Origin of the sequence: Embleya sp. NPDC050154, from assembly GCF_044460165.1 — a bacterium.
Lineage (GTDB): Bacteria > Actinomycetota > Actinomycetes > Streptomycetales > Streptomycetaceae > Embleya.
Genome location: NZ_JBITJP010000001.1, coordinates 485,339 through 597,392 on the forward strand (window position 1 = coordinate 485,339; position 112,054 = coordinate 597,392).

The window sequence follows — 112,054 nt, forward strand, 5'->3', positions numbered from 1 at the left end:
TGGGGGTGGTTGCCTGGGCCGGGTGTTCGCGCAGGAGCAGGCCGGCGGTGAGTGCCACCAGGCAGGCGGTGAGGCCGTGGACGCCGAGGGCCGTGGCGGCGGAGCCGTCGTTGCTCAGCACGATTGTCATGTCGCCGGCCGGGATGAAGGTCATCGCGAGCATCGTCCAGCCCAGTGCCCGACGGTGTCCGGTCAGCAGGAGGGCGAGCATGACCAGCCCGGTGCCGATGTCGCGGACGCCCTTGACGGCGAGGAACCCGGTGCCCTGGTGTTCGGGCCAGGTGGGCAGGCCGAAGCCGGACGCGGTCGACTGCGGGGCGAACAGGTAGGCCAGGCCGACGTAGATGATGAACGCGCCACCGAGCGCGGCCAGGATGGTGGTCAGGTTCCTGAGCTTCATGGGTGTTCTCCCGAGTGTCGGGCCGGTGGGACCGGCGGTCGTCGCCTTGTGGGGAAAACACTCGCCGGATGGCCCTGGAAGGCACATGGAAGCGACTTGGAGGCAACCCGGAGGGCGAGCGAAGAGCCGCCGGGGCCGGTCGGTGGGGGTGTGCGATTGAGGCGATCATGAAGGGGTTCGCGGGGTGGTTCGGCGAGGGGAGTGGGGACGTCGCGATACGGGACCAACTGCCGGGCATCGGCGGCGCGGTGGGCACCGCGGCGGTGTCCGGGCGGGCTGCGACAAGGCACTGGATCGGCTCCTCGTACTCCACGAGGCGCAACCGCGGACCCGGTTCAGATGAGGCGCCGTTGAAGGGCGACTGCGACGGCGGCGGCCCGGTTGTCCACGCCCAGCTTGGCGAAGACGTGCTTGAGGTGCGTCTTCACCGTGGTCTCGCTGATCAGCAGGACACGGGCGACCTCCTTGTTGGCGGCGCCGCGGGCGATGAGCGCCAGCACCTCCACTTCCCTGGGACTGGGCACCGTGGCGGGGACGGGGGCGAGGCGTCCCATCAGGTGGGCGGTGACGGCCGGGGCGAGCACCCGGCCGCCCGCGCCCGCCGTACGTACGGCCGCGTGCAACTCCTCGCGCGGCGCGTCCTTCAGGAGATAGCCGGCCACACCCTCGGCCAGCGCCCGCGAGATGTCCCCGTCTCCGTCGTAGGTGGTCAACACGATCACGCGGACGTCCGGCTGTTCGACGCGCAACCGGCGGATCGCGCCGAGCCCGTCCAGGACCGGCATGCGCAGGTCCATCAGCACTACGTCGGGCCGTTCGGTGCGGGCGGCGGCCAACGCCTCCCGGCCGTCTCGCGCCTCGGCGACCACCGTGATGTCGGTCAGCCCGTCGAACATCCCCCGCAGTCCGTCCCGGACCACCGGATGGTCGTCGACGATCATCAACCGCAAGGGATGCTCAGGCACACTGCGGTCCCTTCGCCCGGAGCCGACTCCACGGTGACCGTTCCCCCCGCGTGAGCGGCGCGTTCGCGCATCGCGGCCAGACCGTACCCGGCCCGCGCGGCACTGGGCACGAATCCCGCGCCGTCGTCGAGCACGTCGAGCGTCACCTCGCCGTCCATGTAGCTCAACGTCAGCGCCACCCGCTTCGCCCCTGCGTGCCTGGCGACATTCGCCAGGCTCTCCTGCGCGGCCCGCAGCACGGTGGCCTCCACATCGGCACCCAGCCGTCGCGGCACCCCGTCGATGGTCACCTCGGCGGGCACCCCGGTCTCGGCGCTCCAGCGCGCGGCGACCGAGACCAGCGCGCCGTGCAACGACGCGCCCTCCAACGGCTCGGGACGCAGCGCCTCCACCGAGCGCCGCGCCTCCACCAGGCTGTCACGGGCCAGCCCCTTGGCCAACGCCACCCTTCGGCGCAGCACGACCGGATCATCGATGTTCTGCTCCGCCGCCTCCAGTTGGGCGACGATGCCGCTGAATCCCTGGGCCAGGGTGTCGTGGATCTCCCGGGCGAGCCGGGCCCGTTCCTCCAACACCCCGATGCTCCGGCTCCGCTCACCCTGCCGGACGAGGTGGTTGGCGAACAGGCCCATGACGATCACCAGCCCCACCGAGCCGACCGCCGGACCGAAGGACACGGGATCGCGCAGAACCTCCGACAACGGCGCAACCGCGGCCGTGGCGGTGACCACCAGCAGCGCCGCACCAAGGTAGCCCCACCGGGTGGGCAGCAGCAGATACGGCAGCGAGAACATGCCGTACACCAGCATCTCGTACGCCGGATCGCGGCGGATCAGCACGATCAGCAACGCGATCAACACCAGCAGGTGCCAGCCCATGGGGTTGAGTCGTTCCAGCAGATGCGGACGCCTGGCGACGAAAAGCGCGTACCACCCGCCCATGAACGCGGCCAGGCCGAGCGTCGTCCAATCCGACCCGCCATGGGCGAAGGCCGCGGCCGAGGAGATCCCCAGGCACGCGAAGAAGAGCAGGTGGAAAGCCCTGATCCAGCGCGCCCCCGCATCGATCACCGGTTCACTCCCAGCGGAACAACACGGCTGCCGTAGCCGTGCACACCACGATAACGGCGGCCATGATCAGCAGCGAAGTCGCCGACGGCGTCCCCGACCAGCTGTCGTGCAGCGCGTCCACGCCGTGCGCGAGCGGAAGGTGCCTGCCTATCCGCAGGACGTTCGCGTGCAGGTCCTCGCGCGGGATGACGGCGCCGCACAGGAAAATCATCGGGAACAGGACCATCAGCCCCAGCAGACTCGCGGCGTGTCCTCCCGGTGCCACGGCCGCGATCAGGAAACCGACGGAATACACCATCAGCGCGCACAGCAGGAACGCCGCCACCGGCCAGGCCGGGTTGGCGGGCCGGTCCAGGCCGAAACCGAGCGCGCCGACGCCGACGATGACCGCCGCTCCGGCCAGGGCCATCGCAAGCTGCGCCGCCACCTGGCCGATCAGGACGGCGAGCGGGCTGATCGGCGTGGCCTTCAGGCGGCGCAGCACCTTGCGCTCGCGGTAGACGGCCAGCACCTCCGGCAGCGCGGCGATACCGCCGATCGCCAGGATCATCACGATGTAGCCGGGCACAAGCGCCTCGGCCCGACCGTCCTCGCCGCTCTTGCCGCCGTCGCCGCCGTTGATCACCAGCAGCATCAGTGGAAACGCCACCATGAAGAACAAGGCGGCCGGATCTCGGGTCAGCAGCCGCAGTTCGCTCAACGAGAGCTGCGCGACCCCTCTCATCGTCCCTCCCGCATCAGCGCGAGATACGCCGCTTCGAGCGAGTCGAACCCGGCGTCCGCCGTCAGTTGGTGCGGGCTCCCCATCGCGCCCACCCTGCCCCGGGTGAGCACCACGACCCGGTCGCACAACGCGGCCACCTCGTCCATGAAGTGGCTGACCAGCACCACCGTCGTCCCCGACGCCCGCAGGTCGCCGATCAAAGTCCAGGTGTCCCGGCGCGCGATCGGGTCCAAGCCGGTGGTCAGCTCGTCGAGCACCACCAACTCGGGCGCGCCGATCAGCGCCAACGCGAGCTGAACACGCTGCTTCTGACCGCCGGACAGCTTTCCGAACGCCTGGTCGGCGATCGGGGTCAGCCCCCAACGTTCCAGCACCGCACGCCAGTTGTCGGGTCGACGGTAAAACGCCGCGAACAGCCGCAGCGCCTCCGCGACCCGCAGGCCGGCGGGCACCTCGCTCTCCTGGAGCTGCGCGCCGACCCGCTCGGCGAGTTCCCGCCGCCTGCGTTCCGGGTCGAGGCCCAGCACCCGCACCTGTCCGGCGTCGGGCCTGCGCAGCCCGATCAGGCATTCCACGGTGGTCGTCTTGCCGGCGCCGTTGGGCCCGACCACGCCCAGGATCTCCCCCTGGGCAACGGTGAACGACACCCCGTCCACAGCCGTGGTCGCACCGTAAGACTTGCGCAGACCGCGCACTTCTATCGCTGTCATGTCTCCAGGCTGCTCCGGCGTCTCACCCCGCACCATCCCCCGGGAAGGCGTGCGGCATCCTCCATCGGAAGGAGGTGCGGGCCCTCGCCGACGGCTAAGTTGGCGACATGAACGACAGCGGCACCGCCACTTCGGTGCACTTCACTTTCGACATCCCCTGCGTGTGGTCCTACTTCGCGTTCACCCGGCTCCAACGAGCCCTGACCCGCTTCCGCGTCGAAGGCGGACGCGCCGAAGTGGTCTTCCATCCCTTCCAATTGGCTCCCGAGGCGACCACTGAGGGCGAACCCAAGGTGGAGGTGCTTCGCAAGGCGTTCGGCATCGACCCCGCGCAGGCCATAGCCGAGATCACCGAACTCGCGGCGGCCGAGGGCCTCGTTCTGCGGCATGAGAAAGCGATCTTCTCCAACACCTTCGATGCGCACCGTCTTGTCGCCCTCGCAAGCGGCCAGGGCCTCGGGGAGCCGATGGTCGAGCGCCTCTTCCGCGCCCACCACACCGACGAGCTCAACGTGGCCCATCCCGATGTCCTGCGGAACCTCGCGTCCGAGGTCGGTGTCCGCTGGAGCGATGAAGGAGCCGCCGAGACCCGAGCCGAGCTCGACCGGGTCCGCCGCTCGGGCGTTCGCGGGGTCCCCGTCCTCCAGTTCGACGGCCGTCCCGCGAGCAGCGGCGCCCTCTCCGAACAGGACCTCCTGTCCGTCCTCACCAACGCCTGACCCCTGAGAAAGGTGCATCACCGTGACCGCTCGACCCTCCGTGTACGGCCCCGCGGTCTCCGAGCAGGACCGGCGCGATCTGGAGCAGCTCGTCGCGCAGATCGAGACCGGCTTCAACCGGAAGGACCCGGCCGTGATCGACGGACCCTTCAGCGACGACGCCGTCGTGATCGTCCCCGACGGCACGGTCCTGCGCGGCTGGAGCAACCTGTTCGAGTACCACACGGCCCGGCTGAACGGTCCCGTCACCGGCTGGACGACCCGCATCACGACGACGGACATCTCGTCCCCTGCCCCCGACCTCGCGATCCTCCACCTTCGCCAGGACACCACTACTCCGCAGGGAGCGTTCGCCAACCACGGCACGGCGGTAGCGGTCAGGAAGGACGGCGCGTGGTGGATAAGCGCCATGCAGAACACCAATGTCGCCTGAGCATCCGAGCACTGTGTGCCGCGGTCAGAGTTCGAAGAAAGGATGAACGAAGACGGCAGCGAGGACGGCGCCTCACCGGAGCTGTGTGACCTGCAGGGAAGGTGGTCACGGACGGCAGCGAGCTGTATGCGCGCGTCCGCGATCCACGCCCATGACGACCGGTATGGCGGCGAGCGCCTGGTTGTGGCCCGCTCGCAGGAACACATGGCGGCGCCGGTCGAGCAGTTCAGGGCGAGGCCGTTCGTGGACGCCGAACTGTGGGCGGACAAAATCGCTGAAGACGGCGTTCGCGGTGCCGGGCGCAATTCCCGATGCGACCGGCACCGGGACTGCGACAGAGTGAGCGCCATGACCGACACCTGGACCGGCTCGACATACGACGCGCGAAGCGACGCCCAGCACGCCTGGGGCACCGATGTACTCGCCCGCCTGGACATACCACCGAATTCGACCGTGCTGGACGCCGGTTGCGGCAGTGGACGCGTGACGGAGGAACTGCTGCGCCGCTTCCCGTCGGTCTCCGTGGTCGCCGTCGACGTATCGGAGAGCATGCTGAGCCAGGCGCGGACCCGCCTGGAGCCGCAGGAAGACCGCGTCGTCCTGCGCCGAGTCGACCTGGAAAGCCGGCTCCCGTTCGAGGACTCCGCCTTCGACGTCGTTCTCTCGACGGGTGCCCTGCACTGGGTGCGCGACCATGCCGCGTTCTTCGCCGACACCGCCCGCGTCCTGCGCCCGGGCGGGCACCTGGTCGCGCAGTGCGGCGGCCACGGCAGCCTGGCCCGAGTACGCGCCATCCTCGCCGACCTCGGTGTCGACACCTCCGGCCACAACCACTACGCCACCGCCGAGCAGACCACCGAACGACTGGCCACCGCCGGATTCACCGGCGCCCGGGCATGGCTCATGGACGCACCCGTGCCCTTCGACTCCGCCGGCGCCCTGGAGGACTTCCTCCTCCACGCCGCGCTGGGCCCCTACCTGACCGACCGGACCGAGGGCGAACGCCGCGACCTGGTCCGCACCGTCTCCGCGCGCCTGGAACGACCGGTACTCGACTTCGTGCGTCTGAACATGACGGCAACCGCCTCGGGCATCGCCTGACGATCTGGACTGCCCGGAGCCGCGCCGGCTCATCGAGGCGGACGGTGTCGTGCTCCCGGACCTACGAGGAGCCAAGTAGCCGCTCGAAGCCCTCGTTCGCGACGTCGGGTCGACGCACCTCAGAACATGGGTGGTCGCTATGACAGCGCCGGGTCGAGTCGGTACGCCGTGCTCGTACCCGGCTCCACAGGGATCTCACCCCGGAGCAGGCCGGCGTAAGCATCAGCGAACTTCAGCAGGACACCCGACCGGACCACACCGCGCGGCATCCGCGACGCCATGGTGCTGCTCGTCGACTTCTTCATGGCCGGCCGCTCGTCCGAACCGGCCGGGCTCAACCTGCACGACGTCGAGGAGATCCGCGGCGGTCTGCTCGACGAGCAGACCGGGGAACTCGTCGAAACGGAAGCTCTGTTGGTACACACCCGGGTGTCCAAGACGGACGTGCGCGCCACGGGCGTCGTGACCCGGATCCTCGCGCAGCCCGACACGCACCTGTGCCCGGTCCGCGCGATGCGGGCCTGGCGCGCCGTGCTCGACGAGCACGGACAGGATGTTCCCGGCCCGCTGGTGCGCCGCATCGACAAGCACGGTCGCATCGGCACGGACGCCGGCGGACGCCGCCCGAAGGACGCGCGCCGGGCGGGCGGCGTCACCGCCGAGACCATCCGCACCACCATGCCGCCCAGCTACCCGTTCCGGCAGAGCCGTTCCGCGTCGAACTGACCGGTCCCGACGGCCGAACCCGGGCATGGGGCCCGGAGAACGCGACGCAACGGATACAGGGCAGCGCCCTCGACTTCTGCCTCCGCGTCACCCAGCGCAGGTCCCGAGCCGATACCGACCTCACCGCGCACGGTGAGGACGCGCAGACGTGGCTCGACAACGCGCGCGTTTTCCTCTGAGCAGGAACTCCTCGGCTGTTCGTTCGCTGCGCCGTCCGGCCGAGCCGGTCCGCACGGCACGATTACCGTGGGCGAGTGGACGGCGATTCGGCTGCGGGTGTCGAGAACGGGGCGGCGTCTCCGTCCCAGGGACACAGTGGCCACGAGCGGCCGCGCGACAGTGGAGGACGACAAGTCATGGACCCCAAGCAGATCGCACAGGAGCTGGCCGACGCTCACGAGCTGTTGAGCCGGGCGTCGATGGCACGACTGGCATACAACGGACTCGAGGGGCTGCCACGTGTCATCCCGATCGGGATCTTCTGGACCGGCGACGAGATCGTCATGTCCACCGCGGCCACGGCGCCCAAGGTGGAAGCGCTGTCCGCCCGCCCCGAGGTTGCCCTGACCATCGACGCCGGCGACAGCCCGGGCTCGGCCAGGACACTGTCGGTGCGCGGCGTCGTGCACCTCACCATCGTCGACGGCGTGGTTCCGGAGTACCTCGCGGCCGCGCGGAAGAACTTCGACCCTGAGTACGCGGCCGAGTTCGAGCGGAACTGCCGGGCCATGTACGACCGGATGGCGCGTATCGCGGTCGAGCCGAAATGGGCACGGTTCTACGACTTCGGTACCGGCCGAGTGCCGCGGTTCCTCGCCGAACTCGCCGAGAAGTCGAGCTGACCGCGTCGCCACGGAGACTTCGACCGCTCACTCCCGGCGTGTCCTCCGGTAGTCCGGTCAACGACTCGATGCCGTCGACCGACACACACGACCGCCGATTCCGGAGACCTCGGACGCGGACGATTCCGCCGCCCGCTCGGACCGGGCGCCGGCGGACAGGGCCCATACGTCCGGGCCAACCGCGTCCACAGCTCCGAGTCGGTACCGCTGCCGAGGCCGGTGATCCGGGCGGCGCGGGCCGACCCGGTGGGCGTCGACCGGTGCGCCGGCCCCGTCGGCTTCGGCGAGAGCCCGGGATGGGCAGACGAGCGAGGTGTGCCCGCCCGTGTTCTCGATCGGGCGGTCGGGTCGCACAAAAAGCGCCGAGCCACGACGGCGCAGCTCGTGTCACGATGCTCGGCATGTCTGGTCGCGCACTGAGCTTCGGGATGAGAGCGGAAGCATACGAACGCTTCCGGCCGGGGTATCCCGTGGAGCTCTTCGACAGGGTGATGGAGTACGCGGGTCGGCCGATTCGGACTGCCCTCGAGGTCGGCGCCGGGACAGGCAAGGCGACCCGCCTGTTCGCTCGACGGGGAATCGCGGTCACCGCCACCGAGCCCGACGGGGACATGCTCGCCGAGTTGCGCAAGCACGTTCCGGCGAGGGTCAGGACGGTGCGAGCCGCGTTCGAGGACTTGCGACCGGGCGAAAGCTACGGGCTGGTGTATGCGGCGGCGGCGCTGCATTGGACGAACCCGGAGGGTCGGTGGTCACGCACGGCCGCGCTGCTGGAGCCGGGTGGCGTGTTCGCCTCGTTCGGTGGACCGGTGCAACCGGCCGACCCCGCCGTGGAGGAAGCCGTTCGAGCGGCCCGAGCACCGTTCTTGGAAAGCGACGAGGTTCCGTCCCCGGACGGGACACCTCCGGAGCATGACATGCAGTGGCCGGGTACGGAGCTGCAACGCTCCGAGTGGTTCACCGATGTTCGGCAGTCCATGATCAGACGGCGCTTGACGATGAGTGCTCGCGACTACATCGGCCAACTCTCGACCATATCGGCCTATCTGATATTGCCGGCCTCGGAGCAGGAGCAGGTTTTTCGGCAGATCATGCGGGTTCTGCCCGAGACGGTGGAGATAGCCGCCGACATCACCCTTCATCTCGCCCGTCGGCGCTACGCGCAGTAGCGCCGACAGAACCGGACGTCCGCCTTGGTGACCGGTCATCCTTCCGGACCGTCCGCGGAAGCGATCGCGGCATCCGCCGGGGGCTGGCACGGATTCGGACATGTGGATTCAGACATGCAGGGTGGGGCGGTAGACGAGTTCTTGGATGTGCCCGTCGAGTGTCCGGTGCTCGATCAGTTCGAGGTCGAAGTCGGCCGCGCCCCGGAAGATCGGGTCCAGCCCGGTCCGACCGGTGATCACGGGGAAGAGCGTCACCTGGACGCGGTCGACCAGACCGGCGGCCATCAGCGCCCGGTTCATCGACAGGCTGCCGTGCGAGCGCAACGGTACGTCCGACTCCGCCTTGAGCCGGGCGACGACATCGACGGCGTCGCCGCTCACCACGGTCGCGTCCGGCCAGTCGAGGGATCCTTCCAAGGTGGTCGACACCACCGTCGCGGGCAGGCTCCTCATCCGCGTGACCCACGGGTCACGCACCTCGGACTCCTCGGTACTCGATGCCCACATGCGCGCGAACGCCCGGTACGTGTTGGCCCCGAACACCATCCGCTGGTCCTCGCCGTAGAGGGCGAACCGGTGGTCGAGAAGCTCGGGACCCTGCTTGCCCCAGTAGCCGGTCCAGTCGCCGCCGGCCGCGCCGAAGCCGTCGAGGCTGGAAAAGACGTCGAAGGTGTAGGTGGCGGTCATGACGCTCTCCTCGAGTGCGGTTGATCGCGTGTCGGAAATGGAGACCGGCGGCAACGGCGAAACTCATCGCCCCACCGCACGCACCACCGGCCGTGCCGAGGTAGACACCGGAACCGCACCGGTTCCCCGTCGCTCCCACCCTCACTCCCGGCATCGCCGGAGATCAGGGCCGGTCGCACCGCAGGCGGGTCAGTGGGGCACACCGAGGCCGTCGAGGACGATCCGCAGGACCCGGTCGACGGCTTCGCCCTCGTCGGGCGTCGCCACGTGGGCGAGGGCTCGGACCAGGGTGGACACGTCGTCGACGGTGGCGTCCGGGCGGGCGGCGCCGGCGGCCTGGGCGCGTTCGAGGACCGGTCGGATCGCGTCGAGGAAGCTGTGTGCCGCTGCGTCGACCGCCGGCCCGGACCGGTGATGACGATTGTGGTCGAGGGCGTCGAGCGGGGAGTGCGAAAGCCCGTGTCTTGAGTCACCGCCACGATCGCGACGGCAAGGACGCGCCGCGCCACGGGTGCCGGGTCGGGCCGGGCCGCGTTCCGCGCCTCACGACGGCGGCGGCCGACCCAAAGTCGACCGGTACGCGGCGCGGCGCCGACCGTCCCGAGCCTCGTATTGCCATGCGCCTGTTGTCGTGTCGGTGTGACCGGTCATGATGTCGGGGGCCGTCGTTGCTGCGACCGGCCATGTTCGCCGCAGGGTGGTGGACACGTCGGCCCGGCCTCCGTCACCGGGGGTCGGGCCGACGTTCAAGGAGCAGGACTCGGGAATCGGGCAACCGGTCCAGGTGCGCGCGGTTGCGGAATCCCCGTGCGCAACGTGCCGTGCGGCGGGCCGCGGAACGCGAGACGGTGCGCTGGGTGATGGGGGCACGGATCATCGGTCACCGATCACCGGCGAAAGAGTTCGGGCGAACCCTCGACGTCACGACCGCCGGCGACTCGCGCGGGATTTCGGTTGTACGAAGTCACTTCTCGGATGCGAGTCACCTCGGTGGTGGCCGGCTCGGTGGCGGGCTTGGTAGTGCCGACCTCGGGTCACAGGCCCGCGTCGGCCAGGTCGGGGTTGTCGGCGTGGTTGCGGCGGGCGTCGAGTTCGTCCTGGGCCAGGCGGAGGAGGCGCTGGCCGGTGCGTTCGCTGACGCCGAGGCTGCGGCCCACGGCGGCGCCGGTCAGGTCGGCTTCGGCGGCGAGGAGGGCGGCGAGGCTGAGGACTCGGGGGTCGCGGCGGGCGGCGGTGGTGAGTGCCGCGCCGTCGGCGACGCGACCCTGGAGTGCGATGTCGTAGTCGATGGAGGCGGCGGAAGACGATTCGATCGGGTCGCGGGCGGGCGGCTCCGACGGCGTGTCGGGTGTCGCCGGTGCCGGCGCGGAATTGGCGTCACCGGCCGCCGACTCGGCCGGAGACGACCGGCGTGACGGTGTGACGTCGGGTTCCGCGCGGCGGTCGGCGGGCGTGGCGGGCATGTCCGGCAGTGTCGGTTCCGATGGCGGCCGGTGTGCGCCGCTGCCGGAATCGGCGATGGGCGCCATGTCGCCTGTCCGGCCGCGTGGCGCCGCCACGGCGGATGTCGGGTCGCCGGGCGCCGCCGTGTCGGGGTCGCTGTCGTGTCGGGTGGCCCGCCCGTGGCGGGTGGCACGAGCCGGCACGGGTGTCGCCCCCGTACCGGACCCGCTCGCCGCCATGTCGGGTCGCACCGCTCCCGACGCGCTCACGGCGCCGGCGGCATCGCGCGGCCGGCGGCCAGGGACGTCGGGCGAACCGGCACCCGCGTCCGGGGACGAACCCGCCATTGCGGGCGACCCGGCGGCGCCGACCTCGTACCTGTTCGGAGCGGCCGGCGACATGCCCGACGGGGCAGGTTGCGGAGTCCCCTCCCAGCGCACCTCGGCCGTCGCGCGATGGTGCAGGTCACCGACCTCCCACGACCGGCCATCCACCTCCGCACGCACGCCGGCATCGGGCAGTCGCCCCTCGGAGGCCACCGCGTCGAACCCACGCCCTCCCCCGACACCCGGACCCGGGCCCAACACCGAACCCGACCCCGAACTCGCCCCCGAACCCGACGACTCGCCACCGGCATCCCGCCTCGAGGCGACAGGACGCGTGCCGGCGACACCCGACACGCGGTCCGGCTCCAGGTCCTCGGACCAAGCGCCCGCCATGTGGTGACGCCTACCTCCGCCACCGAACGACTCGGGCCCCGCCATCGTGTCGGCCCCCACCACGGCACCCGACACGTCCGCGTCCGCATCCGCAACATGCCGACGCGCACCCGCCACCGTGCCCCGAGGTGCGGCCGTGTCGCCGGACACCTCGGCTTCCGCGACGTGGCGGCGCGTACTCGCGGACTCCGGCCACGTCCCGAGTTCGTCGCCGTACACGCCTTCGCCACCGGACGACCCGACCTGTGCCTCGTGGGGCGCGTACGCGTCGCCGTACGCATTCGTCCCCGCCAAGTGCCGACCGTCATCCGCAGGTTCCGGCCCGCTCCCCGGCTCGTACGCACCGACAACGGCCGACAGGTGCGGCTCACCTCCGCGCGGCCCGGCCATGGCGCCCGACTCGCGGTGGCCCGCGCCGGGCGCGGGCGGCCCGATCCGCGCACCGGGAGGCAAGCCCTCGCCGTCCGGCGGCGTCGCCATCTCGGGGGCCCAGCTCACGGCGGCCGGTGCGGACTCCGCCGCACCTTCGCGACCTGCGCCGAAGTCGGGCTGTGCGGCCGCCGGACCCGGGGGACGCTCGTACCGAGGTCCGTGCCCGCTCGGCGAGTCTCCGCTCACGCCTCGGGTCCGATCTCGGTCATCCGAATCCCCGTCGCCCGCCTCCGCCCGACGCGGCTCGGCGGCTCGCGGCGCCCCGCCCCCGGTGCCCGGCGACCGGGTCGAGCCCCCGGCGCCCGCCGAAGCCATCGCCGCTTCCCGGGAGCGGCCTTCCGGGCCGCGCGGCCCGTTCGGCGTGCCTCGGGTCGCCGCACCGCCGGCACCGAGAGTCGCCGGACCCGAGGCCCTCGGCAACCGGGCCCCTGCCCCTCGGCCCGACTCGCCGCCGCCCGGCCAGGTGGCCACCACACCGTCACGCGGGTCCCCGGCATGGGCCGACCCGACCGTCCCGCCGACGAGCAGGTCGCCGGTCCCCGACCACCCGATCCTCGTCCCCTGCTGCTCCATCTCCGCGTCTCCCCCGACCGCGGACGAGGACGAAGCCGCAGCCGCGCCACGGCCCGAGCCGTTCGCCCCCGGCGACGCGGCAGTCGTGGCGCGCTGCAAAGGCTCGTCCCCCGACGATCCGCCGTCCATGGACGAAAACCCGGCCTCCGGCTGAGCGCCCGCGCCGGCGGAGACCGCGACGCCGGCAACCCGGCGCGTGGCGGTCGGATACGGGTGCGCTTCGCCGGCCTGCGGGTGCGTGGGACCCGTGCCGAGGTGCGGCCGGCCGCCGCGCTGCCGGGGGATGGCGGTGGCGTCCGGTGCGGGCCAGGTCATGTTCGCGAGCCGACCTACGTCGACCAGGATGCGCAGTTGCGGCAGGACGGCGGCCTCCACCTCGGCATCGGCCAACCGGACGCGCGCCGCCGTACGCTGCGCGAACGCCTCGGCCCGACGGTACCTGCGCTCGGTCCCGCGCTTGGGGCGGGAGACGCCCCCGTCCACCAGTGCCGCACGGGCCTCGGTGGCCTGGCGCAGGCGGTACAACGCGCGTGCCGCGCGGCGCTCACGGACACGTTCGGTCGCGTCGGCCGCGCCGAGGTGTTCGTCACCCGCCAGCTCGGCCAGGACCAGGACACGTTCGATCGGGTGCAGCCAGCGGATCAACCCGATCCGGCGATCGGCGCGTTCGGTCCGTGCGTGCCGCTCCTCGGCCAGGCCCAGCTCCCACAACACCGCCGCGATCGGCGCCCAGATGCCGAGCGCGAACGCCTCGCCGAGGTTGTCGCCCTCGCTGGCCGACATCGACGCGGACAACAACGCCAGGACCCACACCAGGGCCCCCGACAGACCCGCCGCGGCGCCCCGCGACGCCCGCCGGCGCGCTCGAAGCGCACACACCACGGCTGCGAAGTCCAGCGCGACGAACGGCAGATACGCCCACGGGCCGTGCAGTCCCATGACGTCCCGGCCGAACTTGCCGAGTTGGGCCGCCGACAGGCCCGCCGCGGCTGCCGCGACCGCCGCCGTCAGCAGGTCCTCGACTCGCCTCCCGCGCCGGTCCCGGGTCGCGGAGCGGTCGCTCTCCAACGCCTTGCGGGCCTCCTCCGGCAGGGCCGCGACGCGGGCGCGTTCGGCGATCGCGCGGCGGCGGGCGCGTTCGATGAGGACGATCGAGGCCAGCACGACGAGGGCTCCGGCCAGGTAGGGCCAGTGCCGGGACCAGTCCCAGCGCGCGAGGTCCAGCATGTCTGCGACAACTCCTTCGTCCCGCGCGCGAGGCACGGGTCCGAGTCGGGAAGTGCTCGTTTCGGTGGGTGGTTCGGGCCGCGGAGAAGCGAACGCCGGGTGGGCGATCCGACGGTCGGTGGGGGCTTCCCTCGGCGGCGGCGTCCTTCGGCCGGAGACTGGATTGCGGGTGAGGGACCGTCCTTCGGTGGAGGAGGCTACCTGCGCGGTGGAGGAACCCGGCTTCGCGGTACGCGGCTCGGCCTTCGGCGGCCGCTCCGACGTCCGGTCGGTGATCCGCGGTCACCTTCCGGAGCCACCCTTCGACAAGTCACCCTTCGAGATGTCACCTTCCGGGAAGTGACCTGCCGAAGCGGTCGGTGACAGGTGATCCACCACCGGGAACGATCCGATCAGGTGCCGCAGACATCCGCTCCGCCGACCCCGGGCCGGCATCCGCGCGTACGCCGGCCCGGCCGCGCGCCCGTCGCGTCGGCGGGACGCACGCACCGGCGGCCCTCCACCGCCGAGCACGCCCGGCCCGCCCCACGCGCTTGCCTCGTACTCGCGGCAAACGCGGAACACGAGAGGCGGAAGGCGGACAGCCGGCGGTCGGCGGTCGGCGGCCGGCGGCCGTACGCGGAAGGCACCCGCCCACGTGCGACGAAGGCAGGGCCGCCGAGTCCCGAAGGAGCACAGACACACCCCGGCGCATCGCAACGCACGTACGAGCGACCGCCCGGCCGCAACGACTCACCAAGTGAGTCCAATTGGACTCACCCGACGCCCATGCTCCGGCGGCGCGCAGCGTCTACGCGGACACCGCGCTCCGGTCCGCGCTCGATCCCGACCCCGCGTCGCCGTCCGGACGACCCGCGACTTCGGCTGCGCCCGGACCACCGGCACGGCCTTCGGCGTCGCCCTCGGCAAGCTCCAGCCGTGCCCGTGCCACCTGACGCTCCAGCTCGTCGAGGTAGGCCACCGCCGCCGCCCGATCCTGCCTGGCCAGCGTGCTCAGCCAGCGACGCGGAATGGTGTCCGCGGCCTTGGCCGTGTAGTCGACCACCCGGTCGCCGTCGGGCTCCGGCTCGATGCCGAGCGAGGCGAGGTAGCCGCGGACCTGCTCGACCGCGGCAGCCGGGGAGAACGCCTCGCCGACCGCCGCCACCGCGCCGCGCAACACCGCCGCCGTCAGCGGTACGGCTTCCGCCTCGGCGACCGTGCGGTACACCGTCACGGCAGCCTCGTTCCCGTATCGGCCCGCGAGCGGCACGAGTTCACGGACCTGCGCCTCGTTCACCGCCTTGAGGCCAATTGGACTCAATGCCTCCGCGATCGGCCAGGCCTGGATAAGCCGGTCCGCGTACCGGCGTTGCATGTCCCAGCGGTCGAGGCAGTAGTCCTCGAAGGTCTCGTAGCGGGTGCGGTACAGCCGCGCGTCGCGGACGATCTGCAATGCCTTGCCCGCTGCCCAGAACGCCACCCGCAAGGTCTCGATCGCGGCCTCGCACGCGGCCAGTTGTCGCTGTTCGTCGTCGATCAGGACCGGACTGTCGGACAGCGGCCGAAACGGCGCCGGCAGTTCCTTGGCCATGTCGGCGGCGGTCCGCAGTCGACGCGGCTCGGCGGCCGTCCTGGGAGTACGTTGACGGCCCATCAGATCGCCTGCTCGATCGCGAGGGCGAGCTTGTAGAAGTCCTCGCGGGCACGCAACGCGGTGCCGCTCTCCTTGTATTGGGTGACCACGAGTCCGCCCTCCGCCGCATGGGCGTGGATCTTGTATTTGCGAATCGGCTCCCGGGCCCTCGGGTAGCCGCGTTCGTCTATCCACGCCTCGACCCGGGCCCGGTCGGTCTCGCCGTCGCGCGGGTCCCACAGGTTGACCACCGCGATGTACGGGATCCCACGCGGCTTGAGCACCCGCTCGATCGTGTACTCGCTGGGCGACCAGCTCATGAACTCCGGCGTGATCGGTACCACCGCCAGGTCCGCGACCTCGAGCATGTCCCGCAGGGCGTCCGCCGCCGCGCCGTGCCCGAGCGGGTCGGTGGTGAGTTCGGCCTCGGGGTCGGTGTCCATGAATCCCGGGCTGTCCACGATGATCCGCGCGACCGCGGGATCGGCCTTCAACTCGGCGAGCATGCCGGGCTTGCCCTTGGTGGACATGTAGTCGAACGGCAGGTGTTCCTCGGGGACCCGGTCCGCCCAGTCCTCCATCGACCCCTGCGGGTCGATGCCGCAGGCGACCACGGGCGCGTCGGCATCGGGGTCGAACGGCCCGGTGGGAGTGAAGTTCTGGCCCTCGACGGCGGCCAGGTTCACCGCGATCGTGCTCTTGCCGACACCACCCTTACGGTTGATGACGACCACGACCTTCGCTTTGGGTGGCGAAGTCGCTCTGCGGGCAAGGCTCATCTGGGACCTCCGTTGGCTTCCCCATCACGGGTACTCGGACGCCGCCCAGCATGCCAGAGCCCCGACGGGCAACCCCCCTTCGGGAGGTGCGACACTCCGCGAGGTCGAGCACATCGGTGATTTCGGTCCGATACCGGGCGTTCCCACCCGATCCGACGGCCCGATCACGCGACCGAATCAGGCGACCGAATCAGGCGACCGAATTCATCGTGGCCAACGCCCGCCGCACCGCCGGACGACACCCGCCCGCCTCACCCGTGGAGCACCACCGAGCGGAGCCCACTCCCCGACGGAACGACCGGCGCAACGGCATCGATATAACGGATATAGAAGATCCGTAATAGGATCCAGGCCGCTACACTGCGGAGATGACGTCGCCGCAAGAGTCACCGACGCGACCCGCGACGGGGCGCGTCATCTTCCTGAACGGCACCTCCAGTTCCGGCAAGTCCAGCATCGCGACGGAACTGCTGCGCATCCTCGAACCCTCGCACTACCACCTCCCGGTGGACTCCTTCCACGCCATGCGTTCGAAGCGGCACATCGCGCCGGACCTCGTCCAGGCCGAAATCGACCGCACGGTCAGGGGCTTCCATCGCGCGGTCGCCGGCATGGCCGCCGCCGGGAACCACGTGGTGATGGACCACCTCCTCAGCAAACGTTGGCGCCTGCTCGACTGCCTGGACGTGCTGCCCGCCCGGGACGTGGTGCTGGTCGGGTTGCGCTGCCCACGCGCCGAGTTGCTGCGCCGCGAACAGGCACGCGGGGACCGGCCCTCCGGCCTGGTGGCCCTCCAGTTCGACCGGGTGCACGCGCACGGCGTGTACGACCTCGAATGCGACACACACACCTACAGCTCCGCCGAATGCGCCCGGCAGATCCGCGATTTCCTGCCGAACCGCCCGAGTCCGACCGCCTTCGAGCGGCTACGCCGGATGTTGCTCGACGAGTGAGCCGTGAGGCCGCCCACGGACCCGACCCCGCACCGGAACCGGCCCCGAACCTGCCTCCGACCCGGCCCCCGACCGGCACGCGAACCGGCATCCGACGGCGCTCGAAGCGCCCGCCCGGCGCATCCGATCGCGCCCTCCCGTACGTCCGTACCCCCCGCGTGCCGTCGTGATCATCGGTGCGCCACCGGGCCACGCTTCACGCCTTCTCGATCGTCCGATCGTCGGGAAAACTGCCATATGCACGTCGCGCCGACCGGGCCTCGGCCCGCCCCTGCGGCCGCGTGCGCACACTGCCGCGACCCGGGAGGAACATGTACGACGGGTGCTCGAGACTCGGTCGACCACGCGCGACCGATCCGCGACTACGCCGGCGGACCGGTACTCGAGCGAGGCCGCCCCGTACGTCCTCCGCCGGTGCCGAACTCCCGTCGCCGGTACGGCATGCGCCGATCGCAGACGCCCCGGCACAGCCATGTCGCGCAACCGCGAGCACGCGCCCATCCGCACAGGAGGCACCCGCATAACCGCCACCGACCTCGGCCTGCCCGAGGTGCCCACGCAGGTTCCGATCCGGCGCCGGTCGCGGCGGATCGACGTCGGCGCCGTACCGGTGGGTGACGGGGCGCCGATCAGCGTGCAGACCATGACCACCACCTCGACCGCCGACGTCGACGCCACGCTGCAGCAGATCGCGGAGGTCACCGCCGCCGGCTGCGACATCGTCCGGGTCGCGGTGCCCTCCCAGGACGACGCCGACGCGCTGCCCGCGATCACGGCGCGATCGCCGATTCCGGTGGTCGCGGACATCCACTTCCAGCCGCGCTACGTCTTCCAGGCGATCGACGCGGGTTGCGCGGCGGTACGGGTGAACCCGGGCAACATCCGCCGGTTCGACGACAAGGTCCGGGAGATCGCGACGGCGGCGGGCGCGGCGGGCGTACCGATCCGGATCGGGGTCAACGCCGGCTCGCTCGACCCGCGGGTGCTGGCCCGGCACGGCGGTCGGGCCGACCCCGAGGCGCTGGTCGAATCGGCGCTGTGGGAATGCTCGTTGTTCGAGGAGCACGGCTTCGGTGACCTGAAGATCGCGGTCAAGCACCACGATCCGCGCACGGTGATCGCCGCGTACCGGTTGCTCGCCGCGCGCTGCGACTATCCGCTGCACCTGGGCGTGACCGAGGCCGGGCCCAGCCTCCAGGGCTCGATCAAGTCCGCCGTGGCGTTCGGCATCCTGCTGGCGGAGGGCATCGGCGACACGATCCGGGTGTCGCTGTCCGACTCGCCCACCGAACAGGTCAAGGCCGGCTGCCACATCCTGCAATCCCTCGGGCTGCGTCCGCGCCGACTCGAAATCGTCTCCTGCCCGGGCTGCGGCCGACTCCAGGTGGACATCCACCGCCTGGCCCGCCGGGTCGAGGCGGCCTTCGACGGCTTCCCGATCCCGCTGCGCGTCGCGGTCATGGGCTGTGTCGTGAACGGCCCCGGCGAATCCCGCGAAGCGGACATCGGCGTGTCCTCCGGCAACGGCAAGGGTCAAATCTTCGTCCGAGGCCAAATCGTGAAAACCGTCCCCGAATCCCGGATCGTCGAAGCCCTCCTCGAAGCCGCCCAATCGCTCACGCTCCCACCCCCATAACCCCGCACCCTTCGGTCGCCCCGTTCGCGTGCCGGGGTCGCGCCTGCCCGGTAGCGTCTCGGTGCGCGGTGTGGGTGGGGTGGGCACGTCGAACGGCGCGCGGGGGGTCCTCGCGCCGGCCCGGTGTCCGCACCACCCGGGCGCGCCGGGGCGGGAGCGCGACGGTGGGCGTCGGTGGCCCGTGACGCCCCCGCACCCCGCGCTCCCACCCCCGCATGCACAGGGCTTGCGTGATTATGCAAAATGATGACGTTGGTCGTACTAGTCTTGCGCGCATGGTGCGTCGACTTGCTGAGGTTGCGAAGAAGGTTGGAGTGAGCGAGGCGACGGTCAGTCGCGTGCTCAATGGAAAGCCGGGGGTGTCGGAGGGGACCCGGGCCGCGGTGCTGACCGCGTTGGACGTGATGGGGTACGAGCGACCCACCCAACTGCGCGGCGAGCGAGCGCGGTTGGTCGGATTGGTGTTGCCGGAGTTGCAGAATCCGATCTTCCCGGCGCTGGCCGAGATCGTGGTCGGCGCACTCGCGCAACGCGGGTTCACGCCCGTGCTGTGCACCCAGACGGCCGGCGGGGTGACCGAGGCCGACTATGTCGAGATGCTGCTCGACCAGGCCGTTTCCGGGGTGATCTTCTTCGGTGGCATGTACGCGCAGGCCGATTCGCCGCACGGCCACTACGCCCGCCTGGCCGAGCGCAACCTGCCCACCGTGTTGATGAACGCGGCCGTGGACAACCTCGACTTCCCGCGCGTGAGCTGCGACGACGCGGCCGCCGCCGAGCAGGCGATCGCACATCTGACGGCGCTGGGCCACGACCGGATCGGGATGATCCTCGGCCCGCCGGACCACGTGCCCTCCAACCGCAAACTGGCCGCGGCCCGGCTCGCCGTACACCTCCCCGAGGACCGGATCGAACACGCCCTGTTCTCCCCCGAGGGCGGCCAGGCCGCCGCCACCCGGCTGATCAATCGCGGCATCACCGCGCTCGTGTGCGCCAGCGACCCGCTCGCGCTCGGCGCGGTGAGGGCCGTGCGCCGCCTGGGACTTCACGTTCCGGGCGATGTGTCGATCGTCGGCTACGACGACTCCGCGCTGATGTCGGCCACCGACCCGCCGCTGAGCACCGTACGCCAGCCGATCGAGCTGATGGGCCGGGCCGCGGTCGAGTTGCTGATGGCCGAGATCGCCGGTACCCGGGTCACCCACGACGAGCTGTTGTTCGAGCCGGAGTTGGTGCTGCGCAAGTCGTCGGGACCGGTTCCGGCGGCGGGCCGAAACACCCCCGACGACCGCTCCACCGGGCCCACCACCAACTGAAAGGCAGCATTCTGCAAGGTGCCATCGAACGAACCACCGATCCCTGTCGCTAATTTGCGAAATCTCGTCGACATCTTGTAGCGCCATGGTTCCCCGTGGTTGAGTGTGCAGCGCCACGCAGGGTCCGGATCGCACCTTCCCGGACGTCTGCGCCTGTTCGTTCCATCGTCGGGTTCCATCGAGTACCGACCGAGATCCGCACGGCCGCCTCCGGGCCATCTCGTGCTGCCCGCAAACCCCCCGCGGGCAGCCGACGACCTGCCGGCCGACGGGTCCCCACGGTCAGGAGGGCTCTTCAGATGCGCCAGATACGTGAAACCCGTCGCGCACGTCGGCTGCGCGACACCACGCCCAGGTACCGCAGATCCTCCGCCGTCCTCGTCGCCGCCGGTCTCCTGTTCGCCGGGGTCGCCTGCTCGGACGACTCCGGCGACAAGGCGGACAACGCCAAGGCCGACCCCTCTGGCGCCGCGAACACCACCGCGACCGGCGGCGGCAAGAAGGTCTCGATCACGGTCAACTGCAAGCCGCCGCGCACCGCCGAGGTCGACCGCAAGCAGTGGGAACAGGACGTGGCCACCTTCGAGAAGGCCAACCCGAACATCAAGATCGAGTCCAAGGACGCGTTTCCCTGCTCGGACCCGACCACGTTCGAGGCCAAGCTGTCCGGGGGTCGGATGGAAGACCTGTTCTACGTCAACTACACCAACGTGCAGACCGTGCTGGCCCGCGGCGGCGCGGCCGACATCAGCGCCCACATGGACAAGCTCGTCGCGGGCAAGGAACTTCGCCCCGACCTGGTGAAGTACTTCCAGGACGCCGGCGGCAAGACCTTCGGCGTACCGCGCACGAACTACTCGATGGGCCTGGTCTACAACCGCGCGCTGTTCACCAAGGCCGGCCTGGACCCGAACAAACCGCCGGCCACGTGGGACGAGGTCCGTGCCGCGGCCAAGAAGATCGCCGACAGCGGCGGCGGCGCGGTCGGCTACGCCGACTACAGCGCGAGCAACCAGGGCGGCTGGCACTTCGTCGCCGAGTTGTACTCGCGCGGCGGCACGGCGGTGTCCGCCGACGGCAAGTCCGGCACCGTGAACACGCCCGAGGGCAAGGCCGTCCTACAGACGCTGCACGACATGCGCTGGACGGACAACAGCATGGGCAGCAAGCAGTTGCTGACCATCGCGGACGTCCAGCAGATGATGGGCAGCGGTCGGCTGGGCATGTTCCTGGCCGCGCCCGACAACATCCCCACCATCGTCAACGAGTTCGGCGGCAAGCTCGCCGACCTGGGCATCGCGCCGATGCCGGAGGGCAAGGGCACCCTGGCCGGCGGAGACGGCTACATGTTCAACAAGAAGTGCACCCCCGAGCAGATCGAGGCGGGCCTGAAGTGGCTCGACTTCCTCGCGCTCACCCCGGGCAAGGGCCTGAACGACTGGGCCCGGGGCAAGACCGACAAGGAGCCGGTCGGACTGCCCGAGCCGGCCATCTGGACCGGCGGCGCCGCGAAGTCCAACGTCGACCTCAAGGCGGCCAACGCGAACCTGCCGGTGGAGAACTACGCGAGCTTCGCCGGCGCCACCGTCCCCGCGATCGCCGAACCCCCGAACGGCCAGCAGATCTACTCGATCCTGGACGGCGTGGTCTCCAGCGTGCTGACCAAGAAGGACGCCGACCTGGACAAGCTGCTCGGCGACGCGAACAGCAAGATCACCCAGCAACTGGCCAAGTAGCCCCGGCCCGCGAGCAGCGGTCACCACCGGGCCCTGTCCGCGCGCCCGACGGGCCGGCCGGGACACCACCCCAGCCCCGGCCCGCCCCCGGCGCTCGGCCCGCTGCCCGCACACCCCCGACACCCGGCCACCCCGGCCCACCTGCCCACCTGCCCACCTGCCCACCAGCCCACCAGCGGCACCGGCACAAGCAGCGGCAGCGGCAGCGGCAGCGGCGACAAGCGACAGCAGCGAGGGAGCGCACGCCATGACAACCACGGTCGCGGTCTCCAAGCCGGACCCCCCGGGCCGGACCCGATGGCGACCGGGCGGCTCCCGAACCGGCCCCCGAGGCGGCCCCGCCTCCCACTCCCAGGGCCGAACCCGTCTACGCCGCACGATCACCGCCAACCTCACCGCCTACGGATTCCTCGCCGGCGGCCTGCTCTGCTTCGCGCTGTTCTCCTGGTATCCGGCGATCCGGGCCATCCAACTGTCCTTCCAACGCACCGGCGGCCGGGCCGACGCGGGCACCGAGTGGGTGGGGTTCGACAACTTCACCACCGTCCTCCACGACCCCGAGTTCGCCGCCGCCTGGCGCAACACCTTCTACTTCACCGGGCTGGCCCTGGTGATCGGCTTCGTGGTGCCGTTCGTACTGGCCCTGCTGATCAACGAGATGCGGCACGCCCGGGCGTTCTTCCGACTCGCGGTCTACCTGCCGGTGATGATCCCGCCGGTGGTCACCGCGCTGATGTGGAAATGGTTCTTCGACCCGGGACCGGGCCTGTTCAACGAGGTGCTCCGCGCCGCGCACCTGCCCACCTCGACCTGGACCAACGGCGAGGACACCGCGATGATCTCGCTGGTCCTGGTCGCCACCTGGGCCAACATGGGCGGCACGGTGCTGATCTACCTCGCCGCGCTCCAGGGCATCCCCGGCGAGTTGTACGAGGCGGCCGAACTGGACGGCGCGAACCTGTGGCAGCGCATCCGGCACGTGACCGTCCCGCAGACCCGGTTCATCATCCTGATGCTGATGCTCCTGCAGATCATCGCCACGATGCAGGTGTTCGTCGAACCGTTCGTGATCACCGGCGGCGGACCCGGCGACTCCACCATCACCGTGCTGTACCTGATCTACAAATACGCGTTCGTCTACAGCGACTACGGAAGCGCGTGCGCGCTCAGCGTGCTGCTGCTGATCCTGCTCGCGGCGTTCTCCGCGCTGTACCTGCGGTTGACCCGGACGAAGGACTAGGGGGCCGGCGATGACGACCACGATCGGATCCGACGGCGGGCGCGCCGGCGCATGGGCGGAGCGCGCGGCGGAACGCTCCCGACGCCGGGCCGGCGCCCAGGTACGCACCCTCGTCTCGCCGATGCGGATGCGCAGCAAGCGAGGCAGGATCACCTACTGGGTGGTCTTCGCGCTCACCCTGGCGGGCTTCACCGCCGCGTTCCTGTTCCCCATCTATTGGATGGTCACCGGAGCGTTCAAGTCCCCCGACGAGATGTTGCAGAGCCCGCCGACCTACGTGCCGAAGGAATGGCACGCGGACAACTACGCCGAGGCGTGGCGCCGGATGGACCTGGCCCGCTACCTCGAGAACACCGCGCTCCAGGCGGGAGGCGCGTGGTTCTTCCAGATCGTGCTGTGCACGACGGCGGCGTACGCGCTGTCCAAACTCAAGCCGGTGTTCGGGCAGATCGTGCTCGGCGCGATCCTGGCCACGCTGATGGTGCCCGCGTCCGCGCTGCTCGTACCCAAGTACCTGACCGCGATCGACGTGCCATTCGTCGGCACCAACCTGCTCAACACCCCGTGGGCGATCTGGCTGCCGTCGGTGGCCAACGCGTTCAACCTGTACCTGCTCAAGCGCTTCTTCGACCAGTTGCCCGACGACGTGTTGGAGGCCGCGTCGATCGACGGCGCCGGACCGCTGCGGACCCTGTGGTACATCGTGCTGCCGATGTCGCGGCCGGTGCTCGGGGTGGTGTCGATCTTCGCGGTGGTCGCGGTCTGGCAGGACTTCCTGTGGCCGCTGCTGGTCTTCCCGGACACCGACAAGCAGCCGATCAGCGTCGCGCTGGTGCAACTGTCCGCGAGTCTGCCGCTGACCTACCTGATCGGCGCGATGGTGATCGCGAGCATCCCGATGGTGGCCGTCTTCCTGGTCTTCCAGCGGCACATCATCGCCGGGATCAGCGCGGGCGGCGTCAAGGAGTAGACCTCCTCTCCCCCTCGCCCGTACCTCCTCTCCTCCTCTTCCCTTCCCCTCCCACCGAAAGGAACGCCGACGTGGCAGAGCACGGCCGACAGGGAGCACAGGCGGCACCGTGGTGGCGCGGCGCGGTGATCTACCAGGTGTACCCGCGCAGCTTCGCCGACGGCGACGGCGACGGAACCGGGGACCTGGCCGGTGTGCGCGAGCGGCTGCCGTACCTGGCCGAATTGGGCGTGGACGCGCTGTGGTTCAGCCCCTGGTATCCCTCGCCGATGGCCGACGGCGGATACGACGTGGCCGACTATCGGGGCGTGGCAGCGGAGTTCGGCACCCTGGCCGGGGCGGAGAAGCTGATCACCGACGCGCTGGAGTTGGGCATCCGCACCATCGTGGACATCGTGCCCAACCACGTCTCCAGCGAGCATCCGTGGTTTCGGGCGGCGATCGCCGACCCGACGGCACCCGAACGCGAGCTGTTCTGGTTTCGGCCCGGACGCGGCGAGCACGGCGAACTGCCGCCGAACAACTGGGTGTCCGAGTTCCACGGTTCGGCCTGGACCCGGTCCGGCGACCCGGACGGCACGCCCGGCGACTGGTACCTCAACCTGTTCGACTCGCGCCAGCCCGACCTCAACTGGGCCCACCCGCGCGTTCGCGCGGAACACGAGGAGGTACTGCGCTTCTGGTTCGACCGGGGCGCCTCCGGGGTGCGGATCGACTCGGCGGCGCTCCTGGAGAAGGATCCGGCGCTGCCCGACCTGGACCCGGACTCGACCGGCCCGCACCCCTACGTCGACCTGGACGGGCTGCACGCCATCTACCGTTCGTGGCGCGCGATCGCCGACTCGTACCCGGATCCGCGCGCGCTGATCGGCGAGATCTGGCTGCCGGACACCGAGCGCTTCGCGCGCTACCTGCGACCGGACGAGTTGCACACCGCGTTCAACTTCGACTTCCTGTCCTGCCCGTGGGAACCCGGCCGACTGCGCGCCTCGATCGAGGACACCCTGGCCGCGCACGCCCCGGTGTCCGCGCCCGCGACCTGGGTACTGGCCAACCACGACGTGACCCGGACGGTAACCCGGTACGGCCGCGCGGACACCTCGTTCCACTTCGCGACCAAGGCGCGCGGCGTACCGACCGACCCGGCACTGGGCACCCGCCGGGCCCGGGCGGCGGCGCTGCTCACCCTCGCGCTGCCCGGCGCGGTCTACATCTACCAGGGCGAGGAGTTGGGGCTGCCCGAGGTGGAGGACATCCCGGTGGCGGCGTTGCAGGACCCGATGGCCCTGCGCTCGGGCGGCACCTCGCCGGGCCGGGACGGCTGCCGGGTACCACTGCCCTGGTCGGGGGACGCACCGCCGTACGGCTTCAGCCCGGCACGCGCGTCGGGGCCGCCGTGGCTGCCGCAGCCGGCCGACTGGGCCGACCGGACCGCCGAGGCACAGAGCGGCGACCCGGACTCGATGCTGACCCTGTACCGGACCGCGATCCGGCTGCGCCGTGCGGAATCGGCGCTCGGCGACGGCGAACTGACCTGGTTGCCGGGGGCGCCGGCGCAGGTGATCGCGTTCACCCGGGGCGACCGGTTCGCGTGTGTGGTCAACCTGGGCCGGGATCCGGTGGAGCTTCCCGAACACGCCGAACCGCTGCTGACGAGTGGGCCATTGACCGACGACGGCCGGCTCGGATCGGACACCGCGGCTTGGTTGCGATGGTGACGGAGGGCCCGGGCGTCGGTGCTTCGGCCGTTCGCGGGACCGCGATTCGCTCACCCCCGACAATCCGGGATCGGACCCCCGTGACCGCGTAGCGTGGTGTCCCACGACCACAGCGAACTGCGGGGGATCCTCCTCGCGGGAGGGCGAACCGCATGGCGTTGCCACCTGCCGAGGCATCCCCTTCCGACCCGATTCGGATCCTGGACGTCGCCGGGGACGAATACCGCCAGTCCTTCGAACTCTTCCTCGCCGGATCGGACGAGAAGGCCGTGACCCACGCCCATCTGAGCGCGCTGGTCGAACAGTTGCCCCGTCGTTCGGTCTTCGTCGACATCGGAGCCGGTTCCGGTGCCACCACCCGGTACCTGGGCCGCTACTTCGAGCGCACGATCGCCATCGAACCCGGCGAGTACATGCGTACCGCGCTGCGCCTCGCCTGCCCGGACGCGGAGGTGCTGGGCGAGCCCGTCGAAGCGGTGGAGTTGCCCGCCGTCGCCGACTTCGCGCTGTGTTCGCACATGCTCTACTACCTGCCGGAGCCGCGTTGGCTGCCCACGGTGCGGCGCATGCTGGGGTGGGTCCGACCGGGCGGTGAACTCGTCCTCGCGCTCCAGAATCCGGACAACGAGTGCATGCGCCTCGTGCGGCACTTCTTCGACGTGCGCTTCGACCTGACGGCGACGGCGAGCGCGCTGGTCGCGGCCGACGACGGCCTCGTCGAGGACTGGACCATCGAGACCCTGCCCGTGCGCTTTCGTGCCGACAACCTGGCCGACACCCTCGCGGTCGCCGAATTCATGGTGAACGTGCCGGACCTGGCCTCCCGCGACCACCTGCCGAGCCGCAAGGCCCTCGAACACTACGTCCTGACCAACTTCGCCGAGCCGAACGACTCCGGCTTCTCCATCGGCCACGACCACGACATCGTCCGCATCCGACGATCGGCGGGCCCGTAAGCCCTACCGCCGCCGCAACGGCCAGAGGCGTGACACGTACGCCCCGGCAGGGGCGTCCGTCGCGCTCCGAGCCGGTGCGTCAGTTCACGCTCACACCCGCGCCCGCCAACGCGAAGCGCACCGTGTGGGCCCGGTCCTCGGGGGCGACCGCCGTGCCCGTGCGCAGGTGGTCGTGGAGGGTGGCCAGGGTCAGGCGGTAGATCGCGAGGGCGTCGGCCGAGGGGTTCGGGGTCGGCGCGCCGGCCAACGCCTCGCGCAAGGGGCGGAGCATGGCCTCGATCGAGTCGCGTTGTTCGGTCGGGAAGAGGTCGGCCAGGCGGTCCTGGTGGGCGACGAACGGGCGCGTGCGGGCGGCCGCGATCGGGTCGCCGGCCTGGGCGAGGACGCCGTCGATCCAGGCGGCGACCTTCCCCGCGACGTCGGGCGCGCTCGACATCCGGTGGTCCAGGTACGCGGCCATCCGCCGCCGACCGTCGTCGAGCATCGCCACGAGCAGTTCGTCCTTGGACCGGAAGTGCCGGTAGAACGCCTGGTTCGACAGTCCGGACTCGCGCATGATGTCGCGCATCGTGGGATCGAGGCTGCCGGTGCGCTCGACCACCCGGTACGTCGCGTCGATCAGCCGCCGGACCTCCTGTTCGTAGACCGCCCAGCGCGCCTCCAGCGGCCGGCGGACCGCGTTGCCCACCAGACCCTCGGAGTTCGCCGCCGCTTCGGTCCCTTGGAGCTTGTCGACCCCGTCGATCCCGTCGATCTCGTCCATCGGCGGTCCCCACCTTCGATTCTCCGACGCTCTTGTTTGTCGGAACGCTGCATCATACTATCCGGAACAACGTTCTCAGACATACTCACTGTGTTCCGGATACACCCCGCACGGTTCTCCCGGGCAGAGAAGCGGCGAGGAAGGGGTCTCCATGCAGCGCGAGGTTCTACTGACCGGGATCGGCGGTCAGGGCATCCAGCTCGCCACCGCACTGCTCGCCGCGGCCGCGGTGGCCGAGGGCCGGCACGCGATGTACTTCGGGTCGTACGGCGGCATGATGCGCGGCGGCAACTCGGACACCACGCTCGTCCTCGGCGACGCGCCGGTCGAGAGTCCGCCGACCGTCGCCTCGGCCTGGTCCGGCCTGGTCCTGCACCCCGCACACGCCGGCGGCGTCTACTCCCGACTGCACGACGACGGCCTGCTCGTGCTCAACACGAGCCTGTGCGACCCCGGCGCGACGCCCGTCGTCGGCCGGCTCGTGCCCATCCCCGCCTCGGAGTTGGCCGCGAGCACCGGCAACCCCTCGGCGGTGACCATGATCGCGCTCGGCGCGTACGCCGCCGCGACCGCCGTCGTGGGCCTCGACACCCTCCTGGATACCGCCGCCGACGTGTTGCCGCCGTACCGAAGGCAACACGCGGAGGGCATCCGCAGCGCGCTCCGGATGGGACACGCGCATGCCGGACCGGCGCTGCGAGCCTGGCCGGTGTACGCGTGAGCGGCCGAGGCCCGGCGGCCACGCAGCCCGGCGAACCGGTGCTCAGCAAGGGCACCCTGGTGATCGATGTCGACGCCTGCAAGGGCTGCGACCTGTGCGTCGACGCGTGCCCGGTGGACGTGTTGCGGATGACCGTCGACGAGGTCAACGACCGGGGCTACCGCTATCCGCAACTCTTGCCCGGCTGCATCGCCTGCAAGGCGTGTTCGGCGGTCTGCCCGGACTTCGTCTTCCAGGTCTACCGGTACGACGAACCCCGCGACGAGACCGGAGGCGACCGCCGATGAGCAGGCCAGGGACCACGACCGACACCCGCCCGCCCGTACTGCCCGGCTCGGCCGCGATCGGCGAGGCGATGATCGCGGCCGGCTGCCGGTTCTTCGCCGGCTATCCGATGACACCGTTCACCGAGGTGCTCGAACACATGGCGGCCCGGCTGCCCGAGGTCGACGGCGTCTGCGTCAACGCGGAGAGCGAGTTGGAGGCGGTCGGGATGGCGTGGGGCGCCGCCGCCACCGGTACGCCGGCCGCGACCGGATCGACCGGGCAGGGCCTGTCGCTGATGCAGGAGTCGCTGGCCGAGATCGTGTACGCGCGGCTGCCACTGGTGGTGTTGAACATGGCGCGCGCGCAGGGCGACTACTTCCAGGCCACCCGCGGCGGTGGACACGGCGACTACCGGCACCTGGTGCTCGCGCCGTGCGATGTGCGCGAGGCGGTCGAGTTGACCCAGTACGCGTTCCACCTGGCCGAGTTCTGGCGCAGCCCGGTGCTGGTGATGGGCGACTACTACCTGGCCCACACGCACGTGTCGGTCGACGTCCGGCCGCGCGACTTCGGGCCGCTGCCCGCCCGCGACTGGGCACTGGACGGCTCGTCCGGCGGAACCGGCGCGGCCAGACTCGTCTCGCCGCTGTCCGACCGCAAGCAGCGGCACGCCGGCGATCGCACCGACGCCGGCTACGATCTGGCCGAGTTCTACACCCGGCACGGCGGCGCGATGGAACGCATGGTCGCCGAGACCGAACCCCGCGCGGAGACCGGGTTCCTGGCCGACGCCGAGGTCGTGGTGGTCGCGTACGGAACGCCCGCGCTGTACGTCCGCCAGGCCGTTCGCGACCTGCGCGCGCTGGGCCTGCGGGTCGGCTACGTGCGCCCGATCACGCTGGTGCCGTTCCCGAGCGAGATCGTGCGCGCCGCGGTGGCGGGCGCGCGAGTGGTGGCGGTGTACGAGAACAGCGGAGGACAGATGGTGGACGACGTACGCCTGGCCGTGCTCGGCGCGGCGCCGGTGCGGTTCATCGGCCGGCTCAGCCTGGACTCGTCCGGCTTCGGCATCGCGCCCGACCTCGATGTCGGTGCGATGCGGCGGCGGATCGAGGCGGTGTTCGAGTCGGCCGGGGACGGATCGGCACGGGCCCCGGCAGCCGATCCGGATCCGGCCGCCGACCGGGACTCGGCCGCCGACGCCCGACCCGCGGCGGACCACCGATGAGCGCCGGAACGCCGACGAGCGGCTCCTCGACCGGCGCGGCCACTCCGCCGGGCCCCGCGTCCGATGCCCGGTCCGGTCCCCGGCCCGGCCCGCAGCCCGCCGGACGCCGTGAGTTGCCCGTGCTGACCACCACCGCCACCGCGCCCACGTGCGGAGCCCGACTCGTGCACGACTTCACCCCCGACCTGATCGACGTCGGCGCGCACCACCTGTGTCCCGGCTGCGGCGAGCCGATCGCGATGCGCTCGATGGTCGAGCAGGTACAGGAACTGGACCAGGTCACCAAGGCGATCGCGGTGTTCGGGATCGGCTGCTACACGGCCTACTCCAACAACCTCGACATCGAGGTGCTGCAAGCCCTGCACGGCCGGGCCCCGTCCCTGGCCACCGGCGTCAAGCGCTGCCGGCCGGACACCCTGGTGTTCACCGTGCAGGGCGACGGCGACATGGTCAACGAGGGCCTCCAGGAGGTGCTGCACACGGCGGCACGCGGCGAGAACGTCACGTGCTTCATGCTCAACAACGGCGTATTCGGCGAGACCGGCGGGCACATGACCGCCGCGACCGTGCTCGGCCAGCGCACCAAGAACACACTGGACGGGCGCGACGCGGCCGTACACGGCTACCCGATCCGACTCGCCGAACTGATCGCCGAACTCGACGGCGCCGCGTACGTCGCGCGCGGCGCGGTCAACGACATCGTCAACATCACCCGCACCGCCCGCATGATCAAGAACGCGTTCCGGACCCAACTGCGCGGCGACGGCTTCTCGTTCGTGGAGATCCTGACCATGTGCCCGACCGGCTGGTTCGTGGACACCACCGCCGCGCCCGACTACCTGGCGAACACGCACGCCGCGACGCACACCCTCGGCGTACTGAAGGACCGGAGGACATCCGCGTGAGTGACGCGCCCGAACCCGAGCGGACGCACCAGCCCGCGCCCGAACCCGATCGGCCGTCCATCGTGGTCGCCGTCATGTACCCCTCGGCCTGGGACATCCGGCCCGCGCACGTGCTCGCGGCCGACTTCGACGCGGTGCGCGCGCTCGATCCCCGGCTGGAGATCGTGGACTGCCGCTACGTCGAGCCCGAGCACCTGCGCACCGAGCGCGGCCGACCCGGCGCCGCGGCCCGCCCGGAACTGCGGCAGCTCGCCCCCGCGTTGACCGCCGACCAGCGCGACCTGCTGGCCCGGGCCGAGATCGCGCTGGTGGCGGACCTGCCGTTCGAGGTGGCGGACCTGGCACCGAAGCTGCGCTGGGTGCAAAGCTGCGCGGCGGGCAACGGGCAACTGCTCTCGGCGGGCCTGCCCACCGAGCGGATCCGGCTGACCACGGCGGCAGGGGTGAACGGTACGCCGATCGCGGAGTTCGTCTTCGCCCGGATGCTCGCGTTCTTCAAGCGGCATCGCGAGCTGGACGCGCTCCAGGACGCGCGGCGCTGGAAGCCGGCGTTCGGCGGGCTGATCCAGGGCCGGACCCTGGGCCTGATCGGCGTCGGCGGGATCGGGTCGCAACTGGCGCGCCGGGCCAAGGCGTTCGGGATGACGGTGCACGCGACGCGGCGGCGGGTGGAGGTGCCCGCCGAGCACGTGGACCGGCTCTTCCACCCGGACGACCTGCACGAGATGTTGGCGGGCTGCGACGCGGTGGTGTCCGCGGCTCCGGAGACGGCGGACACGGTCGGCACGATGAACGCCGCCGCGTTCGCCGCGATGCGCGAGGGCGCGTTCTACTGCAACGTCGGCCGGGGGTCGTTCGTGGTCGAGGCGGACCTGATCGCGGCGCTGCGCGGCGGCCGGCTCGGCGGCGCCGCCCTGGACGTGGTCGCGGCCGAGCCGCTGCCCGCCGACGACCCGCTGTGGGACGCGCCGAACCTGTACCTGTCCGCGCACTGCTCCAGCGCGGCCCTCGAACACTTCACCGAGGTCTTCCGGCTCTTCCGCGACAACCTGGCCCGGTACCTGGCGGGCGAGGAACTCCGCAACCGGATCGACCCGGACGCGGGCTGCTGAATCCCCGGCTGCCCATCACCACCACCGCCCATATCACCCCAGCGACCCAAGGACGGATCAGCAGATGAGCGACGAAACCGTGTCCGCGACGGGCGAGCCGGCCGCCGAACGCACCCTCGGCGGGATCGGTACCCGGGTGTTGTTCGAGGACGACAAGGTCCGGATCTGGGAACTCGAACTCGCCCCGGGCGCGCGCAGCGACGCGCACCGGCACGAACTGGACTACTACCTGATCCAGATCGCGGGCGACCGGATCGCGGTCGAACCCGAACCGGACACCGAGGGCGAGTACCGCGAGTACTTCGCCGCCGACGTGGTTCCCGGCGTGGTCGTCCCGATGCGACGCGGCGGCGTGGAGACCGCGGTCAACGTCGGCGAGCAGCGGTATCACGAGATCATCGTCGAACTGAAGGACCGCTGACCCGGGTGGTCACTCCGGCGCGGAGCACCGACGAAAGGGTGTGGCAATGGCGCACGAGGGTCTGGTGATCGACGCCGTGTTCACGGGCGCGGCCCGAGCCGTCCCGGACCGGCCGGCGGCGGTTCTGGGCGAGGACGCGCTCACCTTCGGCGCCTTGCACGCGGCGGCGTCCGGCACCGTACACGCGCTGCGTGCGGCCGGCGTCGGGCGCGGCGACCGGGTCGCGTGCTGGAACCGGACCACGCTCGACGTACTGCCGGTGTTCGTGGCGCTGGCCCGGATCGGCGCGGTGTACGTCCCGTTGAGCCCGGGACTGTCCGCGGCCGAGGCGACCGCGACGGTACGGGTGGCCCGGCCGGCGCTGATGATCGCGGACGAGAGTGTGCCGGGCGCGGCGGTGGGGGCCGCGCTCGGCGTACCGGTGCTCGGTCTGGCGGAGGTGGCGGGCTCGGCGGATCCGGCGCACACCGCGCCGAGCGGCGGAGACGGCGGGAGCGGCGAGACCTGCGACGGTCCGCGTGAGGCCGACCCGCACGTGCTGTTCTTCACGTCCGGCAGCACCGGTCGGCCCAAGGGCGTGATCCTCTCCCACCGCACGAACGTGCTGCGCACCCATCCCGGTGCGCAACTCGAACCACGCGGCGCGATGGTGTGCCCGTACCCGCTGTTCCACATGGGTGCCTGGACGATCGCGCTGCAACAGTGGCAGGCGCGCGACACGGTGGTCCTGGTCACCCGGGCGGACGGCCCGGAGATCGTGTCCGCGGTGCGCCGGCACCGCGCGACCCGACTGAACTGCGTACCGGCGGTCTGGCAACGGGTGTTGGACACGCTCGCGGCGGAGGAGGGACCCGACGGCGGCACGCTGGCGACGTTGCGCTTCGCCGACACCGGTACGTCCCGCACCCCGCCGGAGTTGCTCGCGGCGATCGCCGAGGCCGCCCCGAACGCCGTGCTCCGCGTCTTCTACGGCTCGACCGAGGCGGGCAACGTGGCCGCGCTCGACGGCGTCGACGTGCCGCGCAAGCCGGGCAGTTGCGGAGTGCCGAGTCCCTACCAGGAGGTCGAACTCGGCGCCGACGGCGAGGTGTGCGTGCGCGGGCCGCTGCTGTTCGACGGCTACTTCGACGACGAGGCGGCCACCCGCGCGGTATTGCGGGACGGCCGCTTCCACACGGGCGACCTCGCGACGGTGGACGCCGACGGCTACCTGAGCATCGTCGGCCGGGTGGGCGAGCTGATCCGCACCGGCGGCGAAGCGGTCGCGCCGGGCGAGGTCGAGGCGGTGCTGCTCCGGGTCGAGGGGGTCCGCGAGGCGGCCGTGGTGGGCCTGCCGGACCCGACCTGGGGCGAACTGATCTGCGCGGTCGTGGTGCCGGCCGACGCCACGAGCCCACCCGACCTCACCACACTGCGCGCCGCCTGCGCGGGCCGACTCGCCACCCACAAACACCCGCGCCGAGTGGTCTACGTACCCGAACTCCCCCGCACCCCCGCAACCGGCCAGATCCTGCGCCGTCACCTGGTCGAACAGATCACGACGACCCGGGAATAGCTCCCTGGTCCCTGGATCCACCGTCGGTTCCGGTCAGTCTTCTTGCGTCGGGTCCTCGCCGCCCGGGCGTAGGCCGGCCACCATCAGGCGCAGGAGGTGTTCGGCCTGGGTCGGTGACACCTGTTCGCGCAGCCAGGCGGCCGCGTTCATCAGGGCGTGGATGTCCGCGGCGGTGACCTCGGCGCGGACCGCACCCGCGTCGCGGGCGGTGCTCAGCAGGCTCTCGGTGATCGCGGCCATGCGTTCGCACGCCTCGTGCAGTTCCGAGGCCTCGTCGTCGAAGCCCTCCATCAGCAGCGCGGCAAGGCCCCGGTAGGCCGCCGCGTGTACCGCGACCGCACCCATCCAGCCGGCGATGGCGGCCAACGGCGGCACCTGCTCCGGCAGTTCTTCGGCGGACTCGAAGAGGGTCGCGTGCCGTTCGCGCAGCAGGGCGGCGGCCAGGGCCCGCCGGTTGGGGAAGTGCCCGTACAGGGTTCCGATGGCGACTCCCGCCCGGCGGGCGATGCCCTCCAGGGACGCGCCCGTGCCCTGTTCGCGGAACGCCGTGTCGGCCGCCGCGAGGATGCGCTCGTAGTTGCGTTGCGCGTCGGCGCGCGGTCGGCGTGTTCGGGTGCCGCTCATCCACCTGCCCCTTGCTTATTCGAGGGTACCTCGACTTATTATTCCGAGGAGCCCTCAGTTTAGCCGAGGGTCCTCAGTCGAAGGAGCTGCACATGATCTTGGTTACCGGGGCCACCGGATCCATCGGCGGACATCTGGTCCGCCGACTCCGGGACCTACAGGCGCCGTTCACCGCACTGGTCCGGGACGCCGACAAGGGTCGGACGTTGGGCTGCCCGTACGTCGTGGCGGACTTCGACGATCCCGACTCGATCGCCGCGGCGCTGGTCGGGGTGGACCGGGTCCTACTCAACGGCGCGGGCGCGGTACCGACCGTCGACGGGGCGGCGCAGCCGATGGTGGCCCAACAACGGGCCTTCATCGACGCGGCCGGGCGGGCCGGGGTGACACGCATCGTCAAGGTCTCGGTCTGGCACGCGCAGCGGAGCGGCAGGCTCGCTCAGGGTGCGCACTGGGAGATCGAGCAGCACCTGAAGGCGTCCGGCATCGAATGGTCCCTTCTGCAACCCAGCGGCTTCATGCAGAACTTCCACACCGGGGCGGGCACGTTCAGCGCCGACGGGAGCCTGATCGCTCCGGCGGACGACGCTCCCGTCTCGTACATCGACTGCCACGACATCGCCGCGTGCGCGGCCGTACTGCTCACCGAACCCCGGGGCGCGGGAGAGACGTTCGTCCTCACCGGCCCGGAGGCACTCACGATGGCCGAGGTCGCCGGGCAGTTGTCCGAGCTACTCGACAAACCGGTCCATGTCGTCGGGCTGACCCCGGACGACATGGCGAGGCAACTCGTGTCACAGGGCGTCCCCGAACGGTTCGCCGACGACGTCGCCGCCCTCTGGGCCGACGTCGGCACCGGCTCATTGGCCGCCACCACACCCGACGTCGAACACCTCACCGGCCGAAAGCCGCGCACCTTCGCCGAATTCCTCACCGCAAATCGAGCCCACTTCCGCTGAGAAGCGACGCCGGTTCTGGTTCGATCCGGAATATCGGCCCGTCCGACACTGCCCTGGCGGTTCGGCGGTTCGGCGGTTCGGGTGGTCGGTGGGGAGGGTGGGGAGGGTGGGGTGTGATCGAGGTGGAGTTGAAGGCTCGGGTGGGTGATCGGGAGGGGCTTCTCGGTGCGTTGGAGGGGCTCGCCGGCGGGCGGGAGGAGGTGTATGAGGACACCTACTACGACGATGCCGGGCAGGCTTTGGCGCGTGGGGAACGGGAGTTGCGGGTCCGGACGGTGCGGGGCGCGGCGGGGGTGATGTCCGTGTTGACGTACAAGGACGCGCCGGTCGAGGTGGTGTCCGGGTCGAAGCCCGAGTACGAGACGCGGGTCGGGGATGCGGCCGGTGTCGACGCGGTGTTGCGCGGGCTCGGGTACCTGCCGACGATTCGGTTCGAGAAGCGGTGTCGGAACTACACGTTCGAGCGCGGGGGTCTGCGCCTGTTCGCCTCGGTGGTGGAGGTTCCGGAACCGGGCGAGACGTTCGTGGAGGTCGAGACCCTGGTGGCGGACCGCGATCGGGTCGCGGCGGCACTGGCGGTGGTGCGGGCGGTCCTCGCCGACCTCGGCGTCGCGCGCGAGGCGCTCACGAACGAGTCGTACACGGACGCGGTGGCGGCGCGGAGGGCCGGCGCGCCCGGGGCCGATTCGCGGACCGGCGAGTGACGGGCGGGTGGGTCACGAGCGCTCGGCGGGCGCCGATTCGCGGTAGAGGAACAGGTGTTCGTGGTGGAGCACGCCGTCACGGATGTCGCCGGTGGCGGTGAAGCCGGTGTCGTCGACGTAGTCGAGGTGGGCGCCGGTGACGGTGTAGCTGCCGGTGTACGCGCTGTGTCGGGTGCCTCGGGCCTCGTCGTAGCGGCCGTCGGGGCGAAGTTCCCGGCGGATGTGGCCGTCGGCGGTCACCCACATGCCGATGACGTCGACGCCGGCAGTGGCATCGGCGGCTGCGGTCCCGTTGGATTCGGTGGTCATGCCGTACTCCGTGGCTCGTCGGTCTGCGGTTGGTTCGCCCGGTCTGCGCATGGGTCCGGGCCGAAGGCAGGGCGCGGAACTCCCGGGTGCGCGACACCCCCCCGACCCGAGGCCGGCCGGAGACAGCGCCGCGCTCCCGGGTGTACGACACAGACCCGGCACGAGGCCCGGGCCGGAGGCAGGGCGCCGGACTCCGGGTGTACGACACCCGCCCGGACGGAACGCCGCGCCGGGCGGGCCCGAAGGTGGCGGTGATCAGCGGACTTCTCGGGTTGTTTGCGTCTTGTTCGGTTAGTCCTTTCGGGTGTTGGGGCCCAATGGGGCTTCGGGGCCGGGCCCGGTGCGGTAGACAGGTGGACATGCCTCTGAAGACGCGTGCCGCCAGGGTCGGCTCGATGGATGTGAATCGCATGGGCCCGGTGGAGTTGCGGGTGTTCGCGCTGTTCGCCGCAGCGGCCGCGGCGGGACAGAGCATCACCATCCGCGAGGTGGCCGGCCTGGCCGGGCCCAACGGGCGCACGATCGGCTCGCGCAGCGCGATGAGCGTCGCCGGCGATCTGGTCGACAGCGGCCTGCTGGCGCTGTCCCCGCCGCTGACCGTGGTCGGCCTCGACGGGCCGATCGAGGTGTCCGTGGCCGGTCGCGGCCCGGTGGAGCCGACCGCCAAGCCGGTGCTGCCGCGCCCCTCGTCGCCGCTGCTGCCCGAGCTGCGCGAGCCGACCGCGCCCGATGCCGTTCCACCGCCGCGAGGCCCGCGCACGACGGCCGAGCAGCCCCGCGGGGCGAAGGAGACCCGCCGGCCGCGCGATCCGAAGGGGCCCAGGGACGGCGGCGAGCAGACGGGCCTGCGGCGCTTCGGCGTGCTCACCGTGCCGCCCGGGCTACCGGAGCCGTTGCTGGCCGAACTCACCGCGATCGTCGAGGGGTTCCGCGCGCATCAGGCCGGCGGCGTCGCGGACCTGACCGTCGTGGCCGAGCTGACCAAGCGCAAGGCGGCCGCGCTCACTCTGTGGGCCGACGCGCCGTATCCGCTGGGTACCGGCCTGGTTCGGGCCGAGGCCGACCGCGCTCGTCGGGCGTACGAGACCACGCTCCAGCAGTTGGCGCAGCAGCGCGGCATCCCGTGGGAGAGCGCGCGTCCCGACGCGGCGCCCGGCGGGCACTGGGCGGTGAGCGGCCTGGGCGAGCCGGTGCGCGGCGCGTTGACGTACATCGGCCGGACCGCCCCCGGCACCGCTCCCGTCGCCCGACTGCTCGCGCTGGTCTGCCTGTTGCGCGGAGTCGGCTCGGGTGTCGCCAACCTGACCGGCCCCGATCTGCGCGGCGTCTGCGGCAAGGAGGCCGAGCTCGCGGTCGGCGAACTGACCGCGTCCGGGTGGCTCAGCGTCGACGTCGAGGAGTTGCTGGCAACCGAGGAGGACCCGGTCGGCTGCGGCGTCCCCGGTGCCACCGGCTTCTCGCTGGGCAAGCTGCCCCGAACCCGGTCCTCGGGCTGGGTCGCCCGCCTGATCTCGCACAAGAAGCTGCGCAAGCAGCCCGCGCACGTACGCCTGGCCGCCCTCGGCATCACCGCCCACTCGGACGCCGACGGCGACGCCCGCGCGGAGGTGGCCTTCCTCGCCGACCTCACCGCGACCACCGCCGAGGAGGTGGCGGCCACGACCGAGACGCTCGTCGCGGACGGCTGGCTGACCGAGGCCGACGTCAAGGACGGAACGGTCCGGGGCCGAATCGCACCGGAACACCTGATCTACGTCGAGGCGCTCCGAACGAACACCCCCGTACAAACCCTCCAGGCCGCGGCCAAGGCCGCAGCCGCCGCACAAGACGCGGCGGCAACCACTGCGGCTTCCACCCCGTAGACCTCGAGTCGACCGCACAACCCGACCGCCTCGCCCCCCGACCCGGCGACGACGCCGGATCGGGGATCCGACGCGATGCGCGCCACCCCGGGCCTGGGCCTCCGGCCTCCGGTTCGATGGAGCCGCCAACCGGCCTGCCATCGACTCGCAGGCCCACGCCGGCCGGTCGCCATCACCGGGTTTGCCCACCCGAGCCGGTCGCCACCACCCGGGTCGCCCGCCCTGCCCCGGTCGATCGGCGCGTGCAGCGAAGAGGATCGACCGGGGCCTCGCCAGAGGCACCCCTTCGGGCAGGACGAGCGAGTCCTCCGGCCCGGAGGGTCCAGGGCCCGCCCCTCATCGCAAGACCGACACACCGACAGGCGACCCCCATCGCCCCGGATCCCCGCGAAGTCCTCGACCGGGCGCCGGGGGCTGCGGTAAGCATGTCGGACCACCGCGTGCGAATCGGCCCACTCCACCGCCGGCTCCGGCGGTGCCTCCCGATCGAGCACGTCCCGACCCGGCACGTCACCGACCCCGCACGTCGTCCACCACGACCCCTCACCGTGCGCCGGCCGGGCGGGGACGAAGCGAACCGCAGCCCCGCGCGCCGGCGGAAGTTTGCCTGTCCGTCACCCGCGATCCGCTCCCCGGTCGGCGGCGGACCGATGAACTGCGGTGGTCCGAACACCTCCGCACGCCCGAACCACCCCCGTACGTGCGAACGGCTCGGTGCAGCACCCGAACCACCCCATCCGTGCGACCCATCGCACGGGCGCTTCTCCCCACATCCGAAAGGGCTCCCCGTGTCGGCCTCCCCCCAGCCTCCCTCCGGCGTATCCCGCCGCCGCCTGTTCCAACTCGGCGCGGGCGGCGCGGGACTCGCCGTCGCCGGCTCGCTCCTGCCGCCGTCCGTCCAGCAGGCCCTCGCCTCCCCGCCCCGGCGCGGCGGGTTGAAGGCGATCAAGCACGTGGTCGTGCTCGTCCAGGAGAACCGCTCGTTCGACCACTACTACGGCACGCTGCGCGGGGTCCGGGGCTTCGGGGACCGCAACGCGATCCGACTGCGCGACGGGCACAACGTGTTCGAGCAGCCGGGCGGTCCCGCCGGGCGGGTGTTGCCGTTCCCGGTGCGCAAGGCGGCCCAGGACGCGGCGAAGGACCTGCAGTACATAGGCGCGCTCGACCATAGCTGGGACGGCGGGCACAAGGCCTGGAACGACGGCTGGAACGATGGCTGGATCGGCGCCAAGTCGCCCGCCACGATGGCCTACTACGACCGCACCGACCTGCCGTTCCACTACGAACTGGCGGACACGTTCACGATCTGCGACGCGTACCACTGCGCACTGCCGTCGTCGACCTCGCCCAACCGCAACTACCTGGTCAGCGGCTACACCGGCTACGAGCCCGGCAGCAGCACCCGGCGGGCGATCGACAACGCCGCGTACTCCGAGGACAGCCACGCGGGCTACTCGTGGACCACCTACGCCGAGCACCTCCAGCGCGCGGGCCGGTCCTGGAAGGTCTACCAGGAATGGGACAACTACCAGGACAACAACCTGGAGTTCTACGTCTCGTTCAAGCAGGTCGCGCGCAAGGCACTGGCCGCGGCCGGCGACTTCAAGAGCCTGGACTCGTTCTACGGCAAGCTCGGCGGGCTGCCCGCGGCCGAGCAGGACGCGCTGCTGGCCAAGCTGGAGCAGGGCGTCGCGGCGCTGCCGGCCGCCGACCGGGTGCTGTACGAGCGCGGTCTGCGCCGCGGCCGGCCGCACTCGCTGGCGAACGCGCTGCGCGCCGACATCGCCGCCGGCACGCTGCCCGAGGTGTCCTACCTGGTGCCCTCGGCGGCCGACTCCGAGCACCCGAGCGCCTCCTCGCCGGCCGCCAGCGCGACGATCACCTACCAGGTGCTCGACGCGATCGCGTCCAACCGCGACATCTGGGACTCCACCGTCGTGCTGCTCACGTTCGACGAGAACGACGGCTTCTTCGACCACGTGCCGGCGCCGCGTCCGCCGGAAGAGGTCACGGACGAGTACTACAACGGCCGGCCGATCGGATTCGGCGCACGGGTGCCGATGATGATCGTGTCGCCGTGGACCGTGGGCGGGTACGTCTCCTCGGAGACCTTCGACCACACCTCGGTGACCCGCTTCCTGGAGACCTGGACGGGAGTTCGCGCGCCCGACATCAGCGCGTGGCGACGTACCGTGTCCGGCGACCTGACCGGCGCCTTCGACTTCGACCGGGCCCGCCGCTCGCACGTGCCGCCCCGGCCGGCCCCGGCCCCGGGGTTCACCTCGCGCTGGCGGCCCGCGCCGCCCGCCGACCAGAAGCTGCCCGAGCCCGAGCGCGGTCGCCGCCCGGCCCGTCCGCTGCCCTACCAGCCGGACGCGTCGGCTCGCGTGGACGCCGCCAAGCGCACACTCACCCTCGACCTGGCCAACGGCGGGCGATCCAGCGTGCACCTCCAGTTGTTCCCCTACTCGGGCGAGCTGCCCAAGCCCAAGCACTACGACGTGCAGGGCAAGCGCTCGGACACGATCGCGCTCAAGGGCGACCGCTACGACCTGACGGTGGTGGGCCCGAACGGTTTCCGCCGCGAGTTCGCCGGGGCCACGGCCGCGGCCGGCGCCGAGGTCACCTCGCGGATCCGCGCGACGGGCCGGGTGCTGGACCTGGAACTGGCCAACCACGGCAAGCAGTCGGTGACCTTCAGGCTCACCCCGAACGCGTACGGCCTCGGCTGCTCCGACCGCGAGCGCACGATCACCCTCAAGCCGGGCCGGGAGCGTACCGTGCACTGGTCGACGGGTTCGGCCGACGGCTGGTATGACGTCACGGTGACGATCGAGGGCGGCGACGGCTTCACCCGACGGCTGGCCGGCCACATCGAGAACGGCCGGGAGAGCGTCAGCGGCTGACAAACCGCCAGGTCGCGGCGGCGACCGGCACCATCCCGCACGTCCCGGCGACTTCCCCGCGCCGGGACGTGCGATCTCCGCTGCCGCCGCCGGCCGTCGGCCTCCCCTCGACGGGGCGGCAGGCGGCACGGCAGCGTTTCAGGCGGCGTTTCGCTCGCCGACGGCATCCGGCGAGGACTCGGCCGCTTCGTCGCCGGCGGTGGGCGTACTCGCGGGATGCCGAGCGTGCGGCCGGGCGACCTGCAACTCGCAACGTCCCTCCGTGCACCGGCGCTCCAACCGGCCCGCCGAAATGGCCTGGATCAACCCGACCAGCCAACAGGTCGGACAACCGCGCAGCACGACCAGGCCCACCGGAGCGAGCAGCAGGGCGGCCGGGCCGACCACCGGGATCAGCGCGAACGCGCCGACGAGCGCCCCAAGCCCCACCGCGCCTCGGACCAGATGCCGCGCCACCGAATCACGGGCGGCACCTCGGTCGGTGGCGAGCCCCATCGACAGCACCGCCTTCACCCGGTCGCGGGTCACCCACCGAAGGGCCTTCCGCGGCCGGTCGCCGGCCGACGGCAACGGGGCGTCCTTCACGAGGTCGGCCCGCACTCCCGTTGGGGCGTCCTTCACGCCGTCGGCGTGCACTCCCGCTCCGGCCTCCCGCACATGGTCGACGACCACTCCCGTCGGGGCCTTCTTCGCACCGTCAACGACCACTCCCATGGGTGCCTCCCTCACGCGGTCGATGGTCACTTGCATCGGCGTCGCCGGCGCCGCCGCTCCCGTCGCGGCCCGCCTCGTACCCGTCGAGCGGTTGCCGAAGTCCCTCCCGGACCGCCGTCCGGGCCCGGTGCAGGCGCGACTTCATGGCGGCCGTAGTCAAGCCGAGTTCCTCGGCGACCGGCCGCCCCGGCCGGCCCTGGACGTCGCGCATGATCAGCACCCGGCGCAGGTCCTCGGGCAGCGCGGCGATCACCGCGGCCACCCGCTCGGCCTCCAGCCGCCGGAGCACATCGTCCTCCAGGCACTCCGTGGCGGCCTCCCGGTCCGGTTCGGCCGACCGCAGCACCGTCCGAGCGCGCCGCAGACATTCGTTGCGCACGATGCGGAACATCCACGACCCCAGCGCCGCGGTCGCCCGCAACATCCCGATCCGGCGATAGAGGATGATCAACGCCTCCTGCGCCGCGTCCTCCGCGTCGTGCGGTGACGTGCACAACGAATGGGCGAAGCGCAGCACGTGCGGATACGAACCGGAGACCAGCGCGGAGATCGAGTCGACGTCCCCGCGCTGGGCGGCGAGAACCAACTGTTCGCCGGGCCAATCGGTCTCAGCCACGCGAGCTCCTCCGCTTTCGGACCAGAACGACGCACGTGCACACCAGCAACGCGACACCGACCGCGACACCAACGACAACTCCCATGGGCACCTCCGACTCCGGGGCCGACCGAGCGGTCGACGCACAGATAAGAGCCCGCCGGACCGCAAAAGGATTCACCCGAACCACAACCCGTCGCCGCCGACCTCGCCCGCCCGGGTTCGATGATCCACCAGGAGGCAGGGCGACCGGACACCCGGACGACCCGCCGAACCCTGGGCCGCCGAACCCCGATCACTCCCGGAACGGCACGGCGGTGCGCCGGCGGACCAGTTCCGCGTACGGTTCGGGCGTGCCGGCCGGAAGCGTGGCCAGCCACAGGACGTCGGCGGCGGACCGCTCCACGTCCGCGTCCCGCTCGGCTGCGGCGATCGGCTCGGCCGGATCCGCGCGGCACACGCTCGCGGCATTGACCACGATGTCGCGCCGTGCCGCGTCCTCGGCCAGGTCCCGCGCGAGTACCTTCATCGCGGCCACCCGGCCGATCGTCGACGGAACGCCGATCCACGCGGGCCAGCCCTCGGCGGCGGCACGCCCCTCCTCCACGGCGCGTACGTAGTCCTCCATCACCTCGGCCAGCTCGGCCAGGCTCGCCCGATCCACGTCGAAGCGTGTGCGCAGCCGGTGCGGAAGGTGCCGCAGCCCGGCGAAGTCACCGGCCAGGAGCACGAATCGGGCGCCGTCGTTGAGCAGCGGAGCGAACGCCTCGATCAGCCGGTGGGTGCCGTGGTTGTCGGTGTCCACGTAGGCCCTGACCTGGTCCTGGTTGCGCGTCCCGAGGTCGACCCGGGCGGCGGCGCCGGCGATCACCACGTCCACGCCGCCGTGTCGGTCGGCGAGCGTCGCGGCGAGCCTCGCGGCGCCGGTCGCGTCGCGTGGATCGAGGGCCGCGAAGTGCGGTGCGAACCCCTCGGCGCGCAGCCGGGCCACGGCGTCGCGCCCGCGCTCCGGTTCCCGGGCCGCCAGGTAGACCGCGCCGTGCTCGCCCAGCCGCCGGCACAGTCCGCGCACGAGCGCGAGGTCCAGCGCGCCGGTTCCGCCGGTGACGATGGCGGTCTTGGACATGGCGATCCCCGATTCCGTGGTTCGGTGCGTAGGCCGAGCGGCATGCGACATGCTGCGTATGGCCTCCGGGCGTTGCGGCACCCGGCGGTCGGCGCCCGTGACGGTCCGCGCCGCGCCGGTCGAGCGCGCTCGGGCGAGCACGCCGACGGGCGGTGTGGATCCGGTGCCCGGGCGTTCCGGCCGGCGTGTCTCTACGATCGTGCCGAGACACTTCCCCGAGCAACGACGATGTCGGCAACCCTCGTTAACCCAGGGATTACCGATGGCAGGTGTGGCACAGGGTGCGGTGCGGGGCGCGGAGGCACGGTGTGGCACGGGGTACGGCGCGGAGTCCGACACGGGACACGACACCGGTTCGCGCCGGCTCGCACCAGTCTCATCGGCCTCATCGGCGGGAGCACGGCACGGTACGGCGACGAACGGCGGGGGCGTATGGAGCTGCGGGACATCGAGATCTTTCTGGTGCTGGCGGAGGAGTTGCACTTCGGCCGTACCGCCGAGCGACTGCTGGTGTCCTCGGCCCGGGTCAGCCAGGCGATCAAGCAGCAGGAACGGCGAATCGGCGCGCCCTTGTTCGAGCGGACCAGTCGGCGGGTGTCGCTGACCCCGATCGGCCGGCAGTTGCGCGAGGACCTGGCCGCGGGCTACCAGCGCATTCAGGACGGGATCGAGCGGGCCGCGTCGGCGGCGCGCGGCCTCTCCGGCACGCTGCGGCTGGGCACGATGGACGCGACGCTGGCCGAGATCCCCGAGACCCTGGACACCTTCCGCAGCCGGCATCCCGACTGTGAGCTGCGCATTCGCGAGGCGCACATCGGCGACCCGTTCGGGTTGCTGCGCGGCGGCGAGGTGGATCTGCAACTGGTGTGGCTGCCGGTGGAGGAGCCGGACCTGACGGTGGGCCCGATCGTACTGACCGAGCCGCTGGTGCTCGCGGTATCCGCGCGGCACGAGTTCGCCGGCCGCGAGTCGGTCTCGCTCGAGGACCTCGCGATCGGTCCGGTGTTCCGGATCGACGACTCGGTCCCGGCCTATTGGGCCGAGGCGATCAACCCGACCCAGACGCCCAGCGGGAAGCCGATCCCGCGCGGTCCCTCCAGCACGACGGCGCACGAGACGCTGACCGCGATCGCGGCCGGGCTGGGCATCTCGCCGGTACCCCTGCACGCGGTCAAGTACTTCCCCCGGGGCGACATCGCGTACATCCCCATCCACGACTCGCCCGCGCTCTCCTGGGGCCTGGTCTGGCGCACGGCCGCCTACTCCCCACTCGCCCAAGCCTTCACCCGCGCCGCCACCGACACCCTGGCGGCCACCCAACCGGCAAAGCCCGACCCGGCCCCGGCCCGCCGCCCTTGACCCTGCGCGGCCGAGCGATCTCCGGGACGCCCGGGACTCGGGACACCCGACCCGATCCGATCCGATCCAACTGCCGACCGGCTTGCCCTCCGCCGACACACCGAGGCCGCTCCCGCACACCGGGAGCGGCCTCGCCTACGCCGCGATGCTGCCGGGCCCGACAATTCCCGGCGGTTCACTTCCGGGCCCCGGCCGTGCCGTCCGATCGGTACGGCACTCACGAACCGTCCAACCTTGCGGCGCTGACGAACGGTCACCCGTAGGGCACTGACGACACGACGCCCAAGCAGGTTCGTCAGGGCCGTCGGGCCCTCCCTGGTGGAAGCCGCCGGCTACCGGGCCGCGCCGCCGACGTGGGGCGCACCGCCCGCGCCCACCGCCCAACCCCGACCCTCCGCTCGGGACACCGCCTCCGCCATGACGGCGACCGGCAACATCGGGTGGGCCGCTGCCGCCTGCACCACCTGTGCGTCCTCGTCCGCGAGTAGTGCGATGAGGGTCGCCGGCGACAGTGCCGGATGGCCGGCGGCCAGACGCCTTGCCCGGTCATCCACGAGGCACGCGTGCAGCGCCGGTGCGGTCGCGTTGCGGTGTCGGGCGATCGCGCGCAATGCCTTGCGTGGTGGGGCCGGCTGCCGGGTCAACTCCTCCAGGAGGGCCGACGACGCGTCGGGGTTCGCCGCGACGCCGGCGGCCACGCGGGCTCCGTGCCGAGCGAGCATGGCCCGCAGCCGGGCCTCGGACAGACCGGGGTGCGGTGCGATGGAGGCAACCACCTTGGCGTCCGGGTCGCCGGCCAACGTGTCGCGGATCGTGTCGGGAAGGTCGCGACGTGCGGCCACCAGCATCCGCAACGCCGCGTCGGCCGACGCGGCGGCTGCGGCGATCTCGGTCGGCGACGCGGTGGCGATCCGGGGCAGCAGGGTGGGGCCGAGCCGGGTGGTGCCGGCCACGCGGGTGAGGGCGTCGAGCGGCAGGCCCGGGTTGGCCGCGAGTACGCGCCGCACATCGTGGGAGCCGTCGTCGGCAAGCATGCGGCAGGCGGCCTCGTCGAGGTGGAAATTCTCGGCCAGGGCCAGCCGCACCAGCGGAATCGGGTCCTCGGCGAGCCGGGCCGTCTGCTCAGGCGACAGGTCGCCGCGGGCGGCGAGTTCGGCGCGCAGCAACATCGAGGGATGGTCGACGAAGCCGGCCACCGCCTCGGTCGGCGTGGCCCGGTTCCCCAGGGCGTTGTGCTGTATCTCGTGCACCGTCGACTCGTGCGCGCCGGAACAGGCCGCGCCCGAGGGCAGTTCGCAGTCGAGCCGGGGGAAGTGCGGATCGTGCACGAAGGGCACCGGTTCGCGATCACAGGCCGCGCATCGCCGGGCCGGCGGCAGGCCGTTGCCGGTGAGCAGGGCCGCCAACAGGGCCGGGGGTGTCGCGTCGTTGGCCGCCACCGCGCGGCGCACGTCGGCGTGCGGATGCTCGGCGAGTCGAGTGGCGGTCTCCGTGGTCGTCCACCAGCCGAGTTCGGCGGCCACCCGCACCTCCGGGTCGGCGGCGAGCGAGGCGCGCACATCGGATGGCAGGTCGGGGCAAGCGGCCAACCGCTCCCGATGCTCGGCGTCCGGGTCGGCCGCGAACAGGCGGGCCCACTCCGGAGGTCCGGCGCCCTGGTCCAGCAGGGCGAGCGCGACGTCCGGGCGGGTCGTGGGATCGATGTCGGCGGCGCCGAGCCGACCCGCGTACACCAGCGCGACCGCGCTCCCGGGTTGACGCTCCACCAGGGCCGTCGCCTGTGCGGGGGTGAGCGCCGCGTTCCCGGCGATCCCGCAGGCCAGGTCCTCGTCGGCGACCGCGATCAGCCGATCGAGCAACTCCGCCGGCAGAGCCGGATTGGCGGCAAGCCCGTACAGGGCCTCACGGTTCACCGGCCACATCCTGCCCGACCCGGGGTGGACCGGCAGCCGAATATCGGCGCACCAGGCGGATCCGATCGGGCCGACCCACTCCGTCGATCCGGCCCACCCGACCAACCCGACCGCTCCGGACCACCCGACCAACCCACCCGGCGACCCGACCCACCCCGGCCGGACCGACCCGTTGCGCCGGCCTGCCCGGTGCCGTCGGCGGGCATGGCTCTTGTCTCCTGTCGGCGCCTCTGCCATACATGGCTGCACGCCGCATCTGACGCTGTGTCATTTCCCGTGGCGGGAGAGAGGTCTGCCGTGACTCGTCTGGTACTGACCGGGGTCAACCTGCTCGATGGGACCAACGCCGCCGTCGCCGATCGCACGGTGGTGGTGGAGGGCGAGCGGATCGTCGCCGTGCGAAGCGAGCGGCCCGACCCGCAGGACGGCGACGTACTCGTCGACCTGGCCGGACACACCCTGATGCCCGGCATGTTCACGTGCCACTTCCACGCGACCTACCACGAGCTGGGCTCGAAGCCGAACACGCCGTACGGCAATGAGTACCCGCCCTCCTACCAGGCGCTGATCGCCGCGCGGAACCTGCGCACCGCGCTCGAACTCGGCTACACCGGCGTGGTCGGCGCGGGCGGGTCCAACGACGTCGAGGGCGGCGTCAAGCGCGCGATCGAGGACGGGTTGATCCCCGGCCCGAGGTTCTGGGCCTCCTCGCGCGAGTTGTCCACCACCGGGCACTCCAACGACGGCGTCCCGTGGCACTGGGGCATGGGCGCTTCCGGCGCGGTGCGGTTGTGTGACGGCGCGGAGAGCTTCCGGCTCGGCGTACGCGAGGAGATCAAGCGCGGCGCGGACGTGATCAAGCTGTTCGTGACCGGCGGGCACGGCACCACCGCGCCCAAGGACCGGATCGAGATGAGCCGCGCGGAACTGGCCGCCGCGATCGAGGCGGCCCATCAGCGCGGCGTGCTGATCCGGGCGCACCTGGTCAACAAGCCGGCCATCATGATGGCGCTCGAACTGGGCATCGACATCGTCGACCACTGCGACGAGATGGACGACGAGGTGATCGCCGCGCTCGTGGAGACCGGCGCGTTCGTGGTGCCCTCATTGCACTTCCCGAAGCACTTCCTCGGCTTCATGGGCTCGGGACTCGGCTTCGCCGCCGACGCGATCAGGGCCGACCTGAACCACATGTACGCGATGATCCCGAAGGCGCAGGCCGCCGGCGTGCGGTTCGTGCTCGGCGACGACTACGGCGCGATCGGCTTCCCGCACGGGATGTACGGCGCGGAGCTGCGTCTTTACACCGAGCACGCGGGCGTAACTCCGCTCGACGTCCTGCGCTGGGCGACCCGCAACGGCGCCGAACTGGCCCGACGCGGGGACGACCTCGGCCGCATCGAACCGGGTCGGCTCGCCGACCTGCTGATCCTGGACGGCGACCCGACGACCGACATCGGCGTACTGGCCGACCGACCACCCCGCGCGGTCCTCAAGGGCGGCGAGCTGGTCGCGGGGGCTTGGCCGGGGCGGTGAGCGGGGCGTCCCCGGACGCCTGATCTCCCGGACGCCTGGTCTCCCGGGTGCGCGGCCTCCCGGGTTGTGCAGCCTCCCGGGTTGTGCAACCTCCCGGGTGCGTGGCCTTCCCGAGCGCCCGACCGTGCGATTGCGTACCGCGATCACGCACCCGTACACCCACCACGACCACCCGCCCCGACCGCTCCGTACCCGCCCACTCTCCTGCCCGCCGTCCCCTCGGCCCCGCAGATCGGATCCGACCCCGGGAGCACCCATGGCACCAGCGATCCGCTCCGTCGACCAGCTCGGCTACGTCGTCGACGACGTCGAAGCCGCAATGCGCCACTGGTCGACCACTTTGGGCGTCGGCCCGTTCTTCCACTTCCCGCAGGCGGCGATCCGGGAGACCTACTACCGGGGCAAGCCCACCGACGCCCGGATCGCCGTCGGCATCGCCTACGCCGGCGACCGACAGATCGAGCTGATCCAGCAGCTCAACCCCGAAGCCCCCAGCGCCTATCGCGACTTCCGCCGCGAGCACGGCGAGGGCCTGCATCACCTGGGCCACTTCACCACCGACTACGACGCGTACCTCGCCGAATTCGCCCGAGCCGGCGTACACCCGTACCACCACGGCACCTCCGGCCCGGGCGGCCGTTTCGCCTACTTCCCCACCGAGGCGCACGGCGGCACCGTCGTCGAGGCCCTGGAGGTCACCCTCCACCGCGACTTCTTCGCGATGATCCGCGAGGCCGCCCGAACCTGGGACGGCGAGTCGGCCCCGATCCGCGAACTCGACTTCGGCTGAGCGGGCGCGAGCGGCGCGACCCGCACCCACACCGTCAGCCGCACCCGCAGCCATGCGCCCGGCTCCGCGCTTCGGGCGGCCCGCGCCGGCCCCGCTCGCCCCACCGTCCCGAGGTCCCGGCCATCGGCTCGCCTACACTCCGGTTGTGTCCGACCTCTCTTCCCCTCCCCCGCCCGGTGATGACGCGCTCGACACGGTGGGAGTGCTCGCCGACCCGGTACGCCGGTCCCTGTACCGCTACATCGCCGCCGCCGAGGGCGCGGTCGGGCGAGCCGAGGCGGCCGACGCGGTCGGGATCCAGCGCACGCTCGCGGCGTTCCACCTGGACAAGCTCGCCGAGGCACGCCTGCTCAGCACCGAGTACGCACGGCCCGCCGGCAAGGGCGGGCCAGGCGCCGGCCGACCCGCGAAGTTGTACCGCCGCAGCACGATCGAGACCAGCGTGAGCCTGCCACCGCGCGCCTACGACACGGCCGGCCAGATCCTGGCGGACGCGGTCGAGCGCGCGGGCGCGGATCGGGCGGTACACGCGGCCGCGTACGACACCGGGCGGCTGGCCGGGAGGGCGCTCGGCGGGCCGACGACGGGTGACGCGAGCGACACGGACAACGCGGACGGCACGAACGGTGGGCAGGGCGCGGACGAGCACGATCGGGTGGTCGCGGCGCTGACGGCGCGCGGATACGAGCCGGCCCCGGACGCGCTGCCGAGCCCGGCCCCGGAGTCGCAGCCGCAGCACGAGCGGGCCGATCAGGATGTCCCGGCGACGCCCGGGGAGCCGCACGACACGTCCCGGATCCTGCTCCGGAACTGCCCCTTCCACCAACTGGCCGAGGATTTCCCGCCGCTGGTGTGCGGGATGAACCTGGCCTTGGTGGAGGGGCTCCTCGACGGCCTGGGCGCGGCCGGACACCGGGCCAGGCTGGACTCGGTGCCGGGACGCTGCTGCGTGGTGGTCGAGCGGTCGGCGGAGGAGACCGCGAAAGGGCGACAGGCCGCGAACGCGGGGCCGGTGAACGGGGCGAGCGGGCGGGGACCGGTCGACTGATCCCCCCGATCCACCCTCCTCCACACCCCCACAATCTCTAAAAACAATTTTCGTTGACATATATCTCGGGACCTGGTGAGGTGACCTCATGCCCTCGACACATCACATCGCCCAATTCAACGTCGCGCGTATGCTCGCCCCTCTGGATACGCCCACCATGGTCGACTTCGTCGCCGGCCTCGATCCGGTGAACGAACTCGCGGACCACGCGCCCGGCTTCGTCTGGCGGATGAAGGGCGAGGACGAGGGCGTTCCCGACGCGACCGACGTCCGCCCGTACGACGCCGACAGCATCGTGACCATGTCGGTATGGGAAACCCCGGACCTGCTCTGGGAGTTCGTCTACCGCAGCGGCCATCTGGAATACCTGCGCCGCCGCCAGGACTGGTTCGAGCACCTCGCGGAGATGTCGCAGGTCCTGTGGTGGATCCCGGCCGGCACCGTCCCGACCGTCGCCGAAGGCAAGAGCCGCCTGGACCACCTCCGCGAACACGGCCCGACCGCGCACGCCTTCACCTTCCGCACCCGCTTTCCCGAGCCCGCGACGGCGGAAGTCGCCTGACCGAAACGACCGAGGCGGCTGTCCGGGACACGCCTTGTCCGGCTCCCCGGCGGCTCGCGACCACGGGTCGGCACCCATACGCCGACACCGAGCCTCGGGAGCCGCACCGGAGCCCGGCCCTCGCGTCCGTGACGGGCTCATCCGCCCACCGAAGGGACCCGAGCACGGCGATGTCGCGACCGGCGTCGAGGCATCAGGGTCAAGGCGTCAAGGCCGCGTCCACCGCCTTGGTGTCCCAGTAGAACGGGCGGATCTCGGTGATCAGTCCGTTCCGGATGGTGATCATCTGCATCACCCAGGTGTCCAGAACCCGGCCCGTGGCGCGCGCGGTCAGCAGGCCGTGATTGAGGATCGCCACCGAGTCGCCGTCGACCGCGAAGCGCTGTTCGAGGAATTCCATGTCCTGCCACGCTTCGCTCATCGCGGCCATGAAGTCCTCGATCCCGCTCGGACCGTAGCGGGGACCGCCATAGGGCAGCCCCGGCGACTGGTACATGACCACGTCCGGATCCAGGCACGCGGCGAGTTCCGCGAAGCTCGCCCCGCCCAGACGACCACCGGCGGCGACATAGGCGGCCTCGGCCGCGAAGAAGGTCTCCAGGACGGCGAGCGCGCCACCGGGTTCGGGGGCGGCGGCCGGCGCGGACTCGGGGGCGGGCATGGGCGTCGGTGGCAGGACCGTGTTCTCGGTACTCATGAACCCATCGTGGTCACCGAACCCACGCGATGCCGGCGGCAATCGGTCATCGCGTTGCGCCTGCGAATCCCGCGTCGGCGCCTGCCCCGGTCCCGCCCGCCCGGTCCTGCCCGGTCTCGGCTCGCTCGGACTACCGCCCGTCGGCACCCCGGCCCAGGGGTTCGAGGGACCGGACCGCTTCCACCGACCGGTCACGGAGTCCCCGGCCGGCTGACGGTGCTCGACGCGCTGAAGACCTCGTCGTTCGATGGCACCCCGATCCCGCGCCACGCGAACGGAATCCCGCGCGCCACGGTCAGGTCGGCGGCGTCCATGAGCTGAAAGTGCACGTGCGGCTCGCTGGAATTCCCCGAGTTGCCACAACGCGCCAACCCCTGCCCCACCCGCACCCGTTCGCCCTCCCGCACGACCACCGACCCACGCCGCAGGTGCGCGTACATCGCGTACACCCCGTCGCCCAGATCCAGGATCACGTGGTTGCCGACCAGCCGACGCGCATCGGCCACTTCCCGGACGACGCCCTCGACGACCAGATAGACCAGCGCCGGGAACGAGTTGCGGCTGAGATGATCGCGTTGGCCGTCGACCACCCGCACCACCGTCGCGTCCGCCACCGCCGACACCGGCAGCCCGAACCCCGGGAACGCGCGGCTGCGCCGTACCACCGGCCACCACCCGAACCTCGGGCGAGCCCGCCCGCCCTCCGGCTCCGCGACGATGTCGATCGCGTACGCCTGCCCATAGGCCCTGGTGCCGTGGCTCGGCACCTTGTCGGCCGGGCTGTTCAACGCCCGCCATCGCCCGGACACCGGCGCCTCCACCTCCACGCCGGGCCTCGCGCCGGGCTCGACACCGGCACCGGCCTTCGCGGTGGCGTCCGGCTCGACCGACTCATCCGGCTCGTCCGGCGCCCAGCTCACCAGGAGTTGGGTGACCATCATCAACCCCAGCGGGATCCAACTCAACATCCAGGAGTAGCCGTAGTACATCCCTGCGACCAGGACCGCGAAGAACGCGATCCAGCAGAGGCGATTCATGGCCGTGGCGGCCTTACGCATAGGCATCGTGCGGCTCCCCGTGTGGGCTCGTCGGTCGATTCGTGGTGTCGATCGGACCCCAACCTTCGATAGTTCGAAGTTACGTAATTACGTATCCCTTGGCAAGGGCTTATCGCGGATCGCGTAGAACCGGCGCCCGCCGAGCCGTGCACCTGACGGGCCGAGAACCTGCCTTCGAACATGGCTGCGCCCGGCGGGTGTGCCCGGTAGGTGCGGTCCGCAGGTGTGCCCGGCGTCACATGGAACCTTTTCCCGCCCGGCGTCCTCTTCCCGACGCTCGACCGTTCGATCCGATCGGCCGAATCGCCCGCCCGCGCAGCCGGTCTACGGGTCGACCAGCCGACAACCCGTCGGCCCCAGAAGGGACTTCGCCGTGCACACCACCAGCACCGCCACCGGAACCACAACACCGGGCGCCGCGGCACCCGGCAGCGCCGGCAGAAGACGCGCCGGTACCGCCGTCGCCGCACTGCTCACCGCCGACGCCCTGCTGCACGCGTTCTGGGCGGCCGGTCCGACCTGGCCCGCCGACAGCACCGAGGCGCTCTCCCAGGGACTCCTCAACGCAGACGTCCCGTTCACCCCACGCGTCCTGCTGCCGCTCTGCGCACTGCTCGGCACCGGTGCCGTCGGCGTGTACGCACACAGCCGCGACCGAGGCGGCCGGACCACCGCGCTCATCACCGCCGCGGTCGCCGCCGGACTCGCCGTCCGCGCGACGGTGGGCGTGGTGTGGGCATTGGGCATCGGAACCGACCCGGGCAGCACGTTCCACCGCCTCAACCTGATCGTCTACACGCCGGTATGCGTGGCGTTCGGATACGCGGCCGCCCGGCTCGCGCTCACCGGCTTCCGCCGCACGTCGCGTCGACTGCCCCGGACCGGGGTCACCGGGAGATGATCATCACCGTGCCGGATCGCCGAAGCGAAGACCGTCCAGCCCAGGACCGAACAGCCCGAAACCAACCAGCCGAGAACCGACCGACCCAAGACCGAACCACGGCAGACCGAACCACCGCAGACGCGAAACCCGAAGACCGAACAAGCCGAGATAAAACCACCCGAGACCGAACCACCCGCGAGCAAACGACGCGGGAGCAAACACCGAAAAGCCAAGCAACCGACCGTCGCACGCGCGGCGTCGCTCTCGCCCGCGCCGCCCGCCGCGGCGACACCATCGCGATGAGCGACCTGCTCGATCACCTGATCCCCTACGTCACCACCATCTGCGGCCCGATCGCCCTGGACGCCCGCCAGGACGCGGTCCAGGAAACCCTGGTCGTCGTCTTCCGCGCGCTGCGCACCCTGGACGAACCGGAAGCGCTGTACGGCTGGGTTCGCGCCATCGCGGCCCGCGAGGCGGTCCGCATCGCCCGCCGCGCAGGCCGCGACACCCCCGTCGAATCGACCGAACTCCCCGCACCGGGCGACCCCCAACTCGCCGCCGACATCAACGACGTACTGGCCAGGCTCTCCCCCGAGCACCGCGCCGTACTGGTCCTGCGCGACGTCGAGGGCCTGGACGAACAAACCGCCGCGGACCTGCTCGGCGTACCCGAAGGCACCGTCAAGTCCCGGCTGCATCGCGCCCGGGCCGGATTCCGAAGGATGTGGACGGCATGACCGAGCCACTCGACCCTCGCAGCGTCGAGTCCGGCAGCGTCGAGTCCGGCGCCATCGACCCCGGCCTGATCGACGCGGTCGGCCGCCTCCGGGCGCTGACCGCCGGCATCCCCGGCGCGCGCGTCGTCGAGGGCGTGATCCCGGCACCGTTCGCCGACGTCTGGGCCGTGATGGGCGATCTGGAGGACGGCTTCGGTCGGTTCCAACCGGACATGCGCCACGTACGGGTCACCCGGCGCGAAGGCGACCGCGTCGAGGCCCACGCGCGCAGCCGCTATGGCATGCGGGCCCGCTTCGACGGCATCCTGCGCCCGGGCTGGTGCTGGCTGCAAAGCCGATTCGTGATCATCGGCATGGCGGCCGTACCGGAAGGCGACACCACCCGGGTCGCCCTCACCGGCGGCGTACGAGTCCCCGGCCGAGCGGCCATCCTGCCCATCGGCACCGCTCGCGAACTACACCAAGCCCTGACCCGCCTGAACCAAACCATCACCACCCCCTGACTCCCAAGCCACCGCCCCCCGAGAAGCAAAATCATGGACCGGTGGTGCGAGTGAGGAGAGGAGGGAGGAGGCGAGTGGGCCGGATCCGAAGCGAGACTTGAATTCTGGATAGAGAAGATCCAGAATAAAACCACGACGGCACGGCATTGGCTTCCCACTTCCGTGGATCCGCCGACCCGGGGAACCGTGCCCGCATCTCTCTCATCAAGGGATGTCCGACGATTTAGATTCTGGATATCAAACATCGTGAATAAGCAGATCCCGAACCCCCGCCCCCACGCCGACTCCCGGCTCGAATCCCGAGGCCGGTCCGAAACGAAACCCCGAGCCAGTATCGAAACCCGACCTCGGTCCCATCCCGACACACCCTCGCAACCACCACCTCCCACGCCACCTCCCCACTCGCTCACGCCACCTCCATCTCCATCTCCATCTCCCCCGTCGATGCTCCGCGCCTGGCTTGCCGTCGGTGCGGTCGCGCTCGGGATCTTCTCCCTCATGACTTCCGAGCTGCTGCCGGTCGGCCTCCTGACCCCGGTCGGAACCACGCTGGACGTCTCCGCGGGCACGGCCGGCCTGATGGTCACCGCCCCCGGAATCGTCGCCGCGTTCGCCGCTCCCGTGATCGCCGTGACCGCCGGCCGGCTGGATCGCCGCGCACTGCTCGCGGCGCTGATCGCCCTCGTCGGCATCGCCAACCTGGCCTGCGCGACGGCGCCGAACTTCGCGGTGGTCCTGGTCGCCCGCGTACTGGTCGGCGTGGGCGTCGGCGGCTTCTGGGCGATCGCGGGCGGCCTGGCCCTGCGCCTGGTGCCCCCGGCACAGGTCGCCCGAGCCACCGCCGTGGTCTTCGGCGGCGTCTCCACCGCGTCCGTACTGGGTGTCCCGGCAGGCACCTTCATGGGCGAACTCACCGGCTGGCGCGCCGCCTTCGCTGCCGTCGGCGCGTTGGGCCTGGTCGCGCTCGTGGTCCTGGTGTTCCTGCTGCCACCGCTGCCCACGGAAGCCTCCGCCCGGCGGATGACGTTCCGCGACCTGTCCCGGCTCGGCCGCGACAACCCCGGCGTACGAGCGGGGCTGGCGCTCACATTCCTGCTGATCACCGGCCACTTCGTCGCGTACACCTTCGTCCGCCCCATCCTGCGGGACGTGGCCGGCGTCGACGACGGCCTGATCGGTGTCCTGCTCCTCGGCTACGGCGTGGCCGGTGTCGCCGGCAACTTCGCGGCGGGCACCCGAGCCTCCCGCGACGCCCGGCGCACGCTCCTCGCGATCACCACCACCCTGACCGTGGCCCTGACCCTGCTCGCCCTCCTGCACGACGTCCCGGCAGCCGGCATCGCCCTGCTGATCGTGTGGGGCTTCGCCTACGGCGGCGCACCCGTGAGCCTGCAGACCTGGATGCTCACTGCGGCGCCGAAGGCCACCGAAGCGGCAACGTCCCTGTTCGTCGCCGTCTTCAACCTGTCCATCGCCCTCGGCGCCCTCCTCGGCGCCCTCGCCGTCGACAACATCGCCACCGCCGCTGCCCCGTGGCTGGGCGCCGCGCTCGCTCTCCTCACCGCCCTGACCGCAGCCGCCGCCCGCCGCCCGACCGCGGACCGATGGCGCCTCACCGACCGATGACGCCTCACCCACCGCACGAACAACCCGTTCCGAACAACCAGCTCCGAACGACCGGTTCCTGAAACACCGACTCCGGAACCACCATCACACCAGGGAGAACCAGACCATGAGCGGCTCCATCACCATCACCAACCCGGCCGACCTGCACAACCCGGTGGCATTCGGCTACAGCCACGTCGTCGACGCGCCCAATCCCGACCTGGTCTTCATCGCCGGCCAGTACGGCTCCGACCAGACCGGCGCGGTCGAATCATCGGACTTCGCAGCCCAGGTGGAACGCTCCTTCGCCAATCTGGGCACCGCGTTGGCCGCAGCGGGCCTGGGCTTCCAGGACGTGGCCCGCCTCGGCACGTACATCGTCGACCACGACCACGCAAAGCTCGAAGCGCTCCTCACGGTGATCACCCGCATCTGGGGTGACAAGCCCCCGGCCCAAACCCTCCTCGGTGTCGCCGCCCTGGCGCTGCCCGACATGCTCTTCGAAGTCGACGCACTCGCCGTCCGCCGCTGACAGTCCGAGTCCAATTGGACTCACCCGAACCTGCGAAGCCGTGGCCCGGCACCCCTGGGGGTGTCGGGCCACGCACGCTCAGGACGGGCCACCCGACCAAGCACGACCAAAGGACCAGGCCCACGAGGCACCCGCGCGGCGGCGTACCTACCCCGATACGGATCGCCCTCACGAGCCCCGGCCCGATCGAGCAAGCGGGCGACGCCACGAACACGCCCTCCAGGGTGTGGCCATCGAGACCGCACACCACGGCAGCCGTCTCCGTCCCACGACAATCCGTCTGGCGCCCATGGGGACGTCGCGTTGGCCGCGAAAGGACAGGAACCGAGCGCGACGGGCCCGGTATTTCAGGGGCGGCGAGTGCCGTCGACGGGCGGCGTCGGACGGTTCAGCCGCCAGATCACGTCGATCCCGGTGCCGGCAGGCGCTACGGGTGGCCTCGCCTGTTCACGCCGGATTTCGGTGAAGCCCAATCGGCGCGGTATGGCGGCGCTGGAGATGTTGGCCAAGTCGTGTGCGATCTCCAGGTATTCCACGTCCGGCAGGGTGAACATCTCGGCTATCAGGGCCGCGGTCGCCCTCGTGGCGATGCCCTGTCCGGTGGCGGCAGGGTGCAGCCAATACCCCATGCGCCGCCCCTGGGGCTCGGTCCCGCGGGAGGTCTGGCACATGCCGACGGGGGTGCCGTCCTTGGCAATGGCGTAGTTGTACACGTCACCGCTCTCCCACCTCGCCTCGGACTTCGCCAGGAGGCCGCGGGTTGTCTCCTCACTGTGGCCGGCGACCCACGGCTCCCAGGGACGCAGATGCTCCAGAGACTCCTCGATCAACGTGAAAGCGGAAGCGAAGTCGCTCTCCACCCGCCAGCGTCGCAGAACAAAGTCTCCACATTCGATGATCCGACTCGGTTGCGCCATGACGGCCATGATCGTTCGCAGACCGACTCCCCGCAACGAAGTACGGAAGAACCACGACCCGTTCCAGCCCCATCCGCACGAGCGCCCGCGCGAGGAGAAGCCGAGCAACGCCGCGCTGCTCGAAGGCCGGCCACCAGGCGCGAGTCGATGTCGAACGAGCCGGATACGGCGGGCAACGAGCAGCTCGCTGGAGCCTTCGGCTCAGAGAGAGTCTCCGTAGCGGGTGGCCATCGCGGCGGCACGGTTGCGGAGGGCGATCCGCAGCGCTTGCGGGGCCAGGGCTTCCGCGTCCATGCCGAGCTGCCACAGGGCCCATTCGGCGTGTCGTGAATCCTGGAAGGTCACTTCCAGCCGCAACCGGCCATCTGCGTCGGCTTCCTCGGCGAGGACGGCCAGCGCGGTACCCACCAGCTCCTCCCGTCGCGCCGGGTTCACCCTTAGCAGCACGGCGACTTGGTCGCCGCCGGTCCGGAACCGCGTGCTGCGTTCCTGCCAGGCCCGGTCCAGATCGACCCGGTCCGGCCGCTGTGCCGCTTCGGGGAGTTCCTCGGCGGCCAATACCCGAGACAGCCGGTAGGTGCGGTCCGCGCCGGATCTTGTGGCCAGCAAATAGCCCCGGTCGCGTACGGTGACCAGGCCGATCGGGTCCACCGTGCGCCACTGTGGCTCCTGGCCGGTGGCCGCGTAGTGGATGCGCAGCTTGTGTCCGGCGAGCACCGCGCGCCGGAGCTCGATCATTGTGCTGTCGGGTACGTCATCGGCGGCCAGCCGGCGTGAGAGCAGGTCGGTCTCCGGGTCGACGAGAAATCGCTGGGCAGCGTCGCTCGCGGTGGCCCGGTGCCCCTCAGGCAGCGCGTCGACCACCTTCCGCATGGCCGACGCGAGCGCCGAGCCGAGACCGAATACCAGCTCGCCGCGCCCCGATCCGGCGGTCAACAGGGCCAGGGCCTCGTCGTGGTTCAGCCCGGTGAGCTCGGTCCGGAAACCGGGCAACAACGCGAAACCGCCGTGCCGGCCGCGCTCGGCGTAGACCGGAACGCCGGCCCCGGACAGCGCCTCGATATCGCGCAGCACGGTGCGGGTGGATACCCCCAACTCGCGGGCCAGCGTGTCCGCGGTCAACCGACCACGCTGGCGCAGCAGTAGCACCAGCGAAACCAATCGGTCGGCGCGCATGCGAGAACTCTAACCAAATACATGACCAAGGGTGTCGTGATTTGTTGAGAGGCTCGTCAATGCGACGTCGAAACCGGCGGCTACCGAGCCGATGGACGTACGCACTCCCCATGAAGCGAATCGAATGGAGCCACGAAGCAATGGAACGAACGGCGGTCAACCCGGTGGCATGGTCGGTGGACATGGGGTTCAACCAGGGCGAGGTCGTCTCCGGACACACACGGACCCTGTACATTTCGGGGCAGACCGCGATGAGTGGCGACGGCAAGCCCCAGCATGACGGTGACATGGCCGCGCAGTTGGCGTTGAGCATCGACAACCTGGAGGCCGTACTCGGCGAGGCCGGCATGTCCCTCGCGAACCTGATCCGGCTCAACGTCTACACGACCGACGTCGATCTGCTTTTCCGGCACTACGGCGAACTGGCGGCGCGATTGGGCGCCGCCGGGGTGGCGCCGACCACCACGATGCTCGGGGTGACGCGACTGGCGATCCCCGGCCAGATGGTCGAACTCGAGGGAACCGCCGTCGCGTGATGTGACTTCGCCGCCCCTGCTGCCCGTGCCGGTCGAACCGGCACGGGCAGCAGGGGCGCGGATGGCCCGGGGCGTGGAAAAGGCGTACGAGTCACTGCTCGCGGCGTAGGAAGTCGCGGGCGCCGCGCAGCGTGGTGTGCAACGTGCGTTGCGTCCGGGTGCTGTCCAAGCGGACGTCCAGTGGGCCCGGGGGACCGGTGTCGGCGCGGCGGCCTGCGGTCAGTTGGGCGTGGTCCAGTCCGTCTCGGTCGGCGATCAGGACACCGAGTTCATGGCGGCTGATCGCGTCCGACCCGGCGAGATGGCACACGCCTGTGTGATCGGAGGTGGTCAGCTCGAGAAGGGCCTGGGCGAGGTCGGTGCCATGAACGGGGCACCGAATGTCATCGGTGAACAGCACGCCATCTCGTCGCCCGGCGGCCAGATCGTGGATGAGCGCCTCGTGCTCGGAATCACCTTCGCCGATGATCAACGAGGTACGGGCAATGACGGCGGCCGGCGCGAGTATCCGGATCGCTGTTTCGGCCGCAGCCTTCGCGGCTCCGTAAGGGGTAATCGGATCCGGTGTAGCGGATTCGTCATAGCGGATGGCGGCGCCGGAGAAGACGGCGTCACTGGATACGTGCACCAGTCGGCCTCCCTGCCGGGTGACGGCCATCGCCAGGCCGATCGCGCCATCGGCCGTAGTTGCCCAGTCGGCCTTGCGAGACGCCGCGTTGATGACGACGTCCGGCCGGGCCCGCGCGAGCGCCGACGTGATCTCCTCGCTGTGGCGCAGGTCCAGGGGCAGCCAGTGAACACCGGGGATGTCACCTGCGGTGGTCGCGAAGGTTGCCGTCACGGCGTGTCCGGTTGTCACTGCCTGCCGGGCCAGTTCGCGGCCGAGGAAGCCACTGCCACCTACGATCAGGATGTTCATGATCCGCCACGTTAGGATCCCACGTTGCGTCACGTCATCCGGTTGCCGGGACGATCCGACGATCCGCGGAGCCGGCCCCGGCGCTCGAGGGACCAAATCGGCTACTCGGTCACATCGGATCAAGCCAGGCACCCTCTCGGCCTCCCGGACAAGGCTCTGACCTGCGATGATGCGTCAGATGGCGCTCTGAGGGCCTGATTTGAGGAAACGCAGGGAATCACACCGGGCATCAACAGATCGCGCCGCACGCGGGAATTCGAACAAAAGCCCAGGTCAGAGGGGGTCTGCGGGCTGGTGATCGGGTTTCTGCCATGGCTCTCAGCGAAGGAACACGATCTCGCGCGCCGGCCTGAACGTGTTGCCGGGTTTGCCGCCGAACTTCGTTGTCGCAGGTGCCGGCGTTCGCGCAGCAACAACCGGTGGACGCCGAAGCAATCCTGATCCCAGATCCATGTACGCGCGTTTCGCGGTGCGCGACGTTGAGAACGTCCTTCCGCCCCTCGGTACCGAGCCGCGGTCGGCTCACTGTTGTCATCCCGCTCCGGCCGGCGTTGTTGAGACGAACCGCTGGGCACGGAGTCTTTCGGGCGAGCCGCTGCCGCAGGACCGGCCCCTCGACCTTGCCGGCGATCGGGCGGTTGCCCTCGTCAACCTTGCTGCGGCCGTGACCTCCCGCGGAATGCAGGGTGCGGGTTGCGGCGCCGGCGGGGGTTGGCGCCGGCGGGGGTTGCGGTGCGTCCGACCCCGGGCCGGGGTTCGTGGTTTGGGTGCCCGAGCGTGCGCGCCCTCGGCGTAATCCGGAGCTCTGCCGGCTGGAGGGGCGTGGATGCGCTCGATCATGGCTCCGGTGGTGGGTCGGAAGGGGTCGAGCAATGGGGGCGTGGACCGGAGTAGCTGGGCAATGGGCCGCCGCCGCAAGCCGCGTCTGTCTTGTCCGGGGCGGGTACGGGCGATGGCAACGGTGGTGGCGGTGCCGGTGACCGAGCCGTCGTTGTTCGAACGGACCTTGCCGGCTGGGCCCTGCGGGTGGCTTACCGCATGGCTGTGCGCGGATTTGCGCACCCTGTTCACGCTGAAGGAGCCTCCCGCGATGTAGCGAGGCAGGCTCGTGGGTGGCATTTCGGGTACCTGGTCTGCTTGTCTGGGCGCTGCGAGGTGGGATGCGTACGCAGGCTGATGATGGCTTTCCCATCAGGAACAGTCCTCGTGCACTCATTTCTCGGGGTTCGGAGGGGGAGCCGGACTCGCGTAGTCTTCAGCCGTGACCTCGGCGGGGAGAGCTTCGTGGTCCTGAAGCACGTCGTCTGGCGACGCTCCGACGGCAGCCTTCGGGTGTTCTTGGCCGTGGGGCTTCGGCGATATGTACTGCCCGAGGCTGGGGCTGGCGAGGTCGGCAGGCGTGTGCGCTCCCAACGTTGGAGTGGACACTCGAAGGCCGACGTGGTGAAGGGTAGGGCTAGCCGTTCAGCTCTGGCTTCCAGTGGACACTGACGGACGATCGATCGGCACCTGTCGATACTTTCTTCTGGTACTCGAGGGACGACCCACGTGGTCGGGACAACGGAGCTTGGGCCCAACTGCCAGGTGCATATATGGCCTCTGACCTGGCAATTTCACAAATTCACAACTCATGCAACGGAGATTGTTGCGGCATCTGGAGCGAAGTATGTGTCATGAGATGGTGCGCATCATGTTCATAGAGATGTTCGCTAAGCTGCATGAGCGTAAGTGCGCGTACATGTTCGTGTAGATGTTCAATGTGACGAAGCGGGGTATGTTCGGAACACTGCAACACTAAAACGGCGGCTGTGCGGGCGGGTGTGCGGGCGTCTGTTGCGCTGGATGTGCGGGTGGATGCTTGGACGTGTGGATGTGTCTGTGGATCTGCGGTCGGGCGCACGGATCAATGGGTGGACCTACGGTCGGGCGTGCGTATCTGTCTACGGATGCACGGCTCTATGAGTGTCGCAATGGGTGGGCAGACGTTCGGTCGGATGTATCGGTGGATGGCTGGATGTAGGTGTGGGCGTTGCTGTGGCTGTGCCTATGTGCGGGTGGATGGTCGGCTGTAGGGGTGGATGTACGAATGGCTGGGCGTTCGGGTGGAACGACGGTTGTGCGGATGGATCACCGTGTGTGCGGATGGATCGATCGACAGATGCACGGGTGTTCGGGCCGGTGTGCGGTTGGATGGACGTGTGTTTGGGTGGACAGCTGGAGGGATGTGCCTTCGGGCAGAACGCTGGATGAATGTGCGGGCGGTCGGCCGAAACGACGGGTGGGCGGATAAGTGGGTCTGCGGCTCGATGGCTGCCTCGGTGGGCGGACGAGTGACCGTGCGTGCGTATGCCTGGACGGGCGGGTGTTGGGTGGGACGGGCGTGCGGATGGATGGGCATGCGGATGGATGGGCATGCGGGCGGAACGAACGACGGATGGACCTGCGGTCGGATGGATCGACGGACGGACGGAGCGACATACGGACGGAGCGATGCTCGGGTGCACAGCCGGCTGGGTGCACGTGCGGGTGGGCGGACGTGTGGAGCGATGGCCGGGCGGAGGGATCGATCTACGGCCGGCCGGCTCGCTCTTCCTGACCGGCGGTGGGTCTGCGGTCGGAACGACGGGCGGATGGCCGACCGGGTCTGCGTACGGGCCGGTCGGTCGGCTGGTCCATGGGCCGTCGGGCGGACGGTCGCCCCTCCGGACGGGCCTGCGTACGGCCCGATCCGACAGTCTTGCGAGCAACCGGCCTTGCGACCAACCGGCCAACGGATCTCGGAACGGCCGATGCGATGTGCGGCCGACTCGATGTGCGGCCGATGCGGCGGAACGCCCGAGCGACGCCGCACGCGAACGACCGACAGCCGAAGGGGTACACGTTCGGGTCGGCCATCGACTCGGCGGACGGCCGACACACGCAAGCGCACGACGCGCGTGTGGCACCACGGCCGGGACGGCCTCTCAACGCCTCTGTGGCGGCCCGGACGGGCGGAACGCACATCCGCGCATGCGGGCGACCGTCCTACGGCCCACACGCTCGACAGAGCGCTCCGCCCAGCGCACAACGACGGGCTCGACCGGCGGGCGGACCGACCGACCGACGTACCGACGCCTGGGCGAGCGGCCGGGTAACGCGACGGAACGGCGCGCGAGCAGGACGGCGGGCGGACCGACCGGCGTCGGGTCGAACCGATCACCGGGCGGAAAGACGGGCGGTCGACATGTGCAAGCGCGGATGGCATGACGGTCGCGTTGGTGATGGGACGGCGTGGGGTGGTCGAGCGTGTGGGTCCCGCGTCCACCGGGCCGGGCCGATCGCGCCCCGGCCATGGCGGGGCGGCAGCATGCTCGGTCCGCGACCGCGCCCGGCCCTTGCGTCAACAGCCGCTCGGGAGCTTCCGGGAACAACGGCCGGCCTGCCCGGCTGCGGATCGAGTGGTGCGACTTCGCCGCAGGCCGAGGCGCATCCGGCAGGCCGTCGCTCGGCCGGCTTGGCGACTGGTTCCGAGATTCACTCACCCGTCGGCGCGCGCGTGGGCGGACCCGGGACCCACACGATCGAACGCGCTCGCCCCGTCCCATCACCAAATTGCCGGGTACCGCACCACCCCCGGAAGCCATCCGTGCTGTGCCGGCCACCCCGCCAACCCGGCCGAACCGCACCCGTGTTGCGCGGTGCCCGTCGCGACCGCCGGAGTCGCGACACGCCCGACCGGGCCCTCTCTCGGGTGATTTCGGGGGCCCGGTCGAGGAGTGGTCGAGGGGCGGCATGCTGCGGCGGTGGGGTGGGGGTGTCACTCGACCGGTCAATCAGGGGCTCGGGTGCGGGATGAGGCGTCCGTCCGGGGGGTGGGCGCCGGCCCGTTCGGGGGGTGTCCGAGGGATCGCCCAGGTCGACGATTCGGCCTGTGTCTCGATATGTCGAACGGGTGCCTCATAAATCGAGAGTTCGATCGGCAATTCGTGCGCCAAAAGAGTCTGTTGGGGGCGCTGTTTCGCCCGACCAAACGGGTTAACCGGGACATACGGGTGGGTTTTTCGAGTGTCACAGTGAATTTTGGGATTCCGCTGCTAACCTGACAGACAAAACTTAGGTCGGACCCCTCAAGGACGTCTTGAAGGTTCTGCCCGCTAGATCCTGGTTCGTTGCGTTTTCGGGCTTCCGACGGAAGTATCGAGCAGCTACCCCGGAGGTACGTCGTCTTCCCTGTCAGGTGCAGTGGACGGCTCTGACAGGCCACCGGGCAGAAACCCGGCTCCCGCAGGCGTTCGGCCGCTCTACCTGGAGAGGACGCACCATGGGTGCAGTAGTGGCGGTGGCCAGCCAGAAGGGGGGTCCCGGGAAGACGACGACGACGGTGAACCTCGCGAGCGCTCTGGCGATCAACGGCTTTCACGCCCTCGTGGTCGACCTCGAGCCGCAGGCCCAGGCCGGCGTCGCGCTCGGCGTGGTCCCGCAGCCCCAGCGTTCGGTCGGCTTCGCGCTGTACGCCCAGCTGAACGGCATGACGCCCGACGTACCGGAGATGATCTTCGACCGCAGCGAACTGCTGAAGTCGTTCGAGACCACCGGCAGCCTCAGCCTCTTCGGCTCGGTGCAGAGCACCATGGTCGACGCGGAGCGCAAGATCGCCGGGATGGACTTCTCCACCACCGGCATCCTGCGGCGCATCCTGGAACCCATCCGCCGTACCCCCACGATCATCCTGATCGACACCCCGCCCAGCGTCAGCGCCCTGTCCGCGGTCGCCCTCGCCGCCGCCGACTTCGTGGTCGCGGTGTGCGAACCGCTGTACGCGACCGTCCAGGGCGCTGCGGTGATCAAGGGCCTGACGGCGGCCACCTCAGAGCGCACCCTCGGCGAGTGCGAGCCGCGCTTCCTCGGCACGGTCATCAACAAGGCCAATGCCCCGTCCCGCCGCACCAGCGAGGACGACCAGGTCGAGCAGCGGCTGGCCGACTACGGCCTCGACCCCTTCCAGACGCAGATCCGCCGGGACAGCCGGATCTCGCAGGCGTACGAGATCGGGCGCCCCGTCTGCATAGAGCAACCGAACATCGCCGCGAGCGTTGCCTACACCGAGCTGGCCATCGAACTGTTCGACCGTGTGAAGCAGGCAGCCTGATGACAGACGAGAAGCCCGCGCCCAAGTCGAGGGCCAAAGCCCGGAAGGCCCCCGCCGTCCAGTCGTCGGTCCTGGCGGCTGCGCTGCAGGACGCCATGAACGGCAGCTTCCTCAACTCGGGCACCGATTCGACGGCGGCGCTCCTCGCACAGATGGGCGGCGGCAGCGGCACGTCCGGCGGCACGACCTCGGGGCCGCCGTTCAAGAACGCGGCAACCGCCGTACCGGCTCCCGAACCCGAGCCGGCTCACGCCCCCGAGCCCGAGCCGGTACACGCCGCCGCGGCGCCCGCCGTCGAGGAGGCTCCCGCCCCGGCGGCCGCGCGTGAGGAAGCCCCGCGAGCCTCCGAAAGCACGGTTTCGCCTGCGCAGGAGCCCGTCGCGGTCGCGGCCGCGGCCGCCGAGTCCGTCTCGGCACCCGAGCCCGAGCCTGTGGCCGCCGAGCCCGTGACCGCGGAGCCGTCCTCGGAACCGGCGACGGCAGCCGCCACCCCGAACCCCCGGCCGGAAGCCACACCCGAGCCGGAGCCGGCTCCCACCCCGGCACCTCGCCTCGAGGCGGCCCGGCCCGAGCCCGAGCCGGCTCCGCACCCGACCGCCCAACCGGCACCCATGCCGACCTCACAGTCGGAGCCGGAGCCCGCAAGAGCCCCCGACCCCGCCCCGGTTGCCGAAACCACCCCCCGTACCGCAGAGCCGGTTCGGACCCCGGCTCCCCAGCCGGCGAAGGCATCCGCCCCCGCCAAGGCCCCGGCCGCCCGCGCTCCTCGGCGCAGCGCTCCCGCTCCGGCACCCGCCGCGCCGAGCACGGTCGGCAGCGGTGCCGGCGGGCAGTCGGCGCACGCGTCGCTGCTCGATAGCTTTCTCGACGCACGGATAAACTCCAAGGGCTGGGAGACCTGGGGATTCCGGCTCCTGCCCGACGTCAAGGCACGCCTGGGCAAGCGGCTGACAGCCGACAAGCGCTCGTCGCAGAACCGGCGGCTGGCCCTCGGCCACTACCTCAACGCCGCTTTGCTCGAACTCCCCGACGACAACGACGAGCAGATCGAGATGATCCGCTCGTTCCTGCGTGCCAGGGGCGGTATCACCGACCCCAGCCAGTCCTCCAGCTACCGGGTCAGCCCGGCCGTGTACGAACTCGCGCGCGACCTCGACACCGAACTCACCGCGACCGAGAAGCGGGGTTTGGTCGTGTACCTGTTCTCGGCCGCCGTCGAACTGTTCCTCGAACGTCTCGACGCCGAGGGCGCCCTCGGCCGCCCCGAGATCTTCTCGCCCCAGCAGTAACCCGCCGTCGGCGGGCACGGAGGCCATCCAGTCCCCCGTGCTCGCCGACGGCGCACTCATGTGCCCCTCCACGAGCACGGGCGCGCAAGCGCCGAACCCGACCGAGCGGCAGCCCACGTGCCTTCCTCGCACGATCGCCGGCCAAGCCCCCTCGGCTTCCTGAACGCAAGTCCCGGCAAAAGCCCGAGCCCGAGCATCTCGCCAGGACCGCGTCGAGCCTCGCTCCGCCGTCCGCATGCCCGGCCACCGGCCGCGACGCGAACAGCCCGCCCGAATAAACCTATTCGCCCTATTCATCAGCGCTCGGGGGCTTTCTCACCAAAGCCGAACGCCGCCTCGCACCACCTCGCCCGATCACTGCAAAGTCGCTGAACGGCCCGCTGAGGCCATCACAGACCCCAAGGCCACCGAACTCCCGCCGACCGCACCGAAGGCGCTCAGAACGCCGACTGAAGGGCTCGGGGCGCGCTTCCCGCAGCCTCGGCCGCTGCCTCACGGTCCTCACGGCACTCGGCGCAGACCCCGTCCTCCCGGAGCCCCCGAACCGCCCTGTCGCAGTCGTCGCAGGTGCCGATCGGCGCCGGAGTCGGCGTCCGTCGGGCCGGCACGACCGGTGCCTCCACCTGCCGGGACCGGTACGCGGCACGCCGCTCGGCACCGAAGCGGTCGTCCGCCGCCGCCCGCCGATCCTCGTCCTGGCGGGCGCAGTTGCGGCAGGCATACGGGTCGCCGGCCACCCCGACGCCGGGACCGCTCGCGGGCAGCCACAGGCGGCCGTCCTCGCAGTTCGGATCGGCGCAGCCACGCCGGGCCAGCCCTCGACCGTCCAGCCAACCCATGGGGCTCCTGACGGCCCCTTCCTGGGTCCGCCAGCGGTCCGCCAGCCGGGCGAAGACCCGGTCCGCGTCGCCCACTTCGGCCACGGCGCGGTCCACCAGGCCGGCGGCGAGAACCCGCTGTCCGGTGCTCATCCTGGCTACCAGCGGGCCGATTCCGGCGAACGCCTTCGCAGCCGTTGCGGAGATGGTGGTCCGGTGGTTCGACGCCGTCACGTGTCGAGTTCGACGGGGTTCCGCCGCAGGCGCCCCATTCGCAGGGGTCGTCGTGAAGGCCGATCGCGGGCTTGTCGCGGGCTCGCGCCCGTCTACTCCGCAAGACGCCCTTCGGGCGGAACCCCCTCGGGAGTCCGCGTTCATCTGTAGGTCAATCGGAGTGTCTTCCTTATACGTGACGGAGGTCCCAACCCCCTGCGCACCCGACGTCCATTGACCCTCCGCACATAGGCTCCGACCTGCCGAAATACCGTTCTGGGGCGACTCGGACGGGCCCACGAGACCGGTTCGCGAAGCGGTCTTCGAGGGCATCGCGGAACGGGCCGCGGGAAGCGTCGCGGCAGCCGCTCGCGACTCCCCCGCGGCCCCGTCGCGGAAGGTCTCGACGGCCTCGACGGCCTCGACGGCCTCGACGATCCCGCTCGCCTTGTTCGGCTCGCTCGTCGCACCGAACTCCCTCGCAGGCTTTCCCCCCGTCTCTTCCGCGCTCCCCTTCGCGCAGAGTTCCGCGCTACCGGCCGCGGAAGACTCCGCGCTGTCGTTCCGAGCGCCCTCCGCAGTCCCCTCCTCGGAAAAATCTCCGGCGAAGATGTCCACCGGCTCGATCGCCTCGGTGTCCACACCCGCGGCCGCCGCCGACTCGTGTTCGCTCGGGTGCTCGAACGGTCGGAGCGGCACGAGCATGTTGCGGCCCTGCCACCCTTCGCGACGGCCCACCTCCACCCAGCCCCAACGTTCCAGGTCGGAGACCACGCCGCGGGCTGCGCGAACGCTCACCGGCTCGCCGATCCGGCGGCCGGACTGGTGTCGGAGCACGTCGGCGAGCTCCGCGTAGGTCAGGTGGTGACCCCGGGCCCGGGCATAGCAGATGACCGCGTACGCCCGTGCGTGCCGGTGCGGCACCGCGCCCAGGAGGGCCACGGGCACCATCACCCACGGTTCGCCCTTCTCCGGTGTGCGCAACCGGCGAACGGCCGAAGTCCCGGTACCGGAAGGCTTGGTGCGGCGTACGACGGTCAGTTCCTCGCCGGCGGTGAGCTGCTTCTGCGCGGCGTACAGGGACGACGGCGCCTTGAGCGCGACCCGGCCGTCGGGCTGGGTCACCGAGCGCACGGTCAGGCCCAGGTAGCGGGCGATGGTGGTCAGGTCGGCGATGCAGCCGGGCTGATTCGGGCCGGCCGCGAGATGGCCGACCTTGGCGGCGAAGACGAAGGCCAGGTCGCTGTACGCCTCGCCGGTCACCACACACAGCGGGACCTTGACGGAGGCGCGGCGGACCGAGTCCGGCATGGTCGGATCGACGCCTCGGGCGCCACCGACGCGAACGCGCGCGGCGCGCAAGGCGGCGCGGACCCGAGCCTGCATCGTGAATCCAGAGGATTCGGGCACACTTGAAGAGGGCAAGGACCTGGCTGAAGACAGCACTGGGCCTGCCTCGGGGATCGCAGGTATGATCTGCTCCTGAAGCTGGTGAAGAGAAAGAGGTATGGCTGACCCGACCGTTCGGCGCGTGGAAGTACCGGAACGGCTGGGTCTCACTGTTCGGTTGTGTAAGCGGCTGACAGGCCTCCTTTCTCCGACGGCGCCCTTAGGGGCGCTGAGCTGCGAGCGAGTGGACTAGGGCTGGACTCCTAGGCCACTCGCTCTGCTTTTGCGGCCGATTCCGCCGCGGGGTGGTCAGGCGGCACCGTGGCGTCGTCCGACCTGCTCCTGTTCGGCGGCGAGGGCCCGCAGAGCCTGCTGAGCCCACGCGCCGAGCGTGAGGTACTGGTAAGGCGTGTTCTCTTCGACGAACCGCAGCGCGAGCGCGGCGTGTTCACTCGGTCGAACGGCCAGGTCGGCACCCGAGGGGTGCACGTAGAGGCCGGTCATCGGGTCGACATCGGCGAGATCGCCCACTCGTGAGTGCTCGATGGCCAGGTGTTCCCACAGGCGCAGACGTTGTGGCGTGTTGCGCGCATAGTTCTCGCCCGGCCAGCTGATCCTTCGCAAAGCCTCGAAGGTGAGCAGGGGCAATACATCGCTGGGCGAGAGCACCGTCGGGTGCAGCACGTTTCGGTCCCGTGCCTCGTAGCCCACCTTGCTGGGCAGACCCGCGATGGCCGCGAGCCTCGCCACGGTCCAACGCTCCCGGGAAGTGGCCATGACCGTCCTTTCGTGTCAACGCCCGAAGCCTATCGCGATCTCCGGCAAATAACTTCCTGTCAGGAGAGTCGGCGTGTCGCGTATCGCGATGACGTCGTCACGAGAACAGCGCAAAAGCCCAGAAAATAAGGCATTGCCGCCGTGTTCGATCTGCATGTTGGAAGATCCGCCCGCACATCCATCCCCTGTCACGCATGAATACCCAGGCGCCGAGTGTGTGCTCCGTCGTCTGTTTCGTCGCGTGTTCGTTCGCGTGAGCCGGTGCTTGATCGACCGTCGGATCCACCGTTCGCCCCATTGCGTGACCGGCCGCCACACCGAGCCGACGCCCCGTCGTGAGACCCGCCGCGAGATCCACCGGCGGCTCCACCGCCCGGGCCGCTGTTCCGCCCGTTGCTCCGACCGGCCGCCCAGGACTCCGCGCGTCCGCCGACCGAGCCGCACAGCCACCCGCACACCCGCCCATACAGCCATGCGGATTGACGAACGGGTTGGGTTGTAGAACGTCATACATCTGCACGCACATCGCCACGCACATTTCTACGGACAGACCGCCGTGCGGATTGCCGAACCGGTTGCCATGCAAGTTGCAGGTCAAAGGCCATTTCCGGAGTGGCTCAACCCGTCCGTTGGTCTCCGTGCATCAGCGTCCATGCGACGCCTTACGCGGCGCTCTCTCGCGTTTGTCCGGCGTCTCCGTGATGCCCTGCCGGCGCCTTCCCGGGGCCTTCCCAGAGCCTTCCTCGTGCCTCTCCGCAGAGTGGGCGCGGTGGATTCATGGTGATATCGGGGCCCGCCGGCTCTCGGAAAAGCACGGCGGGCGGCGGTGTGGGGCCGCGAAGCGCCGGTGCCGCGCTTTCCCGGGCATGAGCCGGGCCGCGTGATCGACCGTCGAAATCACCGTAAATAGCCAGGAAATCTACTTTTAGGGTTGATAAGGAAGTGCCCTCGGCGTCATCGGCTTGTCTCGGCATCCATCGATCGGGCATCCCGGGAGTGGCGCGATCCGACGAAAAGCACTCCGAGTGCGCATGTCAGCGCTCTCCGTAGTGACTTCGGTGACCCCGTCGTCGATGCGTGGGGCGACGAGTGCGATGCTCTGAGCAACGGCCGCACACGTGGTTGTCGACGATCGGAGTGCGCATGGCGACTGATGAAGCCGGCCCCCGGCTGGTGTTGTGGGACATCGACCACACGCTGATCGACGGCGGAACGGTGTCGAGGCGAGCCTACGCCGCGGCGTTTCGCCAGATTTCCGGGCGTGCGCTGGACCAGCCCTGGCAGTTCGACGGGCGTACCGAGTTGGCTGCGGCGAGCGAGGTGCTACGTGCGCACGGGATGCCCCCGGAGGGCGGCATGCTCGATGCCTTCCTGAACCTGATCGTTGCCGAACTCCGGGTACGTGAAGCCGAGTTGGCTGCGGAAGGGCGTGTCCTGGCAGGTGCGTCGGAGGTACTGACCGCGCTCGGCACGATGCCCGGCGTACACCAGTCGGTGCTTACCGGCAACCTCTACTCGCTCGCCGTGTTGAAGATGACGGTCTTCGGCCTCGCCGACCACGTCGACTTCCGGCTCGGTGCGTACGGCGACGACGCCTACGAGCGAACCGACCTGCCCGCGCGGGCGTTCGCACGTACGGAGGAGCACCTGGGTCTGCGGCACGTCGGTGCGGACACCGTGATAGTCGGGGACACCGTGCGCGATGTCGCCACGGCCCGGGCGGCCGGCGCGTGGTGCGTGGCGGTGGCGACCGGTAGGACGAGCATGGCCGCGTTGGCGGAGGCGGGCGCCGATGTTGTGCTCGCGGACCTGGCCGATACGGACGCGGTGTTGAACGCGCTGATGGGCCGCGCGGCGTGAGTCCTGGCGAGTCGTCGGGCCGGCAGGCTGATCAGGTGCCGCGCATCGGCATCAGCAGGTAGCGATAGTCCGGAGGCTCCGAGGCACTCGGAGCGTCGGCGTCGCGATTCGGGCTGCCGGCGTGCTTGTTCGGCTCGGCCGGTGAGTTCGGATCATCGGACCCGTTCGTCCGCTCCGGCTCGTCCGCGTGGGTGTCGTCTGTCAGGACGGTGGGCTTCGTGGGTGCGCTGAACACCAGCCGAGCGGTCGGCGTACGGAGCGCGGCCAAGCCGTCCAGGAGGTGGGTCGGATTGAACGCGACCCTGGTCGGCTCGCCCGTCATCGCGACCGGCACCGTTGCGCGCGCTTCGGCCTGGTCGGTCGTACCGGCCTCGATCCGGAGCGAGTCCCGTGCGAACGACAGCCGGACCGGGGCGTTGCGGGTGACCACCAGGGACACCCGCCGCACGGCCTCGATCAGCGCCGCGGCGTCGATCGTCGCGACGGCGGTGGTCTCGTTGTCGAACAGCCAGTCGTAACGCGGGAACTCGTGGTCGAGCAGTCGCGTGGTCGCGTGTCGCCCACCCCCGGCCAGCCCGAGCAGGCCGCGGCGACCCGGTTCCGGGCCGAGTGCGAGCCGGAGGTCCTCGCCGGCTCCCGGGTGCTTGGTGAGATCGGCGAGTACCCGAGCCGGCACCAGGGCGGTTCGCGCCGGATCCTCGGTGGCCGGGCGCCACGGCAGCCGTCGCACCGCCAGCCGATAACGATCGGTCGCGGCCAGGATCAGCGCGTCGTGGGCCAGGTGCAGCCGGATCGCGGTGAGTACGGGCAGGCTCTCGTCCCGGGCCGCGGCGATCGCGACCTGCGCGACGGCCTCGGCGAATCCGGCCGCGCTCACGGTCCCCGCGGTCTCCGGCAGCGGTGGCGTGGCCGGATAGTCGGCGAGAGCCGGCAGCGGGAGCGCGAAATACGAACCGGCGCAGGTCACCCGGGCTCGCGCCGGGTCCACGCTCAGGTCCACCGGGTGGTCGCGGGGGAGGGCGCGCGCGATGTCGGCGAGCAGCCGACCGGGGACCAGGATCTCTCCGGGCCGGCCGACCTCGGCCGAGACCTCGATACCGGCCGACACCTCGTAGTCGTACGCGGAGATTGTCAGGGTGCCGTCGGCAGCGGTGAGTCGGAACGAGGCGAGAGCGGGAATGACCGGTCGCGCGGGCAGTGCGCGCACGGCCCAGCCGATGCCCTCGACGAGGCGGTCGCGGGATATCCGTACCTTCACAGGGGCCCTTTCCGAGAACTCGACGAGGAGAATGGTCGCTTGTCGATCGAATCCTTGTTCGATTGTCGGGGAAGCGACACTAACGGAGGGCTCGGACAGAGAGCGGTGTCCCGTCGCGGCGAAGGCTGACCGCAGGGAAGGTCGACCGCAGGGAAGTTTGATTGCGGCGAGGGGCGATCGTAAGGAAGGCCGATTGCGGGGACGGTCGATCGCCGCGCGGGTCGAGCAGTCTCGCCGAAGTGGGAGCGGCGCCGGTTCGGCGAGGCGAGCTTCGCCAGGCGGTGACCGCGGGCCGGGTGTGGGCGCGGATGGTGTGGCGACGGCGTGCGGGCGAGTGTGCCTCGGGGGCCGGGCGGAGGGGGTTCGCTCGCTGAAGCGGTACCCCTATATAGGCGCGTTCCAGCCATGAGCGCGTCCTGTATATAGAGGTGTCGTTCTCCGCCGCGGAGGCATCGTCCTCCGCGCGGCTTCGGGCGGACCGGACGGTGACCGTTGCTCCGCCCGAAGCCGCCGTGCGGGGTCGGCTCGGCTGCGGTGTCGGCTCGGCTTCGGTGGGGTCTATCGTGTCGAGTAGTACACGTATGCGGCCACTCCGCCGAGGGCGACCAGGTTGAAGACTTTGGCCTTTATTCGCCCGGCACGCGTGAGTGGGACCTGCGGGGGTGCGTACGCCGGGCCGCCGCCGTCCGCGAATCCCCCTGACCCACCGCATGTCGGGCACGGCACCATCGCCTGCATCCGCCCGGATCCGCCGCATCCCGAGCAGGACCAATTGTTGTCCGAGCCCATTCCGTTCTGGCCGGACCCGCCACAGCCGTTGCAGATCGTGTCCATCGGGACATAGCGCTGTCCGGAACAGCTCCCGCAGTACGTCACCCTGTGCCTCTCCACGATGATCCCCCACATCTGGGACCAGAGCCTGCATGAGGACTGTCCACGGGTCAACGAACGGGGAAGCGGGAGGTGAGTGAACCGGGAGGACATGTGGGGTGCCACCGGCACCGCATGCCGTTTCCCGGCCGGTTGCCGGTTGCCGATCGTCGGGTGTCGTTGCCGGCACGCCCGGTCGTATCCGGTCGTGCCGGCTCGTGCTCGATGGGTCAGGGCGTGGTCGCCAGGCGGGCGGCGGAGTTGTGGGCGTCCGCGAGAGCGGTCGACAGGTGCGGGTGGGTGAGTCGGCCCGCGCGCTTGACGGTGCGGCCCGCGACCAGGACGGTGTCGACGTTGCCCGGATGGGCGCACGCCACGACCGCCCCGGCGATGTCGTGCGTGGCGCCGACCAGGTTGACCGCGTCCGCGCGGAGCAGGACCACGTCGGCCTGCTTGCCCACGGCCAGCGATCCGATTCGATCGGCCAGGCCCAGCGCGGCGGCCCCTCCGATGGTGGCCATACGCAGCATGTCGGCTGCGAACAGCCTTGATCCATTGGCTAGTTGGCTGGTCAGCAGGGCCGCGCGAAGGAGCGAGAACATGTCGCCGGGGCCGCTGGTGACCACGTCGGCCCCGAGACCGGTGACCAGTCCCACGGTGCGGGAGCGGTTGATCATCGGAGCGCCGTGTCCCATCTGTGCCTCGATGTGCGGCGCGATCGACAGCGCGCCGCCGGAGTCGGCGATCATCGCGAGCTCGTCGTCGGGCAGCGAGTTGCCGTGGATGTACAGCGTGCGTGCGTTCAGCAGGCCGCGGTCGCGCAGCGCCTCGATGGGACGTTGGGCGACCGGACCGCTGCCGACGTGTACGGCCAGCGGGATGTCCAACTCCGCGGCCAGGCGCCAGTCCTCCTCGACGACGTCGATCGGTGTGTACGACGGCCCGCCGGGGGCGAGCGCGAGAGTGACCAGCTCGTCGTCGCCGGCGAACAGTCGTGCGCGCAGGTCGCGCACGAGGCGCGGGTCGCGGGCGGCCGGGTCGAACGGCGGGTGGCCGTAGCCGAAGACGGCCCGGATGCCGGCCGCGCGCAGTCCGCTCACCGCCGCGTCGCCGTGTTCGGCGCGGTGTTGCACATGCGAGAAGTCCTGCACCGTGGTGATGCCGGAGTCCAGGCACTCCAGCGCGCCGACGAGGTTGCCGGTGTACACGTCCTCGGGACGCATCGCGGGGGAGAGTCGGCCGAGGACCAACCCGAGGTAGTCGCCGAGGTCGCTGTCCACGGCCACCGCCCGCAGTACCGACTGCCAGACGTGGCGATGGGTGTCGACGAATCCGGGCAGCACGATCCGCTCGCGTGCGTCGACGACCTCGGCTCCCTCGGCGGACAGCCCGGAGCCGACGGCGGCGATCGTGCCGTTCTCGATCAGGACGTCGGTGTTCGGCCGGGCGGTGACATGCGGGTCGGTGTCGACGACGGTGCCGCCGCGCAGGAGCAACCGGTCGGGGGAGTGGGTGCGGGCGTGGGTGGCGGAGGTGGTCACGGGTGTCTCCGGAGGGTGGGTGGAGGTATGGGGGATCGGAGCAGAACGGATGGGAAGTGGACCGGAGTCGGACCGGGCTTGAACCGGGCTCGCACCGGGCTCGCACCGGTCTCGAACTGACGTCGAACACCAAGAAGCTCACTTGAAAGCTTTTCTGAAAGCTATCAGGTGGTTGTAATACGCTGTCAACATGACTGCCCCCCAGGACCGTGCGAGCGCCCTCATCGGCGCGTGGCAGACCGAACTGCCCGACGTGCTGGACGCGACGACGGAACTGAGCAAGCGGATCATGCTGCTCGCGGCCGACCTGGACGAGGCGACCCGACGCGAGCTACCCGAATTCGGGCTCACCCCGGCCCAGTTCGGCGTCCTGGTCGCGCTGCGTCGGGCCGGCGCGCCCTATCGGCTCAAGCCGACGGAACTCAGCCGCGCGCTGCTGCTCTCCTCGGGCGGTACCAGCAATGTCACCAACCATCTGGTCGCAGAGGGTCTCGCCGAACGTCTTCCGGATCAGGGCGACGGGCGGGGCACGCTGATCAGCCTGACGCCGCGGGGCGTACAGGTCGCCGAGGACGCGGTCCGTGCCAACGCCGCCGCGCACGCCGAGGTCTGGCGCGGCGCACCGGCGGCGGCGATCGAGGCGGCGACGCTGGCCCTGCGCGAGATCGCCGCCGCGACCGAGATGCCTCGATCACGGGGACGGACACGCGACAACGTCTGACAGTGCGACCGCATGACCGCATGACCGCGTCACCACGTGACCGCGGGTGCGGACGCCTGACGCGAGTCGCGGCCTCTCCGTCGCCGTGGAGTTGCCCGTGCCGGCGCCGAATGCCCCTCTGTCCAGGGCAACTTCGCGGGAGGAGGGGGGTCCCGGCTCGGTCAGAACGGGGCCGGCGGGTTCCGGGGGCGGGGCGGGGGCTGGTGGGGGACCGGGGGCGGCTCGTGGCTTCCGGTCGTCCGACCGGCATCGGGCTGCTGCGTCGGGTGGGTCGGCCGGCCCGGGGGCGTCGGGTACGCCGAGGGGGCCGGTTCCATCGAGGGCATCCCCGGCGTGCCCGGCATCCCCGCGATGGGATGCGCGGGGTGCGCCGCCTGCATCGGATACGCGGAGTGCATGGGATGCATCGCGTACATGGGATGCATGGGGTGCATCGTCGGCGGGGTGACGAAGGCACGCTCGTACTCGGACTGGAATGCGGTGATCCGGGCCACGACCGCGATGGCGAGGCCGGCCGCCGCGATGAGGATGAGAAAGGCCCAGCCCGCGGCGGTGTCGGCGGTGCGGTACGACTCGTGGTACTCCCGCCAGGAATCGGTACCGGAAAAGTCGTCGCCGCCATCGCTCTCACGCCCGAAGACACCGAAGAGCATCACGATGTTCGCCGCGACGTAGGTCAACCACCAGGCCGACAGGAGGGGATGCCGGCCCGGGGTGAAGCCGCCTCGCATCGGCGCGCGCGGGTCGCTGGCCTTCCAGATGTCGTGCGCGATCAGCGGCGGGAAGAACAGGTTGGCCACCGGGCAGAACCAGCCGCCGATCGCCCAACCGCTGGAGAAATGTTGGACCGAAGGCGGGAAGAGTTCGACGTTACGGCGTGCGCGGTGGAACCAGATGACGAACATGACCATGACCGCGACGATGGCCAGACTCGCCAAGCCCCACCACACGCCGATGGAATGATTCGCCGCGTCGGGGTCGGCGGACACCCATCCGCCACGCAGGGTCTGGTCGACCAGATTGGCGCGGTGGAACAGTGCGATCGCCGCGAGCAGGGACAAGACGGCGGTGACGCCGAGCAGGATGTAGAGCGCGAGGGCGGGTCCGCGCAGGGAGCGGAAGACCGGGGCGTACCAACCCGGTGGCGGCGTCGCGGCGGGACCGAACCGGGCGAAGCGCTGGTCCAGGGGCGCCGTCGAGTCGGATACCGGGGCGGCGGGCGGGGCGTATTCCTGGTGACCGCAGTTGGTACAGCGGTCCGGCAGCGTCGAGCGGGCGCCGCAGGATGGGCAGAGCACGAGTTCGGATCCCCCGTCGATGGTCGGTGCCGGCCATGCGCACCGGTGGGGGAGAGGTCGCGGTGGGCGGTCCGGCCCTCTGTACCCCACATGGTGTAACCGGCATCATGCCGTGTGTATCCCCCACGCGTCACGGGTGAGTCGACGATGAATACGCAGGGTGATAACGCTCGCCCCTGACCCTCCCTGACCGTGCTCCCGGATCCTGACCCCTGATCCTGACCCCCTGATCCTGGCCCCGACCCCCTGATCCCTGAGCGTGGCAACCCCCAAGGTCGTCGTGCAGGGACATCGACGACGTCGTGTCGCACCGAACACCGAGTCCCCTGGACCGCGAAGGTTCGAGAGGGGCGCGAGGAGGAGTTGGTGTCATGCCCACCTCGAATGACCGGGACCCCGCGCACGCATGGTGTATCCCGGAGCGCGAGTACGAGCGGCACGAGAGGCGGCGAGGGCGGCGTTGGGCGTATCCCCATCTCGATCCGCACCGTACGGCGTTGGTGGTGATCGACATGGTGCCGTTCTTCACTGAAGCCAATCCCTACGCCCGCGGCATCGTGTCCCGCATCCGGAACCTGGCCGCCCACATGCGCAGCGCGGGCGGCACCGTTGCGTGGGTCCTCCCCGAGCCCACACCGAACATCGAGGCGGCTCGGGAGTTCTACGGCCCGACCGTCGCCGCCCTGTACCTGGCCAGTGGCGGGACCGGGCCGGTGGAACAGCGCCTGAGTCCCGGACTGACACCGGTGGTCGGCGACCTGTTCGCGGCAAAGACCGCGCACAGCGCCTTCTTTCCGGGGCGTTGCCCATTGCCCGGCCTTCTGGAAGCGAGAGGGATCACCACCATCCTGATCACGGGCACCACGACCGACGTGTGCTGCGAGTCCAGTGCCCGGGACGCCTTCACCCTCGGCTACCGCGTCATCGTCGTCGCCGACGCCACGGCCACGGGCACCGACCACGCCCACAACGCGAGCCTGCGCACCGTGTACCGATCGCTCGGCGACGTGCGCACCACGCGGGACCTCATCACACTGCTCGCTTGTCCGTATGGGGTGGGAAAAGCGAAAGGCAAGGAGTGTGTTCACTCCTTGCCACTCTCAACTTATAGCGCACCGGGGGGCTTGCGGCAAGGCCCCCGTCGAGCCGCAGAATGATCGACCTCAGCTCGACAACCTGCGGAAATGAGCTTTTTTGATGATTGACGTGATCGTGGTGGGCGGCGGACCGACCGGCTTGATGCTGGCCGGCGAGTTGCGGCTGGCCGGAGTCCACGTGGTCGTGCTGGAGAAGTTGACCGAGCCGACCGGGGAATCCCGCGGGCAGGGCCTGCACACGCGCAGCGTCGAGATGATGGACCAGCGCGGTCTGCTGGACCGGTTCCTTGCGGTGAGTGACAAGTTCCAGGCAGGTGGTCTCTTCGGCGGCATCATGAAGCCGTGGCCGGAGCGGTTGGACACGGCGCACCCGTACGGCCTCGCCACGCCCCAGCCGCTGACCGAGCGGGTGCTCGACGAGCGGGCCCGCGAACTCGGTGCCGAGATCCGGCGCGGCTGCGAAGTGGTCGGGCTGAGCCAGGACGAGGACGGGGTGAGCGTCGAGTTGGCGGACGGTACGCGCCTGCGCTCGCGCTATCTCGTCGGGTGTGACGGCGCCCGCAGTGCGGTGCGCAAGGGGATCGGCGTCGGCTTCCCCGGGGAGCCGGCCAAGGTCGAGACGATGCTGGGTGTCATGGAGGTGACTGCGGATCCGGCGACGATCACCGCCGTCGTCGCGGAAGTCCACAAGACTCAACTGCGGTTCGGCCTCATGCCTCTCCAGGACGAGAACGAGGGGCTGTACCGCATCGTCGTGCCCGCCGACGGGGTGGCCGAGGATCGTTCGACGCCGCCGACCCTCGAGGAGTTCAAGCAGCGGTTGCGGGCCGTCGCGGGCACCGACTTCGGCGTGCACTCGCCGCGCTGGTTGTCCCGGTTCGGCGACGCCACCCGGCAGGCCGAGCGCTATCGGGTCGGCCGGGTGCTGCTGGCCGGCGACGCGGCGCACATCCACCCGCCGACCGGTGGGCAGGGGCTCAACCTCGGCGTGCAGGACGCGTTCAACCTCGGCTGGAAGTTGGGCGCCGCGGTCAACGGTTGGGCATCGGAAGGGCTGCTGGACAGCTATCACGCCGAACGGCACCCGGTGGGCGCCGCCGTGTTGGAGAACACGCGGGCGCAGATCACCCTGCTGGGGACCGATCCGGGAGCGACCGCGCTGCGGGAACTGTTCTCGAAGCTGATGGATTTCGAGGAGGTGAACCGGTACGTCACCGAGATCATCTCCGCGGTCGGGATCCGCTACGACTTCGGCGACGACCAGGGCCATGAACTGCTCGGTCGGCGGATGCGGGACGTGCCGCTGAAGGTGGGGCGTCTGTACGAGCGGATGCACGCCGGCCGCGGACTGCTGCTCGACCGGACCGGCCGGCTTTCGGTGACGGGCTGGGCGGATCGCGTCGACCACGTCGCCGATCTCGGCGAGGAACCGGACGTGTCCGCGATGCTGTTGCGGCCGGACGGCCACGTGGTGTGGGTGGGTGAGGATCAGTCGGAACTGGAAAGCCGGCTGTCCGAGTGGTTCGGCGCCGCGGCCGGCTGAGCGGGCGGGTGCGCCGGCGCGCTCGTGGGTCGCGTCAGGTGCCGTGACGGCCCAGTTCTCGTCGCGCGACGGTGTGGAACGGGTGGGGTGGGCGGCCGGTCAGGCGTTGGACGGTGTCGGTGGTGCGGTCCTCGGCGCCTGCGGCGATGGCCTGGTCCATGTCGGCGAGCATCGCGGCGAATTCGGCGGGGATGTCGGTGGCCAGGCGGTCGTACATCTGCTCGCGGGTCAGTCGTTGGTGGGTGATGGTGCGGCCGGTGACCCGGGTGAGGACGGCGGCGATCTCGTCGTAGCCCAGTGCCCGGGGACCGGTGAGGATCAGTTCGGCGTTCGGAGCCTGTGCGTCGGTGAGCGCGTGTACGGCGACGGCGGCGATGTCGTCGGCGTCGACGAATCCGACGCGGCCGGCACCGGTGGCCGTGCGGATGGCTCCGTGCGTTCGGATGGTCTGCGCGTGAACGTGGTCGCCGGTGAAGTTCTGCATGAACCACGAGGGACGCAGCACCGCCCACTCGGGGACCAGGTCGGGCAGGGCCTCCTGGACGCGGCCCACGGCGGGACCACCGGCGGGGATCGCCGACGAACCGAGCAGCACCGCGCGTCGGATCCCCGAGGCGCGGGCCCGGCGGAGGAAGGGCACCATGACGGCCGCCGGGTCCGGGGAGCCGAGCGGCGGGATGAGGTAGATCCGGTCCACGCCTTCGACGGCGCCGTCGAAGGAGGTGGGGTCGTCCCAGTCGAACCGCACGGAATGGGCTCCGTGTACCGGACGGGCGCGCCGACTCGCGGCCTTGACCGGGTGTCCCGCGGCGAGGAGCCGGGCGGCGATGCGGCTGCCGGTGGTGCCGGTGGCTCCGATGACCAGGGTGAACTCCCGGGTCTCGTACGCGAGTCGGCTCTCCTGCACGCCTGCTGTCTCCTGCGCGGGTCGGCTTTCGTTCACGCGTTGCTCCCGGCGACGTCGGCGGCGTCCCGGCGGGCGAGCGGGCTCATGGGTATCTCCATCCCGTACGATACGGACCCGGGGTCCGTTTCATACTTCGACAATACGGACCCGGGGTCCGCTTTGCAAGCGAGGGCTGCCCGAGGAAATAGGGAGGCGCGTCATGGACGACGAAGACGGAGGAAGCGCATGACCGAACGCAGGCCCCGCGCGGACGCCACGCGCAATCGCGAGGCCGTTCTGGCGGCTGCCGATTCGCTCTTCGCCCATTGCGAGAGCCCGGAGACGGTGACCATGGCCGACATCGCCGCGGCGGCAGGCGTCGGCAAGGCGACGCTCTTCCGCGGCTTCGGCGACCGCACCGGCCTGATTCAAGCGCTGTACGCGATGCGCCTGGCGCCGATCGAGCTCGCCGTCGAATCCGGTCCACCGCCCCTGGGGCCCGACACGCCGCCGCTTCGGCGTGTACCGGCGCTGCTCGACGCCGTCCTGTGCTTCAAGCTGGACCATCGCCACCTGGCCCTGGCGCTGGAGGGGACCGGCGGCGACAGTCCCTACGACGCGGCACACTACGAACGCTGGCACGGCGCGATCCGGGCCGCGTTGGAGCGGATCCCCGGATTCGGCGACGGCGAATTCGCGGCGCATGCCCTGCTCGCCGCCACGCGCGCGGACCTCGTGGAACACCTCGTCGGCGGAGAGCGGATGACGCGGGAGCAAATGCGGGCGGACCTGGCGCGGTTCACGGCCGGGGTGTTGGGAGCGAGCGCGGTGGACGGGGACTGATGCCGCGCCCGGCACTGGGCTGCGACCCGACCGGGAGCAGGCTTCGCACCGGCCCCGGACCGGGCTTCGATCCGTTGTACGCGGCGGGCCCGCCGACCGACCGGGCAGCCGGGCAGGTCAGCGGGGGGTGCGCGCGATGCGGAAGCCCACGTCGTCGACCTTGAAGGTCGGGTGGCTGCGGCGGCGGGCGGAGGCTCGGCAACTCCAGTGTTCGTCGAACCAACCGCCGCCGCGCAGCACCCGGTAGGAGCCGTACACCTCGGCGTCGTAGACGTCCCAGCACCAGTCCCAGACGTTGCCGAGCATGTCGTACAGGCCCCAGGGGTTGGGCTGCTTGCCGCCCACGTCGTGGACGCGCTCGCCCGAGTTCGCGCGGTACCAGGCGACTTCGTCCAGAGGGGCGTAATGCGGTCCCGTCGTGCCGGCCCGGCAGGCGTACTCCCACTCGGCCTCGGTCGGCAGCCGGTACCCGTCGGCGGCGGCGTCCCACTCGATGCCCTCGTCGTCCGCGTCGACGCGGTACGCCGGTGTGAACCCGTCGCGCCGGGACAGGGCGTTGCAGAACCGCACCGCGTCCCACCAGGAGACACTTTCGACCGGCAGCCGATCCCCCTGCGGGCCGCTCGGTCGCAGGCCGGTGACTCGCGCGTACAGCGCCCGGGTGACCGGGAACGCGGCGAGCCGGTAGGGCGCCAGCTCGACCGACCAACTGCGTTGCGTTCGGCGGTCGGTCAGGGTCACCCGCCCCGGCGGGATGTCGATCATCGGATCTGTCGTACCGGCGTTCATCGGGTGTTGATCCTACCGGCTCGAACTCCGGCGGCCGTGTGGTCGAACGCGCGGGTGCCCGGGCCGGGTGTGGGCTGCCCGGCCGGTTGTGCGGGGCGAGGTGGCGCGTCCGCCGGTCGGGTGCGGGTCACATCGGGAAGGAGCGCAGGCGTACCGCGCCGTCCGGCCAGGTCGCGGCGTCGTGCAGGGGCGTCCACATGGTGCGCAGCGGCATGAGAACGAGGCCCTCGGGCTGTCGGACGTGTACGTCTCGGTCGAGGGAATGCCACCCGAGCCGCCGGTACAGGGTGACGAGGGGCGGTCGACAGAAGAGAAGGCCGTGTCGTGGCCCCATCGTTCGGGCGTGATCAAGGGCCGCCGCCAAAACCGTCCGGGCCAGTCCGCGTCCGCGCACATCGGGTGCGACGGCCACGCCGCCGATGCCCACCACCTCCGTGTCGACCTCGCCGATCGACACGGGCAATCGCAACAATCCGGCGTGGGCCACGAGACGGCCGGCGTCCCTGATGCCGAAGTGATCCTCCTTGGGCAGCCAGGTCAGGCCGGTGTCCGCGACGCCGAAGGGGTCGGCACCGTCGCCCAGGATCTCGTTCTGCTCGGCCTTCGTGTATCGGATGAGGCGTTCCGCGGCCGGGTGTCCGCTCATTGCGCTGGGGCTCCGTACATCGTGATCGTTTCGTACTTCGTACTTCGTACTTTGCACTTCGTGCGTTGACGGTGGTCGGAGAGGTGCCCGGTCGTCCCGTTCGACCATCGGTGGGTCGTAGCCGTAGCCGTAGTCGTGGCGCGCGCGGTCGCTGTCGTGGTGCGCGATTCCGCCGGTCCTGTTCGGGGCGGGGCCACGGACGGGCCGCCCGGAGCACGGCGTTCGGGTCCGGTGTGGGAAACGAGCGGGGCGAGGAGGCGACGCCTGCGCGCGGCTCCCGAGGTGGGTGAGGTCTCGGGAGCCGGGGTTCGGGTCGGTGGGGTCAGGCCAATTCCAGGCGGTCGATCAGGCCGGCCGCGGTGAAGGCGTCGATGAGGGCGGTGCGGCCCTCGGTGAAGTGGCCCCAACTGTCGAAGTGCACGGGGACCACGCGCCGTGCGCGGAGGATCGAGGCGGCTTCGGCGGCCTGGGCGCTGTCCAGGGTGAGGAGCGCGCCGTCGAAGAGCGGCGTGCGGGCCGCTCCGGCGAACAGCACGGCGGTGTCGACCGGGCCGACGCGTGCGGCGATCTTCTCGACCACGGTCAGGGAGGCGTTGTCCCCGCTGACGTAGACGGTGGGCAGGTCGGCGGCGGTCAGTACGAAGCCGACGACCTCGCCGGTGATGGGTTCGCAGCCTTCCGGCCCGTGCTGGGCGGGGGTGGCCGTGACGGTGACGGTGCCGCCGCCGGGGCGGGGCAGGTCCACCGATTCCCACGGGGCCAGACCCCGGGACGTGCCGCCGAGGCGGCCCGCGCCGCTGGGGGTGGTGAGTACCAGTGGGACGTCGGCGAGCAGCGCCCGGCCGGAATGGTCGAGGTTGTCCGGGTGCTCGTCGTGGGAGAGCAGGACCGCGTCGATGGGGCCGAGGTCGGCCGGGTCGATGGTGGCGGGGGCGGTCTTGGTCAGGAAGCGGTTCTCGCCGATGGGGTACTCGCCGGGCGCGTCGAACGCGGGGTCGGTGAGGAACGTGAGCCCGCCGAACTCGATCAGCGCGGAGGGACCACCGAAGACGCGGACGGCGATCTGCTCGTTCCCCCGCTTGCCCTGGACGTTCTGCGCGTTGGTCGCACTGCTGCCGGTCACTGGACACCTCACGGATAATTGTTGTGTTTGCCGTGAGAAAAGCTAGCCGATCCTCACGGACAACGGCAAGGCTTAACATGAGAGTCATGAAGGAGACCGTGTTGGGCGAGCCTGCTCGTGCCGCCCACGCCGCTCATCCGGTGCTGCCGGCCGCGCCGGGGGCGGAGCGTTATCTCGCGCTCGACCTGGCCAATACCAACCTCGCGCTGCCCGGTGGTCAGGAAGTGGATCTGCTCGGCACGCCCGCGTCCGCGAAGGAGTGGCTGGTGACCCGAGAGCTCGCGCCGCCGGACACCGTGCTGTACGACGTGTGCGCGGGCCGGTTGCGAGCGCTGCGCGACGAAGTGCGAACACTGCTCTCGTCTCGGATCGGTGCTCTCTTGGCGCCCGACGCGTCGGTACGAGCCATCAACGACGCGTTGACCAGTGCCCCGTCGGCCGCGCTGCTGCACTGGGACGAGGTGCGCGGGCCGTACCGCGCCCAGGCGCACCCGGTCGACCAGATCGTCAATCACGCCATCGCGATCCTCGCGGCGGACGCCGCCGACCTGCTCACCGGCCCGGACGCCGAGCGCCTGGCCCCGTGCGGCGCCACCCCCTGTAGCCGCTTCCTGGTCCGCACCCACGCCTCCCGTCAGTGGTGCTCGGTCCGCTGCGGCGACCGAGTGCGCGCGGCCCGCGCGTACGCCCGGCGAACACAGACGCTGACGCAGACGCAGACGCAGAAGCCACCCACGCAGTCGCCGTCGTAAGCGGAGGGCGAGCGACGGCGCGTGCCGGCATCCTCCCCAGCACTACAGCCGACAGCGCGTGGTCGAGCTCGAGCCGGGCAGTCGCGTGGTCTGGCGGGTCACCGACAGCCACCTGTCCTTCATCCCGGAGCCGGGTGAGTGGACCGGAACCGAGATCGTGTTCGACATCGTCCCGGCCGCCGGCGGCACCGAACTGCGGTTCACCCACGTCGGTTTGGTGCCGGACGTAGAGTGCTTCGGCGCGTGTTCCACGGCCTGGCTGCACTACGTCGACGGCAGTCTGCGCAGCCTGATCACCACGGGAGCGGGCATTCCCGATCCGTGGTGATCGGCGGCCGGTCGACGGCCCCGTCGTCACCGGTCGGCTTCGGTGGCATGGGCCTTCGACCGCCACGACCGGATCGGCTTCGGGTCCCCGCCGTCGGGCCGGCGGTCGGCCCGAGGCCGGGCCACCGTTCCCGAGGTCGTCGGCAGTTCACCGCTACACCGCGCCCTGATCGAGCGTGCCGGCGCAAGCACGACCCCGTAAGGCGAGTTCAGTCGGCGGTGATCGGCTCGGCGGTTTCCGCGGTACGGGTCAGGAGGCGGTTGGTCAGGTGTACGAGGTCGGGCAGGCGTAGCACCTCACCGGCGGATTCGGAACCCGGTATCGGTACGTGGAGGCGGTCCGTCCAGCGAACGGGGATGGCCGGCAGGCCGTAGCGCGCGCCGGCCAGGGCGCCGGTGACCGCGGCGACCGTATCCGTGTCACCGCCGAGATCGATCGCCGCACGCAGGGCATCCTCGTACGAGCACGTGGTGTTCAGTGCCCAGACCGCCGAGCCGAGGCAGGGCCACACGGCGCCGTTGAACTCCGTGGCGTCGGTGGGATGCCAGGTCGGGGCCAGGACGGTGGCGTAACGCTCACGGTGATCGGGGTGAACCTCGGCGAGCGTCTCGGCGAGCGCGGTCGGCAGGTCGCCGCCGAGCAGCGTCACCCGGAGCAACTCGTGGAAGATCGCGGTGCCTTCCCACGCCGCGCGGTCGCCGTGGGTCAACGCGGCGATCCGGCGGGCGGCGGCCATGGTGGCCGTCCGGCCGTCCCGGGCGAAGTACACGGCGGGCGTGGTGGCCCGCATCAGCGATCCGTTGCCGGCCGCGCGCCCGGTGGTTTGGAAGTGCACGCCGGCCGCGAGGTCCCAGGGCATGCCGTTGGTGAGTACATCCTGGGTTTGCAGGCCGATGTCCTTGGGCTCGGAGCGGGCCCAGCGCTGGAAGCGGGCGAACATGTCGGGCAGGTCCAGACCGTCCCGCTCCAGCAGCGAGTACGCCACGTGCACGGCCATCTGCGTGTCGTCCGTCGCCTCGCCGGCGTCCCATCCGCCACCACCGCACATCTCGTTCGCGTAGCGCCCCTCGGCACGCGAACTCCCGGGCGGGGCTTCGGGAAACCGGGTACCGAAGCCACCGGCCGACCCGAACTCGAAGGGCGCGCCCAGCGCGTCCCCGACCGCCGAACCGACGACTGCACCGACGGCACGCTCCGTGATCTCCATCGCGACAGGGTAGTGGCGACTCGGGGGCGGGCGAGGCATGCCTGCGGCCACGTCGTTCTCTCGCCGCGGGACAGGGGATCGTGTGCCTCCGTACATCGGCCCTGGTCCAAGGATCCGGATCCGCGGGAGGGCGGGTGTGGCGGTGTTCGCCCGGTGGGGACCGCAGGGGCCTGGGTGTCCCACGCGATCGTCGGCTACCGGGAGTGCAACACCACGTAATCGGCGCCGAGTCGGGCGCGGATCCGGGTCAGGTGGGCGGGGGAGGGGTCGATCAGATAGCGGTGGGTCGCTGCGGCCAGGAGCGGGAGGTCGACGGAACTGTCGGTGTAGGCGTGGGTGATCGGATCGGTGATGCCGGCCGCGCGGATTCGGGCGACCTTGCGAGGGCCTCGGCAGGCGGGTAGCGGTCGCATGCCGGTCCGGCCGGGGGTGACGTGGGAGGCGATCACGTCCGCCGATCCGAGGCCGAGTTCGCGGCAGATGGCGCGGGCCAAGGGGTCGGCGCACGAGGTCGCGACCACGACGCGGTCGCCGGCGGCGAGGTGTGCCCGGGCTCGGGCGAGGGTGATCGTGATCCGGTTGGCCTCCGCCGTACGTTCGGTGGCGAAGTCGTCGGCCAGGGCCTCGAATCGGGGCGCGGGCAGGCCGATGGTGGCGACGCGGAGGAGGATGGCGAAGGCGTGGCGTCGAGTTGCGTGGAAGGCGTACAGCGGGCCGACGACCGGTACGCACAGCGCCGCTGCCACGACGCGCCATCGGGAGCGGCGCAGGAGCGCCCGGTTGAAGTGGCCGAACGAGTCGCCTCGGACGAGGGTGCCGTCGAGGTCGAAGACGGCCAGTGGGCGGCGGGTGCTCGGCGGGATGTGGGTCAAGGGTGGGCCTCTTCCTTTGTGTGCCCTGTTTTCCTCGGGTGCTCGCGTGCCTTGTGTCCTTCGGTGCCTTGTGTCCTTTGGTGCATTGCGCCCTTCGGTGCTTTGTCTTCTTCGCGCGGAGTACCGGGCGCGGAGGGGCGGCGGGTGGTCGCGCGAGGCGCATCGGGACGGCTTCAGTAGGCAACGGTGAAGCGGGAGCGGTGGTGCTTCGGCTGTTCCGCCTCGTCGATGAGGGCGACGGCGAGGTCCTCCATGGATATCGCCGAGACGCCGTCGGCGTCGATCAGGAGTTCGTCGGTGCCTACCCGGAAAGCTCCGGTGCGGGTGCCGGGTTCGAGGTTGGCGGGCGGGCTCAGGTAGGTCCAGTCGACGCCGTCGTCGGCGCGGAACACGTCGAGTTGGGCATTGCAGGCGAGCGCGATGCCGCGCCATGCCGTCGGCACGAATCTCGGGTCGTCGACGGCCATCGTGTCGACCGCGTCCGGGACGGTCAGGCTGCCCGCTCCGCCGACGGTCAGCAGGCGGATTCCCGTTCCGGTGAGGCCGGCCAGCAGCGCCTCGGCGGTGTCGGCCAAGTCCTGCTCGCTGCCGTGGGCCGGTCGCGTGGCGCTGATGACAAGGTCTTGGCCGGTGCTCAGCGCGGCAACGTCCATGACTCGCGCGGCGTCGCCCACTCGGGCCTCGGCATCGGGGTGCAGCTCCGGGAAGCGGGCCGCGTCCCGGACCACGGCGGTGACCTCGTGGCCCCGGGACAGCGCCTCGGACACGACGCGGCTGCCCACGTTTCCGGCTGCTCCGAACACGGTGATGCGCATGGTGGTGCCCTTCTCTCGGCGGGTTCGATTGCAAGCCCGAGCCGGCCGGGCCGGATGGATCGGATGGATCGGATGGATCGAACCGAACGGTTGATTCCTTAGTGCTAAGCAAAAGATATCTCAACGCTAAGGTAATTGGGAAGGGGAGGTGACCCGGCTCACCGGATCTCCTCGGCTAACCTGACGCCGTGGCAGATCACGTCGACCTCGTGCTGGAGCAGTGGGGTACACAGCGCCCCGACCTGGACGCGTCACCGATGGCGGTACTCGCCCGGCTGTCCCGCGCCGCGCGACTGGTCGGCGTCGAACTGGCCCGGACCTTCGGTGAACACGGGCTCGACGCCTCGTCGTTCGACGTACTCGCCACGCTGCGCCGGCACCCGCCCCCGCATCGACTGAGCCCCAGCGAACTGATGCGGTCCTCCATGGTCACATCGGGCGCCATCACCCAGCGGCTCGATCGCCTGGAGGCGCGCGGCCTGATCTCCCGCACCACCAGCACATCCGACGGCCGCGGCGTCCTCGTCGCGCTCACCGACGAGGGCCGCGACCTGATCGACGGAGTCCTGCCCGCGCACATCGACACCGAACAACGCCTGCTCGCCGAGCTCACCCCCAAGCAGCGCGCAGCCCTCGTCGACGGCCTTCGCACCCTCCTGGAATCCCTCGGCGACACCCGAACCTGACCCACCAACCCGAGCCACGCGCGCGAGGGGTCGGCTGCGCCGTCACCGGGTGCGGGTCGTCGGGTTTTCCGGGCTCGCCGGGATCGCGATTGCGAATGGAACCGGGCTTGAACGGATAGCAGTACGCGCATGGTTCTTCACACGCGTTCCGTGCAGGTCGCAGCGTCCACCGACCGGGTGTACATGCTCTTGTCCGACACGGACAAGCTCCCCGAATACTTCCCTCCGGTCACCGCTGTCCGGGCCACGTCGGGTCGCGCGGTGGTGGTGACCGCCGGTGAGGCGGCGCACTCCGTCGCGGCCGAGGTCGACTTGGATCGGGACGGTCCCGGTACGCGGATCGAATGGGCCGTGCGGGGTACGCCGTACACCGGCATCGTGATCGTTCAGGACGGTCCGAGCGACGTGGACAGCATCGTCACCGTGGTGGTCGACGACGGTGAGGACCCGCTCGATCTCGGTGCGGTCGAGCGCGAGCGCATCCACGACGCGAGCCAGTTCGGTGGGAAGCAGGGGCGGGAGGCGCTGCCTGTGGACTCCTTCACCCGACACCGCCGGACCGGCACGGACGCCGACTTGGCCGTCGGCGACATCGTCGAACGCGGCCTCGACCACCTCCGCGCCTATGTGGAAACCGGCCGGCGGCAGGGCTGATCCGAACCGCGCACACCCCGACCGATCCGGCGTACGCCGGCGTCGCCGGTCGGGGTGCGCTTGTGTTCGGGAGCGGCGGACGGCCGTATCCGCAGGCTGCCGCACCTCGCTCGCGTGTCGGGCCTGGGGCGCGTGGACTCGGGGCGGGCGTCGGCCCGGGCGGGGATTGGGGTGGGTCTTGACGGACTCTTGACACCCTTTCGTGACGGGCCTAATTTTCTCTCATACTGAAATATTTTCACTATGAGAGGTGAACATGGCGGAGACGGCCGATGCCCGATGGGCCAACCGCTCCAGCCTGCTCGCGGTGCTGCTGGCCGGTGGGCAGCACAGCCGCGCGGGGCTCACCCAGCAGACCGGGCTCAGTGCGGCCACCGTTTCGCGAGTGGTCGAGGGGCTGCTCGACGAGGGTCTGGTCCGCGAGGGCGCCGTCCTCCAGACCGGGCGGCGCGGCCGGCAGGGCGTGGTGATCGAGGTGGCCGCCGAGCGCGGGGTCGCGGTCGGCGTCGACCTCGGTGGCACCACCTGCCGCTTCCTGGCCACCGACCTGCTCGGGCGCTCGCCGCGCTGTCACGAGGAGCCCACGCCCCGGCACCTGGCCGCCGACGACCTCGCGGATTGGCTCGCCGAGCGGGTCCGGGCGCTGTACGCCGACTCGGCCGCGCCCGACGTGCTGCGCGCCGGCGTGATCGGCCTGCCCGGTGCGGTCGCCGCCGACGGGTTGGGCGTGCGTGGCGCGACCAACCTCGCGCAGATCGAGGGCGACCTGTTCACCCGTCGGGTGCGCCGCGCGCTGGAGGGCACCGTCACCTTCGGCAACGACGCCGACCTGGCGTTGGAGGGCGAGTTGCGGCACGGCGCCGCGCGTACCGCCGACACCGCCGTGATGTTCACCGTCGGCGCGGGCTTCGGCGCCGGTGTGGCCGTGGATCGGCACATGCGGGGCGGACCGACCGGTCTGGTCGGCGAGTTCGGCTTCCTGCCGGTGGACTCCGACGACCACACCGTGGAGGAACTGGTGGGCGCCGAGGGCCTGATGCGGGCCGCGCGCGACGCCGGCCTCGATGTGGCCAACGCCGCGGACCTGTTCGTCGAGACCTCGCCGGCCGCGCGGGCCGTGGTCGACCGGTTCGAGCGCGCGCTCGGCGTGGCGCTGATCGCGGTGACGATCGCCTACGAACCCGAACTGGTGGTCCTCGGCGGCCGGGTCTCCGCCTCCATCGACGCCGCGATGACCACCCGGCTGCGCGAGCGGGTACGCCGACGACTGCCCGCGTGTCCCGAGCTCGTGCACTCCGAACTGGCGGACCTCGCAGGCGCGTTGGGCGCTTTGTCGCGCGGACTCACCGCTCTGCGGATCCGCTTCGACGTCGCGGCGGACGCGGCGGCGGCGGTCCGGGCCGATCTGGACCTGGCCGCGCTGCTCAAGCCGGCGGCGCGCTGACGGGAGCGCCGCGCCCTCCATCCGGCGGCGCGAGCCCGCGAGATGCGCCACTCGGGCTTCCCTGCCCGCATCCGTGGACGGCCCAACCTTCAGCCCGGCGACCCGGTCACCGACCCGAACAGCCGCAAATCCGAGCCACGTTCCTCGCACAGAGCAGCCGGCACAGCGCAAGGCCGGAGCCGGAGCCGAAGCCGGAATCCAGAGCCCAAGCCAAGGCCAAGGCCAAGGCCAAGGCCAACGCCAACGCCAACGCCAAAGGCAAAGCACCCCCAGGGGCCCGTCCCACCCCACCGAACCGCCTGGAGTACCACCCATGTCCACCCCACAGCCGTCGAAGGGCGGGTCCCTCCGCCGGAACACGTTGTCCGTGTTCGGCGCCGTCGCCATGTGTATGGCCTTCATGGGCCCCGCCACCAGCGTCGCCTTCAATACGCCGCCCGCCGCGGCGGGAGCCGGGTACGCGCTGCCGCTCGCCATCGTGCTGGCCATGGTGGCCAGCCTCCTGGTCGCCAACACGATCGCCGCGTTCGCTCGCAAGCTGCCGGCGGCAGGCTTCGCGTACACCTACAACAGCCACGGCTTCGGCAAGTCCGGCGGCTTCCTCTCCGGATGGCTGCTGCTGCTCACCTACGGCATGGTCGGGCCGATGTTGTTCGCCGCGCTCGGCGGCTACAGCCACGACTTCCTGGACAGCCAGTTCGACGTGCGGGTGCCGTGGCAGGTGATGTCGTTGGCGTTCGCCGCCGTGGTGTGGGGGGTCAACTCGCTCGGTGTGTCCAGTTCGGCCAAGACCGCGTTGATCTTCCTGGTCCTCGAGGTCGGCGTACTGCTCGGCCTGGCGGGGGTGATCCTCGGCGACGGCGGTGACTCGGGTCTGTCGGTGGCGCCGTTCGATCCGGGCAACTCGATCGACGGGTTCAGCGGCCTGGGTACCGGCATGTTGTGGGGCATCCTGATGTTCATCGGCTTCGAGTCGGTGGCCACCCTCGGTGAGGAGGCGCGCGGCGCCAAGCGCAGCATCCCGCTCGCGCTGTTCACCGCGGTCGCGGTGATCGGCACCTTCTACGTGCTGATGGCGTACTCCACCTCGATCGGCTTCGGCTCCGCGCACGGTTCACAACTGGCCGAGGACGCCGCCCCGTTGACCACCCTGGTGGACCGCTACTGGGGCGTCACCTGGATCCTCGCGTTGACCGTGATCGTCAGCCAGTTCGCCAACGTGGTCTCCGGCTCGAACGCGGCCGTGCGAGTGCTGTTCTCGATGGGCCGCGAGGGTGTACTCCCGCGTTTCCTCGGCCGAACCAACGAACGCCACGTGCCGCAATCGGCGATCACCGCCTATCTGGGCTTCTCGCTCGTCTTCGCGCTGGCGCTGGGCAGCGGTTTCGGCGGCGATCTGGGTCCGCTGGGCGTGTACGGGTTCGCCGGCACCGTCCTCGGGCTCGGGATGGTGATCATCTACATCCTGATGAGCATCGCGGTGATCCGCTTCTACCTGCGCGAACACCGCGCGGAGTTCTCCGCGTTGCGGCACGGCGTCCTGCCGGGCGCGACCGTGCTGCTCATGCTGCTGCCGATATACGGCCAACTGTGGCCGGTGCCCGACCACCCGAACAACCTCGTGCCGTACGTGATCATCGGCTGGATGCTGCTCGGCACCGCGTATCTGGTCTGGGCGCACCGTTCGCGTCCGCAGGTGCTGGCCGCGATGGGTCGCGTCTTCGAAGACGACTCGGACACGGAGACGACGGACGCGGACACGGGGGAGGGGGCGATACCCGTGCCGGCGAGTGCGACCCGACCCGTCCGCACCTGATCCCTCCGACCGATCCCCGACAATCCCCCCTTCCCACCTCTCCCTTCACCCCACGCCACCCCACCCCCGCCCGTTCCAAGGAGAGCCCGCGATGTTCCTCGATCGACTGCTCGCCCACAACCGTCCCTTGATCGAGGCCGCCGTGACGGCGCATCAGGAGGGCCGTCTGCTCGCCAACACATACGTGGCGGATCTGGACACGATCGCGCGCAACGCGGCCGTGATCGCCGAGGCCGCGCGCTCGCGCGGGCTGTCCACGTACGTGATGGCCAAGCAGTACGGGCGCAACCCCGACGTCACGCGGACCGCGATCGACGCGGGGCTCGGACCGGTGGTCGCGGTGGACACCGCCTGTATGTCGGCCGCGGTCCGGCACGGCCTGCCGGTCGGGCACGTCGGACACCTGGTGCAACCGCAGCGCGGCAGCGAGGACTTCGTGGTCGGCGCCGACCCCGAGGTGGTCACCGTGTTCTCGGTGGAGACGGCGCGGCGGATCGGGGCGGCCGCGGTACGGCGCGGCGGCGCGCCGGTGTCGGTGCTGCTGCGTGTGCACGGCGACGGCGACCGGTTCTACTTCGGCCACGGCGGCGGCTTCCCGGCCGCCGACGTGGTGGCCGCGGCGCGCGAGGTCGACGCGGTGGAGGGTGTCGCGGTGCACGGCGTGACGACGTTCCCGTGCCTGCTCGCCGATCCGGACCAGCGGCGGATCGTGGCCACGCCCAACCTGGCCACGGTGGTCGCGGCGGCGGAGCGGCTGCGGGCCGCCGGGTTCGACATCCGTCAGGTGAACGCGCCCGGGACCACCTCCGCCCGGTCGCTGACGATCGCCGCCGACGCGGGTGCCACGCATGTCGAGCCGGGCAACGCGATCCACGGGACGACGCCGTTGCATGTGTTCTCGGACGAGGCGCCGGAGCGGCCGGCGATCGTGTACGTGACCGAGGTGTCGCACGTGGACGGGGACGACGCGTACGCGTTCGCCGCCGGGCACTACGTGGACAAGGTCCTGGGCGAGTTTCGACTCACCGCGCTGGTGGGTCGGGACGCGGCGGGCGCGATCGAGCGGGTGGCGCGGGTGGATACCGCGCCGGACGGGGCGATCCACTACTACACCGTGCTGCGGGACGCGCGGCGGCTGGGCATTCGGCCGGGCGACACGGTGGTGATGTGCTTCCGGCCCCAGGCGTTCGTGACCCGCGGGCGGACGCGGTCGGTGGCCGGGCTGCACGGCGCCGATCCGGGCGCGGTGGTGTGGGGGGAGCGGTACGACGCGGAGGCGCGGGTGGTGGGGGATCCGTCGTGACCGAGCCGATTCCGCCGGCCGGCGCCTCGGCCACCACCTCCATTGCCCGACCCGAGGATTGTGACGACGTGTTCGACTCCGCTGACCTGGTCGACCCGCCGCTGCCGCGCGACTCCCTCGGGATAGTCGCGCTCGACATCGGCGGGACGAAGACGGCGATGGCCGCCATTGACGCGGCCGGTACGGTGCTCGCGGGCTGTCGGGTGGCCACCCGCGAGCCGGGCGAGGACATGGCGCACGCGCTGGATCGGCTGTTGCGGCTGGCTCGTGAGCAGGCCGCCGCGGTGACCCGGGACGGCCGCCGCGAGATCGTCGCGGTGGGCTTGGTGTGTCCCGGCACGGTGACCTCGGCCGGGGTGGAGCTGTCGCCGAATCTGCCCGGGATCGAGAACGTGGACGTACTGGGTCTGGCGCGCGCCGCGTTCGGGACGGTGCCGGTCGTGGTGGCCAACGACGTCAAGGCGGCGGGACTGGCCGAGGTGCGCTCGGGCGCGCTGGTCGGGGCCGATCCCGGGTTGTTCGTCAATCTGGGTACGGGTGTGGCCGCCGCGCTCACCGTCGGCGGCCGGATCGTGGGCGGCGCTCGCGGCGTGGCCGGTGAGATCGGCTACTCGCTGGTGCCGGGCAGGCCGGACGAGCCGGACCTGGAATCCCTGATCGGCGGCGGCCCCCTCGTCGCCCGCACGCAGGCCCTGTACGCCCTCGCCGGCAACGGGCCGCCGCCCGACGCGGCGGCGATCCTCACCTCCGCCGACCCCCGGCTGCGGGCCGTTGCCGAACACGCCCTCGACGTGCTGGCCGGCCACGTCCTCAACCTCCACCTCGCCCTCGATCCGACCCGGATCGCGCTGGGCGGCGGGCTGATGGCGGTGTCCGACCGGATCCTGGACGTCCTGCGCGGCTTCCTCGCCAAGCACTCCCCGGGCACGCCCGATCCGGGCGAGGCGATGGTCGCGGCCCGCTACATCCACGACGGCGCGTTGCGCGGAGCCGCCGCTCTCGCGTGGGACGTGGTTCGCGGCGAACGCCCGCGATGGGCGCTGACGACCCGATGAGGCGGATCGGAGGCGGCGGGCGTTCGGGGAGGCACCGAGACACGGCCGAACGGCGGCGTGGCTCGAAACGGCGGTGGTCGTGGGGGAATCACGTGAGTCGCCCGGATCACGTCGATCACGTCGATCACGTGGATCACGTGAAGGACGTGGCCGGCGTGGTCCGCGTGGCGCAGGTGGCCCGCGCGACCGACACGGAACGTACGACCCGCGCGACGTGCGCGACCCGGAGGACTCGCGCGATCGGCACCACTCGCGTGACGCACGAGAGCGCACGATTCGCGGGATGTGCAAGACCCGCACGACTCGCGTTCCGCACAAGTCCGCACGGCCCGGAACAGCGTGGTGAAGAAAGTCGTGACCCGAAGTCGAACGATGGGATGAACATGACGAACATCGCTCCCTCCACCCTTCCCGCCCCCGGTTCGGTGATGGCCGCCGAGATGGCCGAACAGCCCGACGTGCTGCGCCGGTTGGTCGCGCGGCTGCCGGAAGTCGGCGCGGCGATTCGGGCTGCGCTCCCGACGCCGCCGCACGGGGCCGTGCTGGTCGCGCGCGGATCCTCGGACAACGCCGCGGTGTTCGGCCGCTACCTGTACGAGATGGCGTCCGGACGTCCCGCCGGCCTCGCCGCGCCGAGCCTGGTCACCCGTTACGACGCGCGCACCGACTACACCGGCTATCTGGTCACCGCGTTGAGCCAGTCCGGTCGTACGCCGGAGATCGTCACCGCCGTCCGGGCCGCGCGCGAACGGGGTGCCCGGGTGGTGGCGGTCACCAACGAGGCGGACAGCGTGCTCGCGGCCGAGGCGCACGTGCTCGTCGCGACCGACGCGGGCACCGAGGTCGCGGTCCCGGCCACGAAGACGGTCACCGCCCAGTTCCTGGCCATGATCGGCATCGCCCTCGCGCTCGGCCCGTTGCCGTCGACGGTCGCGGACCTCGCCGATCTGGGCCACCTCCCGGAGGCGGTGGACCGGGTCCTGGCCGGCGCCGCCGAGTGCGAGGTGCTTGCCGCGGACTGGGCGCACCACGACCGCCTGGTGGTGGCCGGCCGCGGCCTCGGCGGCGCGGTGGCGCTGGAGGGCGCGCTCAAGATCCGGGAGACGTCGGGGGTGTTCGCCGAGGGCATCTCGGTCGCCGACCTGCTGCACGGGCCGATCGCGGCGCTCGGCGACCGGGTGCCGGTCCTGCTGGTCGACCTCGGCGGTCCGACCGCCCCGGACATCGCCGCCCTGCGCGCGCGCCTGGTGGCCGACGGCATACCGTACGCGATGGTTTCGCCCGAACTCGCCGACCTGCACTCCGAATCGGCCCGCGCCATCGCCACCACGGCGCACCTGCAATGCCTCGCCCGGACCTTCGCCCTCCACCGCGGCGCCAACCCCGACGCCCCGGTCGGCCTGGCAAAGGTCACACCGACGACCTGATCCCCCGAACCCACCGACGGCCCGCCGCGCACCCGGCTCGTATCGACGCATCGACGGGACTGTGCGGCGGTGCTGCCGGGTGGCGGTGACGATCGTCGGTGTCCGCCGGCAACCGCTCCCAGGCTCTCGCCCGCTCATCGGCGACCCGGACCGCGACCAGGAGGTGTCCCAGGGCGGCCAGTTCCTTTGCCGCGGTACGTGCCGCGGACTCGGAGGGGAGGTTGAGAACGTGCTCCGTGGCCCGATGCGGCTCGGCCGCGGCGTGCGTTGTCGAGGTCATGGGTTCGGAGTGTAGGCAGCAGCGCTACGCAGGTCGCCGACCTGTGCGCGGGCGACCATCGCACGGCTCGCGCGTCGGTCGTCATCCCGAACTCCCGCGCTTCGGCCGGAATTGCGGAGCTTTCCCGCACGGTGGCGTCCTCTACGGCGTCTCGGCTCGTACTGTGGGAGGTATGCGAGTTCTTCTCACGTCCGACACGCACGTGCCCCAACGCGCCAAGGCCGTTCCCGAGCGGTTGCTCGCCGAGATGGCGGCCGTCGACGTCGTGATCCATGCGGGTGATTGGGTCGACGGGGACGCGCTGGACCTGTTCGAGGCGCACTCGCGTCGCGTGATCGGCGTCTACGGCAACAACGACGGGCCGGATCTGCGCAGCCGCTTGCCGGAGGTGGCACGGGTCGAACTGGGCGGCGTACGGTTCGCCGTCGTGCACGAGACGGGTCCGGCGGAGGGTCGGGAACGGCGGTGCGCGGCGCGCTATCCCGACGTGGACGTACTCGTGTTCGGGCACAGCCACATTCCGTGGGACACGGTCACCGACACCGGACTGCGCCTGCTCAACCCCGGCTCGCCCACCGACCGACGCCGGCAGCCGCACCACACCTATATGACGCTGACCGCCGACGCGGGCAGGATCAGCGACGTGGTGCTGCACGACCTGGACTGAGCCCGGGCGCATCGCAGGACCGGTCGAGGCGACTCGCCCGCCGGTACGGCGGCACCGCTCGGGTCCGCACGTGCACTCGATCCGCGGTCCTGTCGCGGCCACGGGTCCCTCTCAGTCGTTCCCCAATTCCCGGGCCCAGGTGTTCGACCAGGCCAGGAGGGGGTCCAGGGCTTCGACGAGGTCGGTGCCCAGAGGGGTCAGTCCGTATTGGCCGGCTTCGTCCCGGATGGCGATTCGGGCGTCGACCAGGTCGCGGAGGCGGTTGTCGAGCACGCTGGAGGACATGTCGTCGCAGCGGCGTTGCAGGGCCCGGAAGCCCGCCGGTTCCCGGCTCAGTTCCCAGATCACCCGCAGGATCCAGCGCCGGCCGAGCAGGTCGAGCGCGGCCATCGAAGCCCGCCCGGTGGTCGAGCCCCGGACCGGGGCGCCCGGCCGGGGAACACCCTGTTCGTCGTCGGTATCGCCGCCCATGTGCGCACCCCTGCTCCTTGTGCTTCGCTTTCGAAAGCAGCATAGTGCTTTCGAAAGCGAAGCACCGAGTGGCCATCGTCATCCGAGTGGCCGTCCGAGTGGAGGAGTGCGCCCATGTCGCGGATCACCCCGCTGTCGCCGCCCTATCCCGCCGAGACCGAGGCGGCGTTGTCCCGTTGGATGGGGCCCGCCCGCGAGCGCCAGCCGCTCGCGCTGTTCCGGGTGCTGGAGCACCATCCCGAACTGGCCTCGCGCATGCGCGTGCTCGGCTCCGGGTTGTTGGTACACGGCACGCTGCCCGCCGCCGAGCGCGAGACGCTGGTGCAGCGGGTGTGCGCGCGGGCCGGTTGCGCGTACGAATGGGGCGTGCACGCCGAGGTGTTCGGCGAGCGGGTCGGCCTGACCGCCCGTCAGCTTCGGGCCACGGTGCACGACGACGCCGGCGCCTGGACCGAGCGGCAGGCGATCCTGGTGCGCGTGGTCGACGAACTGCACGACGGTGCGGACCTCACCGACTCGACCTGGGCCGCCCTGCGCGCGCTGTTCGAGGAGCCGCAGATCGTGGAGGTCCTGGTTCTGGCGGGGTGGTACCGCACGATCGCCTACGTGGCCAACGCGCTTCGCCTGCCGGCCGAGGAATGGGCGAGGCCCTATCCGGAGGTGTGACGGCTCGACGCTTCGCGGCGATCACCCGTGATGCCCCCCGCCGCCCCGATCCCATCGAGGAAGTCGACGATCGCGGTCTGCCACTCCGCCGGGCGTTCGGCGAACGGCAGGTGGCCCGTGTCGAGTTCGACCACGCGCGCGTCGCGCAGGCCGGCCGCGACATCCCGATGGTGGTTCGGCTCGACCAGTCGGTCACCCGTCGTCGACACGACCAGGGCCGGTACCTCGATGGCGGTCAGGTCGGCGCGTACGTCCAACCGTTCGACCAGCTCGGTGTGCTCGGGCGTGCCGGGCGGCGGGGTCTGCGAGGTCATCCGCAGGACGGCGGCCAACTCCTCCGGGGAGAGCGCGGCCAGCGCGGCCGGGCCGAGCGCGAGCGGGGTCAGGTACGCGGCCAACGTCGCGCGGTCGCCGGATTCGTACAACCCGCGCCAGACCCGCGCGGCCAGGCGCAGGCGGTGATCGGCGTGCGCGAAGGGCGCGGTGAGCACCAGTGCGGTGACCCGCTCGGGATGGCGCGTCGCGGCGCGTATGGCCACCGCGCTGCCGAGCGAGTAGCCGGAGACCGCGAAGGTGTCCAGGCCCTCGGCCACTCCGGCGGCGACCAACTGGTCGGCGAGGTGGTCCAGTTCGAGGGGTGCGTCGGCGCGCGGGGTCTCGCCGGCGCCGGGGAGGTCGACGCCGACCACGGTGTGGGCCGCGGCCAGGCCGGTCAGGATCGGTCCGTAGTTGGCGGCGATGCCGCCGCCCGCGCCGTGCGCGATCAGCAGGCCGGGGCCCGAGCCCAGGACGGTACGGGCGTAGGTGGGTGTGGGCAGGGCGAGGGTGGGCGTGGACATGCGGGCTCCCCGGCTGGACGTCGATTATGTAGCGGTCGCTACGAATCTGACCGTAACAGAGATCCTCCGGTTTCATAGTGAGCGCTATACAATGGCCGCATGTCCTCTACCAGTGCCCCGGGCCGTCCGCGCGGCTTCGACCGCGAAGCCGCGCTGGACCGCGCGGTGCTCGAGTTCTGGCAACACGGCTACGAGGCGACCTCGGTGGCCGGGCTGACCGCCGCGATGGGCATCAAGCCGCCCAGCCTGTACGCCGCCTTCGGCGACAAGCGCCGACTGTTCAGCGAGGCCATCCAGCGTTACGGGGTCACCTACGGCGCGGTCGCCGGTGACGTGATCGCCGCCGAGCCGGACGCGCGCCTCGCCATGGAACGCCTGCTGTTCGCGCTGGCCGACGCGTATACCGAGCCCGGCCATCCGCCGGGGTGCATGGTGATCACCGCGGCCGTCAACTGCACGTCGGCGGCCGAGGAGGTCAAGGCCGAACTGCGCGGGCTGCGTGAGGCGGCCAAGGCGGGGATGCGTGCCAAGATCAGCACCGACATCACGGCCGGCCGACTGCCCGCCGACACCGACGCCGACGCCCTCGCCACCTACTACGCGGCCGTGATCCAGGGCATGTCCACCCAGGCCGTGGACGGCGTCACCCGGGAGACCCTGGAACACGTCGCCACCCTCGCGATGCGTTGCTGGCCGACCTGACCCGGCCGTCGGCCGCCTGCTTCCGGCGTGCTCGCGGCACGGAACGGAGCGGGATGGGAGGGGACTTGACGGCGGGTGCTCCGGAATGGGGCGCGCAGCGCGTCGTGTCGGGCGACGACGCCGTCGAACGCGGCGTGCGCCTCAGCGCTCAGCGCCGGTCGCCCCACTCGTTGCCGAAGTCCGGTACGCCGGCGGACAGCAGGTGCTCGGCAGCGCCTACGAGGGCCTCGGCCGTCTCGGTGGAGCGGGGGAACATGCTCTTCTCGTAGACGCGGATGGCGTCGTCGACCGTGCCGGCGTTCGCGACGTCGCCGACGCGGCCGACGTGTCCACAACAACGGTGTTCAAGCACTTCAGCGGCAAGGAGGCGCTGGTCTTCGACCGGGCCGAGGACCGGGAATCACAACTGATCGCCGCGGTGCGGCAGCGAGCCGTCGGGCGGAACGTCGTCGACGCCCTGCGGCAGCACTTCCTCGACACCTGGCTGCCGCTCGCGGCGGATCCGCGACTTGCCGATTTCGCCGGCCTGGTGGACTCCACGCCGGTGCTCCGCGCGTATGGCGAACGCATGTGGACCCGGCACACCGACGCCCTCGGCGCGGCCATCGCCGACGAGATCGGCGTGGACCACGACGACGTCGCATGCGTGGCGCTTGCCCGCTTCGTGCTGGAGATCCCGGCACTCACGCGCGCCCGACAGGATCGCCGTGCCGCCGTCGAGGCGATCTTCGACATTCTTGCGCGCGGCTGGGAACCGCCGGCGGGAGAGCAGGCCCCACCCGGCGGTGCCTAGTGCCGCCCCGGGCACCGGGCCCTGCCCAGGGCACCCGCAGGCGCGTTCGTCCGCTTCGGCGCCCGGTCGATCAGGAGCCGGCCGGCCCGACCGCTCCGGTGCCGTTGCGGCGCTCCTGCTCGGCCAGGTGTTCCCGGGCGACCGGCCAGGCGATCGGCAGGTCCTCGACCGGGACTTCCCAGAAGGTGAAGGTCGACGTGCGCATGGTCGGCCGCAGCGTGCCCATGATGCCGCGGTGCGGCTCGGTCCGGACGAAGGTGTCCAGCGCCTCGCGGCTCTCCCAGGCGGACAGTGTGAAGAAGACCCGCTTGAGCGGCTGGGCGATCAGCGAGGCCCCGACGGCTCCCGGCGCGGACTTCACCTGGCGCCAGGCGGACAGCGACTTCAGGAAGAACTTCGGTACGTCCTTGGCCGAGCGGACCTCGAAGCGCGAGGCCATTACGAGCGCCCGGGTCCCGGGGGTGGCCGGATTCGGGGTGGTCCAGGGGAGCGTGGGCACCGTCGGGCTCGCTTTCGACACGGTGGGACGTGAGAAGTGGATCATGGTGACGGCGGACAGCATCGAGAGCGTACGCGGTTGTCCGGGCCTGCGGTGCCGAAAACCCGCCAACGTTTCGAAGACACCGGCCCGGCCCGGTACCCGGCGGACCGTTACGTCGAACGCGCCGCCGCCAGCAGGGTTTCCGCCGCCTGGGTGCGGGCGTACAGCACCACCCGGCCGGCGCGGTGGGCGGCGACCAGGCCGGCCGCGCGCAGCGCGGACAGGTGTTGCGATACGCCGCCCGGGGTCAGGCCGGTACGTCGGGCCAGGTCCGTGGTCGAGGCCGGCGTGACGAGCTCGGCCACGAGCGTGGCGCGGGAGCGGCCCAGGACGCCGGCGAGCGCGTCGGGCGTGACCGGCCGGGCGGGCGTGGACCACAACGTGCCGATGCCGCGCGGCGGATAGCGCAGCGTGGGCTGCCACCGTCCGTCCAGTACCGAGAACACCCTCGGCCAGACGAACGCCGACGGCACCAGCAGCAGCCCCCGCCCGTCCAGCGTGCGCCGACCGCACGCGAAGCGGTTCCGCACCTGGAGCGTGCCCGCGTCCCAGGTGACCTGTGGATCCAGGTCGTTGAACAGGCTGCGCGCGCCACCCTCGACCAGCCGCCTCGCCCGGAACAGGATGTCCCCCTCCAGGAAGGTCAGGATCCGCGGCCAGTACGGCGCGAGCGCCAACTCCCAGTACGCCTGGATGGTCTCGGCCAACCGCGCCAACTCGCGCTCGGGGTCGGCCCTCAGCGCGGCGATCCGCTCCGGCACGACGTCCGAGGTGGTGCGCAGCAAATCGAGCGGCGTGGCGCGCAGCGTGGCGAGCTCGACCTCCAGCGAGGTCAGCGGCGTGGTCGGCGGCGGGCACAGGAAGCCCGCGAGGGCCCGGGTCGGTACCGGGATCAGATCGGTGAGCGGCGTCAGGTCCACCTTCGCGGCGGCCAGGCGCCCGCGGACCTGATCCGTCCAGGCGCGGTGGATGCCCTGTTCGTCGGCACCCTTGAGCATCCGCACGCTCGCGATCACCTCCCACAGCGGGGAGACGACGAAGCGGGTGCGGGCCACGTCCTCCGGAGTGAACTCGATCTCGATCATTAAGCCCAGGCTAAATCATTGGGTGCGCTCGGTGGGGCGCGCCAAGCTGCCGCAATGAGCCAACCGCACTCCCCCTGGCGCATCGCCGACTTCCGCACACTGTTCACCGCGGCGGCGCTCAGCGAACTGGGCACCAACATGGGCTATGTCGCCATCCCGCTGATCGCCGTCGCGGCCCTGGACGCGAGCCCCGGCCAGGTGGGTGCGCTCGCCGCGCTCGGCACCGTCGCCTTCCTGCTGATCGGCCTGCCCGTGGGCGCGTGGGTGGACCGGATGCGCCGCCGCCGGGTGATGATGTTCGCCGACCTGATCCGCGCCGCGCTGATCGCCTCGATACCGGTGGCCTGGTGGCTGGACGCGTTGACGCTGCCCCAGTTGTACGCGGTGGTCCTGCTCAACGGCTGCGCCACGGTGTTCTTCGACGTCGGATCGCAAAGCTTCCTGCCGCACCTGGTCGGCCGCGAGGCGTTGGTATCGGCCAACGCCGCCATGGTCAGCCTGATGGCGACCGCCAACATCGCCGGCCGCAGCGCGGGCGGCTTCCTGATCCAACTGGTCGCGGCACCGGCCGCGTTGGTGTGCACCGCCGTCGGCTATCTCGCCTCCGGCCTGGGCCTGACCCGAATCCGCGCGGACGGCGCACCGACCACGACGGGCGGCCCCGAACGCCGACTGCGCACCGAGATCGCCGATGGATTGCGGCATGTGGGTCACACACCGGAACTGCGTGCCCTCGCCGCCACCGCCGCGCTCACCAACTTCGGCTCGCAACTGGTCAACGTGCTGCTGCCGGTGGTGTTCGTTCGGGAACTGGGGCTGCCCGCGGGTGCCTTGGGCCTGTACCTGGCGCTCGGCGGCCTGGGCATCCTGGTCGGCGCGCGCTGCGCCCGGCCGATCTCGGGCCGGCTCGGGTTCGGCCGCACGCTGGGCCTGGCTGGACTGTGCCTGGCCCCCGCCGGGCTGCTGATCCCGCTGCTCGATCGCGGCCCGTGGCTCGTGGTCGCCGGCCTGGGCTGGTTCCTGGCCACCGCCAAAATGGGCATGGACAACGTCCTCGGGGTCAGCCTGCGCCAGCGCCTGACCCCCGACGCGATGCTCGGCCGGATGAACGCGACCTTCCGCTGCCTGCTCACCGGCGCGTCCGCGATCGGCGCGGTGGCGGCGGCACTGATCGGCCAGTTCGCCGGCGTCCACGCCGCGATCTGGGTCGGCGGCGCCTGCCTGTCGGTGGGCTTCCTCCCGGTCTTCTGCTCCCCGATCCGCTCCCTCCGATCGCTCCCGGACGGCCCGACCCGGATGGTGGCCGCCGGCACCCGGGTGCTCGATCCGCAGAACTAGGGCGTGGCTTCCATGCCCCGCCCGTCCGTCGGCACCGCTGCCGACAAACGGGCGTCTCGTGGACTCCTACGCGACCTCGTTCAGCTTGCCGGTGGCCACGTCGAAGACGAAGCCTCGGATCCGGTCCTTGTGCACGTTGAACGGGTCGGCCTTGATCCGGCCGATCGACTGGCGCACCACGCCGCCCGCGTTGCGGATGACGTGTGTGTCGCCCTCGTTCGGGCCGAGGATCGCGTACACGTTCAGCCGCGCGTCCATGCACGCGACCACGGCGACGTGTTTGGCGGGTGGCAGGGGCAGGGGGCCGGTGAAGCTCTCGACGTAGGCGGCGTTGTTGGCCGGCAGTTCATCGGTGACGGACATGCGGGAGTTCTTCGGCTGATGGTGCGAGGGACCCACCCGGCGGGGTTGCCGCGCGAACCGGGCGGGTTCGGACGCGGGACGGCCACGCACACGGGCGACGACACGCGGGCGTGACCTATCGACACGCCTCGTCGAACAGGCGCACGCGCCGAGTCGGCCAGAAGCCCTCGAGCGAAGTCGCCCCGGCTCCGCTGCTGTTGCCCTTGCAATCAGTGAACTCAGGGCCGGGGCGCCGCGCAAGCGGACAAGCGTTCGCACATTCCGCCGCACGTTCCGCCGTAGGTTCCGCCTACGCGCCCGATCGGCCGCGGGTGCCCCACGCGTCCTGGGCGGCGTAGGCCGGTTGCCACAGGTTCAGGTAGGTCGGGCGGAGGGACTCCGGCAACTGGCCGAGAATGGTCGTGGCATGCTCCGTACTCGCGCCGTCGAGCAGCCACGGCAGGTAGCGGCACGTGCCGGAGCCGATCCGCCGGCCGTGCTCGGCCTCGAAGCGGCGCCACTGCTCGGTGGTGGCGACCGCGTCGACCAGCGGCAGCGCCTCGTCCTCCTCATGCGCCAGATGCCCGCGCAACCCGCCGACCAGTCCGTCGAGCAGATCGCCGAGCCGCTGCCGGCCCCGGTCGTGGTCGGCCAGCGCCGCGTCGATGGCATCCAGGAGCGGGTCGAACGTGGCGTGTTCGGCCTCCATCACGGCGATCGTGCCCAGTTCCGCCGGCCGATCGGCCAAAGCCCTGCGGACCACCGGCCACAGCAGCTCGTCCTCGGCACCGAGATGGACCCGCAGGTACCGGCGGAACAGGTCCCAACCGGTGGTCACCCGCAGGATGTGCCACGGGTCCTCGTCCGTGCGGGCGGCGATCCGGGCGATCCGCTCCAGGTCGCGGCGCAGCGCGTCGTGGATCGCGAACACCATCGTCATGTCGTGTCGGAAGACCTTGCCGCGCACGGGATTCCTCGCTTCGTCGAGCGTCGTCGTCGGGGACGACAGGGCCGGTGGAAGGGGAGGCCGGCGGGGAAGTGGTGAAGGGGGGAAGCGGCCTCCCGACGCTTTGACGAATTCCGGCGCCGTCGTGTGACTCGGACGCGCCCGTCCGGCGTTGTCGGAGGCCCGCAGTAGAGTGCGCAAGCCCGTGGATCGAGCCCAACTCGGCGCCTTCGCCGAACTCGTGCGGGCGTCGGGCGCCGAGGCCGGACCCGTGGCCGACGTCGGATGCGGACCCGGTCGGGTCACCGCGCACCTGCGCGACCTGGGCGTGGAGGCGTTCGGAATCGACCTGTCGCCGCAGATGATCGCGGTGGCCCGACGCGAGTACCCGGACCTGCGTTTCGAGGTCGGCACGATGACCGACCTGGACCTCCCGGATGCCGGCCTCGGTGGTCTCGTCGCGTGGTATTCGACCATCCACGTCCCGATCGCGGAACTGCCCGCCGTCTTCGCGGGTTTCCATCGCGTGCTCGCCCCAGGCGGCTATCTTCTGCTCGCCTTCCAGGTCGGGGACGAGCCGCTGAGCATGACCGAGGCGTTCGGTCGATCGGTGAACCTCGACTTCCACCGCCGCCGGCCGGACGTCATCGCCGACCTGGTGACCGACGCGGGTTTGGCCATGCAGGCCCGGACCATCCGCGAACCGATCGCCGGCGAGAGCGTACGACCGTGCCCGCAGGCGTTCCTCCTGGCCCGCAAACCCCCGGCCCCCGGCGCCTCCTGATTCCGCCCGGGACAGCCCCGCCACCGGCGCCGGCATGTGCGGCGAGTTCGCGCTTCGGTACGGGACGCCCGTTGTCGTGTGCCGCGCGTGTCAGCCCTCGGCGGCGGGGCCGGCGAAGTCGGGCACCGGTTCCGGGCGGGAACCGTTGCGCAGCGACCTGGCGCCGGCCACGCCGACCAGGGAGGCGGCGACAGCCGGGCGGACCGGGATCAACGCCGGCTCGCCCCGCTCCATGGTGGCCCGGAAGCCTTGCAGCAGGAGCACGGTGCCCTCGGCGGAGCGTTCGACGCCGTCGTGGCCGAGCGCGAGAGTGGGCGGGACTCGTTCCTCGTCCCGGGTCCGCCTGTCCGCGGTGGTCCATCCCTCGGAGCGCACCCGCACCGACCAGGCCCGCTCGCCCGGCCCGCGGACGGACTCCGCCATGGCTCGGCTGCCGCGTACCGAGACCCAACTCCAGTGGCTGTCCGGCTCGCCCTGGAGGAAGCCGTGCCGGGTGACCGCCAACGCGCCGCCGGACAGCCGCACCACCATCACCACCGCGCTCCTGGGGTCGGCCTCGTCCGCGACGAACGCCGAGACCTCGACCGGCCATTCGCCGGTGAGCGCGAGCACGGGAGACAGCGTGTGCGTGCAGTACGCGGTCGGCGCGATCCGGCCGCGCCAATGCGCGGGGTCGCCGATCAGCGCGTCCACCGTCTCGGGCGCCATGCCGTGCAGGTAGTCGGCCTCGATCAAGGAGATCCGACCCACCTCGCCGGCCTCGACCACCCGACGCAGCAGGCGAACGTGCGGATGCAGCACATAGTTCTCGGCGAACGAGTAGGTCGCGTCGGAGCGTTCGACCGCGTCGACGAGCCGGCGTCCCTCGTTCTCGCTCACGCACGCGGCCGACTCGGACAGTACGTGCACGCCCCGCTCCAGGAAGGCCATGGCGAGCGGTGCGTGCGCGTCGAAGTCGTTGGCCAGGATCACGCCGTCCAAGCGCCGGTCGAGCAGGTCCCGCCAGTGATCGGTGAGCACGACGCCCGGGAGCCGTGCCTGCGCCTCCGCTCGGCGTTCGGGGTCGCGATCACACGCCGCCACCACGTCCAGCCCCACCCGGCGAGACCAACTCGCCAGGTGGAGACCCATCCTCAGCCCGACCACTCCCACGCGCACCCGGCCATCGTGCCGGCGGTCCGACGCCCGGGCGACCGGGTTTCCACCGCCGGCGCGGCGGCCCGCACGCGCGCGTCGCGCACCGTGGGTCGAACGCACCGCCTAGGCCACGCGGATGCCCGGCTCCCGACGGTAGGCGCCGGGGGCGATCCCGAACTCTCGCCTGAAGGCCGTCGAGAAGGCGAACTCCGAGGCGTAGCCCACGGATTGGGCCACCGCGCTCAGCGGCTCGTCGGTGTCCCGGAGTAGCGCGGCGCCCGCGTTCATCCGGACCAGGGTGAGATGGCCCAGTGGCGGCCGGCCGACCGACTCGGTGAAGCGCCGGGCGAAGGTGGATCGCGGCAGGTCGGCGAGCGCGCCCAGCCGCTCGACGGTCCAGGGCTGTTCGGGGCTGCGGTGCATCGCGCACAGCACCCGGCCGATCGCCGGGTCGTACACCGCCGGACCCCACCCGGTGCGGGCGCCGTGCTCGCGGGACCACGAGCGCAGGACGCACAACAGGAGGGTGTCGAGCAGCGTGCCGGTGACCGCGTCGACCCCCGGGTCCGGTGCGACGCCGTCGCCGGGCCCGGGCCGCGCCGCCTCGTGGCGCAGCAGTTCCACCACGCCGCGTACGGACGCCTCCTGCTCGGGCCCCGCCGCCAGGCGAATCATCTCCGGCAACTCCACCGGCGGCGCGTGCGCGTCCTTGCCGTCGAGCCGGAACACCCCACTGAGCAGCAACGACGTCGGTTCCCGGACGGCGTGCGCGGTCGGGGTCGCGCCCGGGTCCGCCTCCGGCAGCAGCCGGTACGGCCGGTCGCCGAAGTCCAGCGCCGGCCACGACGCGCGACCTCCCACCGTGGTCCCGCCCGACACGAGGTGATCGCCGGCACCGGTCACCAGGGTCACGTCCCCCGCGCCCAGTGTCAGTCGTGCGCCGCCGGCCGTGGTCAGCACGGCGTCGCCGCGCAACACCACGTGGAACGCCGCCTCCCCGGTCTCGGGGCGGACGTACCGTCCCCAGGAGTCCGGCGCCTGGATGCGCACCCAGCGCGGCCGATGCGTGCGCAGCGAGGCGGTGACCCGACCGAGGAAGTCCATCGCGCCAGGATAATCGGGCGTTTCGCGCCGTCGGCCGGCAGCGGCAGGGTTGACCTCCTGCCACCGGGTGCCCGGCCGGTCGCCCTGCGGGTGCGGCGGTTTGCCGCCGGAGCCGTGACGGCGAGGGAGTCGGGGCACACCTGCGGTCGCGGTGGGGACCGAAGAATCGCCGACGCCCTCGCCGTCCGGGCCGTTCAAGGGTGAGGTCAGCCCAGCGAAGCCGTCAGGGTGATCTCGGCGCCGGGCGAAAGCAGCCGGGAGATGGGGCAGTTCTGCTTGGTGACGTCCGCGATCTTGAGGAACTCCGCCTCGTCGATCCCGGCGGCCACGACGGCGGTCTCCAGGTCGATCCGGGTCACCGTCGGGGCACCGTCGACCTGGACCAGGTGCACCTTGGCGGTGGTGTCCACCGAGGTGGCCGGGAAGCCCGCGTCGCCCAGACCCTTGGCCAGGGCCATCGAGAAGCAGCCCGCGAGCGCGGCACCGATCAGTTCCTCGGGGTTGGTGCCCTCACCCTCCTCGAAGCGGGACTTGAACGAATAGGCCCCCTCCAGGCCGCCCTTGCCGGTGCGAATGGTGCCGGCACCCTCGACGAGGGTGCCCTGCCACTGAGCCGTTGCGCTACGAATAGTCATGGCTTGATGCTAGTACCGTGACCGACGCCGACGGTACGGCACACGCCCCGGACACCCCCTGAGCCGCACCGGGCCCGGGCCACGACGCGCGACGCCGCCCCCGGATCGCCCCGCCACGTCGGCCGGATCCGTTCGTCACCGCATCGACGGATCGCGGCGGGAGATGGTGACCGCCGCGCGCGACCGGTGTTTTCACGCAGCCCCGAGCCCGACTTGGACCCGCCGTCCCCGTCACATCGTCCGCGCTCCGTACGTCATGGAGCCGAGGGCCGGGGCACCGACCCGGACGCGACCGAAGGACTGGGTGGGACCGATGAACGAGCACGACTTTCTCGCGGAACGCTTCGAGACGCACCGCGGTCACCTGCGGGCGGTGGCCTACCGGATGCTCGGCTCGCTGAGCGAGGCGGACGACGCCCTCCAGGAGACCTGGCTCAAGCTCAGCCGCTCCGACCCGGACGAGTTGCACAACCTGGCGGGATGGCTGACCACCGTGGTCGGCCGGGTCTGCCTGGACATGCTGCGCTCGCGACGATCACGCGGGGAGGAACCGCTGGACGCGCGGGTGCACATGCCCGACCCGATCGTCACCGGCGTGTCCGACGCCGACCCCGAGCACGCGGTACTCCTGGCCGACTCGGTCGGCCTGGCCCTGCTGGTGGTCCTGGAAACCCTCGCTCCCGCCGAACGCCTTGCCTTCGTCCTGCACGACCTGTTCGCGGTGCCGTTCGACGAGATCGCGCCGATCGTGGACCGTACGCCGGCCGCGGCCCGGCAACTCGCCAGCCGCGCGCGTCGACGCGTGCAAGGGGCGGCTCCCGCGCCGGACGGCGATCTCGCCGTACAGCGCGAGGTGGTCGACGCTTTCCTGGCCGCCGCCCGCAGCGGTGACTTCGACGCACTGGTCGCCGTGCTCGACCCCGACGTGGTGGCCCGCTCCGACGGCGGCGGCCTGCGTGCCGGCGGGGTGACCCGAGGCGCGGCGCAGGTGGCCGGCGGTGCGCTCACCTTCGCGCGACTGGCCGCCACCGCCCGACCCGCGCTGGTCAACGGCGCGGCCGGCTTCGTGGCCACCGCCGCCGGTCAGCCGATGTCGGTGGTGGCCTTCGCCATCGTCCGGCGCCGGATCGTCACCATCGACATCGTCGCCGACCCCGAACGCCTGAGTCGGCTCGACCTGACCGTGCTCGCGAGCTGACCCCCGGTGACCGAGACCGGGTCCGGCGTCGCCGGACCCGGCCGGCCGCCGGCCCAACTCGCCGCAACGGTGCCGAAGATCGATATCCACCTGCCGGCTGGGTACGTACCGCGACATGAGATTCCTCCACGATCAGGTACCGCCGCACGACCTCACCTACAGCGATGTCTTCCTCGTACCGTCGCGCTCGGGCGTGGGTTCCCGCCTCGACGTGGACCTGACCACCTCCGACGGCACCGGCACCACCATCCCGGTGGTGGTGGCCAACATGACCGCCGTCGCCGGGCGCCGGATGGCCGAGACCATCGCCCGGCGCGGCGGGCTCGCGGTGATCCCGCAGGACATCCCGGTCGACGTGGTCGCCGAGGTGACCTCCTGGGTCAAACGGCGTCACCTCGTCTACGACACCCCGATCACGATGGCCCCCACCGACACCGTCGGCGAGGCGCTGAACCTGCTGCCCAAGCGCGCCCACGGCGCGGTGGTGGTGACCGAGGGCGGGCGCCCGGTCGGCATCGTCGCCGAGGCCGACTGCCTGGGTGTGGACCGTTTCGCGCAACTGGCGCGGGTGATGTCCACCGAACTGCTCACCCTGCCGGACGGCGTCGACCCACGCGAGGCGTTCGACCGGCTGTACGAGGGCCGACACAAACTCGCGCCGATCGTGGACTCCGACGGCCGACTGGTGGCCGTACTGACCCGCACCGGCGCGCTGCGCTCGACCCTGTACACGCCGGCCGTGGACGCGTCCGGGCACCTGCGCCTGGCTGCCGCGATCGGCATCACCAACGACGTCGCGCACAAGGCGAAGGGCCTGATCGAGGCGGGCGTGGACACCCTTGTCCTGGACACCGCGCACGGCCACCAGGAACAGATGATCAAGGCGCTGCGCGCGGTCCGGGCGCTCGACCCGCCCGTACCGGTCGTGGCGGGCAACGTGGTCACCGTGCAGGGCGTGCGCGACCTGATCGAGGCGGGCGCGGACATCGTCAAGGTCGGCGTCGGCCCCGGCGCGATGTGCACGACCCGGATGATGACCGGCGTCGGGCGCCCGCAGTTCTCGGCCGTCGCGGAGTGCGCGGCCGAGGCGACCCGGCTGGGTCGACACGTGTGGGCCGACGGCGGTGTCCGGCATCCGCGCGACGTCGCGCTCGCGCTGGCCGCCGGAGCGTCGAACGTGATGGTCGGCTCGTGGTTCGCGGCCACCTACGAGTCGCCCGGCGACGCGTACCGCGACGGCGAGGGCCGGCTGTACAAGGAGAGCTTCGGCATGGCCTCCGCACGCGCGGTCCGGCTGCGCACGGCCACCGAATCCGCCTTCGACCGGGCCCGCAAGTCGCTGTTCGAGGAGGGCATCTCGTCCTCGCGGATGTACCTGGACCCGAACCGCCCCGGCGTCGAGGACCTGTTGGACTCGATCGGCGCCGGCGTGCGCAGCGCGTGCACCTACACCGGCGCCCGCACCCTGACCGAGTTCCACGAACGCGCAGTGCTGGGCATCCAGAGCTCGGCCGGCTACGCGGAGGGCAAGCCGCTGCCCGAGAGCTGGTGAGCGTCCGGCGGGGGGGGCCCCCCCCGGGCCCCCCCCCCGGCGGGGGGGGGGGGGGGGGCGCGGGGCAACCCCGGGGGGGGGGGGGCCACCCCGGGGGCCAACCGGTGTCGGGGGGGGGA

103 protein-coding genes and 2 pseudogenes (1 of these 105 only partly in view) are annotated in these 112,054 nt (G+C 71.2%); 61 read left to right on the plus strand and 44 right to left on the minus strand.

Annotated elements, in window-relative coordinates:
* The 5 genes from ACIBSV_RS02250 to ACIBSV_RS02270 all read right to left on the minus strand — a co-directional run.
* Window positions 1-400 carry the 5' portion of a DUF4267 domain-containing protein gene (locus ACIBSV_RS02250; protein ID WP_395859003.1) on the minus strand. It extends 47 nt beyond the left edge of the window, so only the first 400 of its 447 coding nucleotides appear in the window; the start codon lies at window positions 398-400; the stop codon falls past the left edge of the window.
* A gap of 335 nt (window positions 401-735) precedes the next feature.
* A complete protein-coding gene (locus ACIBSV_RS02255; protein WP_395859317.1) occupies window positions 736-1,341 on the minus strand; it encodes a response regulator in 606 nt (201 codons plus the stop codon).
* Window positions 1,341-2,435: a sensor histidine kinase gene (locus ACIBSV_RS02260; protein ID WP_395859004.1), complete on the minus strand. Its 1,095-nt coding sequence runs from the start codon at window positions 2,433-2,435 to the stop codon at window positions 1,341-1,343. The genes ACIBSV_RS02255 and ACIBSV_RS02260 overlap by 1 nt, the downstream gene beginning before the upstream one ends.
* A gap of 4 nt (window positions 2,436-2,439) precedes the next feature.
* Entirely contained in the window at window positions 2,440-3,159 is a 720-nt protein-coding gene (locus ACIBSV_RS02265; protein ID WP_395859005.1) for an ABC transporter permease, read from the minus strand.
* The gene (locus ACIBSV_RS02270) at window positions 3,156-3,869 is read right to left on the minus strand and encodes an ABC transporter ATP-binding protein (protein ID WP_395859006.1); all 714 of its coding nucleotides are present in this window, start codon (window positions 3,867-3,869) and stop codon (window positions 3,156-3,158) included. The genes ACIBSV_RS02265 and ACIBSV_RS02270 overlap by 4 nt, the downstream gene beginning before the upstream one ends.
* A 107-nt stretch (window positions 3,870-3,976) precedes the next feature.
* Here ACIBSV_RS02270 and ACIBSV_RS02275 point away from each other — a divergent pair, with 107 nt between their 5' ends.
* From ACIBSV_RS02275 to ACIBSV_RS02305, 7 genes are all read left to right on the plus strand, one after another.
* Complete coding sequence (locus ACIBSV_RS02275) at window positions 3,977-4,588, plus strand: DsbA family oxidoreductase (protein ID WP_395859007.1); 612 nt, start codon at window positions 3,977-3,979, stop codon at window positions 4,586-4,588.
* 22 nt (window positions 4,589-4,610) lie between these two features.
* Complete coding sequence (locus ACIBSV_RS02280; RefSeq protein ID WP_395859008.1) at window positions 4,611-5,021, plus strand: SgcJ/EcaC family oxidoreductase; 411 nt, start codon at window positions 4,611-4,613, stop codon at window positions 5,019-5,021.
* Window positions 5,022-5,369: 348 nt separating this feature from the next.
* Window positions 5,370-6,122 carry a methyltransferase domain-containing protein gene (locus ACIBSV_RS02285; RefSeq protein WP_395859009.1) on the plus strand — a complete coding sequence of 251 codons (753 nt, stop codon included), beginning with the start codon at window positions 5,370-5,372 and terminating at the stop codon, window positions 6,120-6,122.
* A gap of 279 nt (window positions 6,123-6,401) precedes the next feature.
* Window positions 6,402-6,848 carry a hypothetical protein gene (locus tag ACIBSV_RS02290; RefSeq protein ID WP_395859339.1) on the plus strand — a complete coding sequence of 149 codons (447 nt, stop codon included), beginning with the start codon at window positions 6,402-6,404 and terminating at the stop codon, window positions 6,846-6,848.
* The gene (locus ACIBSV_RS02295) at window positions 6,845-7,027 is read left to right on the plus strand and encodes a hypothetical protein (RefSeq protein WP_395859318.1); all 183 of its coding nucleotides are present in this window, start codon (window positions 6,845-6,847) and stop codon (window positions 7,025-7,027) included. Before ACIBSV_RS02290 ends, ACIBSV_RS02295 begins: the two co-directional genes overlap by 4 nt.
* Window positions 7,028-7,204: 177 nt before the next feature.
* Window positions 7,205-7,690: a pyridoxamine 5'-phosphate oxidase family protein gene (locus tag ACIBSV_RS02300; protein ID WP_395859010.1), complete on the plus strand. Its 486-nt coding sequence runs from the start codon at window positions 7,205-7,207 to the stop codon at window positions 7,688-7,690.
* Window positions 7,691-8,181: 491 nt separating this feature from the next.
* The gene (locus ACIBSV_RS02305) at window positions 8,182-8,859 is read left to right on the plus strand and encodes a class I SAM-dependent methyltransferase (protein ID WP_395859319.1); all 678 of its coding nucleotides are present in this window, start codon (window positions 8,182-8,184) and stop codon (window positions 8,857-8,859) included.
* Window positions 8,860-8,967: 108 nt separating this feature from the next.
* On the opposite strand, the gene ACIBSV_RS02310 is transcribed toward ACIBSV_RS02305, so the two are convergent.
* The 5 genes and pseudogenes from ACIBSV_RS02310 to ACIBSV_RS02330 form a co-directional block, all read right to left on the minus strand.
* Window positions 8,968-9,546, minus strand: coding sequence for a dihydrofolate reductase family protein (locus ACIBSV_RS02310; protein WP_395859011.1), 579 nt, complete (start codon window positions 9,544-9,546; stop codon window positions 8,968-8,970).
* 189 nt (window positions 9,547-9,735) lie between these two features.
* Window positions 9,736-9,972 (minus strand): annotated as a pseudogene (locus tag ACIBSV_RS02315) (hypothetical protein); the annotation flags it as partial.
* 608 nt (window positions 9,973-10,580) lie between these two features.
* A complete protein-coding gene (locus ACIBSV_RS02320; RefSeq protein ID WP_395859012.1) occupies window positions 10,581-13,940 on the minus strand; it encodes a hypothetical protein in 3,360 nt (1,119 codons plus the stop codon).
* Between the two features lie 790 nt (window positions 13,941-14,730).
* Complete coding sequence (locus ACIBSV_RS02325; protein ID WP_395859013.1) at window positions 14,731-15,576, minus strand: hypothetical protein; 846 nt, start codon at window positions 15,574-15,576, stop codon at window positions 14,731-14,733.
* Window positions 15,576-16,289, minus strand: coding sequence for a ParA family protein (locus ACIBSV_RS02330; RefSeq protein ID WP_395859014.1), 714 nt, complete (start codon window positions 16,287-16,289; stop codon window positions 15,576-15,578). The genes ACIBSV_RS02325 and ACIBSV_RS02330 overlap by 1 nt, the downstream gene beginning before the upstream one ends.
* Window positions 16,290-16,702: 413 nt before the next feature.
* Between ACIBSV_RS02330 and ACIBSV_RS02335 the strand changes: the two genes are divergently transcribed.
* The 8 genes from ACIBSV_RS02335 (at window position 16,703) to ACIBSV_RS02370 (ending at window position 26,859) form a co-directional block, all read left to right on the plus strand.
* A complete protein-coding gene (locus ACIBSV_RS02335; RefSeq protein ID WP_395859015.1) occupies window positions 16,703-17,287 on the plus strand; it encodes a chloramphenicol phosphotransferase CPT family protein in 585 nt (194 codons plus the stop codon).
* 520 nt (window positions 17,288-17,807) lie between these two features.
* Entirely contained in the window at window positions 17,808-18,923 is a 1,116-nt protein-coding gene (gene ispG, locus ACIBSV_RS02340) for a flavodoxin-dependent (E)-4-hydroxy-3-methylbut-2-enyl-diphosphate synthase (RefSeq protein WP_395859320.1), read from the plus strand.
* A gap of 275 nt (window positions 18,924-19,198) precedes the next feature.
* The gene (locus tag ACIBSV_RS02345; protein ID WP_395859016.1) at window positions 19,199-20,239 is read left to right on the plus strand and encodes a LacI family DNA-binding transcriptional regulator; all 1,041 of its coding nucleotides are present in this window, start codon (window positions 19,199-19,201) and stop codon (window positions 20,237-20,239) included.
* Between the two features lie 299 nt (window positions 20,240-20,538).
* The gene (locus ACIBSV_RS02350) at window positions 20,539-21,975 is read left to right on the plus strand and encodes an ABC transporter substrate-binding protein (protein WP_395859017.1); all 1,437 of its coding nucleotides are present in this window, start codon (window positions 20,539-20,541) and stop codon (window positions 21,973-21,975) included.
* Window positions 21,976-22,222: 247 nt separating this feature from the next.
* Complete coding sequence (locus ACIBSV_RS02355; protein ID WP_395859018.1) at window positions 22,223-23,215, plus strand: carbohydrate ABC transporter permease; 993 nt, start codon at window positions 22,223-22,225, stop codon at window positions 23,213-23,215.
* A gap of 121 nt (window positions 23,216-23,336) precedes the next feature.
* Window positions 23,337-24,185 carry a carbohydrate ABC transporter permease gene (locus tag ACIBSV_RS02360; protein ID WP_395859321.1) on the plus strand — a complete coding sequence of 283 codons (849 nt, stop codon included), beginning with the start codon at window positions 23,337-23,339 and terminating at the stop codon, window positions 24,183-24,185.
* A gap of 71 nt (window positions 24,186-24,256) precedes the next feature.
* Complete coding sequence (locus tag ACIBSV_RS02365) at window positions 24,257-25,903, plus strand: glycoside hydrolase family 13 protein (RefSeq protein WP_395859019.1); 1,647 nt, start codon at window positions 24,257-24,259, stop codon at window positions 25,901-25,903.
* Between the two features lie 152 nt (window positions 25,904-26,055).
* Complete coding sequence (locus tag ACIBSV_RS02370) at window positions 26,056-26,859, plus strand: class I SAM-dependent methyltransferase (protein ID WP_395859020.1); 804 nt, start codon at window positions 26,056-26,058, stop codon at window positions 26,857-26,859.
* Window positions 26,860-26,938: 79 nt separating this feature from the next.
* Here ACIBSV_RS02370 and ACIBSV_RS02375 read toward each other — a convergent pair whose 3' ends face one another.
* Window positions 26,939-27,622, minus strand: a complete 684-nt coding sequence (locus tag ACIBSV_RS02375) for a TetR/AcrR family transcriptional regulator (RefSeq protein WP_395859021.1) — start codon at window positions 27,620-27,622, stop codon at window positions 26,939-26,941.
* A gap of 151 nt (window positions 27,623-27,773) precedes the next feature.
* Between ACIBSV_RS02375 and ACIBSV_RS02380 the strand changes: the two genes are divergently transcribed.
* The 7 genes from ACIBSV_RS02380 to ACIBSV_RS02410 all read left to right on the plus strand — a co-directional run bounded on the left by ACIBSV_RS02380 (window position 27,774) and on the right by ACIBSV_RS02410 (window position 33,831).
* Window positions 27,774-28,343, plus strand: a complete 570-nt coding sequence (locus ACIBSV_RS02380) for a 2-oxoacid:acceptor oxidoreductase family protein (RefSeq protein ID WP_395859022.1) — start codon at window positions 27,774-27,776, stop codon at window positions 28,341-28,343.
* Window positions 28,340-28,630, plus strand: a complete 291-nt coding sequence (locus ACIBSV_RS02385; protein WP_395859023.1) for a 4Fe-4S dicluster domain-containing protein — start codon at window positions 28,340-28,342, stop codon at window positions 28,628-28,630. The genes ACIBSV_RS02380 and ACIBSV_RS02385 overlap by 4 nt, the downstream gene beginning before the upstream one ends.
* Entirely contained in the window at window positions 28,627-29,838 is a 1,212-nt protein-coding gene (locus ACIBSV_RS02390; RefSeq protein ID WP_395859024.1) for a hypothetical protein, read from the plus strand. Before ACIBSV_RS02385 ends, ACIBSV_RS02390 begins: the two co-directional genes overlap by 4 nt.
* Window positions 29,835-30,743: a thiamine pyrophosphate-dependent enzyme gene (locus tag ACIBSV_RS02395; RefSeq protein WP_395859025.1), complete on the plus strand. Its 909-nt coding sequence runs from the start codon at window positions 29,835-29,837 to the stop codon at window positions 30,741-30,743. The genes ACIBSV_RS02390 and ACIBSV_RS02395 overlap by 4 nt, the downstream gene beginning before the upstream one ends.
* Window positions 30,740-31,855, plus strand: coding sequence for a D-2-hydroxyacid dehydrogenase (locus tag ACIBSV_RS02400; RefSeq protein WP_395859026.1), 1,116 nt, complete (start codon window positions 30,740-30,742; stop codon window positions 31,853-31,855). The genes ACIBSV_RS02395 and ACIBSV_RS02400 overlap by 4 nt, the downstream gene beginning before the upstream one ends.
* Before the next feature lie 64 nt (window positions 31,856-31,919).
* On the plus strand, window positions 31,920-32,276 hold the full coding sequence (locus ACIBSV_RS02405) for a hypothetical protein (RefSeq protein WP_395859027.1): 357 nt from the start codon (window positions 31,920-31,922) through the stop codon (window positions 32,274-32,276).
* 46 nt (window positions 32,277-32,322) lie between these two features.
* Window positions 32,323-33,831, plus strand: coding sequence for a class I adenylate-forming enzyme family protein (locus ACIBSV_RS02410; protein ID WP_395859028.1), 1,509 nt, complete (start codon window positions 32,323-32,325; stop codon window positions 33,829-33,831).
* Between the two features lie 33 nt (window positions 33,832-33,864).
* Here ACIBSV_RS02410 and ACIBSV_RS02415 read toward each other — a convergent pair whose 3' ends face one another.
* A complete protein-coding gene (locus ACIBSV_RS02415; RefSeq protein WP_395859029.1) occupies window positions 33,865-34,455 on the minus strand; it encodes a TetR/AcrR family transcriptional regulator in 591 nt (196 codons plus the stop codon).
* Between the two features lie 92 nt (window positions 34,456-34,547).
* On the opposite strand from ACIBSV_RS02415, the gene ACIBSV_RS02420 reads away from it, so the two are divergent.
* Together ACIBSV_RS02420 and ACIBSV_RS02425 are read left to right on the plus strand one after the other, a co-directional pair.
* Window positions 34,548-35,414, plus strand: coding sequence for an SDR family oxidoreductase (locus tag ACIBSV_RS02420; RefSeq protein ID WP_395859030.1), 867 nt, complete (start codon window positions 34,548-34,550; stop codon window positions 35,412-35,414).
* Window positions 35,415-35,527: 113 nt separating this feature from the next.
* Window positions 35,528-36,118, plus strand: coding sequence for a class IV adenylate cyclase (locus ACIBSV_RS02425; protein WP_395859031.1), 591 nt, complete (start codon window positions 35,528-35,530; stop codon window positions 36,116-36,118).
* 12 nt (window positions 36,119-36,130) lie between these two features.
* On the opposite strand, the gene ACIBSV_RS02430 is transcribed toward ACIBSV_RS02425, so the two are convergent.
* Window positions 36,131-36,427, minus strand: coding sequence for an Atu4866 domain-containing protein (locus ACIBSV_RS02430; RefSeq protein ID WP_395859032.1), 297 nt, complete (start codon window positions 36,425-36,427; stop codon window positions 36,131-36,133).
* A 359-nt stretch (window positions 36,428-36,786) separates the two neighbouring features.
* Here ACIBSV_RS02430 and ACIBSV_RS02435 point away from each other — a divergent pair, with 359 nt between their 5' ends.
* A complete protein-coding gene (locus ACIBSV_RS02435; RefSeq protein ID WP_395859033.1) occupies window positions 36,787-38,289 on the plus strand; it encodes a hypothetical protein in 1,503 nt (500 codons plus the stop codon).
* Between the two features lie 788 nt (window positions 38,290-39,077).
* The gene (locus tag ACIBSV_RS02440) at window positions 39,078-41,198 is read left to right on the plus strand and encodes a phosphocholine-specific phospholipase C (protein WP_395859034.1); all 2,121 of its coding nucleotides are present in this window, start codon (window positions 39,078-39,080) and stop codon (window positions 41,196-41,198) included.
* A gap of 138 nt (window positions 41,199-41,336) precedes the next feature.
* Here ACIBSV_RS02440 and ACIBSV_RS02445 read toward each other — a convergent pair whose 3' ends face one another.
* The 3 genes from ACIBSV_RS02445 to ACIBSV_RS02455 form a co-directional block, all read right to left on the minus strand.
* Window positions 41,337-41,912 (minus strand): hypothetical protein, encoded by a 576-nt coding sequence (locus tag ACIBSV_RS02445; protein WP_395859035.1) that lies wholly within the window; start codon window positions 41,910-41,912, stop codon window positions 41,337-41,339.
* On the minus strand, window positions 41,896-42,528 hold the full coding sequence (locus tag ACIBSV_RS02450; RefSeq protein WP_395859036.1) for an RNA polymerase sigma factor: 633 nt from the start codon (window positions 42,526-42,528) through the stop codon (window positions 41,896-41,898). The genes ACIBSV_RS02445 and ACIBSV_RS02450 overlap by 17 nt, the downstream gene beginning before the upstream one ends.
* A gap of 274 nt (window positions 42,529-42,802) precedes the next feature.
* Window positions 42,803-43,633 carry an SDR family NAD(P)-dependent oxidoreductase gene (locus tag ACIBSV_RS02455; protein ID WP_395859037.1) on the minus strand — a complete coding sequence of 277 codons (831 nt, stop codon included), beginning with the start codon at window positions 43,631-43,633 and terminating at the stop codon, window positions 42,803-42,805.
* A 432-nt stretch (window positions 43,634-44,065) separates the two neighbouring features.
* Between ACIBSV_RS02455 and ACIBSV_RS02460 the strand changes: the two genes are divergently transcribed.
* Window positions 44,066-44,992, plus strand: coding sequence for a LysR family transcriptional regulator (locus ACIBSV_RS02460; RefSeq protein ID WP_395859038.1), 927 nt, complete (start codon window positions 44,066-44,068; stop codon window positions 44,990-44,992).
* 332 nt (window positions 44,993-45,324) lie between these two features.
* Here the strand turns inward: ACIBSV_RS02460 and ACIBSV_RS02465 are convergent, their stop codons facing one another.
* Window positions 45,325-46,905 (minus strand): hypothetical protein, encoded by a 1,581-nt coding sequence (locus ACIBSV_RS02465; RefSeq protein ID WP_395859039.1) that lies wholly within the window; start codon window positions 46,903-46,905, stop codon window positions 45,325-45,327.
* Window positions 46,906-47,202: 297 nt separating this feature from the next.
* Here ACIBSV_RS02465 and ACIBSV_RS02470 point away from each other — a divergent pair, with 297 nt between their 5' ends.
* From ACIBSV_RS02470 to ACIBSV_RS02485, 4 genes are all read left to right on the plus strand, one after another.
* Window positions 47,203-48,441 carry an amidohydrolase family protein gene (locus tag ACIBSV_RS02470; protein WP_395859040.1) on the plus strand — a complete coding sequence of 413 codons (1,239 nt, stop codon included), beginning with the start codon at window positions 47,203-47,205 and terminating at the stop codon, window positions 48,439-48,441.
* 256 nt (window positions 48,442-48,697) lie between these two features.
* Window positions 48,698-49,231: a VOC family protein gene (locus ACIBSV_RS02475; RefSeq protein WP_395859041.1), complete on the plus strand. Its 534-nt coding sequence runs from the start codon at window positions 48,698-48,700 to the stop codon at window positions 49,229-49,231.
* 145 nt (window positions 49,232-49,376) lie between these two features.
* Window positions 49,377-50,279 carry a helix-turn-helix transcriptional regulator gene (locus ACIBSV_RS02480; RefSeq protein ID WP_395859042.1) on the plus strand — a complete coding sequence of 301 codons (903 nt, stop codon included), beginning with the start codon at window positions 49,377-49,379 and terminating at the stop codon, window positions 50,277-50,279.
* Window positions 50,280-50,367: 88 nt separating this feature from the next.
* Window positions 50,368-50,841: a DUF3291 domain-containing protein gene (locus ACIBSV_RS02485; protein ID WP_395859043.1), complete on the plus strand. Its 474-nt coding sequence runs from the start codon at window positions 50,368-50,370 to the stop codon at window positions 50,839-50,841.
* Window positions 50,842-51,040: 199 nt separating this feature from the next.
* Here the strand turns inward: ACIBSV_RS02485 and ACIBSV_RS02490 are convergent, their stop codons facing one another.
* A complete protein-coding gene (locus ACIBSV_RS02490; RefSeq protein WP_395859044.1) occupies window positions 51,041-51,538 on the minus strand; it encodes a nuclear transport factor 2 family protein in 498 nt (165 codons plus the stop codon).
* Window positions 51,539-51,729: 191 nt separating this feature from the next.
* Window positions 51,730-52,602 (minus strand): M23 family metallopeptidase, encoded by an 873-nt coding sequence (locus ACIBSV_RS02495; RefSeq protein ID WP_395859045.1) that lies wholly within the window; start codon window positions 52,600-52,602, stop codon window positions 51,730-51,732.
* Between the two features lie 367 nt (window positions 52,603-52,969).
* On the opposite strand from ACIBSV_RS02495, the gene ACIBSV_RS02500 reads away from it, so the two are divergent.
* The 5 genes from ACIBSV_RS02500 to ACIBSV_RS02520 all read left to right on the plus strand — a co-directional run bounded on the left by ACIBSV_RS02500 (window position 52,970) and on the right by ACIBSV_RS02520 (window position 56,859).
* Window positions 52,970-53,497 (plus strand): DUF3995 domain-containing protein, encoded by a 528-nt coding sequence (locus ACIBSV_RS02500; RefSeq protein WP_395859046.1) that lies wholly within the window; start codon window positions 52,970-52,972, stop codon window positions 53,495-53,497.
* A 281-nt stretch (window positions 53,498-53,778) separates the two neighbouring features.
* A complete protein-coding gene (locus ACIBSV_RS02505; RefSeq protein WP_331771136.1) occupies window positions 53,779-54,219 on the plus strand; it encodes an RNA polymerase sigma factor in 441 nt (146 codons plus the stop codon).
* A complete protein-coding gene (locus tag ACIBSV_RS02510; protein WP_395859047.1) occupies window positions 54,216-54,722 on the plus strand; it encodes a hypothetical protein in 507 nt (168 codons plus the stop codon). The genes ACIBSV_RS02505 and ACIBSV_RS02510 overlap by 4 nt, the downstream gene beginning before the upstream one ends.
* A gap of 498 nt (window positions 54,723-55,220) precedes the next feature.
* Window positions 55,221-56,348: an MFS transporter gene (locus ACIBSV_RS02515; RefSeq protein WP_395859048.1), complete on the plus strand. Its 1,128-nt coding sequence runs from the start codon at window positions 55,221-55,223 to the stop codon at window positions 56,346-56,348.
* 106 nt (window positions 56,349-56,454) lie between these two features.
* A complete protein-coding gene (locus ACIBSV_RS02520) occupies window positions 56,455-56,859 on the plus strand; it encodes a RidA family protein (protein WP_395859049.1) in 405 nt (134 codons plus the stop codon).
* A 347-nt stretch (window positions 56,860-57,206) separates the two neighbouring features.
* On the opposite strand, the gene ACIBSV_RS02525 is transcribed toward ACIBSV_RS02520, so the two are convergent.
* On the minus strand, window positions 57,207-57,776 hold the full coding sequence (locus tag ACIBSV_RS02525) for a GNAT family N-acetyltransferase (protein ID WP_395859050.1): 570 nt from the start codon (window positions 57,774-57,776) through the stop codon (window positions 57,207-57,209).
* Window positions 57,777-57,977: 201 nt separating this feature from the next.
* Window positions 57,978-58,952 carry a helix-turn-helix transcriptional regulator gene (locus ACIBSV_RS02530; protein ID WP_395859051.1) on the minus strand — a complete coding sequence of 325 codons (975 nt, stop codon included), beginning with the start codon at window positions 58,950-58,952 and terminating at the stop codon, window positions 57,978-57,980.
* Window positions 58,953-59,092: 140 nt separating this feature from the next.
* Here ACIBSV_RS02530 and ACIBSV_RS02535 point away from each other — a divergent pair, with 140 nt between their 5' ends.
* Window positions 59,093-59,488, plus strand: coding sequence for a RidA family protein (locus ACIBSV_RS02535; RefSeq protein ID WP_395859322.1), 396 nt, complete (start codon window positions 59,093-59,095; stop codon window positions 59,486-59,488).
* Window positions 59,489-59,579: 91 nt separating this feature from the next.
* Here the strand turns inward: ACIBSV_RS02535 and ACIBSV_RS02540 are convergent, their stop codons facing one another.
* A complete protein-coding gene (locus tag ACIBSV_RS02540; protein ID WP_395859052.1) occupies window positions 59,580-60,407 on the minus strand; it encodes an SDR family oxidoreductase in 828 nt (275 codons plus the stop codon).
* 4,300 nt (window positions 60,408-64,707) lie between these two features.
* Here ACIBSV_RS02540 and ACIBSV_RS02545 point away from each other — a divergent pair.
* Window positions 64,708-65,535, plus strand: coding sequence for a ParA family protein (locus tag ACIBSV_RS02545; protein WP_078980120.1), 828 nt, complete (start codon window positions 64,708-64,710; stop codon window positions 65,533-65,535).
* Window positions 65,535-66,824 (plus strand): hypothetical protein, encoded by a 1,290-nt coding sequence (locus ACIBSV_RS02550; protein ID WP_395859053.1) that lies wholly within the window; start codon window positions 65,535-65,537, stop codon window positions 66,822-66,824. Before ACIBSV_RS02545 ends, ACIBSV_RS02550 begins: the two co-directional genes overlap by 1 nt.
* A 437-nt stretch (window positions 66,825-67,261) precedes the next feature.
* Here ACIBSV_RS02550 and ACIBSV_RS02555 read toward each other — a convergent pair whose 3' ends face one another.
* The 3 genes from ACIBSV_RS02555 to ACIBSV_RS02565 all read right to left on the minus strand — a co-directional run bounded on the left by ACIBSV_RS02555 (window position 67,262) and on the right by ACIBSV_RS02565 (window position 70,177).
* Window positions 67,262-69,241 carry a hypothetical protein gene (locus tag ACIBSV_RS02555; protein WP_395859054.1) on the minus strand — a complete coding sequence of 660 codons (1,980 nt, stop codon included), beginning with the start codon at window positions 69,239-69,241 and terminating at the stop codon, window positions 67,262-67,264.
* A 312-nt stretch (window positions 69,242-69,553) separates the two neighbouring features.
* Window positions 69,554-70,021, minus strand: a complete 468-nt coding sequence (locus tag ACIBSV_RS02560) for a hypothetical protein (RefSeq protein WP_020554288.1) — start codon at window positions 70,019-70,021, stop codon at window positions 69,554-69,556.
* 15 nt (window positions 70,022-70,036) lie between these two features.
* A complete protein-coding gene (locus tag ACIBSV_RS02565) occupies window positions 70,037-70,177 on the minus strand; it encodes a hypothetical protein (RefSeq protein ID WP_395859055.1) in 141 nt (46 codons plus the stop codon).
* A gap of 987 nt (window positions 70,178-71,164) precedes the next feature.
* Here ACIBSV_RS02565 and ACIBSV_RS02570 point away from each other — a divergent pair.
* Window positions 71,165-71,881 (plus strand): HAD family hydrolase, encoded by a 717-nt coding sequence (locus tag ACIBSV_RS02570; protein ID WP_395859056.1) that lies wholly within the window; start codon window positions 71,165-71,167, stop codon window positions 71,879-71,881.
* Between the two features lie 31 nt (window positions 71,882-71,912).
* On the opposite strand, the gene dnaN is transcribed toward ACIBSV_RS02570, so the two are convergent.
* Together dnaN and ACIBSV_RS02580 are read right to left on the minus strand one after the other, a co-directional pair.
* Window positions 71,913-73,139 carry a DNA polymerase III subunit beta gene (gene dnaN / locus ACIBSV_RS02575; protein WP_395859057.1) on the minus strand — a complete coding sequence of 409 codons (1,227 nt, stop codon included), beginning with the start codon at window positions 73,137-73,139 and terminating at the stop codon, window positions 71,913-71,915.
* Window positions 73,140-74,239: 1,100 nt separating this feature from the next.
* Window positions 74,240-75,550 carry an amidohydrolase family protein gene (locus tag ACIBSV_RS02580; RefSeq protein ID WP_395859058.1) on the minus strand — a complete coding sequence of 437 codons (1,311 nt, stop codon included), beginning with the start codon at window positions 75,548-75,550 and terminating at the stop codon, window positions 74,240-74,242.
* Window positions 75,551-75,740: 190 nt separating this feature from the next.
* Between ACIBSV_RS02580 and ACIBSV_RS02585 the strand changes: the two genes are divergently transcribed.
* Window positions 75,741-76,271: a MarR family winged helix-turn-helix transcriptional regulator gene (locus ACIBSV_RS02585; protein WP_395859059.1), complete on the plus strand. Its 531-nt coding sequence runs from the start codon at window positions 75,741-75,743 to the stop codon at window positions 76,269-76,271.
* A gap of 161 nt (window positions 76,272-76,432) precedes the next feature.
* On the opposite strand, the gene ACIBSV_RS02590 is transcribed toward ACIBSV_RS02585, so the two are convergent.
* Entirely contained in the window at window positions 76,433-77,569 is a 1,137-nt protein-coding gene (locus tag ACIBSV_RS02590; RefSeq protein WP_395859060.1) for a DUF4328 domain-containing protein, read from the minus strand.
* 371 nt (window positions 77,570-77,940) lie between these two features.
* Between ACIBSV_RS02590 and ACIBSV_RS02595 the strand changes: the two genes are divergently transcribed.
* The gene (locus ACIBSV_RS02595) at window positions 77,941-78,726 is read left to right on the plus strand and encodes an isochorismatase family protein (protein ID WP_395859061.1); all 786 of its coding nucleotides are present in this window, start codon (window positions 77,941-77,943) and stop codon (window positions 78,724-78,726) included.
* A gap of 40 nt (window positions 78,727-78,766) precedes the next feature.
* Window positions 78,767-80,209 carry a rifampin monooxygenase gene (gene rox / locus ACIBSV_RS02600; RefSeq protein ID WP_395859062.1) on the plus strand — a complete coding sequence of 481 codons (1,443 nt, stop codon included), beginning with the start codon at window positions 78,767-78,769 and terminating at the stop codon, window positions 80,207-80,209.
* A 34-nt stretch (window positions 80,210-80,243) separates the two neighbouring features.
* Here rox and ACIBSV_RS02605 read toward each other — a convergent pair whose 3' ends face one another.
* Window positions 80,244-81,116 (minus strand): NAD(P)H-binding protein, encoded by an 873-nt coding sequence (locus ACIBSV_RS02605; protein WP_395859323.1) that lies wholly within the window; start codon window positions 81,114-81,116, stop codon window positions 80,244-80,246.
* Between the two features lie 225 nt (window positions 81,117-81,341).
* Between ACIBSV_RS02605 and ACIBSV_RS02610 the strand changes: the two genes are divergently transcribed.
* A complete protein-coding gene (locus ACIBSV_RS02610; RefSeq protein ID WP_395859063.1) occupies window positions 81,342-81,938 on the plus strand; it encodes a TetR/AcrR family transcriptional regulator in 597 nt (198 codons plus the stop codon).
* Window positions 81,939-82,055: 117 nt separating this feature from the next.
* Here the strand turns inward: ACIBSV_RS02610 and ACIBSV_RS02615 are convergent, their stop codons facing one another.
* The 3 genes from ACIBSV_RS02615 to ACIBSV_RS02625 form a co-directional block, all read right to left on the minus strand.
* Window positions 82,056-82,703: a formylglycine-generating enzyme family protein gene (locus tag ACIBSV_RS02615; protein ID WP_395859064.1), complete on the minus strand. Its 648-nt coding sequence runs from the start codon at window positions 82,701-82,703 to the stop codon at window positions 82,056-82,058.
* A gap of 151 nt (window positions 82,704-82,854) precedes the next feature.
* The gene (locus ACIBSV_RS02620; protein WP_395859065.1) at window positions 82,855-83,373 is read right to left on the minus strand and encodes a GNAT family N-acetyltransferase; all 519 of its coding nucleotides are present in this window, start codon (window positions 83,371-83,373) and stop codon (window positions 82,855-82,857) included.
* A 322-nt stretch (window positions 83,374-83,695) separates the two neighbouring features.
* Entirely contained in the window at window positions 83,696-84,496 is an 801-nt protein-coding gene (locus ACIBSV_RS02625; protein ID WP_395859066.1) for an MBL fold metallo-hydrolase, read from the minus strand.
* Window positions 84,497-84,582: 86 nt separating this feature from the next.
* Between ACIBSV_RS02625 and ACIBSV_RS02630 the strand changes: the two genes are divergently transcribed.
* Complete coding sequence (locus ACIBSV_RS02630; RefSeq protein ID WP_395859067.1) at window positions 84,583-85,248, plus strand: ABATE domain-containing protein; 666 nt, start codon at window positions 84,583-84,585, stop codon at window positions 85,246-85,248.
* A 58-nt stretch (window positions 85,249-85,306) separates the two neighbouring features.
* On the plus strand, window positions 85,307-85,576 hold the full coding sequence (locus ACIBSV_RS02635) for a hypothetical protein (protein WP_395859068.1): 270 nt from the start codon (window positions 85,307-85,309) through the stop codon (window positions 85,574-85,576).
* A gap of 208 nt (window positions 85,577-85,784) precedes the next feature.
* Here ACIBSV_RS02635 and ACIBSV_RS02640 read toward each other — a convergent pair whose 3' ends face one another.
* The 3 genes from ACIBSV_RS02640 to ACIBSV_RS02650 all read right to left on the minus strand — a co-directional run bounded on the left by ACIBSV_RS02640 (window position 85,785) and on the right by ACIBSV_RS02650 (window position 88,470).
* Window positions 85,785-86,783: an ADP-ribosylglycohydrolase family protein gene (locus tag ACIBSV_RS02640; protein WP_395859069.1), complete on the minus strand. Its 999-nt coding sequence runs from the start codon at window positions 86,781-86,783 to the stop codon at window positions 85,785-85,787.
* 194 nt (window positions 86,784-86,977) lie between these two features.
* Entirely contained in the window at window positions 86,978-87,655 is a 678-nt protein-coding gene (locus ACIBSV_RS02645) for a haloacid dehalogenase-like hydrolase (RefSeq protein WP_395859070.1), read from the minus strand.
* A gap of 173 nt (window positions 87,656-87,828) precedes the next feature.
* Window positions 87,829-88,470, minus strand: a complete 642-nt coding sequence (locus tag ACIBSV_RS02650; protein ID WP_395859071.1) for an NAD(P)-dependent oxidoreductase — start codon at window positions 88,468-88,470, stop codon at window positions 87,829-87,831.
* A 188-nt stretch (window positions 88,471-88,658) separates the two neighbouring features.
* Between ACIBSV_RS02650 and ACIBSV_RS02655 the strand changes: the two genes are divergently transcribed.
* The 8 genes from ACIBSV_RS02655 (at window position 88,659) to ACIBSV_RS02690 (ending at window position 97,802) form a co-directional block, all read left to right on the plus strand.
* A complete protein-coding gene (locus ACIBSV_RS02655) occupies window positions 88,659-89,156 on the plus strand; it encodes a MarR family winged helix-turn-helix transcriptional regulator (RefSeq protein WP_395859072.1) in 498 nt (165 codons plus the stop codon).
* Between the two features lie 129 nt (window positions 89,157-89,285).
* On the plus strand, window positions 89,286-89,810 hold the full coding sequence (locus ACIBSV_RS02660) for an SRPBCC family protein (RefSeq protein WP_395859073.1): 525 nt from the start codon (window positions 89,286-89,288) through the stop codon (window positions 89,808-89,810).
* Between the two features lie 256 nt (window positions 89,811-90,066).
* A complete protein-coding gene (locus ACIBSV_RS02665; protein ID WP_395859074.1) occupies window positions 90,067-91,254 on the plus strand; it encodes an ROK family transcriptional regulator in 1,188 nt (395 codons plus the stop codon).
* A 313-nt stretch (window positions 91,255-91,567) separates the two neighbouring features.
* Window positions 91,568-93,070, plus strand: coding sequence for an APC family permease (locus ACIBSV_RS02670; RefSeq protein WP_395859075.1), 1,503 nt, complete (start codon window positions 91,568-91,570; stop codon window positions 93,068-93,070).
* A gap of 91 nt (window positions 93,071-93,161) precedes the next feature.
* A complete protein-coding gene (locus ACIBSV_RS02675; protein WP_395859076.1) occupies window positions 93,162-94,373 on the plus strand; it encodes an alanine racemase in 1,212 nt (403 codons plus the stop codon).
* Window positions 94,370-95,428 carry an ROK family protein gene (locus ACIBSV_RS02680; protein WP_395859077.1) on the plus strand — a complete coding sequence of 353 codons (1,059 nt, stop codon included), beginning with the start codon at window positions 94,370-94,372 and terminating at the stop codon, window positions 95,426-95,428. The genes ACIBSV_RS02675 and ACIBSV_RS02680 overlap by 4 nt, the downstream gene beginning before the upstream one ends.
* Window positions 95,429-95,811: 383 nt before the next feature.
* Window positions 95,812-96,855 (plus strand): SIS domain-containing protein, encoded by a 1,044-nt coding sequence (locus ACIBSV_RS02685; RefSeq protein ID WP_395859078.1) that lies wholly within the window; start codon window positions 95,812-95,814, stop codon window positions 96,853-96,855.
* Window positions 96,856-97,307: 452 nt separating this feature from the next.
* The gene (locus tag ACIBSV_RS02690) at window positions 97,308-97,802 is read left to right on the plus strand and encodes a metallophosphoesterase family protein (RefSeq protein WP_395859079.1); all 495 of its coding nucleotides are present in this window, start codon (window positions 97,308-97,310) and stop codon (window positions 97,800-97,802) included.
* 111 nt (window positions 97,803-97,913) lie between these two features.
* On the opposite strand, the gene ACIBSV_RS02695 is transcribed toward ACIBSV_RS02690, so the two are convergent.
* Complete coding sequence (locus tag ACIBSV_RS02695; protein WP_395859080.1) at window positions 97,914-98,273, minus strand: winged helix-turn-helix transcriptional regulator; 360 nt, start codon at window positions 98,271-98,273, stop codon at window positions 97,914-97,916.
* 114 nt (window positions 98,274-98,387) lie between these two features.
* Here ACIBSV_RS02695 and ACIBSV_RS02700 point away from each other — a divergent pair, with 114 nt between their 5' ends.
* On the plus strand, window positions 98,388-98,939 hold the full coding sequence (locus ACIBSV_RS02700; protein WP_395859081.1) for a carboxymuconolactone decarboxylase family protein: 552 nt from the start codon (window positions 98,388-98,390) through the stop codon (window positions 98,937-98,939).
* Here ACIBSV_RS02700 and ACIBSV_RS02705 read toward each other — a convergent pair.
* Window positions 98,924-99,778 carry an alpha/beta fold hydrolase gene (locus ACIBSV_RS02705; protein WP_395859082.1) on the minus strand — a complete coding sequence of 285 codons (855 nt, stop codon included), beginning with the start codon at window positions 99,776-99,778 and terminating at the stop codon, window positions 98,924-98,926. The two genes, ACIBSV_RS02700 and ACIBSV_RS02705, sit on opposite strands and share 16 nt — an antisense overlap.
* Window positions 99,779-99,877: 99 nt before the next feature.
* Here ACIBSV_RS02705 and ACIBSV_RS02710 point away from each other — a divergent pair, with 99 nt between their 5' ends.
* Together ACIBSV_RS02710 and ACIBSV_RS02715 are read left to right on the plus strand one after the other, a co-directional pair.
* Complete coding sequence (locus ACIBSV_RS02710; RefSeq protein WP_395859083.1) at window positions 99,878-100,480, plus strand: TetR/AcrR family transcriptional regulator; 603 nt, start codon at window positions 99,878-99,880, stop codon at window positions 100,478-100,480.
* 286 nt (window positions 100,481-100,766) lie between these two features.
* Window positions 100,767-101,273 (plus strand): annotated as a pseudogene (locus ACIBSV_RS02715) (TetR/AcrR family transcriptional regulator); the annotation flags it as partial.
* 70 nt (window positions 101,274-101,343) lie between these two features.
* Here ACIBSV_RS02715 and ACIBSV_RS02720 read toward each other — a convergent pair.
* Both ACIBSV_RS02720 and ACIBSV_RS02725 read right to left on the minus strand, forming a co-directional pair.
* Window positions 101,344-101,772, minus strand: coding sequence for a DUF3291 domain-containing protein (locus ACIBSV_RS02720; RefSeq protein ID WP_395859324.1), 429 nt, complete (start codon window positions 101,770-101,772; stop codon window positions 101,344-101,346).
* A 152-nt stretch (window positions 101,773-101,924) separates the two neighbouring features.
* Window positions 101,925-102,899 (minus strand): DUF5937 family protein, encoded by a 975-nt coding sequence (locus ACIBSV_RS02725; RefSeq protein ID WP_395859084.1) that lies wholly within the window; start codon window positions 102,897-102,899, stop codon window positions 101,925-101,927.
* Between the two features lie 54 nt (window positions 102,900-102,953).
* Between ACIBSV_RS02725 and ACIBSV_RS02730 the strand changes: the two genes are divergently transcribed.
* Window positions 102,954-104,237, plus strand: a complete 1,284-nt coding sequence (locus tag ACIBSV_RS02730; RefSeq protein ID WP_395859085.1) for an MFS transporter — start codon at window positions 102,954-102,956, stop codon at window positions 104,235-104,237.
* 66 nt (window positions 104,238-104,303) lie between these two features.
* Here ACIBSV_RS02730 and ACIBSV_RS02735 read toward each other — a convergent pair whose 3' ends face one another.
* Both ACIBSV_RS02735 and ACIBSV_RS02740 read right to left on the minus strand, forming a co-directional pair.
* Window positions 104,304-104,600: a hypothetical protein gene (locus tag ACIBSV_RS02735; RefSeq protein ID WP_395859086.1), complete on the minus strand. Its 297-nt coding sequence runs from the start codon at window positions 104,598-104,600 to the stop codon at window positions 104,304-104,306.
* A 289-nt stretch (window positions 104,601-104,889) separates the two neighbouring features.
* Window positions 104,890-105,546: a hemerythrin domain-containing protein gene (locus tag ACIBSV_RS02740; protein ID WP_395859087.1), complete on the minus strand. Its 657-nt coding sequence runs from the start codon at window positions 105,544-105,546 to the stop codon at window positions 104,890-104,892.
* 184 nt (window positions 105,547-105,730) lie between these two features.
* Here ACIBSV_RS02740 and ACIBSV_RS02745 point away from each other — a divergent pair, with 184 nt between their 5' ends.
* A complete protein-coding gene (locus ACIBSV_RS02745) occupies window positions 105,731-106,309 on the plus strand; it encodes a class I SAM-dependent methyltransferase (RefSeq protein ID WP_395859088.1) in 579 nt (192 codons plus the stop codon).
* Between the two features lie 90 nt (window positions 106,310-106,399).
* Here the strand turns inward: ACIBSV_RS02745 and ACIBSV_RS02750 are convergent, their stop codons facing one another.
* From ACIBSV_RS02750 to ACIBSV_RS02760, 3 genes are all read right to left on the minus strand, one after another.
* Complete coding sequence (locus ACIBSV_RS02750; protein WP_395859089.1) at window positions 106,400-107,467, minus strand: Gfo/Idh/MocA family protein; 1,068 nt, start codon at window positions 107,465-107,467, stop codon at window positions 106,400-106,402.
* A gap of 102 nt (window positions 107,468-107,569) precedes the next feature.
* Window positions 107,570-108,550, minus strand: coding sequence for an AraC family transcriptional regulator (locus tag ACIBSV_RS02755; protein ID WP_395859090.1), 981 nt, complete (start codon window positions 108,548-108,550; stop codon window positions 107,570-107,572).
* 206 nt (window positions 108,551-108,756) lie between these two features.
* Window positions 108,757-109,185, minus strand: a complete 429-nt coding sequence (locus tag ACIBSV_RS02760) for an OsmC family peroxiredoxin (RefSeq protein ID WP_395859091.1) — start codon at window positions 109,183-109,185, stop codon at window positions 108,757-108,759.
* Window positions 109,186-109,498: 313 nt separating this feature from the next.
* On the opposite strand from ACIBSV_RS02760, the gene ACIBSV_RS02765 reads away from it, so the two are divergent.
* Complete coding sequence (locus ACIBSV_RS02765; RefSeq protein WP_395859092.1) at window positions 109,499-110,383, plus strand: sigma-70 family RNA polymerase sigma factor; 885 nt, start codon at window positions 109,499-109,501, stop codon at window positions 110,381-110,383.
* Between the two features lie 115 nt (window positions 110,384-110,498).
* Window positions 110,499-111,935 (plus strand): GuaB1 family IMP dehydrogenase-related protein, encoded by a 1,437-nt coding sequence (locus ACIBSV_RS02770; protein ID WP_395859093.1) that lies wholly within the window; start codon window positions 110,499-110,501, stop codon window positions 111,933-111,935.
* The last annotated feature ends 119 nt before the right edge of the window (window positions 111,936-112,054 follow it).

Bases quoted from the DNA above. Each gene is read 5' to 3' on its own strand.
- ACIBSV_RS02255 (WP_395859317.1), bottom strand. From the start codon at position 1,341: ATGATCGTCGACGACCATCCGGTGGTCCGGGACGGACTGCGGGGGATG.
- ACIBSV_RS02265 (WP_395859005.1), bottom strand. From the start codon at position 3,159: ATGAGAGGGGTCGCGCAGCTCTCGTTGAGCGAACTGCGGCTGCTGACC.
- ACIBSV_RS02270 (WP_395859006.1), bottom strand. From the start codon at position 3,869: ATGACAGCGATAGAAGTGCGCGGTCTGCGCAAGTCTTACGGTGCGACC.
- ACIBSV_RS02275 (WP_395859007.1), top strand. From the start codon at position 3,977: ATGAACGACAGCGGCACCGCCACTTCGGTGCACTTCACTTTCGACATC.
- ACIBSV_RS02285 (WP_395859009.1), top strand. From the start codon at position 5,370: ATGACCGACACCTGGACCGGCTCGACATACGACGCGCGAAGCGACGCC.
- ACIBSV_RS02290 (WP_395859339.1), top strand. From the start codon at position 6,402: ATGGTGCTGCTCGTCGACTTCTTCATGGCCGGCCGCTCGTCCGAACCG.
- ACIBSV_RS02300 (WP_395859010.1), top strand. From the start codon at position 7,205: ATGGACCCCAAGCAGATCGCACAGGAGCTGGCCGACGCTCACGAGCTG.
- ACIBSV_RS02305 (WP_395859319.1), top strand. From the start codon at position 8,182: ATGGAGTACGCGGGTCGGCCGATTCGGACTGCCCTCGAGGTCGGCGCC.
- ACIBSV_RS02310 (WP_395859011.1), bottom strand. From the start codon at position 9,546: ATGACCGCCACCTACACCTTCGACGTCTTTTCCAGCCTCGACGGCTTC.
- ACIBSV_RS02320 (WP_395859012.1), bottom strand. From the start codon at position 13,940: ATGCTGGACCTCGCGCGCTGGGACTGGTCCCGGCACTGGCCCTACCTG.
- ACIBSV_RS02325 (WP_395859013.1), bottom strand. From the start codon at position 15,576: ATGGGCCGTCAACGTACTCCCAGGACGGCCGCCGAGCCGCGTCGACTG.
- ACIBSV_RS02335 (WP_395859015.1), top strand. From the start codon at position 16,703: ATGACGTCGCCGCAAGAGTCACCGACGCGACCCGCGACGGGGCGCGTC.
- ACIBSV_RS02345 (WP_395859016.1), top strand. From the start codon at position 19,199: ATGGTGCGTCGACTTGCTGAGGTTGCGAAGAAGGTTGGAGTGAGCGAG.
- ACIBSV_RS02350 (WP_395859017.1), top strand. From the start codon at position 20,539: ATGCGCCAGATACGTGAAACCCGTCGCGCACGTCGGCTGCGCGACACC.
- ACIBSV_RS02355 (WP_395859018.1), top strand. From the start codon at position 22,223: ATGACAACCACGGTCGCGGTCTCCAAGCCGGACCCCCCGGGCCGGACC.
- ACIBSV_RS02360 (WP_395859321.1), top strand. From the start codon at position 23,337: ATGCGGATGCGCAGCAAGCGAGGCAGGATCACCTACTGGGTGGTCTTC.
- ACIBSV_RS02370 (WP_395859020.1), top strand. From the start codon at position 26,056: ATGGCGTTGCCACCTGCCGAGGCATCCCCTTCCGACCCGATTCGGATC.
- ACIBSV_RS02375 (WP_395859021.1), bottom strand. From the start codon at position 27,622: ATGGACGAGATCGACGGGATCGACGGGGTCGACAAGCTCCAAGGGACC.
- ACIBSV_RS02380 (WP_395859022.1), top strand. From the start codon at position 27,774: ATGCAGCGCGAGGTTCTACTGACCGGGATCGGCGGTCAGGGCATCCAG.
- ACIBSV_RS02390 (WP_395859024.1), top strand. From the start codon at position 28,627: ATGAGCAGGCCAGGGACCACGACCGACACCCGCCCGCCCGTACTGCCC.
- ACIBSV_RS02395 (WP_395859025.1), top strand. From the start codon at position 29,835: ATGAGCGCCGGAACGCCGACGAGCGGCTCCTCGACCGGCGCGGCCACT.
- ACIBSV_RS02405 (WP_395859027.1), top strand. From the start codon at position 31,920: ATGAGCGACGAAACCGTGTCCGCGACGGGCGAGCCGGCCGCCGAACGC.
- ACIBSV_RS02410 (WP_395859028.1), top strand. From the start codon at position 32,323: ATGGCGCACGAGGGTCTGGTGATCGACGCCGTGTTCACGGGCGCGGCC.
- ACIBSV_RS02415 (WP_395859029.1), bottom strand. From the start codon at position 34,455: ATGAGCGGCACCCGAACACGCCGACCGCGCGCCGACGCGCAACGCAAC.
- ACIBSV_RS02420 (WP_395859030.1), top strand. From the start codon at position 34,548: ATGATCTTGGTTACCGGGGCCACCGGATCCATCGGCGGACATCTGGTC.
- ACIBSV_RS02430 (WP_395859032.1), bottom strand. From the start codon at position 36,427: ATGACCACCGAATCCAACGGGACCGCAGCCGCCGATGCCACTGCCGGC.
- ACIBSV_RS02435 (WP_395859033.1), top strand. From the start codon at position 36,787: ATGCCTCTGAAGACGCGTGCCGCCAGGGTCGGCTCGATGGATGTGAAT.
- ACIBSV_RS02445 (WP_395859035.1), bottom strand. From the start codon at position 41,912: ATGGGAGTGGTCGTTGACGGTGCGAAGAAGGCCCCGACGGGAGTGGTC.
- ACIBSV_RS02455 (WP_395859037.1), bottom strand. From the start codon at position 43,633: ATGTCCAAGACCGCCATCGTCACCGGCGGAACCGGCGCGCTGGACCTC.
- ACIBSV_RS02460 (WP_395859038.1), top strand. From the start codon at position 44,066: ATGGAGCTGCGGGACATCGAGATCTTTCTGGTGCTGGCGGAGGAGTTG.
- ACIBSV_RS02475 (WP_395859041.1), top strand. From the start codon at position 48,698: ATGGCACCAGCGATCCGCTCCGTCGACCAGCTCGGCTACGTCGTCGAC.
- ACIBSV_RS02485 (WP_395859043.1), top strand. From the start codon at position 50,368: ATGCCCTCGACACATCACATCGCCCAATTCAACGTCGCGCGTATGCTC.
- ACIBSV_RS02490 (WP_395859044.1), bottom strand. From the start codon at position 51,538: ATGAGTACCGAGAACACGGTCCTGCCACCGACGCCCATGCCCGCCCCC.
- ACIBSV_RS02495 (WP_395859045.1), bottom strand. From the start codon at position 52,602: ATGCCTATGCGTAAGGCCGCCACGGCCATGAATCGCCTCTGCTGGATC.
- ACIBSV_RS02505 (WP_331771136.1), top strand. From the start codon at position 53,779: ATGAGCGACCTGCTCGATCACCTGATCCCCTACGTCACCACCATCTGC.
- ACIBSV_RS02510 (WP_395859047.1), top strand. From the start codon at position 54,216: ATGACCGAGCCACTCGACCCTCGCAGCGTCGAGTCCGGCAGCGTCGAG.
- ACIBSV_RS02515 (WP_395859048.1), top strand. From the start codon at position 55,221: ATGACTTCCGAGCTGCTGCCGGTCGGCCTCCTGACCCCGGTCGGAACC.
- ACIBSV_RS02520 (WP_395859049.1), top strand. From the start codon at position 56,455: ATGAGCGGCTCCATCACCATCACCAACCCGGCCGACCTGCACAACCCG.
- ACIBSV_RS02525 (WP_395859050.1), bottom strand. From the start codon at position 57,776: ATGGCGCAACCGAGTCGGATCATCGAATGTGGAGACTTTGTTCTGCGA.
- ACIBSV_RS02530 (WP_395859051.1), bottom strand. From the start codon at position 58,952: ATGCGCGCCGACCGATTGGTTTCGCTGGTGCTACTGCTGCGCCAGCGT.
- ACIBSV_RS02535 (WP_395859322.1), top strand. From the start codon at position 59,093: ATGGAACGAACGGCGGTCAACCCGGTGGCATGGTCGGTGGACATGGGG.
- ACIBSV_RS02540 (WP_395859052.1), bottom strand. From the start codon at position 60,407: ATGAACATCCTGATCGTAGGTGGCAGTGGCTTCCTCGGCCGCGAACTG.
- ACIBSV_RS02545 (WP_078980120.1), top strand. From the start codon at position 64,708: ATGGGTGCAGTAGTGGCGGTGGCCAGCCAGAAGGGGGGTCCCGGGAAG.
- ACIBSV_RS02550 (WP_395859053.1), top strand. From the start codon at position 65,535: ATGACAGACGAGAAGCCCGCGCCCAAGTCGAGGGCCAAAGCCCGGAAG.
- ACIBSV_RS02555 (WP_395859054.1), bottom strand. From the start codon at position 69,241: ATGCAGGCTCGGGTCCGCGCCGCCTTGCGCGCCGCGCGCGTTCGCGTC.
- ACIBSV_RS02560 (WP_020554288.1), bottom strand. From the start codon at position 70,021: ATGGCCACTTCCCGGGAGCGTTGGACCGTGGCGAGGCTCGCGGCCATC.
- ACIBSV_RS02565 (WP_395859055.1), bottom strand. From the start codon at position 70,177: ATGCAGATCGAACACGGCGGCAATGCCTTATTTTCTGGGCTTTTGCGC.
- ACIBSV_RS02570 (WP_395859056.1), top strand. From the start codon at position 71,165: ATGGCGACTGATGAAGCCGGCCCCCGGCTGGTGTTGTGGGACATCGAC.
- ACIBSV_RS02585 (WP_395859059.1), top strand. From the start codon at position 75,741: ATGACTGCCCCCCAGGACCGTGCGAGCGCCCTCATCGGCGCGTGGCAG.
- ACIBSV_RS02595 (WP_395859061.1), top strand. From the start codon at position 77,941: ATGCCCACCTCGAATGACCGGGACCCCGCGCACGCATGGTGTATCCCG.
- rox (WP_395859062.1), top strand. From the start codon at position 78,767: ATGATTGACGTGATCGTGGTGGGCGGCGGACCGACCGGCTTGATGCTG.
- ACIBSV_RS02610 (WP_395859063.1), top strand. From the start codon at position 81,342: ATGACCGAACGCAGGCCCCGCGCGGACGCCACGCGCAATCGCGAGGCC.
- ACIBSV_RS02615 (WP_395859064.1), bottom strand. From the start codon at position 82,703: ATGATCGACATCCCGCCGGGGCGGGTGACCCTGACCGACCGCCGAACG.
- ACIBSV_RS02620 (WP_395859065.1), bottom strand. From the start codon at position 83,373: ATGAGCGGACACCCGGCCGCGGAACGCCTCATCCGATACACGAAGGCC.
- ACIBSV_RS02630 (WP_395859067.1), top strand. From the start codon at position 84,583: ATGAAGGAGACCGTGTTGGGCGAGCCTGCTCGTGCCGCCCACGCCGCT.
- ACIBSV_RS02640 (WP_395859069.1), bottom strand. From the start codon at position 86,783: ATGGAGATCACGGAGCGTGCCGTCGGTGCAGTCGTCGGTTCGGCGGTC.
- ACIBSV_RS02650 (WP_395859071.1), bottom strand. From the start codon at position 88,470: ATGCGCATCACCGTGTTCGGAGCAGCCGGAAACGTGGGCAGCCGCGTC.
- ACIBSV_RS02660 (WP_395859073.1), top strand. From the start codon at position 89,286: ATGGTTCTTCACACGCGTTCCGTGCAGGTCGCAGCGTCCACCGACCGG.
- ACIBSV_RS02665 (WP_395859074.1), top strand. From the start codon at position 90,067: ATGGCGGAGACGGCCGATGCCCGATGGGCCAACCGCTCCAGCCTGCTC.
- ACIBSV_RS02670 (WP_395859075.1), top strand. From the start codon at position 91,568: ATGTCCACCCCACAGCCGTCGAAGGGCGGGTCCCTCCGCCGGAACACG.
- ACIBSV_RS02675 (WP_395859076.1), top strand. From the start codon at position 93,162: ATGTTCCTCGATCGACTGCTCGCCCACAACCGTCCCTTGATCGAGGCC.
- ACIBSV_RS02685 (WP_395859078.1), top strand. From the start codon at position 95,812: ATGACGAACATCGCTCCCTCCACCCTTCCCGCCCCCGGTTCGGTGATG.
- ACIBSV_RS02690 (WP_395859079.1), top strand. From the start codon at position 97,308: ATGCGAGTTCTTCTCACGTCCGACACGCACGTGCCCCAACGCGCCAAG.
- ACIBSV_RS02695 (WP_395859080.1), bottom strand. From the start codon at position 98,273: ATGGGCGGCGATACCGACGACGAACAGGGTGTTCCCCGGCCGGGCGCC.
- ACIBSV_RS02700 (WP_395859081.1), top strand. From the start codon at position 98,388: ATGTCGCGGATCACCCCGCTGTCGCCGCCCTATCCCGCCGAGACCGAG.
- ACIBSV_RS02705 (WP_395859082.1), bottom strand. From the start codon at position 99,778: ATGTCCACGCCCACCCTCGCCCTGCCCACACCCACCTACGCCCGTACC.
- ACIBSV_RS02710 (WP_395859083.1), top strand. From the start codon at position 99,878: ATGTCCTCTACCAGTGCCCCGGGCCGTCCGCGCGGCTTCGACCGCGAA.
- ACIBSV_RS02725 (WP_395859084.1), bottom strand. From the start codon at position 102,899: ATGATCGAGATCGAGTTCACTCCGGAGGACGTGGCCCGCACCCGCTTC.
- ACIBSV_RS02730 (WP_395859085.1), top strand. From the start codon at position 102,954: ATGAGCCAACCGCACTCCCCCTGGCGCATCGCCGACTTCCGCACACTG.
- ACIBSV_RS02735 (WP_395859086.1), bottom strand. From the start codon at position 104,600: ATGTCCGTCACCGATGAACTGCCGGCCAACAACGCCGCCTACGTCGAG.
- ACIBSV_RS02755 (WP_395859090.1), bottom strand. From the start codon at position 108,550: ATGGACTTCCTCGGTCGGGTCACCGCCTCGCTGCGCACGCATCGGCCG.
- ACIBSV_RS02760 (WP_395859091.1), bottom strand. From the start codon at position 109,185: ATGACTATTCGTAGCGCAACGGCTCAGTGGCAGGGCACCCTCGTCGAG.
- ACIBSV_RS02765 (WP_395859092.1), top strand. From the start codon at position 109,499: ATGAACGAGCACGACTTTCTCGCGGAACGCTTCGAGACGCACCGCGGT.
- ACIBSV_RS02770 (WP_395859093.1), top strand. From the start codon at position 110,499: ATGAGATTCCTCCACGATCAGGTACCGCCGCACGACCTCACCTACAGC.